The 115,343-nt window shown below is 74.2% G+C and carries 99 protein-coding genes, 2 pseudogenes and 1 riboswitch (2 of these 102 only partly in view); of the genes and pseudogenes, 76 read left to right on the top strand and 25 right to left on the bottom strand.

Annotated elements, in window-relative coordinates:
* The 12 genes from alaS to ACQYWQ_RS03385 form a co-directional block, all read left to right on the top strand.
* Positions 1–997 carry the 3' end of an alanine--tRNA ligase gene (gene alaS / locus ACQYWQ_RS03440; protein ID WP_431032385.1) on the top strand. The gene continues 1,673 nt to the left of window position 1, outside the view, so only the last 997 of its 2,670 coding nucleotides appear in the window; the start codon falls outside the window, past its left edge; its stop codon occupies positions 995–997.
* A 5-nt stretch (positions 998–1,002) separates the two neighbouring features.
* Complete coding sequence (gene ruvX, locus ACQYWQ_RS03435; RefSeq protein ID WP_431032384.1) at positions 1,003–1,467, top strand: Holliday junction resolvase RuvX; 465 nt, start codon at positions 1,003–1,005, stop codon at positions 1,465–1,467.
* A gap of 176 nt (positions 1,468–1,643) precedes the next feature.
* On the top strand, positions 1,644–3,581 hold the full coding sequence (gene mltG / locus ACQYWQ_RS03430; RefSeq protein ID WP_431032383.1) for an endolytic transglycosylase MltG: 1,938 nt from the start codon (positions 1,644–1,646) through the stop codon (positions 3,579–3,581).
* Positions 3,565–4,431, top strand: coding sequence for a shikimate dehydrogenase (locus ACQYWQ_RS03425; RefSeq protein ID WP_431032382.1), 867 nt, complete (start codon positions 3,565–3,567; stop codon positions 4,429–4,431). Before mltG ends, ACQYWQ_RS03425 begins: the two co-directional genes overlap by 17 nt.
* 143 nt (positions 4,432–4,574) lie before the next feature.
* The gene (gene aroC / locus ACQYWQ_RS03420) at positions 4,575–5,759 is read left to right on the top strand and encodes a chorismate synthase (RefSeq protein ID WP_431032381.1); all 1,185 of its coding nucleotides are present in this window, start codon (positions 4,575–4,577) and stop codon (positions 5,757–5,759) included.
* A gap of 56 nt (positions 5,760–5,815) precedes the next feature.
* Positions 5,816–6,298: a shikimate kinase gene (locus ACQYWQ_RS03415; RefSeq protein WP_431039050.1), complete on the top strand. Its 483-nt coding sequence runs from the start codon at positions 5,816–5,818 to the stop codon at positions 6,296–6,298.
* The gene (aroB, locus tag ACQYWQ_RS03410; protein ID WP_431032380.1) at positions 6,295–7,419 is read left to right on the top strand and encodes a 3-dehydroquinate synthase; all 1,125 of its coding nucleotides are present in this window, start codon (positions 6,295–6,297) and stop codon (positions 7,417–7,419) included. The genes ACQYWQ_RS03415 and aroB overlap by 4 nt, the downstream gene beginning before the upstream one ends.
* A 178-nt stretch (positions 7,420–7,597) precedes the next feature.
* Positions 7,598–8,536: an AAA family ATPase gene (locus tag ACQYWQ_RS03405; RefSeq protein ID WP_431032379.1), complete on the top strand. Its 939-nt coding sequence runs from the start codon at positions 7,598–7,600 to the stop codon at positions 8,534–8,536.
* Positions 8,537–8,725: 189 nt separating this feature from the next.
* Positions 8,726–9,826 (top strand): aminopeptidase P family protein, encoded by a 1,101-nt coding sequence (locus ACQYWQ_RS03400; RefSeq protein WP_431032378.1) that lies wholly within the window; start codon positions 8,726–8,728, stop codon positions 9,824–9,826.
* Positions 9,827–9,931: 105 nt separating this feature from the next.
* Positions 9,932–10,498, top strand: a complete 567-nt coding sequence (gene efp, locus ACQYWQ_RS03395; RefSeq protein ID WP_431032377.1) for an elongation factor P — start codon at positions 9,932–9,934, stop codon at positions 10,496–10,498.
* A gap of 2 nt (positions 10,499–10,500) precedes the next feature.
* A complete protein-coding gene (nusB, locus tag ACQYWQ_RS03390) occupies positions 10,501–10,935 on the top strand; it encodes a transcription antitermination factor NusB (RefSeq protein ID WP_431032376.1) in 435 nt (144 codons plus the stop codon).
* A 238-nt stretch (positions 10,936–11,173) separates the two neighbouring features.
* Positions 11,174–12,658, top strand: coding sequence for a pyridoxal phosphate-dependent decarboxylase family protein (locus ACQYWQ_RS03385; protein WP_431032375.1), 1,485 nt, complete (start codon positions 11,174–11,176; stop codon positions 12,656–12,658).
* Positions 12,659–13,052: 394 nt separating this feature from the next.
* Here ACQYWQ_RS03385 and bldD read toward each other — a convergent pair whose 3' ends face one another.
* Positions 13,053–13,553: a transcriptional regulator BldD gene (gene bldD, locus ACQYWQ_RS03380; RefSeq protein ID WP_007829306.1), complete on the bottom strand. Its 501-nt coding sequence runs from the start codon at positions 13,551–13,553 to the stop codon at positions 13,053–13,055.
* Positions 13,554–13,838: 285 nt separating this feature from the next.
* On the opposite strand from bldD, the gene pyrR reads away from it, so the two are divergent.
* From pyrR to ACQYWQ_RS03310, 14 genes are all read left to right on the top strand, one after another.
* Positions 13,839–14,423, top strand: a complete 585-nt coding sequence (gene pyrR / locus ACQYWQ_RS03375) for a bifunctional pyr operon transcriptional regulator/uracil phosphoribosyltransferase PyrR (protein WP_431032374.1) — start codon at positions 13,839–13,841, stop codon at positions 14,421–14,423.
* Positions 14,424–14,549: 126 nt separating this feature from the next.
* Positions 14,550–15,539 (top strand): aspartate carbamoyltransferase catalytic subunit, encoded by a 990-nt coding sequence (locus ACQYWQ_RS03370; RefSeq protein WP_431032373.1) that lies wholly within the window; start codon positions 14,550–14,552, stop codon positions 15,537–15,539.
* Positions 15,540–15,552: 13 nt separating this feature from the next.
* Positions 15,553–16,839: a dihydroorotase gene (locus tag ACQYWQ_RS03365; RefSeq protein ID WP_431039049.1), complete on the top strand. Its 1,287-nt coding sequence runs from the start codon at positions 15,553–15,555 to the stop codon at positions 16,837–16,839.
* The gene (locus ACQYWQ_RS03360) at positions 16,836–17,441 is read left to right on the top strand and encodes a hypothetical protein (RefSeq protein WP_431032372.1); all 606 of its coding nucleotides are present in this window, start codon (positions 16,836–16,838) and stop codon (positions 17,439–17,441) included. Before ACQYWQ_RS03365 ends, ACQYWQ_RS03360 begins: the two co-directional genes overlap by 4 nt.
* Entirely contained in the window at positions 17,438–18,583 is a 1,146-nt protein-coding gene (carA, locus tag ACQYWQ_RS03355) for a glutamine-hydrolyzing carbamoyl-phosphate synthase small subunit (RefSeq protein WP_431032371.1), read from the top strand. The genes ACQYWQ_RS03360 and carA overlap by 4 nt, the downstream gene beginning before the upstream one ends.
* Positions 18,576–21,890 (top strand): carbamoyl-phosphate synthase large subunit, encoded by a 3,315-nt coding sequence (gene carB / locus ACQYWQ_RS03350; RefSeq protein ID WP_431032370.1) that lies wholly within the window; start codon positions 18,576–18,578, stop codon positions 21,888–21,890. Before carA ends, carB begins: the two co-directional genes overlap by 8 nt.
* Positions 21,891–22,015: 125 nt before the next feature.
* Positions 22,016–23,125: a quinone-dependent dihydroorotate dehydrogenase gene (locus tag ACQYWQ_RS03345; protein WP_431032369.1), complete on the top strand. Its 1,110-nt coding sequence runs from the start codon at positions 22,016–22,018 to the stop codon at positions 23,123–23,125.
* Complete coding sequence (pyrF, locus tag ACQYWQ_RS03340) at positions 23,122–23,961, top strand: orotidine-5'-phosphate decarboxylase (protein ID WP_431032368.1); 840 nt, start codon at positions 23,122–23,124, stop codon at positions 23,959–23,961. The genes ACQYWQ_RS03345 and pyrF overlap by 4 nt, the downstream gene beginning before the upstream one ends.
* A gap of 408 nt (positions 23,962–24,369) precedes the next feature.
* Positions 24,370–24,693: an integration host factor gene (locus ACQYWQ_RS03335; RefSeq protein ID WP_007829338.1), complete on the top strand. Its 324-nt coding sequence runs from the start codon at positions 24,370–24,372 to the stop codon at positions 24,691–24,693.
* A gap of 86 nt (positions 24,694–24,779) precedes the next feature.
* Complete coding sequence (gene gmk, locus ACQYWQ_RS03330) at positions 24,780–25,376, top strand: guanylate kinase (RefSeq protein ID WP_431032367.1); 597 nt, start codon at positions 24,780–24,782, stop codon at positions 25,374–25,376.
* Between the two features lie 29 nt (positions 25,377–25,405).
* Positions 25,406–25,678: a DNA-directed RNA polymerase subunit omega gene (gene rpoZ, locus ACQYWQ_RS03325; RefSeq protein ID WP_008748975.1), complete on the top strand. Its 273-nt coding sequence runs from the start codon at positions 25,406–25,408 to the stop codon at positions 25,676–25,678.
* Positions 25,679–25,845: 167 nt separating this feature from the next.
* Positions 25,846–27,048 (top strand): bifunctional phosphopantothenoylcysteine decarboxylase/phosphopantothenate--cysteine ligase CoaBC, encoded by a 1,203-nt coding sequence (gene coaBC, locus ACQYWQ_RS03320; RefSeq protein WP_431032366.1) that lies wholly within the window; start codon positions 25,846–25,848, stop codon positions 27,046–27,048.
* Between the two features lie 261 nt (positions 27,049–27,309).
* Entirely contained in the window at positions 27,310–28,518 is a 1,209-nt protein-coding gene (gene metK / locus ACQYWQ_RS03315; protein WP_431032365.1) for a methionine adenosyltransferase, read from the top strand.
* Between the two features lie 135 nt (positions 28,519–28,653).
* Positions 28,654–30,807: a primosomal protein N' gene (locus ACQYWQ_RS03310; protein WP_431032364.1), complete on the top strand. Its 2,154-nt coding sequence runs from the start codon at positions 28,654–28,656 to the stop codon at positions 30,805–30,807.
* A gap of 56 nt (positions 30,808–30,863) precedes the next feature.
* On the opposite strand, the gene ACQYWQ_RS03305 is transcribed toward ACQYWQ_RS03310, so the two are convergent.
* The gene (locus tag ACQYWQ_RS03305; protein ID WP_431032363.1) at positions 30,864–31,391 is read right to left on the bottom strand and encodes a hypothetical protein; all 528 of its coding nucleotides are present in this window, start codon (positions 31,389–31,391) and stop codon (positions 30,864–30,866) included.
* A 356-nt stretch (positions 31,392–31,747) separates the two neighbouring features.
* Between ACQYWQ_RS03305 and fmt the strand changes: the two genes are divergently transcribed.
* The 5 genes from fmt to ACQYWQ_RS03280 all read left to right on the top strand — a co-directional run bounded on the left by fmt (position 31,748) and on the right by ACQYWQ_RS03280 (position 38,132).
* Positions 31,748–32,680: a methionyl-tRNA formyltransferase gene (gene fmt, locus ACQYWQ_RS03300; RefSeq protein ID WP_431032362.1), complete on the top strand. Its 933-nt coding sequence runs from the start codon at positions 31,748–31,750 to the stop codon at positions 32,678–32,680.
* Between the two features lie 136 nt (positions 32,681–32,816).
* Positions 32,817–34,262, top strand: coding sequence for an RsmB/NOP family class I SAM-dependent RNA methyltransferase (locus tag ACQYWQ_RS03295; RefSeq protein ID WP_431032361.1), 1,446 nt, complete (start codon positions 32,817–32,819; stop codon positions 34,260–34,262).
* 107 nt (positions 34,263–34,369) lie between these two features.
* On the top strand, positions 34,370–35,056 hold the full coding sequence (gene rpe / locus ACQYWQ_RS03290) for a ribulose-phosphate 3-epimerase (RefSeq protein WP_431032360.1): 687 nt from the start codon (positions 34,370–34,372) through the stop codon (positions 35,054–35,056).
* A 265-nt stretch (positions 35,057–35,321) separates the two neighbouring features.
* The gene (locus ACQYWQ_RS03285) at positions 35,322–36,362 is read left to right on the top strand and encodes a sugar-binding transcriptional regulator (protein WP_009063378.1); all 1,041 of its coding nucleotides are present in this window, start codon (positions 35,322–35,324) and stop codon (positions 36,360–36,362) included.
* Between the two features lie 327 nt (positions 36,363–36,689).
* Positions 36,690–38,132 (top strand): GuaB1 family IMP dehydrogenase-related protein, encoded by a 1,443-nt coding sequence (locus tag ACQYWQ_RS03280; protein ID WP_431032359.1) that lies wholly within the window; start codon positions 36,690–36,692, stop codon positions 38,130–38,132.
* A gap of 94 nt (positions 38,133–38,226) precedes the next feature.
* On the opposite strand, the gene ACQYWQ_RS03275 is transcribed toward ACQYWQ_RS03280, so the two are convergent.
* The 3 genes from ACQYWQ_RS03275 to ACQYWQ_RS03265 are packed head-to-tail and all read right to left on the bottom strand — an operon-like array spanning position 38,227 to position 40,258.
* A complete protein-coding gene (locus ACQYWQ_RS03275; protein WP_431032358.1) occupies positions 38,227–38,619 on the bottom strand; it encodes an ATP-binding protein in 393 nt (130 codons plus the stop codon).
* Positions 38,619–38,987: an STAS domain-containing protein gene (locus ACQYWQ_RS03270; protein ID WP_431032357.1), complete on the bottom strand. Its 369-nt coding sequence runs from the start codon at positions 38,985–38,987 to the stop codon at positions 38,619–38,621. The genes ACQYWQ_RS03275 and ACQYWQ_RS03270 overlap by 1 nt, the downstream gene beginning before the upstream one ends.
* Complete coding sequence (locus ACQYWQ_RS03265) at positions 38,984–40,258, bottom strand: PP2C family protein-serine/threonine phosphatase (RefSeq protein WP_431032356.1); 1,275 nt, start codon at positions 40,256–40,258, stop codon at positions 38,984–38,986. The genes ACQYWQ_RS03270 and ACQYWQ_RS03265 overlap by 4 nt, the downstream gene beginning before the upstream one ends.
* Before the next feature lie 253 nt (positions 40,259–40,511).
* Between ACQYWQ_RS03265 and ACQYWQ_RS03260 the strand changes: the two genes are divergently transcribed.
* The 5 genes from ACQYWQ_RS03260 (at position 40,512) to ACQYWQ_RS03240 (ending at position 46,113) form a co-directional block, all read left to right on the top strand.
* Complete coding sequence (locus ACQYWQ_RS03260; protein WP_431032355.1) at positions 40,512–41,933, top strand: amino acid permease; 1,422 nt, start codon at positions 40,512–40,514, stop codon at positions 41,931–41,933.
* Between the two features lie 10 nt (positions 41,934–41,943).
* Positions 41,944–42,381 carry an Lrp/AsnC family transcriptional regulator gene (locus ACQYWQ_RS03255; protein ID WP_431032354.1) on the top strand — a complete coding sequence of 146 codons (438 nt, stop codon included), beginning with the start codon at positions 41,944–41,946 and terminating at the stop codon, positions 42,379–42,381.
* Between the two features lie 169 nt (positions 42,382–42,550).
* Positions 42,551–43,474, top strand: coding sequence for a peptidoglycan recognition protein family protein (locus ACQYWQ_RS03250; RefSeq protein WP_431032353.1), 924 nt, complete (start codon positions 42,551–42,553; stop codon positions 43,472–43,474).
* Between the two features lie 82 nt (positions 43,475–43,556).
* On the top strand, positions 43,557–44,390 hold the full coding sequence (locus ACQYWQ_RS03245) for a carbon-nitrogen hydrolase family protein (protein ID WP_431032352.1): 834 nt from the start codon (positions 43,557–43,559) through the stop codon (positions 44,388–44,390).
* Positions 44,391–44,421: 31 nt separating this feature from the next.
* The gene (locus tag ACQYWQ_RS03240; protein ID WP_431032351.1) at positions 44,422–46,113 is read left to right on the top strand and encodes a flavin monoamine oxidase family protein; all 1,692 of its coding nucleotides are present in this window, start codon (positions 44,422–44,424) and stop codon (positions 46,111–46,113) included.
* A 20-nt stretch (positions 46,114–46,133) separates the two neighbouring features.
* Here ACQYWQ_RS03240 and ACQYWQ_RS03235 read toward each other — a convergent pair whose 3' ends face one another.
* The gene (locus tag ACQYWQ_RS03235) at positions 46,134–46,865 is read right to left on the bottom strand and encodes a DUF5995 family protein (RefSeq protein WP_431032350.1); all 732 of its coding nucleotides are present in this window, start codon (positions 46,863–46,865) and stop codon (positions 46,134–46,136) included.
* A 403-nt stretch (positions 46,866–47,268) separates the two neighbouring features.
* On the opposite strand from ACQYWQ_RS03235, the gene ACQYWQ_RS03230 reads away from it, so the two are divergent.
* Entirely contained in the window at positions 47,269–48,444 is a 1,176-nt protein-coding gene (locus tag ACQYWQ_RS03230) for a glycoside hydrolase family 6 protein (RefSeq protein WP_431032349.1), read from the top strand.
* Between the two features lie 75 nt (positions 48,445–48,519).
* Here ACQYWQ_RS03230 and ACQYWQ_RS03225 read toward each other — a convergent pair whose 3' ends face one another.
* Positions 48,520–49,932: a uracil-xanthine permease family protein gene (locus ACQYWQ_RS03225; RefSeq protein ID WP_431032348.1), complete on the bottom strand. Its 1,413-nt coding sequence runs from the start codon at positions 49,930–49,932 to the stop codon at positions 48,520–48,522.
* A 313-nt stretch (positions 49,933–50,245) separates the two neighbouring features.
* On the opposite strand from ACQYWQ_RS03225, the gene ACQYWQ_RS03220 reads away from it, so the two are divergent.
* A complete protein-coding gene (locus tag ACQYWQ_RS03220) occupies positions 50,246–50,710 on the top strand; it encodes an acyl-CoA thioesterase (RefSeq protein WP_431032347.1) in 465 nt (154 codons plus the stop codon).
* Positions 50,711–50,931: 221 nt separating this feature from the next.
* Here the strand turns inward: ACQYWQ_RS03220 and ACQYWQ_RS03215 are convergent, their stop codons facing one another.
* Positions 50,932–52,161 carry an MFS transporter gene (locus tag ACQYWQ_RS03215; RefSeq protein WP_431032346.1) on the bottom strand — a complete coding sequence of 410 codons (1,230 nt, stop codon included), beginning with the start codon at positions 52,159–52,161 and terminating at the stop codon, positions 50,932–50,934.
* A 254-nt stretch (positions 52,162–52,415) separates the two neighbouring features.
* On the opposite strand from ACQYWQ_RS03215, the gene ACQYWQ_RS03210 reads away from it, so the two are divergent.
* Positions 52,416–53,624, top strand: a complete 1,209-nt coding sequence (locus ACQYWQ_RS03210) for an ROK family transcriptional regulator (protein WP_431039048.1) — start codon at positions 52,416–52,418, stop codon at positions 53,622–53,624.
* A gap of 460 nt (positions 53,625–54,084) precedes the next feature.
* Here the strand turns inward: ACQYWQ_RS03210 and sigJ are convergent, their stop codons facing one another.
* Complete coding sequence (gene sigJ, locus ACQYWQ_RS03205) at positions 54,085–54,975, bottom strand: RNA polymerase sigma factor SigJ (protein ID WP_431032345.1); 891 nt, start codon at positions 54,973–54,975, stop codon at positions 54,085–54,087.
* A 114-nt stretch (positions 54,976–55,089) separates the two neighbouring features.
* Positions 55,090–55,220, top strand: a riboswitch (FMN riboswitch).
* A gap of 156 nt (positions 55,221–55,376) precedes the next feature.
* Between sigJ and ribD the strand changes: the two genes are divergently transcribed.
* The 10 genes and pseudogenes from ribD to ACQYWQ_RS03155 all read left to right on the top strand — a co-directional run bounded on the left by ribD (position 55,377) and on the right by ACQYWQ_RS03155 (position 64,128).
* The gene (ribD, locus tag ACQYWQ_RS03200) at positions 55,377–56,471 is read left to right on the top strand and encodes a bifunctional diaminohydroxyphosphoribosylaminopyrimidine deaminase/5-amino-6-(5-phosphoribosylamino)uracil reductase RibD (RefSeq protein ID WP_431032344.1); all 1,095 of its coding nucleotides are present in this window, start codon (positions 55,377–55,379) and stop codon (positions 56,469–56,471) included.
* 1 nt (position 56,472) lies between these two features.
* Positions 56,473–57,084, top strand: coding sequence for a riboflavin synthase (locus ACQYWQ_RS03195; protein WP_431032343.1), 612 nt, complete (start codon positions 56,473–56,475; stop codon positions 57,082–57,084).
* Positions 57,084–57,737, top strand: a complete 654-nt coding sequence (locus tag ACQYWQ_RS03190; protein ID WP_431032342.1) for a nicotinamide mononucleotide transporter family protein — start codon at positions 57,084–57,086, stop codon at positions 57,735–57,737. Before ACQYWQ_RS03195 ends, ACQYWQ_RS03190 begins: the two co-directional genes overlap by 1 nt.
* Positions 57,734–59,139: pseudogene (locus tag ACQYWQ_RS03185) on the top strand (bifunctional 3,4-dihydroxy-2-butanone-4-phosphate synthase/GTP cyclohydrolase II). The gene ACQYWQ_RS03190 and the pseudogene ACQYWQ_RS03185 overlap by 4 nt, the downstream one beginning before the upstream one ends.
* Positions 59,129–59,614, top strand: a complete 486-nt coding sequence (gene ribH, locus ACQYWQ_RS03180) for a 6,7-dimethyl-8-ribityllumazine synthase (protein ID WP_009063338.1) — start codon at positions 59,129–59,131, stop codon at positions 59,612–59,614. The pseudogene ACQYWQ_RS03185 and the gene ribH overlap by 11 nt, the downstream one beginning before the upstream one ends.
* 98 nt (positions 59,615–59,712) lie before the next feature.
* On the top strand, positions 59,713–59,985 hold the full coding sequence (locus ACQYWQ_RS03175; RefSeq protein WP_431032341.1) for a phosphoribosyl-ATP diphosphatase: 273 nt from the start codon (positions 59,713–59,715) through the stop codon (positions 59,983–59,985).
* Between the two features lie 106 nt (positions 59,986–60,091).
* Entirely contained in the window at positions 60,092–60,940 is an 849-nt protein-coding gene (gene hisG / locus ACQYWQ_RS03170) for an ATP phosphoribosyltransferase (RefSeq protein WP_431032340.1), read from the top strand.
* 64 nt (positions 60,941–61,004) lie between these two features.
* On the top strand, positions 61,005–61,451 hold the full coding sequence (locus ACQYWQ_RS03165) for a PH domain-containing protein (protein WP_431032339.1): 447 nt from the start codon (positions 61,005–61,007) through the stop codon (positions 61,449–61,451).
* Positions 61,452–61,687: 236 nt separating this feature from the next.
* The gene (locus tag ACQYWQ_RS03160; protein ID WP_431032338.1) at positions 61,688–63,013 is read left to right on the top strand and encodes a hemolysin family protein; all 1,326 of its coding nucleotides are present in this window, start codon (positions 61,688–61,690) and stop codon (positions 63,011–63,013) included.
* Positions 63,010–64,128, top strand: a complete 1,119-nt coding sequence (locus ACQYWQ_RS03155; protein ID WP_431032337.1) for a hemolysin family protein — start codon at positions 63,010–63,012, stop codon at positions 64,126–64,128. The genes ACQYWQ_RS03160 and ACQYWQ_RS03155 overlap by 4 nt, the downstream gene beginning before the upstream one ends.
* Positions 64,129–64,191: 63 nt before the next feature.
* Here the strand turns inward: ACQYWQ_RS03155 and ACQYWQ_RS03150 are convergent, their stop codons facing one another.
* Both ACQYWQ_RS03150 and ACQYWQ_RS03145 read right to left on the bottom strand, forming a co-directional pair.
* Entirely contained in the window at positions 64,192–66,084 is a 1,893-nt protein-coding gene (locus tag ACQYWQ_RS03150; RefSeq protein ID WP_431032336.1) for an AAA family ATPase, read from the bottom strand.
* Between the two features lie 502 nt (positions 66,085–66,586).
* On the bottom strand, positions 66,587–67,135 hold the full coding sequence (locus ACQYWQ_RS03145) for a uridine kinase family protein (RefSeq protein ID WP_431039047.1): 549 nt from the start codon (positions 67,133–67,135) through the stop codon (positions 66,587–66,589).
* 479 nt (positions 67,136–67,614) lie between these two features.
* Between ACQYWQ_RS03145 and ACQYWQ_RS03140 the strand changes: the two genes are divergently transcribed.
* The gene (locus ACQYWQ_RS03140) at positions 67,615–68,979 is read left to right on the top strand and encodes a peptidase C39 family protein (RefSeq protein ID WP_431032335.1); all 1,365 of its coding nucleotides are present in this window, start codon (positions 67,615–67,617) and stop codon (positions 68,977–68,979) included.
* 401 nt (positions 68,980–69,380) lie between these two features.
* Here ACQYWQ_RS03140 and ACQYWQ_RS03135 read toward each other — a convergent pair whose 3' ends face one another.
* Positions 69,381–69,917, bottom strand: a complete 537-nt coding sequence (locus ACQYWQ_RS03135; protein WP_431032334.1) for a flavoprotein — start codon at positions 69,915–69,917, stop codon at positions 69,381–69,383.
* A 134-nt stretch (positions 69,918–70,051) separates the two neighbouring features.
* On the opposite strand from ACQYWQ_RS03135, the gene ACQYWQ_RS03130 reads away from it, so the two are divergent.
* The 4 genes from ACQYWQ_RS03130 to ACQYWQ_RS03115 all read left to right on the top strand — a co-directional run bounded on the left by ACQYWQ_RS03130 (position 70,052) and on the right by ACQYWQ_RS03115 (position 73,866).
* Positions 70,052–71,248 (top strand): helix-turn-helix domain-containing protein, encoded by a 1,197-nt coding sequence (locus ACQYWQ_RS03130; RefSeq protein WP_431032333.1) that lies wholly within the window; start codon positions 70,052–70,054, stop codon positions 71,246–71,248.
* 89 nt (positions 71,249–71,337) lie between these two features.
* Positions 71,338–71,541 (top strand): hypothetical protein, encoded by a 204-nt coding sequence (locus tag ACQYWQ_RS03125; RefSeq protein WP_431032332.1) that lies wholly within the window; start codon positions 71,338–71,340, stop codon positions 71,539–71,541.
* A gap of 178 nt (positions 71,542–71,719) precedes the next feature.
* Positions 71,720–71,893: a hypothetical protein gene (locus tag ACQYWQ_RS03120; protein WP_431032331.1), complete on the top strand. Its 174-nt coding sequence runs from the start codon at positions 71,720–71,722 to the stop codon at positions 71,891–71,893.
* Between the two features lie 800 nt (positions 71,894–72,693).
* Entirely contained in the window at positions 72,694–73,866 is a 1,173-nt protein-coding gene (locus tag ACQYWQ_RS03115; RefSeq protein ID WP_431032330.1) for an acyl-CoA dehydrogenase family protein, read from the top strand.
* Here the strand turns inward: ACQYWQ_RS03115 and ACQYWQ_RS03110 are convergent.
* Both ACQYWQ_RS03110 and ACQYWQ_RS03105 read right to left on the bottom strand, forming a co-directional pair.
* On the bottom strand, positions 73,829–74,284 hold the full coding sequence (locus ACQYWQ_RS03110; RefSeq protein WP_431032329.1) for a hypothetical protein: 456 nt from the start codon (positions 74,282–74,284) through the stop codon (positions 73,829–73,831). The genes ACQYWQ_RS03115 and ACQYWQ_RS03110 overlap by 38 nt on opposite strands.
* 179 nt (positions 74,285–74,463) lie before the next feature.
* Positions 74,464–74,904 (bottom strand): hypothetical protein, encoded by a 441-nt coding sequence (locus ACQYWQ_RS03105; protein WP_431032328.1) that lies wholly within the window; start codon positions 74,902–74,904, stop codon positions 74,464–74,466.
* 262 nt (positions 74,905–75,166) lie between these two features.
* Here ACQYWQ_RS03105 and ACQYWQ_RS03100 point away from each other — a divergent pair, with 262 nt between their 5' ends.
* The 4 genes from ACQYWQ_RS03100 to fxsA all read left to right on the top strand — a co-directional run bounded on the left by ACQYWQ_RS03100 (position 75,167) and on the right by fxsA (position 79,433).
* On the top strand, positions 75,167–75,607 hold the full coding sequence (locus tag ACQYWQ_RS03100) for an Lrp/AsnC family transcriptional regulator (RefSeq protein WP_431032327.1): 441 nt from the start codon (positions 75,167–75,169) through the stop codon (positions 75,605–75,607).
* 52 nt (positions 75,608–75,659) lie between these two features.
* Entirely contained in the window at positions 75,660–77,297 is a 1,638-nt protein-coding gene (locus ACQYWQ_RS03095) for an amidohydrolase (protein WP_431032326.1), read from the top strand.
* A gap of 659 nt (positions 77,298–77,956) precedes the next feature.
* A complete protein-coding gene (locus tag ACQYWQ_RS03090; RefSeq protein ID WP_431032325.1) occupies positions 77,957–78,757 on the top strand; it encodes a polyprenol monophosphomannose synthase in 801 nt (266 codons plus the stop codon).
* A 103-nt stretch (positions 78,758–78,860) separates the two neighbouring features.
* On the top strand, positions 78,861–79,433 hold the full coding sequence (fxsA, locus tag ACQYWQ_RS03085) for an FxsA family membrane protein (protein ID WP_431032324.1): 573 nt from the start codon (positions 78,861–78,863) through the stop codon (positions 79,431–79,433).
* Positions 79,434–79,520: 87 nt separating this feature from the next.
* Here fxsA and ACQYWQ_RS03080 read toward each other — a convergent pair whose 3' ends face one another.
* The 4 genes from ACQYWQ_RS03080 to ACQYWQ_RS03065 form a co-directional block, all read right to left on the bottom strand.
* A complete protein-coding gene (locus ACQYWQ_RS03080; protein WP_008749015.1) occupies positions 79,521–79,895 on the bottom strand; it encodes an RNA polymerase-binding protein RbpA in 375 nt (124 codons plus the stop codon).
* Positions 79,896–80,194: 299 nt separating this feature from the next.
* Complete coding sequence (locus tag ACQYWQ_RS03075; protein ID WP_431032323.1) at positions 80,195–81,583, bottom strand: MFS transporter; 1,389 nt, start codon at positions 81,581–81,583, stop codon at positions 80,195–80,197.
* A gap of 32 nt (positions 81,584–81,615) precedes the next feature.
* On the bottom strand, positions 81,616–82,395 hold the full coding sequence (locus ACQYWQ_RS03070) for a glycerophosphodiester phosphodiesterase (protein ID WP_431032322.1): 780 nt from the start codon (positions 82,393–82,395) through the stop codon (positions 81,616–81,618).
* Between the two features lie 25 nt (positions 82,396–82,420).
* The gene (locus tag ACQYWQ_RS03065) at positions 82,421–83,059 is read right to left on the bottom strand and encodes a YczE/YyaS/YitT family protein (protein WP_431032321.1); all 639 of its coding nucleotides are present in this window, start codon (positions 83,057–83,059) and stop codon (positions 82,421–82,423) included.
* A 100-nt stretch (positions 83,060–83,159) separates the two neighbouring features.
* Between ACQYWQ_RS03065 and ACQYWQ_RS03060 the strand changes: the two genes are divergently transcribed.
* Complete coding sequence (locus tag ACQYWQ_RS03060) at positions 83,160–84,770, top strand: PLP-dependent aminotransferase family protein (RefSeq protein ID WP_431032320.1); 1,611 nt, start codon at positions 83,160–83,162, stop codon at positions 84,768–84,770.
* Between the two features lie 43 nt (positions 84,771–84,813).
* Here the strand turns inward: ACQYWQ_RS03060 and ACQYWQ_RS03055 are convergent, their stop codons facing one another.
* From ACQYWQ_RS03055 to ACQYWQ_RS03045, 3 genes are all read right to left on the bottom strand, one after another.
* A complete protein-coding gene (locus ACQYWQ_RS03055; protein WP_431032319.1) occupies positions 84,814–85,119 on the bottom strand; it encodes a GNAT family N-acetyltransferase in 306 nt (101 codons plus the stop codon).
* Positions 85,120–85,449: 330 nt separating this feature from the next.
* On the bottom strand, positions 85,450–87,090 hold the full coding sequence (locus ACQYWQ_RS03050; protein WP_431032318.1) for a hypothetical protein: 1,641 nt from the start codon (positions 87,088–87,090) through the stop codon (positions 85,450–85,452).
* 130 nt (positions 87,091–87,220) lie between these two features.
* Positions 87,221–87,415: a hypothetical protein gene (locus tag ACQYWQ_RS03045; protein ID WP_037871955.1), complete on the bottom strand. Its 195-nt coding sequence runs from the start codon at positions 87,413–87,415 to the stop codon at positions 87,221–87,223.
* Positions 87,416–87,822: 407 nt separating this feature from the next.
* Between ACQYWQ_RS03045 and ACQYWQ_RS03040 the strand changes: the two genes are divergently transcribed.
* From ACQYWQ_RS03040 to ACQYWQ_RS03005, 8 genes are all read left to right on the top strand, one after another.
* Positions 87,823–88,188 carry an ankyrin repeat domain-containing protein gene (locus ACQYWQ_RS03040; protein WP_431039046.1) on the top strand — a complete coding sequence of 122 codons (366 nt, stop codon included), beginning with the start codon at positions 87,823–87,825 and terminating at the stop codon, positions 88,186–88,188.
* A 580-nt stretch (positions 88,189–88,768) separates the two neighbouring features.
* Complete coding sequence (locus ACQYWQ_RS03035) at positions 88,769–90,190, top strand: HEAT repeat domain-containing protein (RefSeq protein WP_431032317.1); 1,422 nt, start codon at positions 88,769–88,771, stop codon at positions 90,188–90,190.
* On the top strand, positions 90,187–90,762 hold the full coding sequence (locus tag ACQYWQ_RS03030; RefSeq protein ID WP_431032316.1) for a GNAT family N-acetyltransferase: 576 nt from the start codon (positions 90,187–90,189) through the stop codon (positions 90,760–90,762). The genes ACQYWQ_RS03035 and ACQYWQ_RS03030 overlap by 4 nt, the downstream gene beginning before the upstream one ends.
* Before the next feature lie 443 nt (positions 90,763–91,205).
* On the top strand, positions 91,206–91,949 hold the full coding sequence (locus tag ACQYWQ_RS03025) for an ABC transporter ATP-binding protein (protein WP_431032315.1): 744 nt from the start codon (positions 91,206–91,208) through the stop codon (positions 91,947–91,949).
* A complete protein-coding gene (locus tag ACQYWQ_RS03020; protein WP_431032314.1) occupies positions 91,949–93,289 on the top strand; it encodes a YhgE/Pip domain-containing protein in 1,341 nt (446 codons plus the stop codon). Before ACQYWQ_RS03025 ends, ACQYWQ_RS03020 begins: the two co-directional genes overlap by 1 nt.
* 182 nt (positions 93,290–93,471) lie before the next feature.
* Positions 93,472–95,022, top strand: a complete 1,551-nt coding sequence (locus ACQYWQ_RS03015) for a hypothetical protein (RefSeq protein ID WP_431032313.1) — start codon at positions 93,472–93,474, stop codon at positions 95,020–95,022.
* Between the two features lie 199 nt (positions 95,023–95,221).
* Entirely contained in the window at positions 95,222–96,115 is an 894-nt protein-coding gene (locus ACQYWQ_RS03010; protein WP_431032312.1) for a hypothetical protein, read from the top strand.
* 172 nt (positions 96,116–96,287) lie between these two features.
* Positions 96,288–101,138: a hypothetical protein gene (locus tag ACQYWQ_RS03005; RefSeq protein ID WP_431032311.1), complete on the top strand. Its 4,851-nt coding sequence runs from the start codon at positions 96,288–96,290 to the stop codon at positions 101,136–101,138.
* On the opposite strand, the gene ACQYWQ_RS03000 is transcribed toward ACQYWQ_RS03005, so the two are convergent.
* Positions 101,066–101,767: a hypothetical protein gene (locus ACQYWQ_RS03000; RefSeq protein WP_431032310.1), complete on the bottom strand. Its 702-nt coding sequence runs from the start codon at positions 101,765–101,767 to the stop codon at positions 101,066–101,068. The two genes, ACQYWQ_RS03005 and ACQYWQ_RS03000, sit on opposite strands and share 73 nt — an antisense overlap.
* Positions 101,768–102,286: 519 nt before the next feature.
* On the opposite strand from ACQYWQ_RS03000, the gene ACQYWQ_RS02995 reads away from it, so the two are divergent.
* The 5 genes and pseudogenes from ACQYWQ_RS02995 (at position 102,287) to ACQYWQ_RS02975 (ending at position 106,661) form a co-directional block, all read left to right on the top strand.
* Positions 102,287–104,929 (top strand): nitrate- and nitrite sensing domain-containing protein, encoded by a 2,643-nt coding sequence (locus ACQYWQ_RS02995; RefSeq protein ID WP_431032309.1) that lies wholly within the window; start codon positions 102,287–102,289, stop codon positions 104,927–104,929.
* Complete coding sequence (locus tag ACQYWQ_RS02990; protein WP_431032308.1) at positions 104,926–105,369, top strand: roadblock/LC7 domain-containing protein; 444 nt, start codon at positions 104,926–104,928, stop codon at positions 105,367–105,369. Before ACQYWQ_RS02995 ends, ACQYWQ_RS02990 begins: the two co-directional genes overlap by 4 nt.
* A 12-nt stretch (positions 105,370–105,381) precedes the next feature.
* Positions 105,382–105,513, top strand: a pseudogene (locus ACQYWQ_RS02985) (DUF742 domain-containing protein); the annotation flags it as partial.
* Entirely contained in the window at positions 105,502–105,975 is a 474-nt protein-coding gene (locus ACQYWQ_RS02980) for a DUF742 domain-containing protein (RefSeq protein WP_431039045.1), read from the top strand. The pseudogene ACQYWQ_RS02985 and the gene ACQYWQ_RS02980, both read left to right, overlap by 12 nt.
* 89 nt (positions 105,976–106,064) lie before the next feature.
* Entirely contained in the window at positions 106,065–106,661 is a 597-nt protein-coding gene (locus ACQYWQ_RS02975; protein WP_431032307.1) for a GTP-binding protein, read from the top strand.
* 47 nt (positions 106,662–106,708) lie between these two features.
* Here ACQYWQ_RS02975 and ACQYWQ_RS02970 read toward each other — a convergent pair whose 3' ends face one another.
* Complete coding sequence (locus ACQYWQ_RS02970) at positions 106,709–107,074, bottom strand: Mpo1-like protein (protein ID WP_431032306.1); 366 nt, start codon at positions 107,072–107,074, stop codon at positions 106,709–106,711.
* Between the two features lie 107 nt (positions 107,075–107,181).
* On the opposite strand from ACQYWQ_RS02970, the gene ACQYWQ_RS02965 reads away from it, so the two are divergent.
* Together ACQYWQ_RS02965 and ACQYWQ_RS02960 are read left to right on the top strand one after the other, a co-directional pair.
* The gene (locus tag ACQYWQ_RS02965; protein WP_431032305.1) at positions 107,182–108,018 is read left to right on the top strand and encodes a M15 family metallopeptidase; all 837 of its coding nucleotides are present in this window, start codon (positions 107,182–107,184) and stop codon (positions 108,016–108,018) included.
* 78 nt (positions 108,019–108,096) lie between these two features.
* On the top strand, positions 108,097–108,657 hold the full coding sequence (locus ACQYWQ_RS02960; RefSeq protein WP_431032304.1) for an NUDIX domain-containing protein: 561 nt from the start codon (positions 108,097–108,099) through the stop codon (positions 108,655–108,657).
* Between the two features lie 9 nt (positions 108,658–108,666).
* On the opposite strand, the gene ACQYWQ_RS02955 is transcribed toward ACQYWQ_RS02960, so the two are convergent.
* Complete coding sequence (locus ACQYWQ_RS02955) at positions 108,667–110,709, bottom strand: TIM-barrel domain-containing protein (RefSeq protein ID WP_431032303.1); 2,043 nt, start codon at positions 110,707–110,709, stop codon at positions 108,667–108,669.
* A 396-nt stretch (positions 110,710–111,105) separates the two neighbouring features.
* Between ACQYWQ_RS02955 and ACQYWQ_RS02950 the strand changes: the two genes are divergently transcribed.
* The gene (locus ACQYWQ_RS02950) at positions 111,106–113,085 is read left to right on the top strand and encodes an acetoacetate--CoA ligase (RefSeq protein WP_431032302.1); all 1,980 of its coding nucleotides are present in this window, start codon (positions 111,106–111,108) and stop codon (positions 113,083–113,085) included.
* A 146-nt stretch (positions 113,086–113,231) separates the two neighbouring features.
* Positions 113,232–114,170 (top strand): hypothetical protein, encoded by a 939-nt coding sequence (locus ACQYWQ_RS02945; RefSeq protein ID WP_431032301.1) that lies wholly within the window; start codon positions 113,232–113,234, stop codon positions 114,168–114,170.
* Positions 114,171–114,216: 46 nt separating this feature from the next.
* Here the strand turns inward: ACQYWQ_RS02945 and ptsP are convergent, their stop codons facing one another.
* On the bottom strand, positions 114,217–115,343 hold the 3' portion of the coding sequence (gene ptsP, locus ACQYWQ_RS02940) for a phosphoenolpyruvate--protein phosphotransferase (protein ID WP_431032300.1). It continues 544 nt past the right edge of the window; 1,127 of the gene's 1,671 nt are visible here — the last part of the coding sequence; its start codon lies beyond the right edge, outside the window; the stop codon is at positions 114,217–114,219.

Here is a 115,343-nt window from a genome sequence, read left to right as displayed (position 1 = left end):
GGCCGCGATCGACCAGGGCCGCCGCCGCGCCATCGCGCGCGCCCACTCCGCGACCCACCTGACCCACCAGGCGCTGCGCGACGCGCTCGGCCCGACCGCCGCGCAGGCCGGTTCGGAGAACCAGCCGGGCCGCTTCCGCTTCGACTTCGGCTCCCCGGCGGCCGTCCCGGCCGCCGTCATGACCGATGTCGAGCAGCGCATCAACGAGGTCCTCGCGCACGAGATGGACGTCCAGGCCGAGGTCATGTCCCTCGACGAGGCGAAGAAGCAGGGCGCCATCGCCGAGTTCGGCGAGAAGTACGGCGAGCGGGTCCGCGTCGTGACGATCGGCGACTTCTCCAAGGAGCTGTGCGGCGGCACGCACGTGCACAACACCGCGCAGCTCGGCCTCGTGAAGCTGCTCGGCGAGTCCTCCATCGGCTCGGGCGTGCGCCGTATCGAAGCGCTCGTCGGCGTCGACGCGTACAACTTCCTCGCCCGTGAGCACACGGTCGTCTCGCAGCTCCAGGAGCTGGTCAAGGGCCGTCCCGAGGAGCTGCCCGAGAAGATCGCGGGCATGCTCGGCAAGCTCAAGGACGCCGAGAAGGAGATCGAGAAGTTCCGCGCGGAGAAGGTGCTCCAGGCGGCGGCGGGGCTCGCCTCGGGCGCCAAGGACGTGCACGGGACCGCGCTCGTGACCGGGCAGGTCCCCGACGGCACGACCGCCGACGACCTGCGCAAGCTCGTGCTCGACGTGCGCGGGCGCATCCCGGGCGACCGCCCGGCCGTCGTCGCGCTCTTCGCCGTCACGGGCGGACGCCCCGTCACCGTCGTCGCGACCAACGAGGCGGCGCGCGAGCGCGGTTTCAAGGCCGGTGACCTGGTCCGCACCGCCGCCAAGACCCTCGGCGGCGGGGGCGGCGGCAAGCCGGACGTGGCGCAGGGCGGCGGGCAGAACCCGCAGGCCGTGGCCGAGGCCGTGGCCGCCGTCGAGCGGCTCGTCGCCGAGACGGCCTGACGCCGATGCGCCGAGGACGCCGCCTCGCCATCGACGTCGGGGACGCCCGGATCGGGGTCGCCTCCTGCGACCCCGACGGGATTCTCGCGACCCCGGTCGAGACCGTGCCTGGCCGGGACGTACCCGCCGCGCAGCGCAGGCTCAAGGCGCTCGTGGACGAGTACGAGCCGATCGAGCTGGTCGTCGGGCTGCCGCGCTCGCTGCGCGGGGGCGAGGGACCGGCCGCCAAGAAGGTGCGCGGCTTCGCGGGCGGGCTGGCCCGGCTGGTCGCGCCCGTTCCGGTGAGATTGGTCGATGAGCGGATGACCACGGTGACCGCAGGTCAGGGCCTGCGGGCCTCCGGCGTGAACAGCAAAAAGGGCAGGTCGGTCATTGACCAGGCAGCAGCGGTCATCATCCTTCAGACCGCGCTCGAATCCGAACAGCGCACCGGGCTGCCCCCGGGGGAAGACGTCGTGGCCACGGACTGATGGCGGTACGGTAACGTTCCCGCGGTGCGCCCGCATTCGAACAGCGGACGCACAGCGGGGACGGAGACCGTGAAGACGCCACCGGGCGACCGCCGGGACTCCGTTCCGCGGCCGCCCGGTTCCGTGTCTCGGGACCCTGGACGCGGCGTCACTGTCGGACAGGCCCTAGGGGACCGATGACTGAGTATGGGCGTGGCCAGGGCCCGGAGCCCTGGCACCCGGAGGACCCCTTGTACGGGGACCAGGGCTGGGGGCAGGAGCAGACCCCCTACGGCCCCGATGGGCAGCAGTATCCCCCGCAGCCCACTCCGCCCCAGCCTCAGCAGCAGTACGACTCCTGGGGGCGGCCGATCCCGCAGGCCCCTCCACAGGGCTACGCGCAGCAGTATCCGCAGCAGGACTACGGGCAGCAAGGGCCGCAAGGGCAGCCGCAGGGCCGGCAGGGCTACGAACAGCAGGCGTACGGGCAGCAGCAGGGCTACGAGCAGCAGGGTTACGAGCAGCAGGGCTACGAGCAGCAGCAGTACGGCCAGCAGCCCGGCTACCCGCAGCCCCCCCAGCCCCAGGGCTACGAGCAGCAGGGCTACCCGCAGCAGCAGGGACCGCAGTCCTACGGCAACGGCTGGGACACGGGACAGCAGCAGGTGCCCTACGGGGCCGACCCGCACGACCCCTACGGCGCGGTGCGCCAGCCCGGCTACCCCCAGGCCCAGGACCCGTACGCGACCCCCGATGCCTACCCCCCGCCGCAGCCGCCGGGCGGCCGCGAGGCCCAGGCACCGCCGATGCGGGCACCCCAAGCGGCCCAGGCCGGGGCGCCGCAGGCGCAGGCCCCCGCTCCCGCGCCCGAGCGCGGGGAGTGGGACCCCGACCCGGACGAGCCCGAGCACCCCTTCTTCGCGAGCGACGGTGACGCGGGCCGCGCCACCGGGCGCCGCACCAAGGGCCGGGACGACGACCGCGACGACCTCGCCGACGAGGACGACGAGGACGACGAAGGGGACGGGCGCGCGGGGCGGCGCGGCGGCGAGAAACCCAAGAAGCGCCGGGGCGGCTGCGCCTGCCTCGTGGTCGCCGTCGTGCTGCTCGGCGGGGGCGGCGGGGCCGTCTACTGGGGGTACGGGCTCTACCAGGACCGCTTCGGGCCGCCGCCGGACTACGCGGGCGAAGGCGCGGGCACCGTCGTGGTCGAGATCCCCGACGGGTCGAGCGGTATCGCGATGGGCAACCTGCTCAAGGACAAGGGCGTCGTCAAGAGTGTCGAGGCGTTCACCGCCGCGCAGAAGGCGAACGACAAGGGCACGACGCTCCAGTCCGGCTTCTACACGCTCCACAAGGGCATGTCGGGCAAAAGCGCCGTGGAACTCATGCTCGACCCGAAGAGCCGTAAAACCCTCGTCATTCCCGAGGGATACCGCAATGCCTGGATCTACGCCCAGATCGACGGCCGCCTCGGCCTCAAGAAGGGCACCACCGCCGACGTCGCCAAGAGCGACTGGAAAAAACTCGGGCTGCCGAAGTGGGCCAATGACGACAAGGACATAAAGGACCCGCTGGAGGGATTCCTCTATCCCTCGACGTATTCCGTCAGCAAGGGCCAGAAGCCCGCGGCCGTGCTCAAGAAGATGGTCGCGCAGGCCACGAAGCAGTACGAGAAGATCGATGTGGTCGGGCAGGCCAAGAAGCTCAAGCTCGACAGTCCGCTCGACCTCGTCACGGTCGCCAGCATGGTGAACGCCGAGGGCAAGACCCACGACGACTTCCGCAAGATGGCAGAGGTCATCTACAACCGGATCAAGCCGGGCAACACCGAGACGAATGGCCTGATCCAGTTCGATTCGACGTACAACTACCTCACGGGGCGCAGCAACATCAAGATTTCCACCAAGGAGATCCTGAGCGACCACGACCCGTACAACACGTACACGAACAAGGGCCTGCCGCCCGGGCCGATCGGAAACCCCGGGGAAGAGGCGTTCGCCGCCGCGCTCAACCCGACGAAGGACGGCTGGATGTACTTCGTCGCCGTCGACGGCGAGAAGGACACCCAGTTCGCCAAGAACCGCACCGATTTCGAGAGACTGAAGGCCAAGTTCGATGCCTCCACAGGCTGACGAGGGCGCGGAGCCCGGTACGGAAGCGGCCCCCCGCCGCGCCGCCGTCCTCGGCTCGCCCGTCGCCCACTCGCTCTCCCCGCAGCTCCACACCGCCGCCTACCGGGCGCTCGGCCTGAGCGGCTGGACGTACGAGCGGATCGAGACCGACGAGGCGGCGCTGCCCGGCTTCCTCGACGCGCTCGGGCCCGAGTGGGCCGGGCTCTCGCTCACCATGCCGCTCAAACGGGCCGTGCTGCCGCTGCTCGACAGGATCAGCGACACCGCGGCCTCGGTCGACGCCGTCAACACGGTCGTCTTCGAGCCCGACGGCAGCCGCAGCGGCGACAACACCGACATCCCCGGGCTCCTCGCCGCCCTCGCCGAGCGCGGCCTCACGCGCGTCCCCACCGCCGCGATCCTCGGCGCGGGTGCCACCGCCTCCTCCGCGCTCGCCGCGCTCTCGCGCGTCTGCGACGGCGAGGTCGTCGCGTACGTCCGCGGCGCGGGGCGCGCCACCGAGATGCGCGCCCTGGGGGAACGGCTCGGCGTCGACGTCCGTACCGAGTCCTGGGACGAGGCGGTCAAGGGACTGCACGCGCCACTCGTCATCGCGACGACCCCCGCGGGCAGCACGGACGCCCTCGCCGAGGCGGTGCCCGAGGCCCCCGGCACGCTCTTCGACGTCCTGTACGAGCCCTGGCCGACACCGCTCGCCGCGCGCTGGTCGGCGCGGGGCGGCCAGGTGCTCGGAGGACTCGACCTCCTCATCCACCAGGCGGTGCTCCAGGTCGAGCGGATGACGGGCCACCGTCCCGCGCCGCTCGCGGCGATGCGGGCCGCGGGGGAGGCGGCGCTGGCGGCACGGTGAGGGGCCCGCGGCCCGCCACGCCCCGGTCCGCTCCGTGGACCCGCTCCGATCCGCGTCCCGCTTCGTGGGAGGATCGGAGGCGGCCGGCCTGGGCCGCGCACCCGGTCGCGCCGCAGTTCCACGCGCGAGCAGGAGGAGCACCGTTGAGCAGGCTGCGTTGGCTGACCGCGGGAGAGTCGCACGGTCCCGCACTCGTGGCGACGCTGGAGGGACTTCCCGCCGGTGTCCCCGTCACCACCGATCTGGTCGCCGACCACCTCGCCAGGCGGCGCCTCGGCTACGGGCGCGGGGCGCGGATGAAGTTCGAGCGCGACGAGGTGACCTTCCTCGGCGGCGTCCGGCACGGGCTGACCCTCGGCTCGCCCGTCGCCGTCATGGTCGGCAACACCGAGTGGCCCAAGTGGGAGCAGGTCATGGCCGCCGACCCGGTCGACCCCGCGGTCCTCGCCGACTCGGCCCGCAACGCGCCCCTCACCCGCCCCCGCCCGGGGCACGCCGACCTCGCGGGGATGCAGAAGTACGGCTTCGACGAGGCCCGCCCGGTCCTGGAGCGTGCCTCGGCCCGCGAGACCGCGGCGCGCGTCGCGCTCGGCGCCGTCGCCCGTTCGTACCTCAAGGAGACGGCGGGCATCGAGATCGTCAGCCACGTCGTCGAGATCGCGGCGGCGAAGGCCCCGTACGGCCTCGTCCCGACCCCCGCCGACGTCGAGAAGCTCGACGCCGACCCGGTGCGGTGCCTCGACGCCGACGCGAGCAAGGCGATGGTCGCCGAGATCGACCAGGCCCACAAGGACGGCGACACGCTCGGCGGCGTCGTCGAGGTCCTCGCCTACGACGTGCCCGTCGGGCTCGGCTCGCACGTGCACTGGGACCGCAAGCTCGACGCGCGGCTCGCGGGGGCCCTCATGGGCATCCAGGCGATCAAGGGCGTCGAGGTCGGCGACGGCTTCGGGCTCGCCCGCGTGCCCGGCTCCCTGGCCCACGACGAGATCGTGCGCACGGACGAGGGCATCCGCCGTGTCACCGGGCGCTCCGGCGGCACCGAGGGCGGCCTCACGACCGGTGAACTCCTGCGCGTACGGGCCGCGATGAAGCCCATCGCGACCGTGCCGCGCGCCCTCGCCACCGTCGACGTCGCGACCGGCGAGGCCACCAAGGCGCACCACCAGCGCTCCGACGTGTGCGCCGTGCCCGCGGCGGGGATCGTCGCCGAGGCGATGGTCGCGCTCGTCCTCGCCGACGCCGTCGCGGAGAAGTTCGGCGGCGACAGCGTCCCCGAGACGCGCCGCAACGTCCGGGCGTACCTCGACAACCTCCCGATCCGGTGAGTGGCGTGAGCGGCGTGAGGGAGGCGACCGGCCCCCGGCTCGTCCTGGTCGGCCCGATGGGCGTCGGCAAGTCCACGGTCGGCCACCTCGTGGCCGAGCGGCTCGGGCTCGCCTACCGCGACACCGACGACGACATCGTGACCGCCGAGGGCCGTGAGATCTCCGACATCTTCGTGGACGAGGGCGAGGAGCACTTCCGCGCGCTCGAACGCGAGGCGGTGCGCACCGCGCTCGAAGAGCATGAGGGCGTCCTCGCGCTCGGCGGGGGAGCGGTCCTCGACGCGGGGACGCGCGAGCGCCTGCGCGGGCACCCCGTCGTCTTCCTCACGATGGACATCGACGAAGCGGTGCGCCGCACCGGGCTCGCCACCGCGCGCCCGCTGCTCGCCGTCAACCCGCGCCGCACGTGGCGCGAGCTGATGGAGGCCCGCCGCCCCCTGTACACCGAGGTCGCCCGTGCCACCGTGGCCACCGACGACCGCACCCCCGAAGAGGTCGCCGCCGCGGTCCTCGACGCACTGGAGCTGAAGGAAGCGTGAGCGAGAACAGCACGCGGGAGACCGCGCAGGGCACGGGGCCGACCCGTATCGCCATCGGCGGCACCGAGGGCAGCGCCCCCTACGAGGTCCTCGTCGGCCACCACCTGCTCGGCGAACTCCCCGCGCTCATCGGGGAGAAGGCCCAGCGCGTCGCCGTGATCCACCCCGAGGCGCTCGCCGAGACGGGGGAGGCGCTGCGCGCCGATCTCGCCGAGCAGGGCTACGAGGCGATCGCGATCCAGGTGCCCAACGCCGAGGAGGCGAAGACCGCCGAGGTCGCCGCCTACTGCTGGACGGCGCTCGGGCAGTCCGGGTTCACCCGCACCGACGTCGTCGTCGGCGTCGGCGGCGGCGCGACGACCGACCTCGCGGGCTTCGTCGCGGCGACGTGGCTGCGCGGCGTGCGCTGGGTCGCTGTGCCGACGACCGTGCTCGGCATGGTCGACGCCGCGGTCGGCGGCAAGACGGGCATCAACACCGCCGAGGGCAAGAACCTCGTCGGCTCCTTCCACCCGCCCGCCGGGGTCCTGTGCGACCTCGCCGCGCTCGCCTCGCTGCCCGTGCACGACTTCGTGAGCGGGCTCGCGGAGATCATCAAGGCCGGATTCATCGCCGATCCGGCCATCCTCGACCTCATCGAGTCCGACCCGGCCGGGGCGCGCGGCCCCGAGGGCCCGCACACGGCCGAGCTGATCGTGCGCTCGATCCGCGTGAAGGCCGAGGTCGTCTCGGGGGACCTCAAGGAGGCCGGGCAGCGCGAGATCCTCAACTACGGGCACACGCTGGGCCACGCGATCGAGAAGAACGAGCGCTACGCGTGGCGCCACGGCGCCGCCGTCGCCGTCGGCATGCACTTCGCCGCCGAACTCGGCCGCCTCGCCGGGCGGCTCGACGACGCCACCGCCGACCGCCACCGGGCGATCCTCGCGGCGGTGGGCCTCCCGCTCGGCTACCGCGGCGACCAGTGGCCGCGCCTCCTGGAGAACATGAAGCTCGACAAGAAGTCGCGCGGCAACCTCCTGCGCTTCATCGTCCTCGACGGCCTCGCCAAGCCGGTCGTCCTGGAGGGCCCCGACCCCGCGGTGCTCCTGGCGGCCTACGGGGAGATCGCGAAGGACTGATCCCCGCGTGGAGCCTGCACGGGCCGGAGGCCGTCGTACGGGGTGAGTACGGACGTCCTCCGGCCCGTCGGGCTTTCCCGCGCGCGGCCGGGGAACGGTACCGTGCACCGGGCATCGCGTGCGGTTCTCCCGCGCGAGGCGCCCGCAAGCAGCCGGTACGAGACGGAGTTGGCACGGGATGCGGCATTCCGCGGGATCGACCCCGCCTCACGATTCCTGGACCCCGCACGGGCAGGGCCCCGAGGGAGCGGCCCCGGGGGACCCGCACCACGGCGCCCCGCGGCACGAGGGCCCGCCCCACGGCGGTCCGCCGACGCTGCCGCTGCGACCGACCCCGGCCACGGGACCCGTACCCGGGGTCGACGGCCCGGCGGCGCCGCCCGGCCTCGTACCGCCGTTCCCCGGCCCCGTACCGCTCCCTGCCGAGCCCGGCCACGCACCGCCCTCGCAGCCCGCGGGGCGGACGCTGCCGCCCGATGCCACCGGGCATGTCGCGCTGCCGCCCGACGCGCCCGTGGCGGCGCCGAGCGTCGTGCCCGGGCCGCAGGCGGGGACGGGCTCGACGATCCTCGCCGTGCTGCTCATCGGCCCCGCGGGCGCGGGCAAGACGACCGTCGCGCGGTACTGGGCGGCGCGGCGGCCGGTGCCGACCGCGCACATCAGCCTCGACGACGTACGCGAGTGGGTGCACGCGGGCTTCGCGGACCCGCAGGCCGGGTGGAACGACAATTCCGAGGTGCAGTACCGGCTCGCGCGCCGCACCTGCGGCTTCGCCGCCCGCAACTTCCTCGCCAACGGCATCTCCTGCGTCATCGACGACGCCGTCTTCCCCGACCGGCCCGTCGTCGGGCTCGGCGGCTGGAAGCGGCACGTGGGCCCCGGACTGCTGCCCGTCGTGCTGCTGCCCGGGCTCGACGTCGTCCTGGAGCGCAACGCCGCGCGGACGGGGAACCGCAGGCTCAGCGACGAGGAGGTCGCGAGCATCCACGGGCGCATGGCCGGCTGGTACGGCTCGGGGCTGCCCATCATCGACAACTCGCACCTCGACGTGCCCAGCACGGCGCAGCGGCTCGACGAGGTGCTCGCCCGCGCGATAGCCAGTCCACCGCCGTGGTGAGTACCCGCGCCGCAGGGGGAAGCGGTCCTGCCGCCGGGGCGGGTACCCCGTCCGCGCGGTGCGCGCCTCCGCCGCACCGGCCCGCACCCCCACCCCCGCCGCCGCGCGGGGCGCGTGCCGTCAGGGGCCCCTGACCCGGTCGGACGCACAACTCCGGCGGCCCCCGCCACGCGCCTTTAGGCTCGGGTCATGGCTGAGGCGCACGCGGCACGCAGGGACCGGCTGAGGCAGTTGTGCGCGGGAGCGGGCCAGACGGCGGCCCTCGTCTCCCGCCCCGCCAACGTCCGCTATCTCGGCGGCGTGGCCCCCGAGGGTGCCGTCCTGCTGCTCGGCGCCGAGCGCGGCGGGCCCGACATCCTCTTCGCCGCGAGCCCGCCGGACGGTCTCGCGGACGACTCGCTGCGCGTGCACGTCCTCGCCTGCCCGGCCTCGGACCCCGCCGTCGCCGCCGCCGAGACCGCGGCGGCGGACGGCGCCGAGTTCCTCGCCGTCGAGGAGCACCACCTCACCGTCGCCCGCCACCGCACCCTCGCCGACACGGCGCCGCGCCTGCGCCTGGGCGACCTCGGACGCGGCGTGGAGCAACTGCGGCTCGTCAAGGACGAGGAGGAGATCGGGGCGCTGCGGATCGCCGCGGAGATCGCCGACCAGGCGCTCGGCGAACTCCTGGAGTCGATCCTTGTCGGGCGCACCGAGCGCCACCTCGCCCTGGAGCTGGAACGCCGCCTCGTCGACCACGGCGCGGACGGCGCCGCGTTCGCCACCTCCGTCGCCACCGGGCCGCACGCCGGGCTCGCGGGGCACCGGCCCACGGACCGCCGCGTCGAGGAGGGCGACTTCCTCTCGGTGTGCCTGGGTGCCACGTACCGCGGGTACCGCAGCGAGATCGGGCGGACGTTCGTCATCGGGACGGCTCCCGAGGAATGGCAGATCGAGCTGTACGACGCGGTGTTCGCCGCGCAGCGGGCCGGTCGCGAGGCGCTGCTGCCCGGTGCGGCCTGCCGCGACGTGGACCGCGCGGTGCGCCAGGCCCTGGAGTCGGCGGGGCACGGAGCGGACCTGCCCGCGCTCAGCGGACACGGCGTCGGGCTGGAAAACGACGAGGACCCGCAGCTCGCCCCGTCCGCCATGAGTAAACTGGACGCTTGTGTGCCGGTCACCGTCGAACCGGGGGTCCACCTCCCGGGCAGGGGCGGGGTCCGGATCGATGACACACTCGTCGTGCGCCCCGAAGCGGACGGCGGGCCCGAGCTACTCACCATCACGACCAAGGAGCTGCTCGCGCTCTAGGGCAGACGGCCCTCGGGCCGGGACGGCGCCGCGGTCGTCCACCAGCTCTTCCCGAGGCCGCGAGGCCTGGGGGAGAGGACCCATCGTCCAGGAGATTCCGCAACCGTGGCTTCCACGAACGACCTCAAGAACGGCCTGGTGCTCAAGCTCGACAACGACCAGCTCTGGTCCGTCGTCGAGTTCCAGCACGTCAAGCCCGGCAAGGGCCCCGCCTTCGTGCGCACCAAGCTGAAGAACGTGCTCTCCGGCAAGGTCGTCGACAAGACCTTCAACGCCGGCGTCAAGGTCGAGACGGCCAATGTCGACAAGCGCGGGATGCAGTTCTCGTACAAGGACGGCGAGTACTTCGTGTTCATGGACATGGACACGTTCGACCAGATCCACGTCGACCCGAAGGTCGTCGGCGACGCCGCCAACTACCTCCTGGAGGGCTTCGAAGCCGTCGTCGCGATGTACGAGGGCAACCCGCTGTACATCGAGCTGCCCGCCGCCGTCGAGCTGGTCATCGCGGAGACCGAGCCGGGCGTCCAGGGCGACCGCTCCACCGGCGGCAACAAGCCGGCCGTGCTGGAGACCGGGCACACCATCCAGGTCCCGCTCTTCATCACCACCGGCGAGAAGATCAAGGTCGACACCCGTACCGGCGACTACCTCGGCCGAGTGAACGGCTGATTGTGGCTGCTCGCAATACGGCACGCAAGCGCGCCTTCCAGATCCTTTTCGAGGCCGACCAGCGTGGCACCGACGTCCTCACGGTGCTCGCGGACTGGGTGCGTCACTCCCGCGGCGACACGCAGCAGCCGCCGGTCAGCGAGTACACGATGGAACTCGTCGAGGGGTACGCGCGGCACGCGCGCCGCATCGACGACGTCATCGCGAAGTACTCGGTGGACTGGCCGCTGGACCGGATGCCGGTCGTCGACCGCAACATCGTGCGGCTCGGCGCCCACGAACTCGTGTGGGTCGACGGGACACCGGACGCGGTCGTGATGGACGAGGCGGTGGAACTCGCCAAGGAGTTCTCCACCGACGACTCCCCGGCCTTCGTCAACGGGCTGCTCGGCCGCTTCAAGAACCTCAAGCCCGAGCTGCGCGGCCCGGCCGACTGACCGCGCCCCGCAGGAACGGGACCGCCACGGGCCCGCCCCCGCCTCTTCGGAGACGGGGGCGGGCCCGTCGGCGTGCGGGCGTGCGAGTGGCCGAGGGCTCGTGCGGCGGTACGGGGGCGCGTGGCCGGATTCCTGCGCGGGGCTGTGCCCGCGCGGCCCGGGGACGACACGATGTGAGCCCCGATCGTGTCGTCCCCGGGAGCGCGCCCCGCGCGGGTCCCGGACCGGAAGGAGCCGCATGAGCCCGTTCGGACTGCCCCGCCCCGCCGCGCTGCCCGCGCCCGAGGCGGCGATACTCGCGCGCCTCGCGGCCCTGCGCGCGGGCGACGTCCCGGTCAAGGGCGGCCGCACCCTCGCGTACGTGTACGACGCCGCCGACAGCGGGATCGACGCGCTCGCCACCGCGGCGCACGGCGCCTTCGCCGGGGTCAACGGGCTCGACATGACCGTCTTCCCCAGTGTCGTCCGGCTGGAGAACGACCTCGTCGCCCGCGCCGCCGCGCTCCTCGGCGGCGCCCCCGGCACGGTGGGCACCTTCACCAGCGGCGGCACCGAGTCCTGCCTCCTTGCCGTCCTCACGGCGCGCGAACACGCCCGTGCCGTACGGAAAGTGACGCACCCTCAACTCGTGCTGCCCGTCACCGCGCACGCCGCCTTCCACAAGGCGGCCCACCTCTTCGGCCTGGAGGTCGTCACCGTCCCCGTCGACCCGGAGACCTTCCGCCCCGACCCCGCCACCGTGCGCGCCGCCCTCACCGAGGACACCGTGCTCGTCGTCGCCTCGGCGCCCTCCTACGCGCACGGCGTCGTCGACCCCGTCGCCGAGATCGCCGAGGCAGCCGCCGCACGCGGAGTGCTGTGCCACGTGGACGCGTGCATCGGCGGCTGGTACCTCGGCCACCTGCGGCGCGCGCCCGAGGGCGAGGACATCGCGCCCTTCGACCTCTCCGTGCCGGGCGTGACCTCCCTCTCCGTCGACCTGCACAAGTACGGCTACACGCCCAAGGGCGCCTCGCTGCTGCTCCTGCGGGACGCCGAACTGCGGCGGCACGGGTGGTTCGCGCACGCCGACTGGCCCGGCTACCCGGTCGTCAACGCGACGCTCCAGGGCACGAAGTCGGCGGGGCCGCTCGCCGCCGCCTGGGCGGTCACGGAGCGGATCGGCACCGAGGGGTACACGGACCTCGCGGTCCGCGTGCACCACGCGCGCACCGCTCTCGCCGACGGCATCGCGCGCGTCCCCGGGCTGCGGGTCCTCGGCACGCCCGCCGCCTCGCTCCTCGCCGTGGCCGCGGCGCCCGGCGGGCCCGACCCCTTCGTCCTCGCCGACGAGATGCGCACGGTCGGCTGGTACCTCCAGCCGCAGCCCGCGGCGGCGGGCTCACCCGCCAACGTGCACCTGACCGTCACGGCGGCCGTGGCCGCCCCCGAGACCGTGGAGCGGCTCCTGAAGGACCTCGCCGAGTCGGTGGTACGAGCGCAGGCGCACGGCCCGGTCACGGTCGACCCGGCGATCGCCGAGGCCGCCGCCGCGCTCGACCCCGACCGGGTCGGCCCCGAGGAGGTCGCCCTGGCCCTCGACCTCGCGGGCATCGGCGACGGCACCCTGCCCACGCGCATGGCCCCCGTCCTCGCCGTCCTCCAGGCCCTGCCGCCTCGCCTCGCGGCCCGCCTCCTGCCCGAGGTGATCGGCAGGCTGTATCCGGGTGTGGGGGAGGGATGAGGGGCCCGACGGCGTGAGCTGTCGCGCCGCGCGCGCGGAGGCGCGCGCCCGGCCGGGGGCGTGGGCCCGGCGCGCGTCCGGGCATCGCGCCCGCTGCGGGGCGACGGACTCCCTCAGGGGGGCGCGGGGCTCGTCGGCGGGGCGTCCCGACGAGGTGGCGGCGTACGCGGGGTCCACGGGGAAGCGGGCGGGGGCGTCGGCGGCCGCGTCCCCCGCGCACGGCCTCCGGTGCGCCGGTGGCCGGGTGCCCGGCGCCCCTGGAGCCGGGCCGTACCGGTTCGGGGGCCTGACAGCGGGCCCGTCGGGAACCGCCGTGCGCCGTTACGCCGAAAGGGTGAGCCGGTCGGATTCCCGGCTCACCCTTTCGTGCGTACTGGTGGTGGCGAGGCGGGGCTCAGCCCTCCTCGTGCGCCACCGCTCGGCGCGCGTCCGCGTCCAGCACTCCCCAGCTGATGAGCTGCTCGGTCAGGACCGAGGGGGACTGGTCGTAGATGACGGCGAGGGTGCGCAGGTCGTCCTGGCGGATCGAGAGGACCTTGCCGTTGTAGTCCCCGCGCTGGGACTGGATGGTCGCGGCGTACCGCTGAAGCGGCCCCGCCTTCTCGGCGGGGACGGTGGCGAGACGCTCCAGGTCGAGAACGAGCTTGGGCGGCGGCTCGGCCGCACCGCCGGGCGTGGTGCCCGGCAGCAGCTCCTGGACGGGAACCCCGTAGAAGTCGGCCAGCTCGGCGAGACGCTGAACGGTGACCGCGCGGTCGCCCCGCTCGTACGAACCGACCACGACCGCCTTCCAGCGCCCCTGGGACTTCTCCTCGACACCGTGGAGGGAGAGGCCCTGCTGGGTGCGGATGGCCCGGAGCTTGGCCCCGAGCTGTTTGGCGTATTCGCTGGACATATAGCTCCCCGGACACTGTGACAATGTGCGGCCCAGCCGCAAAGGCTGGTGACTCACGGTGAGGTTACGCAGCGTGATTTGCCTGCGTCAAGCGGAACCGGTGGACCTCCCGCCCCAGCCTTCGGCCGGGGCGACCCCCGAACCCCGGTCCCCGCGTGGTGACGGGCGTCACCCGGCCCGGGGGCAGGGGGGTTCCCGTCCTCATTCTTGCCCCTGGTAGCGTGGGTGGCGCAATTCAGACGTCCTTTAAGAGCCGTCCCGTGAGGCGGAGAAGGAGGTCCCTCCATGGACAGCCACACCTCGGGCAGTACTCCCGAAGGGGAGCCCGGCGGGCCCAGGCCCGTACTCGAAGGCCCCGACATCGCCCGGGTGCTCACCCGCATCGCCCACGAGATCGTCGAACGCGCCAAGGGCGCCGACGACGTGGTGCTGCTCGGCATCCCGACGCGCGGGGTGCACCTCGCGGAGCGCCTCGCGGCGAAACTCGCCACGATCACCGGGCGCCCGGTCCCCACCGGCTCGCTCGACATCACGATGTACCGCGACGACCTGCGCCTCAAGCCCGCCCGCGCCCTCGGCCGCACCGAGATCCCGGCCGAAGGACTCGACGGCCGCCTCGTCGTGCTCGTCGACGACGTGCTCTTCTCCGGCCGCACCATCCGCGCCGCACTCGACGCGCTCGGCGACATCGGCCGCCCCCGCGCCGTCCAGCTCGCCGTCCTCGTCGACCGGGGCCACCGCGAGCTGCCGATCCGCGCGGACTACGTCGGAAAGAACCTCCCCACCTCGCTGCGCGAGACCGTCAAGGTGCAGCTCACCGAGGAGGACGGCCGCGACGCCGTGCTGCTCGGCGGCACCGCGCCCCGCTAGCGCCCACCCGAAGGCCCCCGCTCGCCCGACCGGGTGAGCCGGTGTGCCCGCACGCCCGCGCGCGGCCGAGCGCCGCCCCGCCGCCGTACCCCCAGACCTCCCCGAGCCTGCCCCCAGGAGCCCCGGATGATGCGACACCTCATCTCGGCCGCCGACCTCTCCCGCGACGAAGCCGTCCAGATCCTCGACACCGCCGAGGAAATGGCGCGGGTGGCCGACCGGCCCATCAAGAAACTGCCGACCCTGCGCGGCCGCACCGTGGTCAACCTCTTCTTCGAGGACTCCACGCGCACCCGCACCTCCTTCGAGGTGGCCGAGAAGCGCCTCTCCGCCGATGTCATCAACTTCGCCGCCAAGGGCTCCAGCGTCTCCAAGGGCGAATCGCTCAAGGACACCGCGCAGACCCTGGAGGCGATGGGCGTCGACGCCGTCGTCATCCGGCACAGCGCCTCGGGCGCCCCGCAGCGCCTCGCCACGACGGGCTGGATCGACGCCGCCGTCATCAACGCGGGCGACGGCACCCACCAGCACCCCACCCAGGCCCTCCTGGACGCCTTCACGCTGCGCCGCAGGCTCCTCGGGCCCGCCCCGCTGGGCGCCGACCTCAAGGGCCGCCGCGTCACCCTCGTCGGCGACATCCTGCACAGCCGCGTCGCCCGCTCCAACGTCGACCTGCTCCACACCCTCGGCGCCCACGTGACCCTCGTCGCCCCGCCGACCCTGCTCCCGGTCGGCGCGGAGACCTGGCCCTGCGAGATCTCCTACGACCTCGACGCCGCCCTGCCCGAGGCCGACGCCGTCATGATGCTGCGCGTCCAGCGCGAGCGGATGAACGCCGCGTACTTCCCCACCGAGCGCGAGTACGCGCGACGCTACGGGCTCGACGCGCAGCGGATGGCGCGCATGCCCGGGCACGCCGTCGTCATGCACCCCGGACCGATGGTGCGCGGCATGGAGATCACCGCCGAGGTCGCCGACTCGCCGCGCTGCACCGTCGTCGAGCAGGTCGCCAACGGCGTCTCCGTCCGCATGGCCGTGCTCTACCTGCTGCTCGGCGGCCAGGAGCCCGCCCCCACCCACAGCCGACCCGCCGCCGTCCAGGCCGAGGAGAAGTAAGCACATGACCTCCGTGAACAAGACCCTGATCCGCGGTGCCCGCGTCCTCGGCGGCGAGCCCACCGACGTCCTCGTCGAGGGCGAGACCATCGCCCAGGTCGGCCCCGGCATCGAGGCCGGCGACGCGACCGTGATCGAGGCGGTGGGGCGCGTCCTGCTGCCGGGGCTCGTCGACCTCCACACGCACCTGCGCGAGCCCGGCCGCGAGGACTCCGAGACCGTCCTCACCGGCACCCGCGCCGCCGCCAAGGGCGGCTACACCGCGGTGCACGCGATGGCGAACACCTTCCCCGTCGCCGACACCGCGGGCGTCGTCGAGCAGGTGTGGCGCCTGGGCCGTGAGTCCGGCTACTGCGACGTGCAGCCCGTCGGGGCCGTCACCGTGGGCCTGGAGGGCAAGCAGCTCGCCGAACTCGGCGCGATGCACGACTCGGCGGCCGCCGTGAAGGTCTTCTCCGACGACGGCAAGTGCGTCGACGACGCCGTGATCATGCGGCGCGCCCTGGAGTACGTGAAGGCCTTCGGCGGCGTCGTCGCGCAGCACGCCCAGGAGCCCCGCCTCACCGAGGGCGCCCAGATGAACGAGGGCACCGTCTCCGCCGAACTGGGCCTCGGCGGCTGGCCCGCCGTCGCCGAGGAGTCGGTCATCGCCCGCGACGTCCTCCTCGCCGCCCACGTCGGCTCCCGCCTCCACGTGTGCCACGTCTCCACCGCCGGGTCCGTCGAGATCGTCCGCTGGGCCAAGTCCAAGGGCTGGGACGTCACCGCCGAGGTCACCCCGCACCACCTCCTCCTCACCGACGAGCTGGTACGCGGCTACGACCCCGTCTACAAGGTCAACCCGCCGCTGCGCACCGAGGCCGACGTCCAGGCCCTGCGCGCCGGGCTCGCCGACGGCACCATCGACTGCGTCGCCACCGACCACGCCCCGCACCCGCAGGAGGACAAGGACTGCGAGTGGGCCGCGGCGGCGATGGGCATGGTCGGCCTGGAGACCGCGCTCTCCGTCGTCCAGCACGCGATGGTCGACACCGGGCTCCTCGACTGGGCGGGTGTCGCCGCGCGCATGTCCTTCCGCCCGGCCCGCATCGGCCGCCTCGAAGGACACGGCCGGCCGATCGCCGCCGGTGAGCCCGCGAACCTGACCCTGCTCGACCCCGGCTACCGTGGAACGGTGGACCCCGCCGGGTTCGCCTCCCGCAGCAGGAACACCCCCTACCGGGGCCTGGACCTGCCGGGACGCGTCACCCACACCTTCCTGCGGGGCCGCGCGACCCTCGTCGACGGGACCCTCGCGTGACCTACCTCACCGCCACGGCGGACACCCTGCTCGCCGACGGACAGAAGTCCGCCGACGTGACCGACTGGGCCGGCCGCGTCGGCTGGATCGTCGGGCTGTTGCTCTTCGTCACCCTCGTGTACTGGCTCATGCGCGAGGGCTGGAAGTGGCGCGGCACCCTCCAGTCCGGGCTGCCCGCGCTCCCCGAGGTCCCCGACGACCCCGCCGAGCCGAGCCTCACGCTCAGCGGCCGCTACCACGGCTCCACGACCGCCGGGCAGTGGCTCGACCGGATCGTCGCGCACGGCCTCGGCACCCGCAGCCGCGCCGAACTGAGCCTGCGCCCCGCCGGGCTCACCGTCGAGCGCCCCGGCGCCCCCGACTTCTTCGTCCCCACCGCGGCCCTGCGCGGTGCCCGCCTCGACAAGGGCATCGCGGGGAAGGTCCTCACCGAGAACGGCCTCCTCGTCGTGACCTGGGCCCACGGGGACACCCTCATCGACTCCGGCTTCCGCTCCGAGCGGGCCGCCGAGCACCCCGCGTGGGTCGCCGCGCTCAACGCCGCGAGCGGCACCCCCGCACAGAACCACCCGACCACCACGACGGAAGGCGCCGCACGATGACGACCTCCACCCAGGGGCGCCACCAGACGCCCGCTGCCGTACTCGTCCTGGAGGACGGCCGCGTCTTTCGCGGCCGCGCCTACGGGGCCGTGGGGGAGACCTTCGGCGAAGCCGTCTTCTCCACCGGCATGACCGGCTACCAGGAGACCCTGACCGACCCCTCGTACCACCGCCAGGTCGTCGTCATGACGGCCCCGCACATCGGCAACACCGGCGTCAACGACGAGGACCCCGAGTCCCGCCGCGTCTGGGTCGCCGGCTACGTCGTCCGCGACCCCGCACGCCGCCCCTCCAACTGGCGCTCCCGGCGCACCCTGGACGCGGAGCTGGAGCAGCAGGGCGTCGTCGGGATCTCCGGCGTCGACACCCGCGCCCTCACCCGCCACCTGCGCGAGCGCGGCGCGATGCGCGTCGGCATCTTCAGCGGCGCGACGCTCCCGAGCGACGCCGAGGCCCTGGAACGGGTCAGGCAGGCCCCCGAGATGAAGGGCGCCGACCTCTCCGCCGAGGTCGCCACCGAGCAGGCGTACGTCGTCCCCGCGGTCGGCACCAAGAAGTTCACCGTGGCCGCGATCGACCTCGGCATCAAGGGCATGACCCCGCACCGCATGGCCGAGCGCGGCATCGAGGTGCACGTCCTGCCCGCGACGGCGACCGCCGAGGACGTCTACGCGGTCGCGCCCGACGGCGTCTTCTTCTCCAACGGCCCCGGCGACCCCGGGACCGCCGAGCACCCCGTCGCCCTCATGCGCGAGGTCCTGGAGCGCGGCACGCCGCTCTTCGGGATCTGCTTCGGCAACCAGATCCTGGGCCGCGCGCTCGGCTTCGGCACGTACAAGCTCAAGTACGGCCACCGGGGCATCAACCAGCCCGTCCAGGACCGTGCCACCGGCAAGGTCGAGGTCACCGCGCACAACCACGGCTTCGCCGTCGACGCGCCGCTCGACAAGGTCTCCGAGACCCCCTACGGACGCGTCGAGGTCTCCCACGTGTGCCTCAACGACAACGTCGTCGAAGGGCTCCAGCTCCTCGACCGCCCCGCTTTCAGCGTCCAGTACCACCCCGAAGCCGCCGCGGGCCCGCACGACGCCGCGTACCTCTTCGACCGCTTCACGTCTCTGATGGAGGGCCAGCGTGCCTAAGCGCACCGATATCCAGTCCGTCCTGGTCATCGGCTCCGGCCCGATCGTCATCGGCCAGGCCGCCGAGTTCGACTACTCCGGGACCCAGGCCTGCCGCGTCCTGCGCGCCGAGGGCCTGCGCGTGATCCTCGTCAACTCCAACCCGGCGACGATCATGACCGACCCGGAGATCGCCGACGCCACGTACGTCGAGCCGATCACGCCCGAGTACGTCGAGAAGATCATCGCCAAGGAGCGCCCCGACGTCCTCCTGCCGACCCTCGGCGGGCAGACCGCGCTCAACACGGCGATCTCCCTGCACGACGCGGGGACGCTGGAGAAGTACGGCGTCGAGCTGATCGGCGCGAACGTCGAGGCCATCAACAAGGGCGAGGACCGCGACCTCTTCAAGGGAGTCGTCGAGGAGGTCCGCAAGAAGATCGGCCACGGCGAGTCCGCGCGCTCGGTCATCTGCCACTCCATGAACGACGTCCTCGCCGGCGTCGAGACCCTCGGCGGCTACCCCGTCGTCGTCCGCCCCTCCTTCACGATGGGCGGCGCGGGCTCGGGCTTCGCGCACGACGAGGAGGAACTGCGCCGCATCGCCGGGCAGGGCCTCACCCTCTCGCCGACCACCGAGGTCCTCCTGGAGGAGTCCATCCTCGGCTGGAAGGAGTACGAGCTGGAGCTGATGCGCGACCGCAACGACAACGTCGTGGTCGTCTGCTCCATCGAGAACTTCGACCCGATGGGCGTGCACACGGGCGACTCGATCACCGTCGCGCCCGCCATGACCCTCACCGACCGCGAGTACCAGCGCCTGCGCGACATCGGTATCGCGATCATCCGCGAGGTCGGCGTCGACACCGGCGGCTGCAACATCCAGTTCGCGGTGAACCCCGAGGACGGCCGGATCATCGTCATCGAGATGAACCCGCGCGTCTCGCGCTCCTCGGCGCTCGCCTCGAAGGCGACCGGTTTCCCGATCGCCAAGATCGCCGCGAAGCTCGCCGTCGGCTACACGCTCGACGAGATCCCCAACGACATCACCGAGCAGACCCCGGCCTCCTTCGAGCCGACCCTCGACTACGTCGTCGTCAAGGCCCCCCGCTTCGCCTTCGAGAAGTTCCCCTCCGCCGACTCCACGCTCACCACGACGATGAAGTCGGTCGGCGAGGCGATGGCGATCGGCCGCAACTTCACCGAGGCGTTCCAGAAGGCCCTGCGCTCCCTGGAGAAGAAGGGCAGCCAGTTCGACTTCGCCGGGCCCACCGGGGACAAGGACGAACTGCTCCGCATCGCCGAGCGCCCCACCGACGGCCGCGTCAACACCGTCATGGCCGCGATCCGCGCCGGGGCGAGCCCCGAGGAGATCTTCGCGCACACCCGTATCGACCCCTGGTTCGTCGACCAGCTCTTCCTCCTCAAGGAGGTCGCCGACGAACTCGCCGACGCGCCCGAGCTGACCCGCGAACTCCTCGCCGAGGCCAAGCGGCACGGCTTCTCGGACCAGCAGATCGCCGCCGTGCGCGGACTGCGCGAGGACGTCGTACGCGAGGTGCGCCACGCCCTCGGCCTGCGCCCCGTCTACAAGACCGTCGACACCTGCGCCGCCGAGTTCGCCGCGAGGACCCCGTACTTCTACTCCTCCTACGACGAGGAGACCGAGGTCGCGGCGCGCGAGAAGCCCGCCGTGATCATCCTCGGTTCGGGCCCCAACCGCATCGGCCAGGGCATCGAGTTCGACTACTCCTGCGTCCACGCCTCCTTCGCGCTCAGCGAAGCGGGCTACGAGACCGTCATGGTCAACTGCAACCCCGAGACCGTCTCCACCGACTACGACACCTCCGACCGGCTCTACTTCGAGCCGCTCACGCTGGAGGACGTCCTGGAGATCGTCCACGCCGAGCAGCAGGCCGGGCCCGTCGCCGGGGTCCTCGTCCAGCTCGGCGGACAGACCCCGCTCGGCCTGGCACAGGCGCTCAAGGACAACGGCGTGCCCATCGTCGGCACCCCGCCCGAGGCGATCGACGCCGCCGAGGACCGCGGCGCCTTCGGCCGTGTCCTCGCCGAGGCGGGACTGCCCGCGCCCAAGCACGGCACGGCCACGACCTTCGCCGGGGCCAAGGCCATCGCCGACGAGATCGGCTACCCGGTCCTGGTCCGCCCCTCGTACGTGCTCGGCGGGCGCGGCATGGAGATCGTCTACGACGAGACCCGCCTCGCCGCGTACATCGAGGAGTCCACCGAGATCAGCCCCTCGCGCCCCGTCCTCGTCGACCGCTTCCTCGACGACACGATCGAGATCGACGTCGACGCCCTCTACGACGGCGAGGAGCTGTACCTCGGCGGCGTCATGGAGCACATCGAGGAGGCCGGTATCCACTCCGGCGACTCGGCGTGCGCCCTGCCGCCCATCACCCTCGGCGGTTACGACATCAAGCGGCTGCGCACCTCGACCGAGGCGATCGCCAAGGGCGTCGGCGTGCGCGGGCTCATCAACATCCAGTTCGCGCTCTCCGGCGACATCCTCTACGTCCTGGAGGCCAACCCGCGCGCCTCGCGCACCGTGCCCTTCACGTCCAAGGCCACCGCCGTACCGCTCGCGAAGGCCGCCGCGCGCATCTCGCTCGGCGCGACCGTCGCCGAACTGCGCGCCGAGGGGCTCCTCCCCGCCACCGGGGACGGCGGCACGCTCCCGCTCGACGCGCCGATCTCCGTCAAGGAGGCCGTCATGCCCTGGTCGCGCTTCCGCGACACCTCGGGGCGCGGCGTCGACACCGTCCTCGGCCCGGAGATGCGCTCCACCGGCGAGGTCATGGGCATCGACGCGGTCTTCGGCACCGCCTACGCGAAGTCGCAGGCAGGCGCGTACGGGCCGCTGCCCACCAAGGGCCGCGCCTTCATCTCGGTCGCCAACCGCGACAAGCGCGCGATGATCTTCCCCGCCCGCGCACTCGCCCAGCACGGCTTCGAACTGCTCGCGACCTCCGGCACCGCCGAGGTGCTCCAGCGCCACGGCATCCCCGCGACCGTCGTGCGCAAGCAGTACGAGGGCGAGGGCCCCGCCGGAGAGAAGACGATCGTCCAGCTCATCCACGAGGGCGGCGTCGACCTCATCGTCAACACGCCCTACGGCACGAGCGGGCGCCTCGACGGCTACGAGATCCGCACCGCCGCCGTCGCCCGCGCGGTGCCCTGCCTCACCACGGTCCAGGCGCTCGCCGCCGCCGTGCAGGGCATCGAGGCGCTCGGCAGGGGCGCGACGGGCGTCGCCTCGCTCCAGGAGCACGCGGAGCGCCTGACGGCGGCCCGCAAGGAGTCGTAGGTCCCTGAAGCGGTACGAGGGGGACATCGTTTTCCAGGCGGTGTCCCCCTCTCCATGCCCGCCGCCCCCATCCACCACCCGGCCCCCGCCGCCCCGCTGCCCCGCCGACCCGGACGGACCCTCCCGTGTACGCACTCTTCTTCCGCCTCCTCTTCCGGCGCATGGACCCCGAACGCGCCCACCACCTCGCCTTCCGCTGGATTCGCCTCGCCGCCCGCGTCCCTGTCCTGCGCACTTTCGCCGCGGCGGTGCTCGACCCGCACCCGGAGAACCTCCGCACCGAGGCACTCGGCCTGCGCCTGCACAGCCCCTTCGGCCTCGCCGCGGGCTTCGACAAGAACGCCGTCGGCATCGACGGCATGGCGATGCTCGGCTTCGACCACGTCGAGATCGGCACCGTCACCGCCGAGCCCCAGCCGGGCAACCCGAAGAAGCGCCTCTTCCGCCTCGTCGCCGACCGCGCGGTCATCAACCGCATGGGCTTCAACAACGAGGGCTCGGCCGCCGTCGCCGCGCGCCTGGCCGCGCGCCGCCCGGTGCTGCGTACGACGGTCGGTGTGAACATCGGCAAGACGAAGGTCGTCCCCGAGGCGGAGGCCGTCGCCGACTACGTCGCGTCGACGCGCCGCCTCGCGGTCCACGCCGACTACCTCGTCGTCAACGTCTCCTCGCCCAACACCCCCGGCCTGCGCGACCTCCAGGCCACCGAGGCGCTGCGCCCGCTGCTCGCCGCCGTGCGCGCCGAGGCCGACCGCGCGGTCCCGCACCGCCACGTACCGCTCCTCGTCAAGATCGCCCCCGACCTCGCCGACGAGGACGTCGACGCCGTCGCCGACCTCGCCGTCGCGCTGGGCCTGGACGGCATCATCGCGACCAACACCACGATCGCCCGCGAGGGTCTCGGCCTGCGCTCGGCGCCCGTCCTCGTCCAGGAGACGGGCGGCCTGTCGGGCGCGCCGGTCAAGGCCCGCTCGCTGGAGGTACTGCGGCGCCTGTACGCACGCGTCGGCGACCGCCTCGTCCTCATCGGCGTGGGCGGCGTCGACACGGCCGACGACGCCTGGGAACGCGTCCTCGCGGGGGCGACCCTCGTCCAGGGCTACACCGCGTTCCTCTACCGGGGTCCCTTCTGGGCCCGGGGCATCAAGAAGGGCCTCGCCGCGCGTCTCGCGGCGAGCCCGTACGCCACGCTCGCCGAAGCGGTGGGCGCCGACTCCAGGAAGGCCCGCGCATGACGACCACGCCCGAACCCTTCGGCGCGCGCCTGCGCCACGCGATGGACACCCGCGGCGCGCTGTGCGCGGGCATCGACCCGCACGCGGCGCTGTTGCGCGACTGGGGCCTGAACGACGACATCGCGGGCCTCGAACGCTTCACGCACACCGTCGTCGACGCCCTCGCGGACCGCGTCGCCGTCCTCAAGCCGCAGTCCGCCTTCTTCGAGCGCTTCGGCTCGCGCGGCCTCGCCGTCCTCGAACGCGCCGTCGCCGACGCGCGGGCCGCCGGGGCCCTCGTCCTGCTCGATGCCAAGCGCGGCGACATCGGCTCCACGATGGCCGCCTACGCGGCGACCTACCTGGACCCGGCGTCGCCGCTCTTCTCCGACGCCGTCACCGTCTCGCCCTACCTCGGCTTCGGCTCGCTGCGCCCCGCGCTCGACGCGGCCGCCGCCTCGGGCACCGGCGTCTTCGTCCTCGCGCTCACCTCCAATCCCGAGGGTGCCGAGGTGCAGGGCGCGCGCGCCGCCGACGGGCGCAGCCTCGCGCAGCTCGTACTCGACCACCTCGCCGCCGAGAACGCGGGGGCGAGCCCGCTCGGCTCCTACGGCGCGGTCGTCGGCGCGACCCTCGGCCGTACGGAGGCGGACCTCGCCGTCAACGGACCGCTCCTCGCCCCCGGCATCGGCGCCCAGGGCGCCACACCCGCCGACCTCCCCGCGCTCTTCGGCGACGAGGCGCGCAACGTCCTGCCGAGCGTCAGCCGCGGCATCCTGCGCGCGGGCCCCTCGGTGGCGGGTCTGCGCGAGGTGGCGGAGCGACTGACCGACGAGATCCGGACAGCTCTCGGCTGAGAACGGGGCGGGTGCGGGGGAGGGGCGTACGAGCCCGCGCGCGGGGACGGGCACGGAGGGCGGGCGCGCTCCGTACCCCGCGCGAGCCCGCCGAGGCGGCTCCCGCACCCCCGCGTCCGGTGCCCGAGTCCCCGAAGTCCCCTGTTCGCGCCGCGAACTTCGGTGCGCGCGCCAGGAAATCTCGGCGCCACACCCCGAAAACTGACATGTTTTGCCCCAAATATCCCCGCCAACCTCAGCTGACCTGGACTTTTCCGCTGTTCTCGCTGACTCGGGCCCTCTGTGCCGCTAGTCTCCGTCGAGAGCGGACGAGCGCCGATTCCGGTTCGCCTGCTCACCCGGTGGTGAGACCGCCCGCGGTCGCACCGGTCCGTATCCGACAAGTTCGACATCCGAGGTGACGTAGGCGTGGCTCTTCCGCCCCTTACCCCTGAACAGCGCGCAGCCGCGCTCGAAAAGGCCGCCGCGGCTCGCCGGGAGCGGGCCGAGGTCAAGAACCGGCTCAAGCACTCCGGTGCCTCCCTCCACGAGGTCATCAAGCAGGGCCAGGAGAACGACGTCATCGGCAAGATGAAGGTCTCCGCCCTCCTTGAGTCGCTTCCCGGCGTCGGCAAGGTCCGCGCCAACCAGATCATGGAGCGTCTCGGCATCTCCAAGAGCCGTCGCGTGCGGGGTCTCGGCTCCAACCAGATCGCTTCCCTGGAGCGCGAGTTCGGCAGCACCGCGGCCTGAGCGCGGCAGGGTGCCGGGGGCCCTGGGCCCCCGGCACCCGGCCACCTTCGTTCCCGGCACCCGGCCGGGACTGGAATAATCGCTTCATGGCTGCTTCAACCCCGGGGACGTCCCCCGCAGTACCCCCGGACGCTCGTCCACGGCTGACCGTGCTCTCAGGACCCTCCGGGGTCGGCAAGAGCACGGTCGTCGCGCACCTGCGCAAGGAACACCCCGAGATCTGGCTCTCCGTCTCGGCCACGACCCGCAAGCCCCGCCCCGGGGAGCAGCACGGGGTGCAGTACTTCTTCGTCTCCGACGACGAGTTCGACAAGCTCGTCGCCAATGGTGAGCTGCTCGAATGGGCCGAGTTCGCGGGCAACCGCTACGGCACCCCGCGCGCCGCCGTCACCGAGCGCCTGGAGCGCGGTGAGCCGGTCCTCCTGGAGATCGACCTCCAGGGCGCCCGCCTCGTGCGCGCCTCCATGCCCGAGGCCAGGCTCGTCTTCCTCGCCCCGCCGAGCTGGGAGGAGCTGGTCCGCCGCCTCACCGGGCGCGGTACCGAGGAGCCCGAGGTCATCGAACGCAGGCTCGCGGCGGCCCGGGTCGAACTCGCGGCGGAGTCCGAGTTCGACGTGACCCTCGTCAACACGGCGGTCGAGGACGTCTCCCGCGAGCTGCTAGCCTTGACATCCGTCTCATGATTTCTTTTTCCCCCGTCGGAAGGCAGAGCGTGTCCTCTTCCATCACCACGCCCGAGGGCATCATCAACCCGCCGATCGACGAGCTGCTCGAAGCCACGGACTCGAAGTACAGCCTCGTGATCTACGCGGCCAAGCGTGCTCGCCAGATCAACGCGTACTACTCCCAGCTCGGCGAGGGCCTGCTGGAGTACGTCGGCCCGCTCGTGGACACCCACGTCCATGAGAAGCCGCTCTCGATCGCTCTCCGCGAGATCAACGCGGGCCTGCTCACCTCCGAGGCCACGGAGAACCCGGTTCAGTGAGCCCAGGGCGTCCGGCCCGACCGGACGGCCTCCAGCACGGGCCCGGCAGCACCGCTGCCGGGCCCGTGGTGTGTGATGGGTCAGAGCGATCACGCGGTGCGCGCACCGGGCGCGCCGCGACCAGGCGGTACGTCGCCCGGCGTACCCGACCGAGCCGGGAGTGAGCGGTGACGAAGCCGAAGGTAGTGCTGGGCGTGAGCGGCGGGATCGCCGCGTACAAGGCCTGTGAGCTGCTGCGGCGGCTCACCGAGACCGGCCACGAGGTACGGGTCGTGCCGACCGCTGCGGCCCTCCACTTCGTCGGCGCCGCCACCTGGGCGGCCCTGTCCGGGCAGCCGGTGAGCACCGAGGTGTGGGAGGACGTCCACGAGGTCCCGCACGTGCGGCTCGGCCAGGAGGCCGACCTGGTGATCGTCGCGCCCGCCACGACCGACCTGCTCGCCAAGGCCGCGCACGGCCTCGCCGACGACCTCCTCACCAACACGCTCCTCACGGCCCGCTGCCCCGTCGTCCTCGCCCCCGCGATGCACACCGAGATGTGGGAGCACCCGGCGACCCAGGAGAACGTCGCGACCCTGCGCCGCCGCGGCGTCCACGTCATCGAGCCCGCCTCGGGGCGCCTCACCGGGGCCGACACGGGCAAGGGCCGCTTCCCCGACCCGGCCGAGATCTTCGCGTACTGCCGCCAGGTCCTCGCCCGCCCCGACGCGCCCCAGGACCTCGTGGGACGCCACGTCCTCATCAGCGCGGGCGGCACCCGCGAAGCACTCGACCCGGTCCGCTTCCTCGGCAACCGCTCCTCGGGCAAGCAGGGCTACGCGCTCGCCCGCACCGCCGCCGCGCGCGGCGCCCGCGTCACGCTCGTCGCCGCCAACACCGCGCTCGCCGCCCCCGCGGGCGTCGAGGTCGTGCCCGTGTCGAGCACCGCCGAACTGCGCGAGGCGCTGCGCGCGGCCGCGCCGGATGCGGACGCCGTCGTGATGGCCGCCGCCGTCGCCGACTTCCGCCCCGCCACGTACGCCCCGGGCAAGATCAAGAAGAAGGACGACGCCGAGCCCGAGCCGCTCGCCCTCGTCCGCAACCCCGACATCCTCGCCGAGCTGTCCGCGCACCGCGCCCGCGCGGGGCAGCTCGTGGTCGGCTTCGCCGCCGAGACCGACGACGTCCTCGCGCACGGACGCGCCAAGCTCGCCCGCAAGGGCTGCGACCTCCTCGTCGTCAACGAGGTCGGCGAGACGAAGACCTTCGGCGCCGAGTCCAGCGAGGCCGTCGTCCTCGGCGCGGACGGCAGCGAGACCCCCGTGCCGTACGGGCCGAAGGAGGGCCTCGCCCACACGGTGTGGGACCTCGTCGCCGCGCGACTGGGGTAGCCCCGCACCCGGGCGGCCGTTGTATTGCGGTCGTGCGACAGGCGGCCGCCGAATGCGGCGCGGCCCCTGGCGCCCCACACGGCCCGCACCCGACAATGCCCCGACAGACGCGGTGCCGCAGATCACAGCGCTCCCGAAAGGCGAGACACCCCGACCGGCGGCACAGCGTGACCGATAAACTGGCGGGGAACCGTCCCGGGTGCAGCTCCCGGACGGTTCACCCATGATCAGCCAGCAGCCGCTGCAACCCCAGGGAGCGTTGTGTCCCGTCGCCTGTTCACCTCGGAGTCCGTCACCGAGGGGCACCCCGACAAGATCGCTGACCAGATCAGCGACACCATTCTGGACGCCTTGCTGCGCGAGGACCCCACCTCGCGCGTCGCCGTCGAGACCCTCATCACCACCGGTCTCGTCCACGTGGCCGGGGAGGTGACCACCAAGGCGTACGCCCCGATCGCCCAGCTCGTGCGCGAGAAGATCCTCGAAATCGGCTACGACTCCTCGAAGAAGGGCTTCGACGGCGCCTCCTGCGGCGTCTCGGTCTCCATCGGCTCGCAGTCGCCCGACATCGCGCAGGGCGTCGACTCCGCCTACGAGAACCGGGTCGAGGGCGACGACGACGAGCTGGACCGGCAGGGCGCCGGGGACCAGGGCCTCATGTTCGGCTACGCCTGCGACGAGACCCCCGACCTCATGCCGCTCCCGATCCACCTCGCCCACCGCCTCTCGCGGCGGCTCTCCGAGGCGCGCAAGAACGGGACCATCCCCTACCTGCGCCCCGACGGGAAGACCCAGGTCACCATCGAGTACGACGGCGACAAGGCCGTCCGCCTCGACACCGTGGTCGTCTCCTCGCAGCACGCCTCGGACATCGACCTCGACCAGCTCCTCACCCCGGACATCCGCGAGTTCGTCGTGGAGCCCGAGCTGAAGGCGCTCCTCGACGACGGCATCAAGCTGGAGACCGAGGGCTACCGCCTCCTCGTCAACCCGACGGGGCGTTTCGAGATCGGCGGCCCGATGGGCGACGCGGGGCTCACCGGGCGCAAGATCATCATCGACACGTACGGCGGCATGGCCCGCCACGGTGGCGGCGCCTTCTCCGGCAAGGACCCGTCCAAGGTCGACCGCTCGGCCGCCTACGCGATGCGCTGGGTCGCCAAGAACGTCGTCGCCGCCGGGCTCGCCGCGCGCTGCGAGGTCCAGGTCGCGTACGCGATCGGCAAGGCCGAGCCGGTCGGTCTCTTCGTCGAGACCTTCGGCACCGCCAAGACCGAGGTCGACAAGATCGAGCAGGCCATCGCCCAGGTCTTCGACCTGCGCCCGGCCGCGATCATCCGCGACCTCGACCTGCTCCGCCCCATCTACTCCAAGACCGCCGCCTACGGCCACTTCGGCCGTCCGGAGCCGGAGTTCACCTGGGAGAAGACGGACCGCGTCGACGCGCTGCGCAAGGCCGCGGGGCTGTAGGCGCCCGTCCGGCAGGCGTACGCGGCCCGGGTCCCACGCTGCGGCGTGCGGCCCGGGCCGTCCGCCTTCGCGGGGGCGGTCCGCGGTCCCCGGCGTGGCGCTCGCCTGTCCGAGGCGTCTGGTACATCTGAAGGCGTGAGCAGTGACGATCAGGCGAACGGGGCCGAGCAGCTGGCCCTGATCAGGGAGAGCGTGCGCAAGGCGCGGCCGCCGAGGGCCAAGCCGCGTACGTGGCGGGGGGCCGCGACGGCGGAGCACCTCCCGGTCGCCCGCGTGCTCGTGAACAAGGGCGTCGTCCACCTCGACCGCACCTGGGACTACGCCGTGCCCGCCGAGCTGGACGAGCAGGCACAGCCCGGCGTGCGGGTGCGCGTGCGCTTCGGGGCCGGCGCGGGGCAGGTGCGGGGCGGGCGCAGGGAGGGCGGGGGGCTCATCGACGGCTACCTCATCGAGCGCGTCGCCGCCTCCGACTACCAGGGCCCGCTCGCCGCGCTCGCCCAGGTCGTCTCGCCCGAGCCCGTCCTGTCACCCGCGCTCCTCTCCCTCGCCCGCCAGGTCGCCGAGCGGTACGCGGGCAGCCTCGCCGACGTGCTCCAGCTCGCCGTCCCGCCGCGTCTCGCCAAGGCCGAGAAGCCCGCCTTCCCCGAGCCGCCGCCCCCGCCGTCCGCCCCGGCCTCCGACAGCTGGGAGCGCTACCCGCAGGGGCCGGGTTTCCTCACCGCGCTCGCGCACGGCGAGTCCCCGCGCGCCGTGTGGACCGCCCTGCCGGGGCCCCAGTGGGCCGGTGAGCTGGCCCGCGCCGTCGCCGCGACCCTCGCGTCGGGGCGCGGCGCCCTCGTCGTCCTCCCCGACGGCCGCGCCACCGCGCGCCTCGACACCGCCCTCACCGCGCTCGTCGGTCCGGGGCAGCACGCCGTGCTCACCGCCGACGCCGGGCCCGAACAGCGCTACCGCTCCTGGCTCGCCGTCCACCGCGGCGCCGTGCGCGCCGCGATCGGCACCCGCGCGGCGATGTTCGCCCCCGTCCGCGACCTCGGCCTCGTCGCCCTGTGGGAGGACGGCGACAGCAGCCACAGCGAGGACCACGCCCCGCAGCCGCACGCCCGTGAAGTCCTCGTGCTCAGGGCGACCCGCGAGGCCGGAGCCGAAGGACCGCGCGCGCCCGCCTTCCTGCTCGGCTCCGTCGGCTGCACCGTCGAGGCGGCGCAGCTCGTCCGCAGCGGCTGGGCGCACCCGCTCGCCGCGCCCCGCGAGACCACCCGCGCCCTCGCCCCGCGCGTACGCACCATCGGGGACACCGAGGTCGCCCGCGACCCCGCGGCGCGCGCCGCGCGGCTGCCCTCGCTCGCCTGGGAGACCGCGCGCGAGGGACTGCGGCACGGCCCCGTGCTCGTCCAGGTGCCCCGGCGCGGGTACGCGCCCCGCCTCGCCTGCGACCGCTGCCGCGAGCCCGCCCGTTGCCGGAACTGCTCAGGCCCTCTGGAAGCGCCCGACGCCGAGCGGCTCACGTGCGGCTGGTGCGGCCGTACGGAGACCGGCTGGCGCTGCGAGGCGTGCGGCGGGAACAGGCTGCGCGCACAGGTCGTCGGCGCGCGCCGCACCGCCGAGGAGCTGGGGCGCGCCTTTCCCGCCGTCCCCGTGCGCACCTCGGGCCGCGAGCAGGTGCTCGACACCGTCCCCGCCAGTCCCGCGCTCGTCGTCTCGACGCCGGGGGCCGAGCCCGTCGCCGACGGCGGGTACACGGCCGCGCTGCTCCTCGACGGCTGGGCCCAGCTCGCGCGGCCCGATCTGCGCGCCGAGGAGGAGGCGCTGCGCCGCTGGCTGGACGCGGCCGCGCTGGTACGGGGACAGGGCGCGGGCGGCACCGTCGTGATCGTCGCCGAGCCGACCCTGCGGCCGGTACAGGCCCTCGTGCGCTGGGACCCGGTCGGGCACGCGCTGCGCGAACTGGAGGAGCGGGCCGAGCGGCGCTTCCCGCCCGTCTCGCGCATGGCAGCGGTCTCCGGGCCCCCCGCCGTCGTCTCCGCCTACCTCGCCGAGGCCGAACTGCCTCCCGAGGCCGAGATCCTGGGCCCCGTACCGCTCCCCGTCACGCCGCAGGGCCGGCCGCGGCGCCCGGGCGGGCCGCCCCCGGGGGAGCAGTGGAACCGCGCGCTCGTCCGGGTCCCGCTCGGGGGCGGCACCCGGCTCGCGCAGGCGCTCAAGGCGGCGCGCGCGGCCCGCTCGGCGCGGCGTGACGCGGGGGCCGACCAGTTGTTCGTCCGGGTCGACCCGCCCGACATCGGCTGAGCCCCTTCCCCCGGGTCCGTGGGAGGAAGAGGCTCAGCGTGCGCGGCGGGGGAGGGCTATGCCTGGCGCGGTCCCGGCAGCGCCTTCTGGCGCGGCTCCTCGCGCACGTCCTGGCGCGACGCGGTCGGCTGCGTCGGCATGGCACGGGCGGCGGGAACGGTCGGCGTCGCGCCGCGCTCAGGTACGGCGGCGGGAGCGCGCTCGGGCCGCTCCTCGGCCGCGGCCTGCGCCGGGGTGGCCCGGCGCGTCCCGTACCTGCGGTGCACGGCCTGCTTCGTCACCCCGAGCGCCGAGCCCACGGCGTCCCAGGAGAAGCCGAGCGAGCGGTCGAAGTCGACGGCGGCGGTCACGAGGCTCTCGACGCTGTCCCGCAGCTCCTGCGCGAGGCGCACGGTCGGGGCGGGAGCGCGCCCGTAGACCACGAAACCGGTGGAGGGTCCCGTGCGGCGCGGACGGTAGACGTTGCCGAGCTGGGCGGTGAGCGTGCGGAGCGCGTCCACCTGCCTGCGGACCCGCTCGATGTCCCGTACCAACAAGTGCAGGCTGGCCCGTGCCTGGGCGTCGTGGGTGGCGTGGTCGGCCATGTGCAAGCCTCTCGAACCGGCGTTGACGGGCCCGCGGGCCCGCATCGGACTGTGAGGGAAGGACTGCTGAGACTGAGCTGAGACTGAGGGGACGCCGTCCTGGGCGGGTCGTCGCGTCCGCCCACGGTCAACGCTGCTTTGACAACGCGCCGCGCCGGAAGGGGTCACGGGGGAGGGCGTGGGACATCGCGGCGCGCGCTCCCCGGTAACCACGAGTGCGCGGGGCATTGGGGGTGTTTCGTCAGGATGTGCGGTGTTCGCGACGTGTGCGGAGCGAGCGGCCGCGGCCATCGCGCGCACCGGTGCCTAGGATGGGGGCTCTTGTCGGGCCGGGGTACGAGGGAAGTTCAGGATTCATGAGGCTTGTGTTCGCAGGGACCCCTGAGGTCGCCGTACCCGCGCTCGACGCGTTGATCGCCTCGGAGCGGCACGAGGTCGTGGCCGTCGTGACCCGGCCCGACGCACCCGCCGGGCGCGGGCGGCGGCTCGTGGCGAGCCCCGTCGCGCAGCGCGCCGAGGAGGCGGGGATCGAGATCCTGCGGCCCGCCAGGCCGCGCGAGGAGTCCTTCCTCGACCGGCTCAGGGAGATCGCCCCCGACTGCTGCCCTGTCGTCGCCTACGGGGCGCTCCTGCCCCGCGTCGCGCTCGACGTGCCCGCGCACGGCTGGGTCAATCTCCACTTCTCGCTCCTGCCCGCCTGGCGGGGCGCGGCGCCCGTGCAGCACGCCGTGCTCGCCGGTGACGAGATCACCGGGGCCTCCACCTTCCTCATCGAGGAGGGCCTCGACTCCGGGCCCGTCTACGGCACCGTGACCGAGACCGTGCGCCCCACCGACACGAGCGGTGACCTCCTCACGCGCCTCGCCTTCGCGGGCTCCGGGCTCCTCGCCGCCACGATGGACGGCATCGAGGACGGCACTCTCAAGCCGGTGCCGCAGCCCGCCGAGGGCGTCTCGCTCGCCCCCAAGCTCACCGTCGATGACGCCCGCGTCGACTGGACGGCTCCCGCGCTGCGCGTCGACCGCGTCGTGCGCGGCTGCACCCCGGCGCCCGGCCCCTGGACCCTCTTCCGCGGCGAACGCCTCAAGCTCGTCTCGCTCACGCTCGCACCCGAGGCCCCGCACCTCGCGCCCGGCGAGATCCGCGCGGGCAAGAACAGCGTCCACGTCGGCACCGGCTCGCACCCCGTGGAACTCGGCTGGGTCCAGCCGCAGGGCAAGAAGCCGATGCGGGCGGCGGACTGGGCCCGCGGGGTCCGGCTGACCCCGGGCGAGACGCTGGGAAGCTGAGCCGGGCCGGGGAGCGCGGACCGGAGCCGGGGAGCGCGGACCGGCGCCGAGGCCGCCCCGTACCCTGGAAGGCAGTCTCTCTTCCCGGGTGGGCCCCTCGTGGTCCGTACCGCAGCACGCAGTGGAGCACGCACCTTTGAACGACCAGCCTGTGGCACCCACGGACAGCCGCCCGCGCCGGGGCAAGGGGCGCCCGCACCGGGCGCCCCGCAAGGACCCCGTACGCGTCCTCGCCTTCGACGCCCTGCGCGCCGTCGACGAGCGCGACGCCTACGCCAACCTCGTCCTGCCCGCGCTCCTGCGCGAGGCCCGCGAGAAGGGTGACTTTGACACGCGCGACGCCGCGCTCGCCACCGAACTCGTCTACGGGACCCTGCGCGGGCGCGGCACGTACGACGCGATCATCGCCGCGTGCGTGGACCGCCCCCTGCGCGAGGTCGACCCGCCCGTGCTCGACGTGCTCAGCCTCGGCGCGCACCAGCTCCTCGGCACCCGCATCCCGACCCACGCCGCCGTATCGGCGACCGTCGAACTCGCCCGCGTCGTCCTCGGCGACGGCCGCTCGCGCTTCGTCAACGCCGTCCTGCGCCGTATCGCGCGCAACGATCTCGACGCCTGGCTCGCCGAGGTCGCCCCGCCCTTCGACGACGACCCCGAGGAACACCTCTCCGTCGTCCACTCGCACCCCCGCTGGGTCGTCTCCGCGCTGTGGGACTCGCTCGGCGGTCCGCGCGGCGGTATCGAGGACCTCCTCATCGCCGACAACGAGCGCCCCGAGGTCACCCTCGTCGCCCGTCCCGGGCGCACCGACGCCGAGGCGCTGCTCGACGCGCTCGGCGAGGAGCGCGCGCTGCCCGGCCGCTGGTCCCCGTACGCCGTGCGGCTCACCGAGGGAGGCGAGCCGGGCGCCGTGCCCGCCGTGCGCGACGGCGACGCCGGGGTCCAGGACGAGGGCAGTCAGCTCGTCGCCCTCGCCCTCGCCAAGGCCCCCGTCGAAGGCCGGGACGCAGTGTGGCTCGACGCCTGCGCGGGCCCCGGCGGCAAGGCCGCGCTCCTCGCCGGGCTCGCCGCCCAGCGCGGCGCGCGCCTCGTCGCGGCGGAGAAGCAGCCGCACCGCGCCGGGCTCGTCGCCCGCGCCCTCGCGGGGACCCCCGGCCCGTACCAGGTCGTCACCGCGGACGGCACCCGCCCGCCGTGGCGTCCCGGGACCTTCGACCGCGTCCTCGTCGACGTGCCCTGCACCGGGCTCGGCGCCCTGCGCCGCCGCCCCGAGGCACGCTGGCGCCGCCGCCCCGAGGACCTCGACAGCTTCGCGCCGCTCCAGCGCGCCCTGCTCCACGAGGCGCTGCGCTCCGTGCGCGTCGGCGGTGTCGTCGGCTACGCGACGTGCTCGCCGCACCTCGCCGAGACCCGTGCGGTCGTCGCCGACGTCCTCGACGAGTGGGGCGACGCCGAGCTGCTCGACGCCCCCGCGCTGCTGCCCGACGTGCCCCTCACGGGCGAGGGCCCCGACCTCCAGCTCTGGCCCCACGTACACGGCACGGACGCGATGTACCTCGCCCTCCTGCGGCGCACCGCGTGACGGCGCGGGGCGCGCGCACGCGCCGGGTGCGGGCGCAGGGCGGGGCGAAGCGGTGCAAGAGGGGCCCGGGTGTGAGCCAGGGCACGAAACCGTGGCAGGCTTGAGGCATGGCCGTGCAGATCAACCCCAGCATCCTGTCCGCGGACTTCGCGCGCCTCGCCGACGAGGCGAAGGCCGTCGAGGGCGCCGACTGGCTCCACGTGGACGTCATGGACAACCACTTCGTCCCGAACCTGACCCTCGGCGCCCCCATCGTCGAGGCGCTCGCCGGGGCCACGGACACGCCGCTGGACTGCCACCTGATGATCGAGGAGCCCGACCGCTGGGCCCCCGCCTACGTCGAGGCCGGCGCGGGCTCGGTCACCTTCCACGCCGAGGCCGCCGCCGCCCCGGTCCGCCTCGCGCGTGAGATCCGTGCCAAGGGCGCCCGCGCCTCGATGGCGCTCAAGCCCGCGACGCCCGTCGAGCAGTACGAGGACCTGCTCCCCGAGCTGGACATGCTGCTGATCATGACGGTCGAGCCCGGCTTCGGCGGGCAGGCCTTCCTCGACATCATGCTGCCCAAGATCCGCCGCACCCGTCAGCTCGTCGCCAAGCACGGCCTCGACCTGTGGGTGCAGGTCGACGGCGGCGTCTCGGCCGAGACCGTCGAGCGCTGCGCCGAGGCGGGCGCCGACGTCTTCGTCGCCGGTTCCGCCGTCTACGGGGCGAAGGAACCCGCCGCCGCCGTACGGGGCCTGCGCGCGCAGGCGGAGGCGGCGCACGCCAAGGCCGGGTGGGCCGCGCGGGCCTGAGCCGCGACAGGCGGCCCCCGCCCACCCGGGGGCCGGCAGCGAGAGGCTCCGGTCGGGGACCGGGCCGCGAGAGGAGAGCCGTCCGGGACCGCACCCCGGACACCGCGTCCGGGACCGCACGCCCGGACACAACAGGAGAAAGGAGCCGCCCGGGACCGATCCGGGCGGACACCGGGATACGACTGGGCATCGGCTCCGTGAACCGGGCGCCGCGGGGCTGAGTAGGCACCGTCGCGTCTGCGAGGATGAACGGCGAGTCCGGAGTATGTACAGCAGTGAGGAGAGCGCCGTGTCCGCGATGTCGGCGGGTCGGGCAGCCATGCGGATGGGACCCGCAGAGCTGGTCCAGGCGGCGGCTATGGCCCGCCGCTTCTACCTGGAGGGCAAGTCCAAGATCCAGATCGCCGAGGAGTTCGGCGTGAGCCGCTTCAAGGTGGCCCGGGTCCTGGAGACCGCCCTCGACCGGGATCTCGTCCGTATCGAGATCCGCGTCCCCGCCGAGCTCGACGCCGAGCGCTCGGACGCGCTGCGGGCCCGCTACGGGCTGCGGCACGCCGTTGTCGTCGAGTCACCGGCCGAGGCCGACGACTCGCCCGACCCGGAGAACCTCGGCGAGGTCGCCGCGGACCTCCTCGGCGAACTCGTCCACGAGGGCGACGTCCTCGGCCTCGCCTGGGGCCGTTCCACCATCCACATGGCGACCGCCCTGCACACGCTGCCCCCGTGCACCGTCGTGCAGCTCACCGGCGTCTACGACGCGGGCACCGCCGAGCGCGGCTCCGTCGAGGCGGTACGGCGCGCCGCGCAGGTCTCCGGCGGCGAGGCGCACCCCATCTACGCGCCCATGCTGCTGCCCGACCCGGCGACCGCGGCCGCGCTGCGCAGCCAGACCGGCATCTCGCGGGCCTTCGACTACTTCGACAAGGTCACCGTCGCCGCTGTCTCGATCGGCTCCTGGGAGCCGGGCGTCTCGACCGTGCACGACATGCTGGGCGAGGAGGAGCGCCGCCACTACGCCTCGCTCGGCGTCGCGGCGGAGATGTCCGCGCATCTCTTCGACGCGCGCGGGCGGCGCGTGGGCCGCGACCTCGGCGAGCGGTGCATCACCGTCGAGTCGGAGCGGCTGCGGCGCATCCCCGAGGTCGTCGCGATCGCGGGCGGGCACCGCAAGGCGGCGGCGATCGACGCCGTCCTGCGCTCGGGGCTCGTCACGAGCCTCGTGACGGACACCGCGGCCGCCGACTACCTCCTCACGGCGGGCGAACCGCCCCGTCCCGCGCTCGACAGGGCCGACCCGGACGACTGAGGGCCCCGGAGGCCAGGAAGCCGGTCACCCCGCGGGGCGGCCGGCTTCCCGCGTACCCGGCCCGCGCACCCCCCGTACGACACCGCGGGACGCTCTCCGTACGACGCCGGACGCCGGGCGCTCTCGTGCGAAGCCACCACACCGCTGCCCGCATACCGCCCCGGCCTTCGGGGAAAGCTCCACATTCGGTGGCCGTTATTGGTCAGTACCCCCTCTGATCAGTGAAGATGGGCAGAGGAGCCACTGCCCGGCTACCACGCACTGCGCATACTCCCCACCCCGCCGACCACTGTCGGCAGCGGACGAACAGCAGGTGAGAGAGCCAGAATGCGATTCCTCAACGACCTCGGGCCGAGCCACGACCTCACGTACGACGACGTCTTCATGGTCCCGCGCCGCTCGGCGGTCGGCTCCCGGATGGCGGTCGACCTCACGGCGCCCGACGGGACCGGCACGACCATTCCTCTCGTCGTCGCGAACATGACCGCGATCGCGGGCCGCCGCATGGCCGAGACCGTCGCCCGGCGCGGCGGCCTCACCGTCATCCCGCAGGACATCCCGATCGAGGTCGTCGCCGACGTCACCTCCTGGGTCAAGCAGCGCCACCTCGTGCTGGATACGCCGATCGTCCTCGAACCCCACCAGACCGTGGGCGAGGCCCTCTCGCTGCTGCCCAAGCGCGCGCACAACGCCGGGGTCGTCGTGGACGCCGAGCGCCGCCCCGTCGGCGTCGTCACCGACCAGGACCTCAGCGGCGTCGACCGCTTCACGCAGCTCTCCGAGGTCATGTCCCGCGACCTCCTCCTGCTCGACGACGCGATCGCCCCGCGCGACGCCTTCCACAAGCTCGACGCCGCCAACCGCAGGTACGCGCCGGCCGTCGACGCCGGGGGCCGCCTCACCGGCATCCTCACCCGCACGGGCGCCCTGCGCGCCACCCTCTACACGCCCAACACCGATGCCTCGGGCCGGTTGCGTGTCGCCGCGGCCGTCGGCATCAACGGCGACGTCGCGGGCAAGGCCAAGCAGCTGCTCGACGCGGGGATCGACACGCTCGTCGTCGACACCGCGCACGGCCACCAGGAGTCGATGCTCGCCGCCTTGCGCGCCGTGCGCGCCCTGGACCCGCAGGTCCCCGTCGTCGCGGGCAACATCGTCGCCGCCGAGGGCGTGCGCGACCTCATCGAGGCCGGCGCCGACATCATCAAGGTCGGCGTGGGCCCCGGCGCCATGTGCACGACCCGGATGGCCACCGGTGTCGGGCGTCCGCAGTTCTCGGCCGTGCTCGAATGCGCGGCCGAGGCCGCCAAGTACGGCCGCCACGTGTGGGCCGACGGCGGCGTCCGCCACCCGCGCGACGTCGCGATGGCCCTCGCGGCCGGTGCCTCGAACGTCATGATCGGCTCCTGGTTCGCGGGTACGTACGAGTCCCCCGGCGACCTCCAGCAGGCCGCCGACGGGCGCCTCTACAAGGAGTCCTTCGGCATGGCGTCGGCCCGCGCCGTGCGCAACCGCACCTCCGAGGAGTCCGCCTACGACCGCGCCCGCAAGGCGCTCTTCGAGGAGGGCATCTCGACCTCGCGGATGTTCCTCGACCCGGCCCGCCCGGGCGTCGAGGACCTCATCGACTCGATCATCGCCGGGGTGCGCTCCGCCTTCACCTACGCGGGCGCGGCCAGCATCGCCGAGTTCGCCGAGCGCGCCGTCGTCGGCATCCAGAGCGCGGCGGGCTACGCGGAGGGCAAGCCGGTCCACTCCAGCTGGAACTGAGGCAGCGGGGGTACGGGGAGGGGCGGCTCCACGCGGAGGGCCGCCCCGGCCCCGTACCGCTCCCGTACCCCTCCCGCTTTCGCCCGCGTTCCGCCTACGCGACCTCGGAACCCGCGCGCCGCCAGCGGGCCTCCACGCGCTTGCCCTGTGCGAGCGGCAGGACGCTCACGCCGCCCGCGAGCCGCTGCACCAGGTGCCAGCCGAAGCCGCCGCCGCCCGCGAGATCCGGGGCGCGGGGCACCGGCGGGGCGCTGCTCGTGTCCTCCACGCCGACCCGCAGCTCGCCGTGGTACGCCCACAGCGACAGGCGCCAGGGCCCCTCGGTGTGGCGCGTGGCGTTCGCGACGAGTTCGGCCACGACCAGGACGACCGCCTCGACGTCCGCCCACGGGCACACGCCTGCCACGAATCCGCTCGCGGCCTCCCTGGCCGCGGCACTGCTCACGTGCGGGCCCTCCACGACGAGCCGGCGCGGGGTCGCCGGCATCAGCAGCCGGTCCCTGGGAGGAGTACTTCATCCAGGCCCGTCATCCGCAGCAGCCGCGCGACCATCGGGGACACTTCGGTGACGGCGAGTTCACCGCCGCCCGAGAGCACCCCCCTGCGGATGGCGAGCAGCGCCCCGATCCCGCCCGAGTCGAGGAACCCGACGCGCGAGAGATCGAGCACGAAGCGGCGCCCGGGGCGCGCGGCGACCCCGTCGAGCGCCCCGCGCAGACGCCCCTCGGTCTCGTAGTCGAGCACCCCGTCGATCTCGACGAGCACCCGCTCGGGGCGCTCGCTCAGCGCGACCCGCAGGCGCGCGGCGCCCTCGGCCGCGGGCAGCGGCTCCGTACCGGCGTGGGGGTCGTTCATGCGCCGGTCCTCCGGACGGTCAGGGCGAGGGTGTCGTCGGGGTGCAGGATCACCGTGTGCATCTCGGCGGCGAGCGCGCCGGGGACCTCCTCGGTGGGCAGCCCCCGGTGCCGCGCGGCCGCGAGGGCGAGGCGGCGCTCGCCGTCACGCGGGTCGCGGCGCGACTCGGTGAGTCCGTCCGTGTACAGGACGAGCAGATCCCCCGGCCCGAGCGCGTCCTCGCGCACCCGCTCGCTGCCGGGCAGCGGATAGCCGATGCCCCTGCCCCGTACCTCCAGGTACTCCGTCGCGCCGCTCGCCCGCGCCACGAGCGCGGGCGGATGGCTGCCGTTCGCGATCCGTACGACGCCCGTCACCGGGTCGATCCGCACGAGCTGCACCGTCGCCATCAGCTCCCGGTCGAAGGGAAGCAGGATCTCGTCGGTACGGGCCACGATCTGGCCCAGCGGATGGCCCTCCAGGGCCAGGGTGCGGACCGCGTGCGTCACGTTGAGCGCGCTGCGGGTACTCGTGACGCCGTGCCCGAGCGCGTCCACGACCGTGATGTGCACGGTGCCGTCGGGCAGCCGGAACCAGTCGTAGAGGTCGCCCCCGGTCGGCGCGTCCGTGTCGGCGGGCGCGTAGTGGATCGCCATCTCCAGGCCGGGGACGGCGACGGGCGGCGGGCGCAGCGCGTCCTCCAGCTCGCGCAGCGTCTGCCCGTGCGCGCGGCGCAACTGCTCGTCGCGCTCCTCCAGCTGGACGTAGAGGGCGAGGACCCCGCTGTTCGTCTCGGCCAGCTCCTGCGTGAGCCGCTGCCGGTCCTCGGTCAGCTCGGCGATCCGCGCCCGTGCCGCGCGCAGCTCCTCGGCGAGCAGCTCGCGCGCGCTCCCGCCGCTGCTCGTGCCGTCGTCCTCGCAGGGGCGCGTCAGGCGCCAGCGCGCCCCGTGGCCCGCAGGCTCGGGGGGCAGCGCGGGGGTCTCCTCGGGGGCGAGCGCGGCGGGCCGCAGCTCGACCGTCAGCTCGCGCGGCCCGCCGCGCGCGGTGAGCGTCACGCTGCGGCCCTCGCGCAGCGGCGGGCCCGCGACCGCGGCGACCGACTGCGTGAGCCTGCCGCGCAGCTCCACGGACAGCCGCCACTCCTGGGCGAGCAGCCGCAGGGCGTCCTCCAGGTCCGGCAGGGAGCGGTGCGTGGAGCGCGTGGCCGGGGCGGCGCGCCGCGAGGCGGGGACCCGGGCACGGGTACCGGTCGTGTGCTGTTCGCCGCTCGTCCTGCTCACCTTCTCGCTCACCCGTCTTCCCGTAGGGCCGCCTGGGGGCCGGCTGGGGGGACAGACCCGCACCCCCGGATACCCCGTGCCCGCGCGTCCATGCTCCCACCTTCGGGAGGACCACGGAGCGCCTTCGGGAGGACCACGGAGCGCCTTCGGGAGGACCACGGAGCGCCTTCGGCGGGGAGCCGCCCGCGTCCCCGTACGGTCCCTTTGCGCGCGTGCGGGTTCCCTTCCCGTGCGTGCGCCCGCGTCCCACCCGAGGAGAGCGCCCGTGCCCCTGCCCGATCCCGCCGCCCTGGCCCGCCGCCAGCCTCTCGACAGGCTCCGCGGAGACGGAGACGACAGCGGGCTGCGCCGTTCGCTGGGCCTGTGGCAGCTCACCATGATCAGCGTCGGCGCGACGCTCGGCACCGGCATCTTCGTCGTGCTCGGCGAGGCGGTGCCCAAGGCGGGGCCCGCCGTCGTCGTCTCCTTCGTGCTCGCCGGGTTCACCGCGCTCTTCTCGGCGCTGAGCTACGCGGAACTCGCGGGCGCCATCCCGGTCGCCGGGTCCTCGTACACGTACGCCTACGCGACGCTCGGGGAGTTCGTGGCGTGGGTCTGCGGCTGGTGCCTGATCCTGGAGTACGGGGTCTCCGTCGCCGCCGTCGCCGTCGGCTGGGGCCAGTACGTCAACGAGTTCCTCGACGGGACCGTCGGCGTCACGCTCCCCGCCGCGCTCTCGGCCCCTCCGGGGGACGGCGGTGTCGTCAACGTCGCCGCTCTCGCCGTCGTCGTCCTCGCCCTCGCCTTCCTGCTCGGCGGCGCACGCGAGTCGGCGCGCGCCAACACCGTCATGGTGTGCGTCAAGATCGCCGCGCTCCTGCTCTTCTGCGGCATCGGCGTGACGGGCTTCCGCTCGGCGAACTTCGCCGACTTCGCCCCGTACGGCGTGGGCGGTATCAGCGCGGCGGCGGGCACGCTCTTCTTCTCGTACATCGGCTTCGACGCGGCCTCGACGGCGGGTGAGGAGGCGCGCGACGCGCGGCGCGACCTGCCGCGGGCGATCATCCTCTCGCTCGGGCTCGTCACGGCGCTGTACGTGCTCGTCGCGCTCGTCGCCGTCGGGGCCCGCCCCTGGCGGCTGTTCGCGGGCTCCGAGGCGAGCCTCGCGGGCATCACGCGCGACCTCACCGGGCAGGACGTGTGGCCCGTCCTGCTGTCGCTGGGCGCCGTCGTCGCCATCGCCTCCGTCGTCCTCACGGTGCTGTACGGGCAGACGCGCATCCTCTTCGCGATGTCGCGTGACGGCCTGATGCCGCGGGTCTTCTCGCGTGTCCATGCCGCGAGCGGCACGCCGCGCGCGGGCACCCTGCTCGTCGGTGCCTTCTGCGGGCTGCTCGCCGCCGTCGTCCCGCTCGGTCAGCTCGCGGACGCCACGAGCATCGGGACGCTCTTCGCCTTCGGGCTCGTCAACGTCGCCGTCGTCGTGCTGCGCCGGATCAGGCCCGGGATGCGGCGCAGCTTCCGGGTCCCGCTCTCGCCCGTGCTGCCCGCCGCCGGGCTCGGGCTCTGCCTGTGGCTCATGACGAGCCTGTCGCCCGTGACCTGGCTCGTCTTCGGCTGCTGGATGATCCTGGGGCTCGTGGTCTACTTCGGGTACGGCGTCCGGCACTCCCGGCTCGCCGCCGACCCGCCCCCCGAGAAGAAGTGAACGAAGCACGGTGCTCGACGAACTCGACGAACGGATTCTGCGGGAGCTGACCTCGGACGCGCGGCGCAGTTACGCCGACATCGGGCAGCACGTGGGGCTCTCGGCCCCCGCCGTCAAACGCCGCGTCGACCGGCTGCGGGCGAGCGGCGCGATCCAGGGCTTCACGGTGCGGGTCGATCCCGCCGTACGGGGGCGCCGGACCGAGGGCCTCATCGAGCTGTACTGCCGGCGGCAGACGACGCCCGAGATGATCCGCAAGGGCCTCGAAGGCTACGCCGAGGTCGTCTCGGCATCGACGGTGACCGGTGAGGCCGACGCCGTCGTGCAGGTCTTCGCCGCCGACATGGAGCACTTCGAGCGGGTACTCGAACGGATCGCGGGGGAGCCCTTCGTCGAGCGCACCAAGTCCGTGCTCGTGCTCTCGCCGCTGCTGCGCCGCGCGGGGTGAGACGGGCGGGACGTGCGGAGCAGGGCGGGACGGGCGGGACGGGACGTGCGGCTGAGCCCCGCCCCGCTGAGGCGCCCGGTGCGGGGGCGGCTCTTTTCGGGGGGTTTTGTTCACTCTCGGACTATTAATGCGCGCCTGAGTCGATCCGGACGCGCAAGGTGGTCGGGAGATGATCACGAAGCCTCGTTCCGCTCTTGTCGCCGCCGCCGCGGTCCTCGTGGTGGCGGCCGTCGTGCTGGGTCTCGCGCTCTCCGGAACCTTCGACAGCGGCGGCGGGGGGCACCACGAGTCCGACAGCGAACGTGCCGCGAGCACCCCGCCCCCGGCCGCCGCCGCGCTGCGCCCCCGCTTCATCAGCCGCGAGCGGTGGGGAGCCGACCCGAAGCTGCTCGACCAGAAGCCGCACTACGCCGACTCGGTGCACGCCGTCGTCATCCACCACACGGACACGCCCAACGGCTACTCCTGCGCCGACAGCGCCTCCTACGTCCGCGACATCTACCAGGCCCACGCGACCGCGCGGGGCTGGGGCGACATCGGCTACAACTTCCTCGTCGACCGCTGCGGCACGATCTTCGAGGGCCGCCTCGGGGGCGTCGACAGGCCCGTCATCGGCGCCCACACGGTCGGGCTCAACAAGGGCACGACGGGGATCGCGGCGATCGGCACGTACACGGCGGGGGTCCCCGTGCCCGCGCCCATGCGGCGCTCCATCGAGCGGATCATCGCCTGGAAGCTCGGCCTCGCCGAGATCAGCCCGTCGGCGCGCACACAGCTCGTCTCCACCAACAGCAAGTCGCGCTTCCCCAAGGACACCTCCGTCAACCTCCCCACCGTCCTCGGCCACATCGAGGCGTACGAGACGGACTGTCCGGGGGAGGCCCTCATGGAGCTGCTGCCCGAGTTCCGGCGCGCCGCGCTCAAGCTCCAGGGCAAGGCGAAACTCCTCGCGGCCCGGCGCGCGTCGAACAGCCCCGAGACGGCGGACCGGGGGCAGGGCGGTGTCCCCGGGCCCCCGATGGAACCGCGCAGGGAACCCGACGCAACGAATCGCCGCTCGGGAGCCCGTAGACGCATGATCCCGCCGCGATGACGGCAACGATGGTGTCTTGTTGCGCCAGGTCCGGCGACCGTAGCGTCTAGGCGTCCCGGCACCTTTTCCCGCAAGGCCCCGCATGTCCCCTTCCGCTCCGCCCCTGCGCCTCGCGCTCGCCCAGTCCTCCGGCACCCCCGGCGACGTCCGCGCCACGCTCGGCGCGCTCGACGCGCTCGCGGCGCGCGCCGCCGCCTCCGGGGCGCACCTCCTCGTCGCACCGGAGCTGTTCCTGAGCGGGTACGCGCCCGACGCGAGCGCGCCACCGGGGCCCGGGGCCGCCCCCGCAGCGCCGCTCGCCGCGCTCGCCGTCGACCGCGGCGAGGCGCAGGCCGCGCTCGGCGCGATCGGCCGCCGTCACGGCCTCGCGGTCCTGGCCGGCTACCCCGAGCGCGCCGGCTCGGCCACGTACAACTCCGCGCTCCTCGTCGGCGCCGACGGCGCCCCGCTCGCCGCGTACCGCAAGACCCACCTCTACGGCGCCCACGAGCGTGCCGTCTTCACGCCGGGCGATCGTGCCCTCGTGCAGGCGGAGCTGCGCGGGGTCAGGCTCGGGGTGCTGATCTGCTACGACGTCGAGTTCCCCGAGAACGTGCGGGCGCACGCCGAGGCCGGCACCGAGGTGCTGCTCGTGCCGACCGCGCTGCTCGCCCCGTACGACTTCGTGGCCCGCTCCCTCGTCCCCGTGCGCGCCTTCGAGAGCCAGCTCTACGTGGCCTACGTGAACCGCACCGGGCCCGAGGGCGGCTTCGACTTCGTCGGGCTCAGCTGCCTCGCCGCGCCCGACGGGACCACGCCCGCCCGTGCCGGGGCCGGGCCGGAACTGCTGCTCGCCGAGGCCGATCCCGCGCTCCTCGCCGCCTCGCGCGCGGCCAACCCGTACCTCGCCGACCGGCGCACCGACCTGTACCGCTGACCCTCCTCGCATCACCCCTGGGAGCCCCCGCATGACCTCCACCGTGCCCACCGCCGTGCCCGGCGGCGACGCGCGCCCGCCCATCACGATGTGCGGCCCGGACTTCCCCTTCCCCTACGACACGCACCTCGCGCACCCCGCCGGGCTCGGCCAGGTGCCCGCCACCGAGCACGGCACCGAGGTCGCCGTCATCGGCGGCGGCCTCTCCGGGCTCGTCACCGCCTACGAGCTGATGAAGATGGGCCTGCGCCCCGTCGTCTACGAGGCCGACCAGCTCGGCGGCCGCCTGCGCACCGTCGGCTTCGACGGCTGCGACCCCGAGCTGACCGCCGAACTCGGCGCGATGCGCTTCCCGCCCTCCTCCACGGCGCTCCAGCACTACATCGACCTCGTCGGCCTGGAGACCGAGGACTTCCCGAACCCGCTCGCGCCCGTCACTCCGTCCACCGTCGTCGACCTCAAGGGCGAGTCGCACTACGCGCGCACCATCGACGACCTGCCGCAGGTCTACCGCGACGTCGCCGAGGCGTGGCGCCGCTGCCTGGAGGACGGCGCCGACTACACCGCGATGAACGAGGCGCTGCGCACCCGCGACGTGCCGCGCGTCCGCGAGCTGTGGGGGCGGCTCGTGCGCGAGCTGGACGACCAGACCTTCTACGGCTTCCTCTGCCAGTCCCCGGCCTTCGCGTCCTTCCGGCACCGCGAGATCTTCGGGCAGGTCGGCTTCGGCACGGGCGGCTGGGACACCGACTTCCCCAACTCGATCCTGGAGATCCTCCGCGTCGTCTACACCGAGGCCGACGACCACCACCGCGGCATCAGGGGCGGCAGCCAGCAGCTTCCGCTGCGGCTGTGGGAACGCGACCCGGACAAGCTCGTGCACTGGCCGCGCGGCACCTCGCTCTCCTCGCTGCACGGCGGGACGCCGCGCCCCGCGGTCACACGGCTGCACCGCACGGCGGGCAACAGGATCACCGTGACCGACGCCGACGGCCGCATCCGCACGTACAAGGCCGCCGTCTTCACCGCGCAGTCCTGGATGCTGCTCTCGCAGATCGCGTGCGACGACGACCTCTTCCCGATCGACCACTGGACGGCGATCGAGCGGACCCACTACATGGAGTCCAGCAAGCTCTTCGTGCCCGTCGACCGGCCCTTCTGGAAGGACAAGGACCCCGTCACAGGGCGCGACGTCATGTCGATGACGCTCACCGACCGCATGACGCGCGGCACCTACCTCCTCGACAACGGCCCCGACCGCCCGGCCACGATCTGCCTCTCGTACACGTGGTGCGACGACAGCCTCAAGTGGCTGCCGCTGAGCGCCCACGCGCGCATGGAGGTCATGCTCAAGTCGCTCGGCGAGATCTACCCGAACGTCGACATCCGCGGGCACATCATCGGCGACCCCGTGACCGTCTCCTGGGAGGACGAGCCCTACTTCATGGGCGCCTTCAAGGCGAACCTGCCGGGCCACTACCGCTACCAGCGCCGCCTGTTCACGCACTTCGCGCAGGACCACCTGCCCGCCGACCGCCGCGGCCTCTTCCTCGCGGGCGACGACATCTCGTGGACGGCGGGCTGGGCGGAGGGCGCGGTGCAGACGGCGCTCAACGCGGTGTGGGGCGTCATGCACCACCTGGGCGGTACGACGGACCCGACGAACCCGGGCCCCGGCGACCGCTTCGACGAGCTGGCACCCGTGGAACTGCCGGAGGACTGAGCCGAGGGGCGGGGGTCGCGTCAGCGGAGCTGCGCGGGCACGAGAGGGGTCACGAGCAGGCGTCCCACCAGGCCGACCCCCTCGTCCAGCCTGCTCCTCATCTCCTCGGCGACCCCCGTCAGCCCCCGCACCGCCCACAGGGCACGCGCCGCCACCCACGCCGCGTCCCTGGCCCGCTCGATGCTCCAGGCTCCCGCCAGGTGCGTCAGCGGATCGGCGCGTTCGAGGAGGTCGGGGCCCGGCATGAGGTCCTCGCGCACGCGCTCCTCCAGCGTCGTGAGCAGCTCCCCGACCTGATCGAACTCGTCGCGCAGGTCCTCGGGAACGCAGGCGAGCGTACGGCACGTGTCCACGACGGCGAGCGCGAGGTCGTGCCCGATGTGCGCGTTGATGCCGCACAGCGCGAACTGCACGGGGCGTACCCCGCGATGGGCGCGGGCGTGCAGGAGCGGCCGCCAGCAGGCGGGGGCGCGCCCGCCCCGCTCGAAGGTCTCGACGGCGCTGAGGTAGCGCTCGGCGAAGAGCACGTCGAGCGTCACGGCGGCCCGCCTGTCGGGGAATCCGCCCCGGTCCACGAGGTGCCCGACCTCCTCGGTGACGCGCGAGTAGACCCGGTGGAAGACCGCGACCCCGTCCCGCTCCGGCCACTCCGCGCCGAGCGCCCGCATCCGGGCGAGGACGCCGTCCACTCCCTCGTCGACGCGGCGCGACGCGTGCGCGAGAGTCTCGTTCAACTGTGGTGAGTGGCCCATGAGGGCAGGCTCCCAGCCCTAGCCTGTGGCGCGTGCCGCCGTGCCGGGCACGTCCCCACATCGGGGGACACGGGGACAGGGGCGCGGCGGGGGAGGAGGACACGTGAGCGGGAAGCGGGCCAGGCACCGGGCGGTACGGAAGGGGCCCTTCGCCGGGCGGCCTTTCGCCGGGCGGCCTTTCGCCGGGAGCGGGCCGGTGGAGGCCGGGCGGGGGCCGGGGGAGGACGCGGCTCGGGGTGGTGGCGGACGGGGCGGTCCCGCTCCGTCCGCGTCCGCGCGGGGCGATTCCTTACGCGGTGCGCCCGCCCTCCTGCGCGGCGCGATGGTGACCGCCGCCTCGTGCGCCGTCCTCGCGGGCGGCCTGACGGGAGTGCTGGCGGCGGCCGGCGGCGAGGAGGCGCGCGTGGCCACGGCACCCGCGCCCTCCCTCGCCCCCGAGCCCACCTCCCGCGCGACGACCCCGCCACCCCGGTCCGTCCCTCCCTCGCCGCGCGGGACGGCCCCCTCACCCTCGCGCGCCGCGCCCGCGTCCCGTCCGCCCGCCGCGGGGCCCACCCCGCGCCCGGGCGCGCCCCTGTCACCGGCGGGCCCGGACGGCGACGGCGGGGACGGCGGGGGCAGCACGGGGACAGGCGCGGGAGCGGGCGCCGGGAAGGGAACAGGAAGGGGGACAGGGAAGGGGACAGGGAAGGGGACAGGGGACGCCTCGGGCGCGGACGCCGAAAGGCTCTTCCGCTACCCCGACTCGCAGGTGCTCGACTGGGTCGCCGCGCACCCCGGTGACCCACGTGCCGACGCCATCGAGGACGGCATCGCGCGCCGCCCCGCAGCCGTCTGGTTCGCGGACCACAGCCCCGGCACGATCACGGCGCGCGTCGCCGCCGTCACCTCGGCCGCCCGGCGCGCGGGCGCGGTGCCCGTCCTCGTCGCGTACGACATCCCGGGGCGCGACTGCGGCGGCGCCTCGCAGGGCGGGGCGCCCGGCCTCGCGGCGTACGACGACTGGATCACCCGCTTCGCGCGCGGGCTCGGCGACGGCGAGAACATCGTGATCCTGGAACCCGACGCCATCGCCCAGTCCGACTGCCTCTCCGCGGGTGAGCGCGCCGCCCGCTTCGCCTCCCTGGAGCGCGCCGCGCGCGTGCTCAAGGCCGCGGGGCCCCGGACCCGGGTCTACTTCGACGCCGGGCACTCCGGCTGGCTCGCCCCCGCCCGCGCCGCGGCCCTCCTGCGCCAGGCGGGCGCGGCCCGCGCGGGGGACGGGATCTTCACCAACGTCTCCAACTTCCACCGCACCACCGACGAGACCGCCTACGCACGCGCCGTGCTCGACGCGCTCGGCGGCCCCCCTGGCCTCGGCGCCGTCGTCGACACGAGCCGCAACGGCAACGGCGCCCCACCGGGCGGGGCGTGGTGCGACCCCGCGGGCCGCGCCCTGGGCACCCCGCCCACGCTGCGCACCGGCCGCTCGCGCATCGACGCCTACCTGTGGGTCAAGCTCCCCGGCGAGTCCGACGGCTGCGCGGCGGCAGCGGGCACCTTCAGCCCGGAGGCGGCCTACGCGCTCGTACGGGGGTGAGGGCGGGCCCGTACACGACGGACAGCGGCCCCGTACGAGGCACCACCTCGTACGGGGCCGCGCACCGCGCCCGTCTCACTCGCCCTTGCGGGCCTCAGCGGTCTCCTCGCCCGTCCCCGAGGAGTCGTACGACGACGTCCCCGAGTCCAGCAGCGGCTCCTGCGTCTTGAGGTGGGCCGGGGCGAGGGCCCGCAGCGCGTGGTACCCCGTGATGACCACGAGCGTGCCGAGCGCGATGCCGCTCAGCTCGAAGTTGTCCGTGATCTTCAGCGAGACGCCGCCGACGCCGATGATGATGCCCGCGGCGGTCGGCACGAGGTTGAGCGGATTGCGCAGGTCGACCTTGGCACTGAGCCAGATCTGCGCCCCGAGCAGCCCGATCATGCCGTACAGGATGACGGTGATCCCGCCGAGCACCCCGCCGGGGACAGCGGCGACGACCGCGCCGAACTTCGGGCAGAGGCCGAAGAGGAGCGCGAAACCGGCCGCCGCCCAGTACGCGGCCGTCGAGTAGACGCGCGTCGCCGCCATGACGCCGATGTTCTCGGAGTACGTCGTGTTCGGCGGGCCGCCCACGGCGGTCGAGAGCATCGAGCCGACGCCGTCCGCCGAGATGGCCGTGCCGAGCTTGCCGTCCAGGTTCTCGCCGGTCATCTCGCCGACCGCCTTGACGTGCCCCGCGTTCTCCGCGATGAGCGCGATCACGACGGGCAGTGCGACGAGGATCGCGGACCACTGGAAGTGCGGGCCGTGGAAGCTGGGGAGCCCGATCCAGTCCGCCTGGCCCACCGCGTCCAGGCCGAGCCGCCAGTGGTCGACGGTCCTGCCGCTGCCGTCCGCCGAGTGGATGCGGCCGAAGACCCGGTCGAAGCCCCACGAGACGACGTATCCGAAGACGAGCCCGAGGAAGATCGCGATCCGCGACCAGAAGCCTCGCAGGCACACGACGGCGAGTCCCGTGAAGAGCATCGTCAGCAGCGCGACCCACTGGTCCTGCGGCCAGTACGTGGACGCCGTGACCGGGGCCAGGTTGAAGCCGATCAGCATCACGACCGCGCCCGTCACCACCGGGGGCATCGCGGCGTGGATGATCCGCGCCCCGAAGTGCCGCACGGCGAGCCCGACGAGGAAGAGCAGCACGCCGACCGCGAAGACCGCGCCCGTCACGACCGCGCTGGAGCCGCCCTGCGCGCGGATGACCGCGGCGACGCCGACGAAGGAGAGCGAGCAGCCGAGGTAGCTCGGCACCTTCCCGCGCGTCGCGAGCAGGAAGATCGCCGTCGAGACGCCGGACATCATGATCGCGAGGTTCGGGTCGAGCCCCATGAGCACGGGGGCGACGAAGGACGCGCCGAACATCGCGACGACGTGCTGCGCGCCGAGCCCGATGGTCCGCGGCCAGCTCAGCCGCTCGTCGGGCCGGACGACGGCACCCGGGGCCGGGGTCCGCCCGTCCCCGTGCAGTTTCCAGCGCACGCCGAAGTCCATCTGTGTCGCTCCTCGTCACCTCAGCCCCCGCCGGTGCACGAGCCGGACACACGACGGACCGCACGGATGTTCCCGTACCGGATTCCGGCACATGTTAATGGCAGGTAAGGGTGGCTTCGCGCCATGCACGGCGCGCGGCTCACGGGGTGAGGAGGGGCGAGGGGACGCCCGGCGACGGGTGGGGGAGAGGGAGCGGAGTGCCGGACTGGTCACGGCGCGGACGCGCTCGCAGAGGCAAACCCGCTGGTCGACGGGGTCTTGCCGCTGCTTACGATGACGTGTTCGCATCCCTTGGCAGAACAGGCGCCCCCGCATGTCGCTCGCAGTCCCCGCCCCGGCCGAAACCAGCCCCCTTCCGTACGGGGTGCTCGTCCCCTCGTACGTGCACTTCGACGACCTCGACGCGCTCGGCCTGCTCCACAACGGCCGCTACCCGCTCCTCGTCGAACGGGCCTGGACCGCGTACTGGCGCGCGCAGGGCCTCGAATACCGCGGCGACTGGCACGAGGCGGGCGACGCCTGCAACGCCGTCCGCGAGTTCACCATCGGCTACGAACGCCCCGTCACCCGCACCGGCGAGTACGCCGTCCACCTCTGGCTCGACCGCCTCGGCACGACCGCGCTCACCTACGGCTTCCGCCACTGCTCGCCGGACGGCACCGTCACCCACGCCCGCGGCCACCGCGTCCTCGTCCGGCTCGACCCCGACACGCTGCGCCCGCGCCCGTGGAGCGAGGACTTCCGCAAGGCGGCGCAGAGGCTGCTGCGGGCGGCCTGACGGGGGCGGGGTCCCCACGCGGTACGGGGCACGGGGCCGGGCCGGGCGGTGCGGGGCCGGAAGGTGCGGGGACCGGAAGGTACGGGCGGGGCCGGAAGGTACGGGGACCGGAAGGTGCGGGCGGGGCCGGAAGGTGCGGGGACCGGAAGGTGCGGGCGGGGCCGGAAGGTACGGGGCGGGCCCTTGCGCGCGGTCCGCCCCGTACCCGTACCGTCGCTGCCTCAGCCCTTGCGTCCCGCCGCGCGCAGGACGTTCGCGCCCGCCACGAGGCCGAAGGCGAGGACCGTCACCAGGACGAAGGAGCCGACCAGGCTCGTCGCGTCGGCGACCACACCGATCGCCGAAGGGGCGATGAGGCCCGCGGTGTACGTGATCGTCGCGACGCCCGCGATCGCCTGGCTCGGGTTCGGGCCGCTGCGCCCGGCGGCAGCGAAGCACAGCGGCACCACGACCGCGATCCCGAGGCCCATGAGCGCGAAGCCGCCCATCGCCGCGGCAGGGTGCCCGGCGAACACGACGAGCAGCCCGCCCGCCGTGGCCATCACCCCTCCGGCGCGCACCACGCGCTTCGCGCCGAAGCGGTCCACGAGCCCGTCCCCGGCGAAGCGCGCGAGCGCCATCGTCGCGGTGAACGCCGTCGTGGAGGCGGCCGCGATCCCGGCCGACGTGCCGAGTTCCCCGTGCAGGAAGACCGCCGACCAGTCCAGGCTCGCCCCCTCGGCGAAGACCGCGCAGAAACCCACCGCGCCGATGAGCAGCGCCGAACGCGGCGGCAGCGCGAAGCGCGGCGGCGCCGGTTCGTCCTCCTCGCTGCGCAGGTCGAGCACCCACCGGCACAGCACGAGTCCCGCCGCCGTCAGCACGAGCGCCGTCACGAGGTGGTGCAGCCGCGCGTCCGAGCCCAGGTGCGCCGCGAGCGTCCCCGCCGCCGAGCCGAGCAGCGCCCCCGTGCTCCACATGCCGTGCAGGCCCGACATGATCGACTTGCCCCAGCGGTTCTCCGTCTCGACGCCGAGCGCGTTCATCGCGACGTCCGACATGCCCGAGCAGGCCCCGTACACGAAGAGCGCGAGGCACAGGACCGCGAGGTTCGGCGCGAGCGAGGGCAGCACGAGGGCCAGCGTCCAGGCGGCGAGCAGGATGCGCAGCGCGGTGCGCGAGCCCAGGCGGTGGCTGACCCGGCCGGCGAGCGGCATCGCGAGCGCCGCGCCGAGCGCGGGGAAGGCGAGCGCGAGACCGAGCTGACCCGCGCCGATGTCCGCGTGGTCCTTGATCCAGGGCACGCGCGTCGCGAAGGAGCCCGTCACGCTCCCGTGCACGCAGAAGACCGCGGCGATGGCCCAGCGCGCGCGCCGCACAGCGCCCCGGTCGAAGCCGCCGCCGACCGCGCGCACCCCCCCTGACGCCGCCACCGCGGCGCCCGTGGCCCGCTCTCCCGCCGTCTCGCTCATGTCGCCCCTCCCGCACCGCGCCGCTGGTGCGGACGGTGGTGTGACATCGCGACGTGTGACCGCGACGTATGAAACAGTGGGGCGAAACTATCAGGAAGCCTTCCTGATAGTGAATGTGACGAACACGGACCGCCCGCGTGGGAGAAGAACGCGGACCGCCCGTGTGGGAAGGGAAGGGGGACCAGCCCGTGACGGCCTCACCGTCCGCGGAACCCGCGGGCTCCGTACCGGAGAAGCCCGCCCGCCCCGAAGCGGTGGCGCGCCCGGCGCCCGCATCGCCCAGTACCGCCCGCGCCCTCAACGACCGGCTCGCGCTGCGCCTCCTCCAGGAGCACGGCCCGCTCACCGCCGCGCGTCTCAAGGAACTCACCGGGCTCTCCCGCCCGAGCGTCGCCGACCTCGTCGAACGACTCGGGGCCGCCGGGCTCATCGAGGTCGTCGGCGCCTCGGGACAGCGCAGACGGGGACCCAACGCGCGGATCTACGGGATCGTGGCGGACCGCGCCCACCTCGCCGGGCTCGACGTGCGCACCCACAGCGTCTCCGTCCTCGTCACCGACCTGCTCGGCGCGACCCTCGCCGAGTCCTCCGCCCCCGTGGACCCGGGCGCGAGCACCGAGGCGGCCGTCGCCCGCGCGGCGGACCTCCTCGGGGACACGGCGGCCCGCGCGGGGGTCACCGAGCTGCGTGCCGTGGGCGTCGGCGCGCCCGGGCTCGTGACGCCGGGCACAGGGGAACTGCGCGACAGCACGGGGCTGCCGCCTTGGCACCGGGCGCTCGTACCGGTCCTGCGGGAGCGCTTCGCGGGCACCGTCCTCGTCGAGAACGAGACCAACCTCGCGGCCGTCGCCGAACTGCGGGCGGGCGCCGCCCGCGACCGCGACACCTTCGTGCTCCTCTGGCTCGGCCACGGCGTCGGCGCGGCCGTCGTGCTCGACGGCGCGCTGCGCAGGGGCGCGTCGGGAGGCACGGGCGAGATCGGTTTCCTCCCCGTCCCCGGCACGAAGGTCCTCCCCGCGCGGGACAGTTGCGAGGGCGGCTACCACTCGCTCGCCTCATCGGCCGCGATCGAGGAACTCGCCGCGCGCCACGGCCTCGCGGCCGACACGGCCCCGCGCGAGCCCCCCGCGGCCGCGCTCGTCCGGCGCGCGGTCCGCGACACAGGGGCGCAGGGCGCGGCGGTACGGGCCCGCGCCGACGCCTTCCTCGACGCCCTCGCCGAGCACCTGGTCCTCGGCGTCGCCTCGGTCGTCGCGATCCTCGACCCCGGCTGCGTCCTCCTCGGCGGCGAGACGGGCCGCGCGGGCGGCACGGCCCTGGCCGCCCGCGTCGCGAGCCGCCTCTCCCGCCTCACCCCGCTGGCGACAGAGGTGCGCCCGACGGCGCTGGGCGGCGGGGCGGTCCTGCGGGGGGCACTCCTGATGGCGCTGGACCACGCGCAGGAGGAGCTGTTCGGGGGGTGAGCGGGCGGGGGTGAGGGCGGGGACCGGGTGCGGAGGTGGGAGGGGGCGCCGCTCGGCGCGGGGTGGGGTCGGGCGGGGGAGCGGGTGTGGGTGCGGCGCGGGGTCGGGCCGGGGAGTGGGTGCGGCGCGGCTCGGTGCGGCGCGGGGGCGGGCGGGGAGCAGGAGTGGGTGCGGCGAGGGTTAGGGCGGCGCGGGGCCGGGCGGGGAGCAGGAGTGGGTGCGGCGAGGGTTGGGGCGGGGGAGGTGCGGGGGGGCACTGTCTCACGTTCGCGCCGGGTGCGTCGGTGGCGGGAAAATCGCGCCACTCCTTCGGGTGAGGCGTGTGACGGGTTTCCCTGAGTTATCCACAGATCGGGCGGATTGGTCGTGGGTGGGTGGGGGGTTGGGGGAGGATGGTATTGGGGTCGCCCCCCGGGAGGGAGGGGGCTGTCCACTGCTGCCCCGTGCCCCCCCCGCCAGCTCACCCCTCCGCCCCCAGCTGACCCGCCAAATACCCCAGCTTCTCCGGATTCAGCACCGCCCTGATCTGCGTGATCCCCTCCGCGCCGCCCGAGACCTCCAAGACCCCGCCGAGCCGTCCCTCGGCGAAGAAGAGCAGCGCGGGCGCGCCATTGATCTCCGCCGGGCGGAACTCCGCGCCCACGAGCCACTTCTCCAGCGCCATCCGGATGAGCCCCGTCACGGGCGCGCGGCCCACGACGATCTTGCGCGCGGCGGGTACCCTGCCGCCGCCGTCCGACCACCAGCTCACGTCCTCGGCGAGCAGCGACACCAGTTCCCGTACGTCGCCCGCGCGCGAGGCGGCGAGGAACGTCTCCACGAGGGCCCGCTGCCGCTCGCCCTCCACCGCGTACCTGGCCCGCTCCTCCGCGAGCCGCGCCCGCGCGCGCCGCAGGTGCTGGCGGGCGCCCGACTCGGAGAGTCCGAGTATCCCGGCGATCTCGCGGTGCCCGTAGCCGAAGGCCGTGTGCAGCACGTACACCGCGCGCTCCGGCGGGCTCAGCCGCTCCAGGAGGAGCAGCAGCGCCGAGGACACCTCCTCACGCTGCTCCGCGCTCTCCAGCGGCCCGAGCGCTCCGCCCGAGGTCAGCACCGGCTCCGGCAGCCACGGGCCCACGTACCGCTCCCGCCGCACCCGCGCCGAGTCCAGGACCGTCAGGCACAGCCGCGTCACCGTCGTGGTGAGCCAGGCCGCGGGTGTCCTCACCGCCTCGCGGTCCGTGCCCGCCCAGCGCAGGTAGGCGTCCTGCACCACGTCCTCGGCCTCGTGCGCCGAGCCCAGCATCCGGTAGGCGAGGCCGAACAAGCGCGGCCGCTCCGTCTCGAACTCCCGTGCAGAATCCGTGATCACGGCTCACAGCCTGCCACTGGACGGCCCCCGCGTCCCGTAATCCCGATCTCGCTGTGAGTCATCACACGCCGCGCTCCCCTTCCCGGCGTGGCACACTGGTGCGCGTACCAGCAACAGCGCACTCCGGGGTCGGTGTAATTCCGAACCGGCGGTAACAGTCCGCGACCCGCTCGCTTCCAGCGAGCGGTTGACCAGGTGGAATTCCTGGACCGACGGTGAAAGTCCGGATGGGAGGCAGTGCGCGGCGGGTCGCACGCAGCAGTGCGCCGCCGTAGGCCGGGCCGTCGTCTTTCGGCGTCCCCCGGTCCGCGTCCGGCGTTCCCCTGTGACCGTGCGCCCGTACCAAGCCTGTCCTCGCCGACAGCGCCCCGGAGTCCGTGCCCGAGAGGCAGGAGGACCCGGTGGCCACCGCAGCCGAAACCGCCGCCATGCGCGAGGCCGTCACCCTCGCCGCGCGCGGCCTCGGCCGTACCCGTCCCAATCCCGTCGTCGGCTGCGTCGTGCTCGACGCCTCCGGCGAAGTCGCCGGCAGCGGCTGGCACCAGCGCGCGGGCGGCCCCCACGCCGAGATCCACGCACTGCGCGCGGCGGGGGAACGGGCCAGGGGCGGCACCGCGCTCGTCACCCTCGAACCCTGCGACCACACCGGCCGTACGGGCCCCTGCTCCCGCGCCCTGATCGACGCGGGTGTCCGCCGCGTCGTCTACGCGGTCGCCGACCCCACCGACCAGGCCACCGGCGGTGCCGACACGCTGCGCGCCGCGGGCGTCGACGTCGAGCACGGCCTCCTGGAGGCCGAGGCCGCCGAGGTCAACGCCGCCTGGCTCACCGCGGCCCGGCTCGGCCGCCCCCACGTCACCTGGAAGTACGCCGCGAGCCTCGACGGCCGCACCGCGGCGGCCGACGGCACGAGCCGCTGGATCACCTCGCCCGAGGCCCGCGCCGACGTCCACCGCCTGCGCGCCACGTGCGACGCCGTCCTCGTCGGCTCCGGCACCGCCCGTACCGATGACCCCCACCTCGCCGTCCGCGGCATCCCCGACGCGCCCCAGCCGCTGCGCGTCGTCCTCGACACCGAGGGCACGGCGGTACGTGCCGGGGCGCGCGTGCTCGACGACGCCGCGCCCACCCTGATCGCCCTCGCCGACGACGCCCCCGCCCCCGCGCACGACGCCGAACTGCTCCGCCTGCCGCGCGCCCCGCACGGCGGGCTCGACCTCACCGCGCTCCTCGCCGCCCTCTACGCCCGCGACGTGCGCGGCATCCTCCTGGAGGGCGGCGCCCGCCTCGCCGGGGCCTTCGTCGCCGCCGGGTACACCGACCGCGTCGTCGGCTACCTCGCCCCCGTCCTGCTCGGCGCCGGTCCCGCCGCCCTCGCCGGAGCGGGAATCCACACCCTCACCGCCGCGTTGCGGCTCGACCTACGCGACAGCACGCGGCTCGGGCCCGACCTGCGGATCACCGCCGTCCCCACCACCGCCCCCAAGGAGCGCTGAAGTGTTCACCGGAATCGTCGAAGAACTGGGTGAAGTCGTCGCCGTCGAGGAACTCGCCGACGCCTCCCGCTTCCGGCTGCGCGGCCCCGTCGTCACCGAGGGCGCCCGCCACGGCGACTCCATCGCCGTCAACGGCGTCTGTCTCACCGTCGTCGAGCACGAGGGCACCGAGTTCACCGCCGACGTCATGGCCGAGACACTCAAGCGCTCCAGCCTCGGCGCCCTCGCCCCCGGCTCCCGCGTCAACCTCGAACGCCCCACCCCCGTCGGCGGCCGCCTCGGCGGGCACGTCGTGCAGGGCCACGTCGACGGCACCGGCACGATCCTGCGCCGCGAGCCCTCCGAGCACTGGGAACTCGTCACGATCTCGCTGCCGGGCGACCTCGCCCGCTACGTCGTCGAGAAGGGCTCCATCACCGTCGACGGCATCAGCCTCACCGTCGTCGAAGCCACCGAGGACACCTTCAGCGTGAGCCTCATCCCCACCACGCTCGCCCTCACGACGCTCGGCCACAAGCAGGCGGGCGCCCCCGTCAATCTGGAGGTCGACGTCCTCGCGAAGTACGTGGAGCGGATGCTCAGGTACGGCGTGACCCCCGAGCAGGAGGGCTGATGTTCGACCAGCTCAACGCCGAGGCGTTCACCCTCTTCGGCCAGCACGTCATCTGGTCCGACGCGGTCGGCAACACGATCGGCCTGCTCGCCCTCGCCCTCGGCTGGCGCCGCTCGGTGTGGACCTGGCCCGCCCAGTTCCTCTCCGGCGTCGTCCTCGTCGCCGCCTACCTCTCCGCGCACCTCAGCGGAGGCGTCGGCAAGCAGCTCCTCGTCATCGTCGTCGCCCTGTGGGGCTGGCGCCAGTGGACGAAGGGCCGCCAGGAGGCGCAGGACGGCACCCTCGCCGTGCGCTTCGCCACCTGGCGCGAACGCGGACTGCTCCTCGGTGGCACCGCGCTCGGCACCCTCGCGGTCGGCGGCCTCTTCGTCGCCGTGCCCGAGCTGTCCTGGAACCCCTGGCCGGACGCCTACATCTTCGTCGGCACCCTCGCCGCGATGCTCGCCCAGGCGAAGGGACTCGTCGAGTTCTGGGCCGCCTGGCTGCTCGTCGACGTCGTCGGCGTCCCGCTCGCCTTCACCAGCGGGCTCGCCTTCTCCGGCCTCGTCTACGTGATCTATCTCGCGCTCGTCCTGTGGGGCCTGCGCGACTGGTGGCTGCGCTCGCGCGCGAACGCGGCACCGGAAGTCGCCCCGGAAGGAGCCCCCGCATGAGCGGCACCCACGCACCCACGCCCGGCAGCACCCCCTGGACCCCGCACGAGGGCCCCTGGCCGCACGACGAGGAACTCTCCCTCGGCCTCGACCCCGTCGCCCAGGCCGTCGCCGACATCGCCGCCGGCCGCCCCGTCGTCGTGGTGGACGACGAGGACCGCGAGAACGAGGGCGACCTCGTCATCGCCGCGGAGAAGGCGACCCCCGAGATCGTCGCCTTCATGATGAGCGAGTGCCGCGGCCTCATCTGCGCCCCTCTCGAAGGCGCCGAACTCGACCGCCTCGACCTGCCGCAGATGGTCCGCCGCAACACCGAGTCGATGGGCACCGCCTTCACCGTCTCGGTCGACGCGACCCGCGAACACGGCGTCACCACCGGCATCTCCGCCGCCGACCGCGCCACGACCCTGCGCCTCCTCGCCACCGCGAGCACCGAGCCCGACGACTTCGTCCGCCCCGGGCACGTCTTCCCGCTCCGCGCCCGCCCCGGCGGCGTCCTCGCGCGCGGCGGCCACACCGAGGCCGCCGTCGACCTGGCCCGCCTCGCCGGGCTGCGTCCCGCCGGCGCCATCGTCGAGATCGCGGGCGAGGACGGCGTCATGCTGCGCCTGCCCGAACTCGTCCCCTTCGCCCGCAAGCACGGGCTGAGCATCATCTCCATCGCCGACCTCATCGCGTACCGGCGCAGCACCGAGGCCGCGCCCCTGGAGGCCGAGCCCGCGGTGCGCCGCGAGGCCGAGGTGCGCCTGCCCACGGCGTACGGGGACTTCACCGCGTACGGCTACCGCTCCACCGCCGACGGCGTCGAACACGTCGCGCTCGTCCACGGGGACATCGGCGACGGCGAGAACGTCCTAGTCCGCGTCCACTCCGAGTGCCTCACGGGCGACGTCTTCGGCTCGCTGCGCTGCGACTGCGGACCCCAGCTCGAAGCCTCGATGCGGCGCGTCACCGAGGAGGGCCGCGGCGTCGTCGTCTACCTGCGCGGCCACGAGGGGCGCGGCATCGGACTGCTCTCCAAGCTGCGTGCGTACGAGCTTCAGGAGCGCGGCCGCGACACCCTCGACGCCAACCTCGAACTCGGCCTGCCCGCCGACGCGCGCGACTACGGCGCCGGTGCCCGCATCCTCGACGACCTCGGCGTCCGCTCGCTGCGCCTGCTCACCAACAACCCGGACAAGAGCGAGGCCCTCACCCACCACGGCCTCGCCGTCCTCGCCCGCGAACCCATGCCCGTCCAGGCCGGCGAGTACAACCTCCGCTACCTGCGCACCAAGCGCGACCGCATGGGCCACGACCTGCCCTGGCTCGACCAGGCACCGGCCACCTGCGCCCAGCAGTGACCGGACACCCGTACACCCCACCGGAACCGAACTACCGAGGAGCAGCGCGTGAGCGGTAAAGGCGCACCCGAGCTGAACGTCAAGAACTGCGGCGACCTCCGTGTCGCCGTCATCGCCTCGCAGTGGCACGAGCAGATCATGAAGGGCCTCACGGACGGCGCCCTGCGCGCCCTCGCGGAGCTGGGCATCAGCGAGCCGACACTGCTCCGTGTCCCCGGCAGCTTCGAACTGCCCGTCGCCGCCAAGGCGATGGCCTCGCGCGGCTACGACGCCGTCGTCGCGCTCGGCGTCGTGCTGCGCGGCGGTACGCCGCACTTCGAGTACGTGTGCCAGGGCGTCACCCAGGGACTCACCCAGGTCGCCGTCGACACCGGCGTGCCCGTCGGCTTCGGCGTCCTCACCGTCGACACCGAGGAGCAGGCACTCGACCGTGCCGGCCTGCCCGGCTCCACCGAGGACAAGGGCCACGAGGCCGTCACCGCCGCCGTCGCCACGGCGACCGTGCTGCGCGGCGTCGTCGAGCCCTGGCGCTGAGCCCCGCACCCCACGACGAGACGTACGCGTCCGCATGATGAGAGACGGCGGCCCCGGCTTCGCTCCGGGGCCGCCGCGGCGCGTATGGTGAGGAAACCATGTCCCAGAAGACCTTCGAAGAGCTGTTCTCCGAGCTCCAGCACAAGGCCGCGCACGCCGACCCGGCCACCTCCCGCACCGCCGAACTGGTGGAGAAGGGAGTCCATGCCATCGGCAAGAAGGTCGTCGAGGAGGCCGCCGAGGTCTGGATGGCCGCCGAGCACGAGAGCAAGGACGCCGCCGCCGAGGAGATCTCCCAGCTCCTCTACCACGTGCAGGTCATGATGCTCGCGCGCGGCATCTCCCTCGACGAGGTCTACGCGCACCTCTGAGCCGTCCCCACGCTCCCCGCCGTACCCCCGCTCCCCCCGGCCCCTCGCGCCCCGCGCGACAGCGGGCCCGCCCCCCCTTTGTCACCCACAGAAGGACGTCACCGTCATGCTGCGCATCGCCCTGCCCAACAAGGGTTCCCTCGCCGGACCTGCGTCGGCGATGCTCCATGAGGCCGGCTACCGCCAGCGCACCGAGCAGAAGGAACTCGTGCTCGTCGACCCGGCCAACGAGGTCGAGTTCTTCTACCTGCGCCCCCGCGACATCGCCCTGTACGTCAGCTCGGGCCGCCTCGACATCGGCATCACCGGGCGCGACCTGCTCCTCGACTCGGGCGCCGAGGCCGAGGAGATCCTGCCGCTCGGCTTCGCCCGTTCCACCTTCCGCTTCGCGACCCGTCCGGGGACCGCGAAGGGCCCCGAGGACTTCCCCGGGCTCACCATCGCGACCTCGTACGAGGGCATCGTCGCCAAGCACCTCGAAGAGGCCGGGATCGACGCCTCCGTCGTCCACCTCGACGGCGCTGTCGAGACCGCCATCGAGCTGGGCGTCGCCCAGGTCATCGCCGACGTCGTCGAGACGGGCACCTCGCTGCGCAACGCGGGGCTCGAAGTGATCGGCGAACCGATCCTCACCTCCGAGGCCGTCGTCATCCGCCGTACCGGCGCGGAGACCGAGGACGCCCGCGTGCAGCGCTTCCTGCGCCGCCTCCAGGGCGTCCTCGTCGCCCGCAGCTACGTGATGATGGACTACGACTGCCGGGTCGAGCACCTGGAGCAGGCGGTGGCGCTCACGCCGGGCCTGGAATCGCCGACCGTCTCGCCGCTGCACCACGAGGGCTGGGTCGCGGTACGCGCGATGGTGCCCACGAAGGGCGCCCAGCAGGTGATGGACGACCTGTACGGGCTCGGCGCGCGCGCCATCCTGACGACGGCCATTCACGCCTGCCGGCTGTAACCGCGCGGCGGCGGGACCGTATGCTCGCAGCGCCACCCCCTTTCTGGAAAGACGAGTGCCCCGCATGAGCGCCCCCGCCGCCCCCGCCCCGCTCCCGGCGACCTTCCGTCCCTCCCTCACCCGGGGGATTCTCATCGGGTGCGGGATCGGGATCTTCGTCGTCATCACGGCGATCGCGTTCCTGCTCGGGATCGGCGGCGGGGAGGCGGCGAGCTTCGTGCTCACCGCCGTGCTCCTCGCCGGAGTGTGCTTCCTGCTCGCGCGGCCCAAGGTCGTCGCGAGCGCCGAGGGCGTCACCGTCACGAACCTCACCACGCGCCGTACCCTCGCGTGGGCGCAGATCGTCCGGGTGACGCTGCGCGGCGGCGACCCCTGGGCCTTCCTCGACCTCAGCGACGGCACGAGCCTGCCGGTGCTCGGTATCCAGCCGGGCCTGGCCCGCGAGAAGGCCGTCGCCGACGCCCGGGCCCTCAGCGCCCTCGTCGAGGCACACGCCCCCGTACGCGACTGAACGCGCGGGGCGCACGCCCAGCCCGCCGTCCGGTGTGATCCGGGTCCCCGGGCCTGCCCGTCGCGGCCGAATCGTGATTAATCTGGTAGGGCGGCACACGCCGAGTGCCGCCGCCGCCCGCGCCTTCTTCCGGCGCGGGTGACCCATCGATACGAGGAGTGAACCTCTCCGGCAATGGACGGATCGTCCGGTAGTACTTGCGCCGCCCCCTTCCCTCACGGCACGGAGGCGGCGGTATGACCACATCGCTGCTGCTCCTCGGGGCGGCTTTCCTGCTCATCCTCGCCAACGGCTTCTTCGTCGCCGCCGAGTTCGGGCTCGTCACCGTGGAACGCGCCGAGGCCGAGCGCGCCGCCGAGGCCGGGGACCGCCGGGCCGGCGCCGTCGCCCGCTCCCTGAAGGAACTCTCCTTCCAGCTCTCCGGCACCCAGCTCGGCATCACCGTCACCTCGCTCGTCGTCGGCATGCTCGCCGAACCGGCGCTCGCCGACCTCCTCGAAGAGCCCCTCACCGCCCTCGGCCTGCCCGAGGCCGCGGCTCCCGGGGTCTGCGTCGTGCTCGGCATGCTCCTCGCCTCGGCCGTGCAGATGGTCATCGGCGAGCTGGTCCCGAAGAACTGGGCCGTCGCCAAGCCGCTCCAGGTCGCGCGCTTCGTCGCCGGGCCGCAGTACGCCTTCGCGCGGCTGCTCCGCCCGGTCATCGCGCTCCTGAACACGGCGGCGAACGCCCTCGTACGGCGCTTCGGCGTCGAGCCGGCCGACGAGATGGCCTCCGCCCGCACCCCCGGCGAACTCGTCTCGCTCGCCCGGCACTCGGCGCTCGCCGGGGCCCTGGAGAAGGACACCGCCGACCTCTTCGTGCGCACCCTGTCGCTGGAGGACCTCACCGCCCAGCAGGTCATGACCCCGCGCGTGAAGCTGAGCACCCTCCAGTCCACCGCCACCGCCGAGGACGTCGTCAACCTCACGCGGGCCACGGGCCTCTCGCGCTTCCCGGTCTACCGCGAGCGCATCGACGAGATCACCGGCACGGTGCACCTCAAGGACGCGCTCGCCGTGCCCCCGCACGACCGGCTCCGCACCCCGGTCAGCCGCGTCACGCGCACCCCGCTGCGCGTCCCCGAGACGATGCCCGTGCGCACGCTGCTCGCGCTCCTGCGCACCGAGCAGCCGATGGCCGTCGTCATCGACGAGTACGGCGGCACCGCCGGGGTCGTCACCCTGGAGGACATCATCGAGGAGGTCGTCGGCGAGGTACGCGACGAGCACGACGGGCAGGACCTGCCGGAGCTGGCCGCGCTCCCCGCCGAGGAAGGCCGCCCCGCCTGGGAGGCCGACGGCGGCATCCGCGTCGACCAGCTCCGCGCCATCGGCCTCGACGTCCCCGAGGGACCGTACGAGACCGTCGCCGGCCTCGTCGCCGACCTGCTCGGCCGCATCCCGGCCCCCGGCGACCGCGCCGAGCTGCCGGGCTGGCGGCTCGACGTGCGCCAGGTCGGCCACTACCGCGCCGAACGCGTCCGCATCGTCCGCACCGCGCCCGTCCTGGAGGCGGCCCGATGAGCGTGCTCCAACTCCTTCTCGCCGCCGTCCTGATCCTCGCCAACGGGTTCTTCGTCGGCGCCGAGTTCGCCCTGGTCTCCGTACGGCGCAGCCAGATCGAACCCCTCGCTGCGGACTCCGCGCGCGCCCGCAGGGTCCTGCACGGCCTCGAACACCTGCCGAAGATGATGGCGGCCGCCCAGTTCGGGATCACCCTGTGCTCCCTGACCCTCGGCGCCGTCGCCGAGCCGACCGTCGCACACCTCCTGGAACCCGTCTTCACCGCCGTGCACCTGCCCGATGGCCTCGTGCACCCGCTCGGCTACGTCATCGCGCTGCTCCTCGTCGTCTTCCTCCACCTCGTCATCGGCGAGATGGTCCCGAAGAACCTCGCGATGGCCGCGCCCGAGAAGGCCGCGCTGTGGTTCGGGCCCGGGCTCATCGCCTTCGCCCGCGTCTGCGGTCCCGTCACCGTCTTCCTCGCCGCCTGCGCCAGGCTCGTCCTGCGCGCCTTCCGCGTCGAGCCGAAGGACGAGGTCGAGGCCGTCTTCACGAGCGACCAGCTCAGCCACCTCGTCGAGGACGCGGGGCAGGCGGGACTGCTCGACGCGGAGGCCCAGGAACGCCTGGAGGACGCGCTCGAACTCGGCACACGGCCGGTCACCGACGTCCTCCTCGACCGCTCCCAGCTCGTCACCGTCGACCCCGCCGTCACCCCGCGCCGCATCGAGGAGCTGACCGTCGCCACCGGCTACAGCCGCTTCCCTGTCCTCGGCACGGGCGGCGTCTTCATGGGGTACCTGCACGTCAAGGACGTACTCGACCTCGACGAGCCCGACCGCGCCGTCCCGCAGCGCCTGTGGCACCGCATGATCACGCTGCGCGCGGAGCTGCCCATCGACGACGCCCTCACCGTGATGCGCCGTGCGGCGACGCACCTCGCGCAGGTCGCCGACGCGAGCGGCCGCGTTCTCGGTCTCGTCACGCTGGAGGACGCGCTCGAACTCCTCGTCGGCGAGGTCACCGACCCGGCGCACCGCCTGCCGGAACCGGTGCCCGCGCGCCCCCGCATGAAGGTCGAGCCCGTCACGGTCCAGCACCGGGCCCGCCCCGGCGAGGAGGCCCTGACCAGCTGACCGCGCCGCGTGCCGCCGCCGTACGGGAGACCGTGCGGCGGCGGCACGCGCGTGTCCGGGCCCTCAGAAGTCGTCCTCGGCGCTCGGCTCGTGCGGGCCCGGGTTGCGCCCCGACAGGACCTCCCCGTACGCCTGCATCAGGTCCGGCAGGCGCAGCGTCGCGAGGTCGTCGCGGCTCGGCGGGTCCGGGTAGCCCATGAGCCGCAGATCGCGGTAGGCGCAGGACTTCTCGTACAGCGTGCGCAGGAAGCGGCCGTTGCCCAGCTCGTCGATCCAGCCCTCCTCGACGACATGTCCCGCGATCGATGCCAGCTCCTCGCGCGCCTCCTCGTCCCAGTGGTCCCCGTTCGCACCCGCGAGCACCTCGCCGATCCGGGTCAGCTCCGCCGGGCGGTACGAGGGGAAGTCGACGCGGCTCGTGAAACGCGAGCCGAGCCCCGGGTTCGCCGCGAGGAGCCGGTCCATGCCCTCCGGGTAGCCCGCGAGGATCACCACCAGGTGGCCCCTGTTGTCCTCGGCGCGCTTGAGGAGCACTTGCAGCGCCTCGTCCCCGTACGCGTCCCCGCGCCCGTAGCCGGAGTTGGAGAGGCTGTACGCCTCGTCGACGAAGAGGACCCCGCCGAGCGCCGAGTCGATCAGCTCGTTCGCCTTGACCGCCGTCTGGCCCAGGTACTCGCCCACGAGATCCGAGCGCTGCGCCTCCACGAGGTGGTCCCCGCCGAGCAGCCCCAGCGCGTAGAAGACCCGCCCCAGGATGCGTGCGACCGTCGTCTTGCCTGTGCCCGAGGGGCCCGAGAAGATGAAGTGCCGCTTCGGGGGCTGCACCGGCAGCCCCTGCTCCGCGCGCAGCCGGGCCATGTTCAACTGCGCCGAGAGCGCCCGCACCTGACGCTTCACGGGCTCCAGTCCGACCATCTGCTCCAGCTCGGCGAGTGCCGCCTCCAGGAGCGCGGGATCGGCCGGCCCGGCCGGCATCCGCTGGGGGCCGGGCTGCGCGGGGAGCACCGCCTTCTCCCGTACGTCGTCGGCGGGACCACCGGCCGGCGGCTCCCCGCCCAGGTGCGGCGGCTCGGCGGCCACGGTGTCGGGGCCGAAGAGCGGCTCACCGCCGTCCCTGGCCGCCGCCGTGTCCTGGCCCGTGCCGCCCAGGCTCACGGCCGCGTAGTCGAGCGGTGAGGCGAGATCCTGGTAGCCGTCGCCCTCGGAGATCGCCGCGAGCCGCGCGGCCGTGTCCATGAAACCCGCGTCCACCCGGTGCACCGCGCGGTACAGCGGCAGCGCCGCCGCGCTGCGCCCGCTGCCCTCGCGGGCCCGCGCCAGCCAGTACCGCAGTTCCTTGCGCTGCGGCTGCTCGCTGCGGCAGCGCATGAGCGCGGCCGAGAGCAGCGGCTCCGCCTGCCCGTACATCTCCAGACGGACCCGCGCCATCCCGCCGAAGAGGCCCGCCTCGATGCCGAGGAGCGGGTCGTCGAGCAAGGTGTCGGTGTGCCGGGCCAGTTGCTCCCAGTCCTTGACGAGATAGGCGCGGCAGGCGTGCAGGAAGCGCACCTGCCGGTCGCTCTCGGGCGGCGGCAGCGCGCCGAGTGCCCGGTCGAGGTCGGGGACGTGCCGCCCGTCGAGCCAGTGCGAGGCGTGCGCGAGCAGCAGGTCGCGCGTCGTCTCAAGGACCGGCTGCACCCACCAGCCCAGCCAGTACCAGGAGTTGAGCGGGCGCCTGTGCCGGGCCCGCTGCTCGCCGAAACGGTCGCGGTGCTGGAACATGCGCAGCAGCGCGGCCGGGGTGTCGATGCGCAGGGCGTGCAGGCCGAGCCAGCCGTCCGCCATGCCCGGATCGAGGCGCACCGCGGTGCGGAACTCCTCCTCCGCCTGTGGATACGCGCCCATCGTGTAGGCGTCAACGCCGCGCAACCAGGCGAGATCGGCCGGGCCCGGTGCGCCGTGCGTGCCGAAGTCCATCACGTCCCCCACAAACCGTGCCCCCGTGGCCTTGCCGCCGGACCCGTCGTCGGCCGCGCGGCCGAACCGCCGCGCCGCGAGCGGCTCTTGCTCCCCCGTGCGGATGCAGCCCGCCAGGGGACGGGCCGCACTGCGGCATCGTACCTGCGGGGACGTGCCCGGCCGAAGGGTGCCGCAGGCGTCGCGGAGGCAGCGCCGGGCGCACGGGGCGCACGGGGAGGCGGCCGCGGGCAGTCACTCGCTGTGAGTGAACGAATGCGTCAAGTAGGGCCAAACCGGGGGGTGCGGGACAGAACGAAGCCCCCGGTCACGGGGGAACAACCGGGGGCTTCGCGTCTGGTGTGCGGCCCGCCGGGCCGCACACCGTGAACGTAAGACCAGTGCGGGCCCCGGGTCAAGACGCGCCGGGGAAGTGACGGGGACTGCTTTCGGCTTCTTTCCGCTTCGTCGGCGGGAGTTGACTCTCCGTCACCGAAGCGGGGGTCGCGTGCCCCGCGCCCGCTCACTTCCGCAGCACGTACCCCTCGCCGCACTGCCGAACCAGCGCGTCCGCGAAGGGACGGGAGGGATCGGCGCGAAAGTGCTCCGCCTCGGCCCGTTCCCAGCCGTCCCAGAAGTCCGCGAGGTCAGGACCGTCCCTTTCGCGCCCGCGTTCCCAGGCCGCCCCACTGGCCAGATCCATCCACCACAGCAGCGACAGCCACGGCCGCAGCGCCCGCCGGCCGGCCCCGACGCCCTCGACGAGCACGACGGGCGCGGGCGCCGCTGTACGGGTGCGGCCCGGGCGGCGCGCGACCCAGTCGTACGGTCGGAAGACGGCCGACTCGCCGCGCGCGAAGGGTTCGAGCACCTGCGCGGCGAAGCGCCCGGTCCAGCCGAAGAGGCGGTCGTGCGAGGCGAAGTCGTCCAGGCGCAGGACGGGCGCCCCGCCGAGGGCCGCCGAGAGCCGGAGCGCGAGCGTCGACTTGCCCGAGCCCGCGTGCCCGTCGATCCCGACGAGCCGCACCGGGCCGCAGGACGGGGCGAGGCCGTGCAGGCGCTCAGCGAGCACCGCCGCGCTGACGGCGCCGCCGGGACCGCAGGGGCCGCTCGGGGCCGGGGACGTGGGGTCGGACGGCGTCGCCGTCTCGTCCTGGGCGTTCACGGCGGCAAGCCTACGGGGAGCGCGCGCCGGGGGCGCACGGACTCCGCCCCCTGCTCGCAGCAGGCCCCCGTGCATCCCCCCAGGCTTCCTCGCGCGGGCCCCCGCGCACCCGTCCGGGCTCCCTCGCGCGAGCCCCGTGCCCCCCTCCGGGCTCCCTCGTGCGGGCCCCGTCCGTTCCGCCGCCCGGAGCAGCCCCGTACCTCTCAGAGGTCCAGGCCAATATTGGTGCCCGCACCGGCCCCGGAAAAGCTGGTCCCGAAGGTCCCCGGGGGTGATAGTGGCCCCTGACGTGCACCTGTCCTTCCGGGTCTTCCCCAGCACCGTGCCCGGACGGCGGCCGTACCGACCCACACCGATGGACCCAGAGAGATGGGGGACCCCCGCCCATGACCGGCTCCACATCGCGTCGCACCGTCCTCACCGCAGCCGTCGCCGTCGCCGCGGGCGCGGCCGCCGCGGGCCCCGCGCTCGCGGGCCCCCGCCCCGGCGGCGGCCACCACTCCGCCCCCGCGAGAACGGCGGAGTACCACGGCTTCACGAGCGCCGCCGACTGGCGCGCGGGCCGCGCCGAGGGCGTCCGCGTCCTCGCCGGGCGCCGCGCGGGCGTCACGCTCGCGCACGCCATCGGGGAGCGCGACTACGCCGATCCGCACCGGGAGACCACGACCCGCTACGAGTACGCGCGCTGGACCTCGCCGCGCCACCGCCTCACGGTCCCCGCGACCGAGGTCATCGCCTCCTGGAACGCCCACACGCCCACCGGCACCTGGATCGAGGTGGAACTCTCGGGCACGTACACGGACGGCACCGAGACCCCCTGGTACGTCATGGGCCGCTGGACCGCGGGGGACGACCCCGAGCAGGACATCCGCCGCACCTCCGTGGACGACCAGGGCGACGGCCGCAGCAGTGTGTGGACCGACACCCTCGCCGTCGACGACGCGGCGTCCGGGCTCCGCCTCACCTCGTACCGCCTGCGCCTGACCCTCTACCGCCGCCCCGGCACCCGCCCCGCCCCCACCGTGTGGCGGCTCGGCGCGATGGGCTCGGACGTCCCCGACCGCTACACCGTGCCCGCCTCCACGCCCGGGCTCGCGGCCGAACTCCCCGTGCCGCGCTACTCCCAGGAGATCCACGCCGGGCAGTACCCGCAGTACGACAACGGCGGCGAGGCCTGGTGCAGCCCCACCTCCTCACAGATGATCATCGAGTACTGGGGCCGCGAGCCCAGCGCCGAGCAGCTCTCCTGGGTCGACCCCTCCTACGCCGACCCGCAGGTGTGCCACGCGGCCCGGCAGACCTTCGACTACCAGTACGACGGCTGCGGCAACTGGCCCTTCAACGCCGCCTACGCCGCGACGTACCCCGGCCTCCAGGGCGTCGTGACCCGCCTCGGCTCGCTCGCCGACGTCGAGACGCTCATCGCGGCCGGTATCCCCGTCATCACCTCGCAGTCCTTCCTGGAGAGCGAGCTGACCGGCGCCGGCTACGGCACGTCGGGCCATCTCATGACGGTCATCGGCTTCACCGCCGAAGGCGACGTCATCGCCAACGACCCCGCATCCCCGAACGACCCGGCCGTGCGCCGCGTCTACCGGCGCGCCGAGTGGGAGACCATCTGGCTCCGCACCAAGCGCAAGACCGCGACGGGCGCCGAAGCGAGCGGCACGGGAGGCGTCTGCTACCTCTACTTCCCCGCGGACGTATCACCGGCTCAGCGGCGTGCGTTGGCTGCCGTGGGCGTTCGCTGACCGCGACGCGGGGCCCCTCCCGAGAAGATCCGGCAGGCGGGCGGGGCCTTGCGTCGTTCAGCGGGCGGTGAGCGCGGCGTCGACGTCGGCCCGCCAGGAGCCGGAGCGGTGCGCGAGCGCGAGGGCGCCCCCGGCGCCTGGCGCCTCCTCGCCGCGCCGCCGGTGAGGTCTTCGGACCGGACCCCGACGGCGGCGCGGCACCAGACCCCCAGCCCACCCGAGCACCGGTTCGCCCCCTCCTCGCGCGCCGCCCGGTCACCGCCGCCCGCACCTCGGCCACCGCAGCGAACCACACCCGCCGCCGCGCGTCGGGCTCCTCCCCCGAGGCCGGAGAGACACGCGTGCTCGTCGTCGGCGGGCCGGAGTTTCAGCGAGCCATCGGGGAGATCCGCGCGCGCGGGTTACGCGCGAGGGGGCGCCACCTCGCGGACCGCCCCCAGCGCGAGATGCCACGGATACGGGTGCCGCTCGCCCGACGGGTTCGGCACGAAGCCGCCCTCGCCGTACAGCACCCGCACGTCCATCGCGCGCAGCTCCGCCACGCTCCGGTCGAGCGCTCGGTGCTGGGCGTAGGCCGCGTTCACGCACGGCATCGCCACGAGCGGGATGCCTTTCCCGATCGCCTCGGCCGCGAAGCCCACGACGAAGCTGTTCGTGAGCCCGAGCGCCCAAGCGTTGATCGAGTTGAACGTCGCGGGTGCGAAGAGCGCGGCGTCGGCACGCGGCCATGCGTCCGCAGCCCCAGGGTGCTTGTACTCCGAGCGCACCAAGTGCCCGGTCACCCGCTCCAGCTCGGGCAACCGCGGCTCCAGCCAGCGGGCCGCCGCCGGGGTCAGGCCGAGACACACGTCATAGCCCACGCTCTGCGCCTCCTTGATGACCGGCACGATGTCGAGCACGGGCGGGGCGGCTGAGCCGAGCAGGTAGAGGGTCGTCATCCGTTCATCCCATCGTGCGCGCGCTCGAACATGCAACCGCCCCCAACCCGGTGCGGGCTAGGGGCGGTTGAAGCTCCGCGCGAGCGTTGCGCGATACCGTTCCAGGTGTCGAGTCAGGAACGTGAGGTACCAGTATGCCCCTATCCGCTGACGACGCCACAGGGTCCCGTATCGCGGAACAGCGCAAGCTTGCCCGACTCACGCAGAAGGAGTTGGCCGCACGCATCGCGTATTCCTACAGCCTGCTCAACCAAGTCGAGTGCGGGGCCAGGCCCGCGAGCGATGGCCTGGTACATGCTGTCGCCGAAGCGCTGGGCATTGACCCCACCCTCCTTACGGAGCCCGCCCGCGTGACCTCTGCCCAAGCTGATCGCCTCGCCGCGATCATGCACCCGATCCGCGAGGCTCTCGACCTCTACGACCTCTACGACCTCGACGACCTCGCGCCGGACGGCGCCGCCCGGCGCCCCCTCCGCGTCCTCGTCGCGGACGCGGACCGCCTGTGTCGGCAGGTACGCGCCACGCACCTGCGTGCCGCCGCGTCCGCGCTGCCCGAGCTGATCGCCGACCTCACCCGGACCGCGCAGACCGCCCCGAGCACGGAGACCTGGCGGGCCCTCGCGTCCGCGTACCGCAGCGCCCATGACGTCGCCCTCAAGGTCGGCCATCTTGACCTCGCGGGGATCGCTCTCGACCGCATGGGCTGGGCCGCCGAGCGCGCCTCCGACCCGTGCCTGGCCGCGATCCGCCAGTACAAGCGGGCCCTCGTGCACCAGCGTTCGGGCCGCAGCCTGGGACGGCGCCTCGTCGCCGCGGGCCACGGCCTGCTCGGGGAGCCCGCGACGCGCGAGGAGATCGCCGTCGCCGGACAACTCCACCTCGGCGCTGCCGCGGTCGCGGCCCGCCACGACGACGGCGCCGCCGTCGCCGAACACATCGCCGCGGCCCGCGTCCTCGCCGACCGCGTGGGCGGGGAAGCGCGCGAGGTGCACTGGCTGTCCTTCGGGCGCGTCAACGCGGACCTGCACGAGATGGGCGCGTACATCACCATGCGCCGCTACGACGACGCCCTTCGCCAGGGCCGCTCGATGAAGCTCCCACCCGCGACGTTGACCTCGCGGCGGGCCCGGTTCCTCGTGGACATGGCCGTCGCCGAGATGGAGACCGGCCGCTCCGACGCCGCGCTCCGCCACCTCGCCGAAGCCCGCCGAGCAGCGCCCGAGCAGACCCGCTACCACCCGCACACCCGTCAGGCCGTCACCGGACTGCTCCACACCACGCGCCGCACGCCGGAGTCCCTCACCCACATGGCGACCTGGATCGGCCTCTAGCATTCGCACACTCACGGATTTGTGAGTGTTGCGCACCTCACGCCCCACGACGATGTGAGTGCACATCACGCCGGAGAACGGGGCATGAGATGAAGACGAAACCGTCGCGCGAGCTACCAGCGCCGCGTCACCTCACGGCCGAACAGCGGCGCGGCGCCGCCTGTATCTGGTGCGGCGCCGCGCTCCAGCCCGGCATCGACGACGTCGATCTCGGGGCTCGCCCCGCCAGTGCCACCGGTACCGCCTGGTTCCCCCGCTCCTGCCGCTCCTGCCACGGACGGGAGGGGCAGTGACCGGGACCGGAGAGGCTCCCCGCTCGATCGGCTGGTGCGCGGGGCACCGCGGCCTCGCCGAGGGGCCGACGCTCGTCCGGAGCGTCGAGCCCACGTCCGGGCCGGGCAGGGGCGGGTGCCTTCACGCCTGTCCCCGCTGCCGCGAGTCGTACCCGCTCACGCCCCGCACGGAGGAGCGATGACCGAACGTGCCGCGGTCGCCGCCGTCAACGGTCACGCGGCCGAGTGCCCCCGCTGCCGGAGCCGCGACGAAGGCTGTCCCGAGGCCGCCGCTCTGTACCGGGCCTGGCGATCCGCCCGGCGCCGCGCCCGCGACCAGGAAGAGGTGCCCCGCGAAGACCAGCACGTGTGAGCGTCGCGGCGAGATGATCCGGCCCGGCGAGGAGACGGAGCCGATACTCCGCGATTCCCTCTCCGCCGCACGCCTCTCCGCCGCACGCCCCTCCGCTCCGCCACCCGTCACCTGATATGCCCGCGTGACAGCGCCGAGCAGGCCGCCTGGTCCCGCGCGCTCCGCCGCGAGGCCCCCTGACTCCCGCCCCGCGCCCCGTCGCGGGCGGGACGCCGCAGCCCCCGGTCGGAGCGCGAGGCCGCACGGGGGCTGACCGAGGCCCGCGCGCGGGCGGCGTGCGAGACCTCAGGGGAAGAGGCCGCCATGACCCTGGGCGACGGCGACCACGAGGGGGTGGGCTGGAGCGCGGACGCGCTGCCGCAACCGCGCCTGCGTGGGACGCGCTGCCGCAACCGCGCCGCCGCGCGAGAGGACACGGCCGTCCTGGAGGGCGGGCGCCCCGGCCCCTTCCCGCCGCTGGGCGGAACGACCCGCCCGGGGAGAGGCCGCTGCCACGAAGGAGGCGCGCGACGCGGTCGCCGAGCCCCGCGAGGGACGCGCCGAGTCGTGGCAAGGAACCCCTGTACGGGCACCGAACCACCTCCGCCCGTACGGGGGTTCCGTCATGTCCCGTGAACCCGTGACGTGCGGCGATTCTTCCGGCATACTGCCAGCGCCCGGCCCCGCCCCGCCCGGTTCCACCGGCGGGGACGCGCCCCTCCGAGACCCGGAGCTGCGCGCCCGGCCCGGGCACCCACGAGGCAGCGCCGCCTCCACCCCTGGTGAGCGCTGCCCGCGCCCCACAGGGAGGGATGACACGCATGCCCGCAGACATCCGGCGGTCCGTGGAACGGGACCTGCCCACGGAGGAGTCCAGGGACCTGATCGCCCTCGTGCGCGACCTCGCGCGCAAGGAGATCGCCCCGCACGCCGCGGCCGAGGAGGAGAGCGGCACCTTCCCCCGTGCGGTCTTCCGCCTCCTGTCCGAAGCGGGACTCCTCGGCCTGCCCTACCCCGCCGAGTACGGCGGCGGCGAGCAGCCCTACACGGTCTACCTCCAGGCGCTCGAAGAACTCGCCGCCGCCCGCCTCACCGTCGGCGTAGGCGTCAGCGTGCACGTCCTGTCCTGTCACGCCCTCGCGCTCCACGGCACGAAGGAGCAGCGCGCCGCCTGGCTCCCCGGCATGCTCGGCGGCGGCCTGCTCGGCTCGTACTGCCTCTCGGAGCCCACCGCGGGCTCCGACGCCGCCGCGCTCAGCACGAAGGCCGTACGCGAGGGCGGGGACTGGGTCCTGACGGGGACCAAGTCGTGGATCACGCACGGCGGCGTCTCCGACTTCTGCACCGTCCTCGCGCGCAGCGGCGGCCCCGGCGCCAAGGGGGTCACCGCCTACCTCGTCCCCGCCGACGCGCCCGGACTGAGCGCGGCCCCGCCGGAGCGGAAGATGGGCCTCAAGGGCTCCCCGACCGCTCAGCTCCACTTCGACGGCGTACGGGTGGGCGACGAGCGCCGCATCGGCGCGGAGGGCGAGGGCTTCTCGCTCGCGCTCGACGCCCTCGACGCGGGCCGCCTCGGCATCGCGGCCTGCGCGGTCGGGCTCGCCCAGGCGGCGCTCGACGCGGCGCTCGACTGGGCCGCCGAGCGGCGCCAGTTCGGCCGCGCGATCGGTGACTTCCAGGGCCTGCGCTTCCTGCTCGCCGACATGGCCACCGCCGTCGAGGCCGGGCGTGCCCTCTACCTGGCCGCCGCGCGCCGCAAGGACGCGGGGCTGCCCTACGCGCGGCAGGCGGCGATGGCGAAGCTGCTCTGCACCGACAACGCCATGAAGGTCGCCACCGACGCCGTGCAGGTCTTCGGGGGCTACGGCTACACGAGCGACTTCCCCGTCGAGCGCTACCTGCGCGAGGCGAAGGTGCTCCAGATCGTCGAGGGCACCAATCAGGTGCAGCGCATGGTCATCGGCCGCCACCTGCTCGGTCCCGAGGGCCGCTGAACCAGGGCACCGGCGGGGCGGCGAGGCGGTCCCACTCGGGGTCCCCGCGCAGCGGCAGCGTCGCTCCGCGCTCCGCCCAGTGGGCGAGCAGGGCACGGTAGATGGGCGGGTCGGGGCTCTCGGCCGCGCCCGCGTGCGCGGCGTTCGACGGGGGCCTGAGGCCGCCGTGCCGGGGCGGGTGCTGCGGGTACGTGTCCTGCCGAACCGATTCTTCACGGCTGGGCCGCGCCGCGTCCGCGCGTACCCAGGCGCCGGGGCGCGGGGGGCGCGGGGCATCCGCGCGCGAGGGCAGGGCCTCGGCGGCACGGGGTCTCGCGCTCTCGCGCGGCGGGGCGAGCAGCGCGTAGCCGTGGGTCGGCGCCTCCGGCTGACGGCGCCGCCCGGTGGGCTGTTCCAGGGGCGGGTGAGGGGACGTCATGCCCGGCCCAACGCGGGGCGCGCGGACCAGTCACCGGGGTGTCGGTTCGCGCATGTGTTCTGGCCGTGCCCGGGGAACCCGGCGGGTGCCCCGGGCAGGATCTCGTGCCCCGGCGGTGCGGCGCCGGGGCCGGAGCGCGAAGCGCGTGGGGATGCGGGGTGTACGGCGTGCGGACGGGCTCAGGCGGCCCGGTGGTACGTGCGCAGCGGGCGGCGGGGCGCCTTGATGGGGCGCGAGCCGGGGCCGCCGACGTGCGAGAAGGGCTGGGTACGCCAGTCCAGGCCCTGCGGGAGCGTCAGGAGCACGCCGATCTCTTGCTCGTCGGCACCGCCCTCGTCGGCCGGGCGGGCACTCGCGGCCGCGCGTCCCGTACCGGGGCAGACGGTGAGGCCGAAGGGGTTCCACGGCGAGGCGCACAGCGCGTGTTCCGGCAGGACGTCCTCGTCCGCGAGCAGTGCGATCGGCTGGGCGCAGTCCGGGCACACGACCCGGTAGATCTCGAAGATGTCGTACGCGTCGAACTCCTCGTCGTCGACGGGTTCGACGCCCTCCGGGGCCGGCGGCTCGGCGAGCTGACGGCGGGCGGCACGGGCGCGGCTGGACCGCTTGGGATTCTGCATTCGGGTTTCTCCCCCTCGGGTGGGCCGACAAGGCACTGCGGCCTCGACCACAGCAAGCACTTCCCCCGGGCCCCGCCCGATAATCGCGACACCTGTGCGGACACGGCTCCCCGGGTGTGGTCTTCGTCACACGACGGTGTGAAAGCGGGGGTGAGGAGGCGTTCGGGGGGCGTGCGGGGGCACGCGCGCCCGCGCTGTCCACGGTGCGAGACGGCGTACCCGCGCCTGTCCAGGTCCTGCCCAGGACGGTAGGTTCAGCGGCATGGAGGACCTTGACCGGCAGATCGTGCGGCTACTCGTCGCTGACGGGCGGATGAGCTACACCGATTTGGGCAAGGCCACGGGCCTGTCCACATCGGCGGTGCACCAGCGCGTGCGGAGGCTCGAACAGCGGGGCGTCATCCGCGGGTACGCGGCCGTCGTCGACCCCGAGGCCGTCGGCCTCGCCATGACCGCGTTCATCTCCGTCAAGCCCTTCGACCCCTCCGCCCCCGACGACATCGCCGACCGCCTCGCCCCCGTCGAGGAGATCGAGGCGTGCCACAGCGTCGCCGGTGACGAGAACTACATCCTGAAGGTGCGCGTCCAGAGCCCCCACGACCTGGAGAACCTCCTCGCCAGGGTCCGCTCCCTCGCCGGCGTCTCCACCCGCACCACGGTCGTCCTCTCCACCCCGTACGAGTCCAGGCCCCCGCACATCTGAGGCCCCGCCACCCTCGTGGCCCCCTCGCCGGGGCACGCGCCACACTGTCCCCATGAACCGCACGACACCCCCGCCACCCCCCACCGTCCTGCTCCGCGGCGGTGAGGTGCACAGCCCCGCCGATCCCTTCGCGACCGCGATGGTCGTCGAACGCGGTCACGTCGCCTGGGTCGGCTCCGAGGGCGCGGCGGACGCCTTCGCCGACGGCGTCGACGAGGTCGTCCACCTCGAAGGCGCCCTCGTCACCCCGGCGTTCGTGGACGCGCACGTGCACGCGACCGGCACCGGGCTCGCCCTCACCGGGCTCGACCTGAGCGGGGCCACGAGCCTGGAGGAGGCGCTCGACCGCGTCGCCGCGCACGCCCGTACCCGCTCCGGCGACCGCGTCCTGCTCGGCCACGGCTGGGACGCCGCGCGCTGGCCCGACGGCCGTCCCCCGACCCGCGCCGAACTCGACCGTGCCACGGGCGGCCGCCCGCTCTACCTCTCGCGCATCGACGTGCACTCCGCGCAGGTCACCACCGCGCTCATGGACCTCGTGCCGCACGCGGCGGGCCTGCGCGGCTACGACCCCGATGCCCCGCTCACCGCCGACGCGCACCACGCCGTGCGCGCCGCCGCCTACGGCGCCGTGACGCCCGCGCTGCGCGAGGAGGCGCAGCGCACCGCGCTCGCGCACGCGGCCGCGCGCGGCATCGGGCAGGTCCACGAGTGCGGGGGCCCGGAGATCTCCGACGAGGAGGACTTCACGGGGCTGCTGCGCCTCGCCGCCGAGGAGCGCGGCCCGCGCGTCGTCGGCTACTGGGCCGAGGCGGTCGCGGGGGAGCGGGACGCGGAGCGCGTCCGCGCACTCGGCGCGCGCGGCGCCGCGGGCGACCTCTTCGCCGACGGCGCGCTCGGCTCGCACACCGCGTGCCTGCACACGCCGTACGCGGACGGGCCGAGCGGCCACCGCGGCACCCCCTACCTCGACGCCGAGGCCGTCGCCGAGCACGTCACCGCGTGCACGGAGGCCGGGCTCCAGGCCGGTTTCCACGCGATCGGGGACGCGGCGCTGAGCGCGGTCGTCGCCGGCTTCCGCGCGGCGGCAAAGAAGACGGGCCTGGACCGGGTGCGCGCCCTGCGCCACCGGGTCGAGCACGCCGAGATGCTCGACGCCGGGGGAATCGCCGCCTTCGCCGAACTCGGCCTCACCGCCTCGGTGCAGCCGGCCTTCGACGCGCTGTGGGGCGGCGACGACGGCATGTACGCCGCGCGGCTCGGCGCCGAACGGGCCCGTACCCTCAACCCCTACGCGGCTCTCCTGCGCGCCGGTGTCCCGCTCGCCCTCGGCTCGGACGCCCCGGTGACCCCGCTCGACCCCTGGGGCACGGTGCGGGCCGCCGCCTTCCACCACACGCCCGGGCACCGCGTCTCGGTGCGGGCCGCCTTCACGGCGCACACCCGCGGCGGCTGGCGTGCGGCGGGCCGCGACGACGCGGGCACCCTGGTCCCCGGCGCCCCCGCCGACTACGCGATCTGGCGCACGGGCGAACTCGTCGTGCAGGCCCCCGACGACCGCGTGGCCCGCTGGTCCACCGATCCGCGCTCGGGCACTCCTGGCCTGCCCGACCTGACCCCGGGCACCCCGCTCCCCGAGTGCCTCGTGACGGTCGTCGGGGGCCGGGAGGTCTTCCGGGCCGGGGCCTGAAGGGCACGGCGGGGCCGTCCGGGTGGACCGGGGGCGGGGCGTACGGCCGCTGGGGTGATGTGCCCCCGCGCCCCTACGGCCCCGAGTCTGCGGGGCCGGGCGGCACCCTGCGGCCCCGCAGCTCGCCGCTGACCTGCGGGATCACGCGACACTCCGCGCGAGGCCCGAGGCCACGGGTGTTGACAGGGTCCGGCGCTCTGCGGGTAGGTTCGGCCGGGTCCACCACCGGACAACCGATCGGCGACGTCCCGCGCATCCGCTGGGCGCGACTGGGCCACGGGGGGAACGCGCCGGAGTTCCTCCCCACGCGAGCCAGGTCCAGCATCCGCGTCCACCGGACACGGGAACGCTTCGTACGAGGAAGGGGTCCCTCCCCGCCAGCGGCGTGGGGGACGGTGTGACCCGGGTGGGGCCCGGCAGCTCAGTAGACAACGGTTCACGGTCGATCCGCAGCCAGCGGGTCCCTGGCCGGCCCGAAGGGCGCCGGGCCCTCATCCGCAGTGTTCCCGCACGCCTCGCGTCAGCGTTCGCCCGCGCATCGCCCGGACGTGTGGTTGCCGCATCCCGCCCTCGCCCCCTCGTGTCGCCGCCGTGGCCACGCCCGCCGGTATGGGCAACTAAGGTGGTCACGCGCACGGATCGGCACGTAAGGGGCAGCAGTGAACGCAGGCGAGGGTCTGCCGGGTACCGAGGACGGACAGCGTCCGCCGCTGGGCGAGGCGCTGGTGATCATCCCGACGTACAACGAGGCGGAGAACCTCCGCACGATCGTCGGCCGCGTCCGCAAGGCGGTGCCCGAGGCGCACGTCCTCGTCGCGGACGACAACAGCCCGGACGGCACGGGGGCCATCGCCGACGAGCTGGCCGCGGACGACGCCCACATCGAGGTGCTGCACCGCAAGGGCAAGGAGGGGCTCGGCGCCGCGTACCTCGCCGGTTTCGCCTGGGGCCTGGACCACGGCTACGACGTCCTCGTCGAGATGGACGCGGACGGCTCGCACCAGCCCGAGGAACTGCCCAGGCTCCTGACAGCGCTGCGCGACGCCGACCTCGTCCTCGGCTCCCGCTGGATCGCGGGCGGCCGCGTCGTCAACTGGCCCAAGTCCCGCGAACTGCTCTCGCGCGGCGGCTCCACGTACTCCCGTTTCCTCCTCGACGTCCCGCTGCGCGACGTCACCGGCGGCTTCCGCGCCTTCCGCGCGGCGACCCTGCGCGGCCTCGGCCTCGCGAACGTCGAGTCCCAGGGCTACTGCTTCCAGGTCGACCTGGCCCGCCGCGCCGTCCAGTCCGGCTACCGCGTCGTCGAGGTCCCCATCACCTTCGTCGAACGCGCACTCGGCAACAGCAAGATGAGCCGCAACATCGTCGCCGAGGCCCTGTGGCGCGTCACCGCCTGGGGAGTCACCTCCCGTGTCGACAAGGTCCTGGGCCGGACGAAGTCCAGCCCCTCCGGCGTGTGAGGAGCGGGAGGCGGGGGGAGGCCGCGGGGCCACCGCGGCGCGAGAGGACGTCCCGAGCGGGGCCCGTCCCCCTCCCGTCCCGATTCGAAGGCACACTGGACGTATGACGACCAGCACACCCCAGCCCCCCGCCAAACGCAGTGGCTTGCGCAGATGGCTCCCCCTCGGGGTCGCCGCCTGGATCGTGATCGAGATCTGGCTGCTGATCCTCGTCGGTGAGGCGGCCGGCGGCCTCGTGGTCCTCGCGCTGCTCGCCGCAGGGATCATCGGCGGCGGCGCGGTCGTCAAGCGCGCGGGACGCCGTGCCTTCGGCGCGCTCACCCAGACTCTCCAGCAGCCGCCCACCGCGGCCCCGCGGGACCGCGCCGAGGGCAACGGCTTCCTCATGCTCGCGGGACTGCTCCTCATGATCCCCGGACTGCTCTCGGACGTCCTCGGGCTCGTCCTGCTCGTCCCCGGCATACGGGGCGCGCTCTCGCGCCGCGTCGAGCGCACGATGCAGCGCAAGCTCGACGAGGCCACGGGCGGCGCCTTCGGCAGCGCGTACACCCGGGCCCGTACCCAGCGCCCCGACGGCAAGGTCGTCCAGGGCGAGGTCATCCGCGAGGACGCGCCCCCGGAGCCGCGCGACGAGGAGCCGCGCGACGAGGACCGTCGCCCGCCCCTGACCCCCTGACCCGCGCGGGCACGCCGAAAGGCCGTGGGCCGGACACCGAGAAGGTGTCCGGCCCACGGCCTTCGCTCTGACCCGCCGACCGAGAACTCAGGCGGACTTACGGCTGTCGCGCGGGTGCACCGCGATGTTCATCGCACCGGAGCGCAGGACGGCCAGGCGCTCGGCCAGGACCTCCTCCAGCTCCTCCCGCGTACGCCGCTCCATGAGCATGTCCCAGTGCGTGCGCGCGGGCTTGGTCTTCTTCTCCTCCGGCCCGTCCCCGTCGACGAGGAGTGCCTGTGCGCCGCACACCTTGCACTCCCACTCCGCGGGGATCTCCGCCTCGACCGAGAACGGCATCTCGAAGCGGTGTCCGTTCTGGCATGCGTATTCGACGGCCTGGCGCGGGGCCAGGTCGATGCCGCGGTCCGTCTCGTAGCTGGTCACCACAAGGCGTGTGCCGCGAAGCGCTCGCTCACTCATGAATCGTGCCTCCCGGGCTTGCTCGCCCACAGGACAGTCGTCGCTGTCGTCGTCATCCGGTCAACGTCCGGTCGGCGGTGAAGATTCCCGTGCAGGGTCAAAGCGTCGCCGTCGTAGCCGCCCCATTTCTACCCACCGATGCCCGCTTTGTCACATCTGACGAGATACGCACCGAAAATCTCGGGCTGTCTTCGCTGCTCAGAGGCACAGGGACGGTACATCCTGATGGTCAAACGCGTACACTACCGCCCTTCGTGCCCGCGTGCGAAATCCGCGCGGGCCGTCATCCGCCCGGCCGCTCAGGCGAGGGACCGCACCCGGCCCTCCACGCCCTCGGGAACGGCGTTGCCCGCCTCGCGCATCCCCCGCGCGAGCGGCACCCGCAGCAGCACGGCGAAGCCGAGCACGAAGAAGACCACCAGCGAGATGATCGCGTCCCGGTAGCTCCCCGTGACCTGATAGGTGAGCCCGAAGAGCAGCGGGCCGAGCCAGCTCATGCCGCGGTCACTCATCTCGTACGCGGAGAAGTACTCGGCCTCCTTGCCCGCGGGGACCAGGTGCGAGAAGAGCGAGCGCGAGAGCGCCTGGCTGCCGCCCATGATCAGCCCGATCCCCGCCGCGAGCACGAAGAACCACACCGGGGCACCCGCGGGCAGGAAGTAGCCGCAGGCCACGATGACCGTCCACGCGCCGAGCGAGGCGAGCACGGTCCGTTTCGTCCCGTACCGCAGCGCGAGCCGCCCCATTCCGAGCGCCCCGGCCACGGCGAGCACCTGCACCAGCAGGATCGCGACGATCAGTGTCGACTGGCTCAGGTCCAGCTCCTCCGAGCCGAAGACGGAGGCCTGCGAGATGACCGTCTGGATGCCGTCGTTGTAGAGGAGGTACGCGAGCAGGAACCACAGCGTCACCGGGCGGCCGCGCATGTCCCCGAGCGTCGCGCCGAGCTGGCGCCAGCTCCCGCCGACCACGCCCGCCCCCGCCTCCCTGGCGGGGCGCTCGCGCAGCCGCCGCAGCGGGACGAGCGTGAAGACGCCCCACCACAGGCCGGCCGACGACAGGCAGATGCGCACCGCGGTGGACTCGCTCACGCCGAAGGAGTCGTGCCCGAGGTAGAGGACGAGATTGAGGACGAGGACCAGCGCGCCCGCCGCGTAGCCGAAGGCCCAGCCGCGCGAGGAGACCGCGTCGCGCTCCTCCGGCGCGGCTATCTGCGGCAGGAAGGCGTTGTAGACGACCGTCGAGACCGCGATCGACGCGTTCGCGACGACGAGCAGTACCCCGCCGAGCAGATAGCGGTCCCCGTCGAGGAAGAACATCCCCGCGGTCGCGGCCGCGCCGAGATAGGCGGCGGCCCCGAGCAGCGGCTTCTTGCGGCCCGTACGGTCGGCGAGCGCGCCCGCGAGCGGCATCACCAGGACCGAGACGATCACCGAGAGCGAGACGCTGTACGCGAAGAAGGAGCCCGCGCGCACCGGCAGGCCCAGCGGGTGCACGTAGCCGTCCGCGTCGGCCGCGCTCTTGGCCACCTCGGTGAGGTACGGGCCGAGGAAGACGGTGAGCACGCTCGTCGAGTACACCGAGCAGGCCCAGTCGTAGAAGTACCAGCCGCGCTGTTCCCGCTTGCGGGCCCCCGCCTCGTCCGCCGCCCCCGTGGCGATCGCCGCCCCCGCGGTCTCCGCGCCCATCCCGCTCCCTCGCCTCGTCCCGCGCACGCGGCTCAGACCCCGGTCCACTGCCCCCTGGCCCGCAACACCGTGCGCAGCGCCTCGATGTGGTCGGTCATGATGCCATCAACACCGAGGTCCAGGAGCCGTTCCATCTCGGCTTCCTCGTTCACCGTCCACACGTGCACCTGGAGTCCCCGGGCGTGCGCGCTCCGTACGAAGGCGCGGTCGACGACGGTGAGCCGCCCGTGCCGCACGGGCACCTGCGCGGCCAGTGCGCCGCGCGGCGGGGCGCACGGCAGGCCCCAGGCGCGCAGGCGCAGCGCGAGCGCGCCCCCGGTGCCGAGCGAGGTGGCGAGCCGGGGCCCTGCGAGCCGCCGCGCCCGCGCGAGGCGCCGCTCGCTGAACGAGCCGACGCAGACCCGGTCCCAGGCGTTCCTGCGCCGGATCAGCGCGAGGAGCGGGCGCAGCGCGGACTCCGCCTTGACGTCCACGTTCCAGCGCGCCTCGGGGAAGGCGTCCAGGAGGTCGGCGAAGCGCGGCACCCGTTCCGTGCCGCCCACGCGTGCCTCGCGCACGACCGGCCACGGAAGCTCCGCGAGCGCGCCGCTGCCGTCCGTCACGCGGTCGAGCGTCGCGTCGTGGAACGCGAGGAGTTCCCCGTCGGCCGTCGTGTGGACGTCCGTCTCCAGATACGTGTAGCCGAGTCCGAGCGCCCGCCGGAACGCCGTCTCCGTGTTCTCCAGGCCGTCCGCCGCGCCGCCGCGGTGCGCGAAGGCGAGGGGGAGGGGATGGTCGACGAAGGGGTGCGGGGGAGCGGCCGGGGTGTTCACGCGCGCAGTATGGCACCGCCCGTGATCATGCCGGGGCCGGCCCGGGGTACGGGCGGACGGGGAGGGCGAAGACGCGGAGGAAGAACTGCGCGAGGGGGCCGATCGCCAGCGCGTACAGGACCGTGCCGATTCCCAGCGTCCCGCCGAGCACGATGCCGATGAGCCCGACGGTCACCTCCACGAACGTGCGGCACAGCCGCAGCGAGCGGCCGGTGCGCCGGTGCAGGCCGGTCATCAGCCCGTCCCTGGGCCCGGGCCCGAAGCGCGCCGATATGTAGAGCCCTGTCGCCGCCCCGTTGAGCACGACCCCCGCGAGGAGCAGCGCGGTGCGCGCGGGCCAGGAGTGGGCCGGGGGGAGCAGGGCGAGTGTCCAGTCCATCGAGAGGCCGACGAGGAAGACGTTCGAGACGGTGCCGAGCCCGGGACGCTGCCGCAGCGGCCACCACAGCAGCAGCACGAGCGCGCCCACGATGATCGCCACCGTGCCGATGCTCAGGCCCGTGTGCCGCGCCAGCCCCTGGTGGAAGAGGTTCCACGGCTCGACACCGAGACCGCTGAGCACGAGAAGCCCGTCGCTGAAGCCGAAGAGGAGGAGCCCTCCGTAGAGATGGACGAGGCGCCGCGGCAGCGAGGCCGCGGCGCGCGGCGGAAGAGTCGTGGCCATGAGATCCCCCGGGTGTGTGGAAGTGGACTGGCACGTGCCACCCTGGAAGTCGCAGGAGGGCCCTCGACAGGGCCAATCGAAGAGAAGTGGACTGATTTCGATGGTGGAGCGGGGTATCGCGGTCATCCGTCCGGCGCAATTGGCCCGGCTGCTCGCCTCCCAGCAGACCACGGGAGACGGGGGCCCCGCAGTGGGGGAGGCGGCGGGCCTCGCGCGGGCGGGGGGCTCCGGGGGCTTCACGGCGGCGAGGGGCGCGGGGGCGGGCGGCGCTGTCAGGGACCGTGCCCGCCACACCCCCGCCTATCAGGCCCTCGCCGACGGCATCCGCGTCCTCGTCCTGGAGGGCCGCGTCCCTGTCGGCGCCAGGCTGCCCGCCGAACGGGAACTCGCGACGGCGCTCGCCGTCAGCCGCACCACCGTCGCCACCGCCTTCGAGGCGCTGCGCGAGGCCGGATTCCTGGAGTCCCGCCGCGGCGCGGGCAGCTGGATCACCTTCCCCGCGGGGTCCCCGCTCCCCGCGCGCGGTCTGGGCCCGCTGCCGCCCGAGCGCGCCGGGCAGCTCATCGACCTCGGGTACGCCTCCCTCCCCGCGCCGGAGCCCTGGCTCACCCGGGCCGTGCGCGGCGCGACGGAGGCGCTGCCGCCGTACGCGATGACCCACGGCGACTACCCGGCGGGGCTGCCCGCGCTGCGCCAGACGCTCGCCGAGCGCTACACGGCGCGCGGCGTCCCGACGATGCCCGAGCAGATCATGGTCACGACCGGGGCGATGGGCGCGACCGACGCGATCATCAGCCTCTTCGCGCCGCGCGGTGAACGCGTGGCCGTCGAGTCCCCGAGCTACGCCAACATCCTCCAGCTCCTGCGCGACGCCGGCGCCCGTCTCGTGCCCGTCGCGATGGCCGAGGGGACCGGCGGCTGGGACGTGGCGCGCTGGCGGCAGGTGCTGCGCGAGGCGGTGCCCCGCCTCGCGTACGTCGTCGCCGACTTCCACAACCCGACCGGCGCGCTCGCCGACGAGGAGAGCCGCCGCGCGCTCACCACCGCGGCGCGCGCCGCGGGCTCGGTCCTGCTCGTCGACGAGACGATGGCCGAACTGCGGCTCGACGCGGATCTCGACGAGCCGGGTGCGATGCCCCGGCCCGTGTGCGCCTTCGACCCGGCGGGCTCGACGGTCATCACGGTGGGCTCGGCGAGCAAGGCGTTCTGGGCGGGGCTGCGGGTCGGCTGGGTGCGGGCGGCGCCCGAGACGATCCGCCGCCTCGTCGCCGCGCGCGCGTACGCCGACCTCGGCACCCCTGTCCTCGAACAGCTCGCCCTCAACTGGCTCCTGACGACGGGCGGCTGGGAGGAAGCGGTCGGACTGCGCCGCGCCCAGGCAGCGGCGAACCGCGCCGCTCTCGTGGCGGCGGTCCGCTCCCGGCTGCCCGACTGGGAGTTCACCGTCCCGCGCGGCGGCCTCACCCTGTGGGTGCGCGCGGGCGGCCTCTCCGGCTCGCGCATCGCGGCGGCGGGCGAGGAAGCGGGCGTACGGGTGCCATCGGGCCCCCGCTTCGGCGTCGACGGCGCCTTCGAGGGCTACCTCCGGCTCCCCTTCACGGTCGGTGGTCCGCTCGCCGACGAGGCGGCCGACCGCCTGGCCCGCGCGGTGGCCCTGGTGCGCGCGGGGGCAGGGGCGCACACGGCGGTACAGCGGGGGCTGATCGCCTGAGGGAGCGGGTGCGGGCGGGCGGCGCGTCCGCCCGGCGGGAGGCTCAGGGGCCGAGCGGAAGACTCGTGAAGAGCGCCGTCTCGCCCTCGGACTCCGTGCCGAGGTACAGCGAGGTGTTCAGCCCGCAGAAGGCGAAGCCCCGGCGCTGGTACATCCGGATGGCCCGCGAATGGAGGTGTGTCACCTCCAGCCACACGTGCCCCGCCCCCAGGTCCCGCCCCCGGTCGATGGCGTGGCGCAGGAGCGTCCGCCCGATGCCCCGGCCCTGGTGGTCCTTCGCCACCTCGGTGTCCGCGACCGTCAGCCGCCGGTTCCACGGCTCGTACTCCGTACCGACGTAGCCGCACACGACGGCTCCGTCCCGGGCGAGAATCCGCGCCGCCCCGTCCCCCCCCGGGGGGCCCGGACTCCTCGTCGGGGAAGACCTTGTGGACCGGCGGGTCCAGCGCGACGAGGCGGAACGCGAAGCCGTCCTCGGAAGCGGTCACCTCGACGAGGCCGTCGGTGACGAACCCGCCCCTGATGACCAGCGACTTCTCGCTCGCGGTCTCTGCCACGCGGTACGTGCTCGCCGTCGGCGTCCCAGGTCCGTCCGCCGCGGGCCCCTCGCGGTCATACCCCGCACGGTACCGCTCGCCGCTCAGCCGTCCGGGACCGCGAAGGCTCCGCCGCCACGCCCTCAGGCCTCGGCCACCGACACCCGTACCGGCTGCGTCGTCGGCTCCTCCTCGGTCTCCGCACCCGCCGTCCCGGCCGGGGCCCGGCTCTCCTCCCCTGCGGGCCCCGCCTGCTTCGCGAGGTTCGAGCCGCCGCGCCGGGGGAGGAGCGCGAGGACCGCCTCGCGGTGCGTGTCGGCCGCCGAGTCGTCGTACGGGTCCGGGGTCGCGGGGACCTGGAGGCGCAGGACCTGGCCCGTACCGAGCCGGGCGTAGCCGCGGCCCGGGGGCAGCTCGCCCGCGGGGGTGGACTGCGGGGCCGCGCCGAGGATCTCCGCGGCCTGCCGCGCGTGCGCCGGGGCGAGGGCGACGCGCGCCTTCGTGTGCTGGGCGACCACCGGGTCGAGCCCGTCGACGCAGTCGTACTGCTCCGCCACGACGACCGTCACGAGCGCCGCCCTGCCGTGCCGCAGCGGCACGTGCAGGTGGCTCTGCGGGTCCGCGAGTCCCTCCGCGCGGGCCAGGTGCCCGAGCACGGCGGGCCGGTCGACGAGCACCCACAGCGGGCGGCGTACGTCCTCGGGCGGCGTCTCGCCCGCCTGCCTGGCCCGGTTCACCGCGACGAGCCTGCGTTCCGTCTCGCGCGCCGCCCACTCCAGCGCCCCCAGCGCCCCCGTGAGCCCGCACTCGACGCCGAGCACCCCGTCGCGCCCCACGAAGCACGTGTAGTCGCCCGTCCCGCCGCCGTCCACGACGAGCACGTCACCGTCGCGCAGCGCCTGGAGAGCGATCGCGCGCAGCAGCGTGCTCGTCCCGCTCCCCGGGCGTCCCGCGACCAGGAGGTGCGGCTCGGGCGCGCGCGTACCCGTGCGCCACACCACGGGGGGCACGTCGCGTGCCTCGCCCCGCGCGTCCACGAGCGGCACCGTGCGGCGCACCGCGAGCGCGTCGGTGAGCCCGAGCACCACCTCGCCCGGGCTCGTCACGAAGGGCTGCGCCGGGATGTCGGTCGGCAGCGGCGGGAGCACGGTGAGACGGAGACGGTTCGCCTCCTCGTCCCACGCGAAGTGGTACTCGCGGCCCCGCCCGCACTTCGCGTGCAGCAGCCGCTCGACCTGCGTCCGCGACTCCGGGTCCCCGTCCGCGAAGTACGCGGGGTACGCGACCGTGAGCGCCGCGAGCCGCCCCTGCTCGTCGAAGCCGAAGTCGCTGAGCGCCCGCTGCCACTCGCCGCCGTGCGCGTACAGCGGATCGGGGGCCTCGGGCACGGCGAAGTACGGGACGAGCGCCTCGTACAGCGAGGCGAGCCGTGCCGCCTGCTCCTCGCTGGGACCGCTCTCCTCGGGGCCGTGCGTCCTGTCGCGGCCCAGCCACGCGGCGGCGGCGAGCACGGCGACGAGCGCGGAGACGGGCCCGTACGGCGCGAGCGCCACCGCGAGGACGACGGCGGCGGCGAGGAAGAGCAGCGCCCCGCGCCGCTCCTTGGGCGTCGCCGTCCACCGGCGGCGCATCGCGGCGAGGAGCCTGACCAGGCCCCTGGCCAGGATGATCAGCGGGCGCAGCACGTCGGAGGCGCCGTCCGCCGCCGAACGGGCCAGGTCCCGGCCGCGCGCGAGGGACGCGCCGCCGTCGCGGAGGATGCGGGGGAGTGGTCGCGGTACCACGTCGGTCTCCTGGGGAGTCGTACGGAGAACTGCTGCCGGGCCCGCGCGCGGGCCCCGGGCCGTGCACGGCGCCGCGCACGGGGAACACGCCGGGACCGGGGCCCCGGCGTGCGGGATCGGGCGCGGCGCCTCAGAACTTCAGGCCGCCGAGGAGCGAGGCGAGGCTCGCGCCCCCTGCCTTGATGCTCGGGGCGATCGCCGTACCGGCGAGGTAGAAGCCGAAGAGGGCGCACACGACCATGTGCAGCGGCTTCAGGCCGTCCTTCCGGCAGAAGAGGAAGACGATGATGCCGAGGAGGATGACGCCGGAGATGGACAGGATCATGAGGTTCTCCTGGTTGAGGGGACAGTCACCATGAGTTCTTCCAGGCTCACAGCATGTATCTATACGACAAAAGGTGCAAATGAGTGATCAAGCGATCATTTCGTCTTTATGTGGTGCGGAGTTCCCGCCGGCCCGGTACCCGCGGAACCCTTCCCCGCCCGCCGCTCCCGCGCCCCGCCGGTTCGCGTCGATCTTTGCCCGGCGCCCCTCGGCTCGTGTACGCCTGGGAGCAGTACGCTGGCGATTCACCCGGACGGCGGCAGGGCCCGCCGGTCCTGGTGAGCTGCCCTGTCCCCTCCCCCTCCCCGCAAGGCGGCCATCCCGTGAACCCCACTCCCGGAACGACCCAGGACGAGCACCCGGAGCCCCGCCCCGCAGGCGGCCCCGACACCCCCGAACCGGAGGTCGTGGAACTCGCCACGCGCCTCTTCGGCCTCGCCCGCTCCGGCGAGACGGAAGCGCTCGCCGCCTATGTCGACGCGGGCGTCCCGGTGAATCTCGCCAACGACAAGGGCGACACGCTGCTCATGCTCGCCGCCTACCACGGTCACGCGGCGACCGTCCGTGCGCTCCTGGAGCGCGGCGCCGAGCCCGACCGCCCCAACGACCGCCACCAGACCCCCCTCGCCGGCGCGGTCTTCAAGGGTGAGGACGAGGTGATGGAGGCGCTGCTCGCGGCGGGCGCCGACCCCCGCGCCGGAAGCCCCTCGGCCGTCGACACGGCCCGCATCTTCGAGAAGCCCGCGCTCCTCGCCCGTTTCGGAGCGGTCTAGAGGGACGCGCGCGGTTCCCCTCCGGGCGGTCCGAAGGCGTGCGGCCCGCTTCGGGGGGCCCGGAGACGCACGGTCCGCCTCCGGGCCGTCCGGGGCTCCCCGGCAGGGCCGTCCGGTTCCTCGCAGGGTCGTCCGGAGGCGCACGCCCGGCCTCGGAACGGCCCGCGACGCTCTGCCGGTACGGGTGGGGCCCACGTGACATGTGAGGCGCCCCGGCCCTGCGGTCACCCCCGCCCCGCCCGGCGCGCGCCCCCCTGTGTCAATGCCCGACCCCCCGCTCCCACCTGCGCGAACACCCTGAAACGGAGGGTGTTTCCGCGTGGTTTGTCCCCCCGCCGTAAATGCGCTCGCCTGAGCATCGACGCCTGCGCCATCATGGCCACATGGTTCGGGCCCGGACGCCACGGGAAGAAGTGGCCCACCGCCCGGGCCGCGCAAAGGCCCGGTCCGGGCCACCGATCGAGAGGCAGAGGAAGATGGCTGAGCGCAAGCGGCACACGACGGGTCCACGGACGTGTCGGCGCCACAGGTGACCGTCCGCCCCCCGTTCGTACCCACAGCTTGATGTGAGGCCCCTGTCATGTTCGATCCGGTCATAGCGCCCAGCGGTACCCTGCTCGGCCTGCTCCAGCGCGGGCGCGGCGACGGCACGCTGCACGCCCTCACCGCCCCCCGCGAGGAAGCGCTCGCTGCCCTCGACGCGTGCGTCCGCCAGGACCCGCGCGGCGACTGGCACGTGGAGAACCGCTCCCTCTACTACGCACGCCTCTACCGCGAACTCGACGGCCCGCTCGACGGCATCGAGGAACACCTCTTCGGCGCCGACGACATCCTCGACCCCGAGGAATCGCGCACCGGACTCGCCCTCGCCGTCCTCGGCCATCTCGGCTCCTACGGGCGCCCCGAGGCGCTCGCGCTGCTGCGCAGGTACGTGGCGAGCGGCGCCAACTGGGCCTGGGCCCTGGACGAACTCGCCGTCCGCGAGGACGACCGCGCCCTGCGCGCCCTCGCCGCGCCCGTGCTCGCCCGCTTCCCCGAGACCCCCGAGGGCGAGGCCGAACTCACCGCCACCGCACGCGGCGCCTACGAGCCACGGCCCTGGCACCTGTGGGCCTCCGACCCCGGCTCCCCGCACGCGGAGCGCGTCCGCGCCGCACTCGAACGCGGCTCCTTCGACCGCTGGCAGCGACAACTGACCCCCACCGGGCCCCGGCCCGGCTGGAGCGTCCCCGAGATCCTCGACTGGGCCCGGCGCGGCCTGGAGGAGCACGGCAACGACCTGCACGCACCGGCAGCCCGCTGCCTCGCAGCCGTCGCGGGGCCCGAGGACCGCGAACTGCTCCTCGCCACAGCCCGCGAGGGCGCCGACGCGCCTCGCCTCGCCGCCCTGCGCCACCTGCGCGACAGCGGCGAGCCGCTCGCACTCGACCTGCTCGCCGAAGCCACCGCGAGTACGTCCTCGCTCGTCGCCGACACGGCGGCCGCGCTCTTCGAGGGCACCCCCTCCGTCGCCGCGGTCGAGCGCGCCCGCGACTTCGCCCGCGCCCCTGGCAGGCTCGGTGCCGCCGCCGGGCGGCTGCTCGCCCTGCGCGGCGCGACCCGCGACACCCACCTCGTGCTCACCGCCCTGCGCACGGCCGTCCGCGACCAGGGCACCGCCGACCCCGCCCTCGCCCCGCTCCTCGACGGCACCGGCAGGCTCGGCATCGTCTGCGCGGCCCCCGTCGTCCGCCACGTCTACCGCGAGACCTCCTCCTCGCACCTGCGCGGCCGCGCCGCCCGCGCCCTCGCCGCCATCGACCCCCGCTTCGCGGCAGGGTTCGCCGTCGAGTGCCTGTGGGACTGTGAGGAGTCGACCCGCGAACTCGGCGCCAGGCACGCCGAGACGGCCGACAGCCGCGTCGTCACCCAGCTCCGCCGCCTCGCCGCCGACCCGGCCGAGGAGGACGAGGTCCAGACAGCCGTACGCGGCCGCATCGGCCCGGACACGGCGGCGGCGTGAGCGGCACCGCGGGACCCACCTTCACGGTGGCCACCCCCGCCGACACGGCGCGGGTGCTGGGCGTGCTCGACGAGGCGGCTGCCTGGCTCGCGGGACGGGGCATCGAGCAGTGGCCCCCGCGCTTCGCACCGGAGTGGTTCGCCGGGCGCATCGCGCGCGGTGAGACCTGGCTCGTCAGCCGACGGGACGACGTACTCGGCACCGTCACGCTTGACTTCGCCGACCCGCTGTGGGCCGACAGCCCCGCCCGCGCCGCCTACGTGCACAGCCTCGCCGTGCGCCGCTCGGCAGCGGGACTCGGCGCGCACATCCTCGACTGGGCGGCGGCCACCGCCCGCGCACGCGGCCTCGACGCGCTGCGCCTGGACTGCGTACGCTCCAACGCCCGCCTGCGCGCGTACTACGAGGGGCGCGGCTTCGCGCACAGCGGCGACGTGCCGGTGCGCGCGGCGCCCGGCGGGCGCACCGACGAGGGTCCCGTCACCTGGATGAGCCGCTACGCACTGCACCTCGCGCCCCCGCCCACCCCGTCAGCTCCCGCACGAGGCCCTGCGCATCGCGCGTCACGCTGATCTCCGCGCCGCCCCGGACCCGCTCACGCCGCACCACCTCGTACCGCCCGTCCCCGAGCCCGCTCACGGCGGCCCACCACCGTGGATCGGGCTCCTCGGGCGCGAGTACGACAAAGCCGCTCCGCACCCCGTCGAGCCCGCTGACCATACGGAACAGCACTTCGTCCGACGGGTTGTCGACGCGCCCGCTCCCACTGACGGCCCGGTACTGACGCACACTCATGACTGCCCCCTACGACCTGCTCGATCCGGCTGCGCCGAGCATGGCACGGGGGTCTGACAGCGGGCCCCGCAGCGCGGGAGCCCGCGCCCGCCCGGGACCTCCCTGCGACCGCCCGCCCCCGTCCGGGTGATCCGCCCCCGCCCCCGGGCGTCGCTGCCGCGCGCCGGACCGCCCTCCGCGCCAGGGTGGCGGGCGGTCGCAGCGGAAAGGGCGGTGCACGGTGGCGGAGAGCCCGGGAGACAGCGAGGGAGCGGGGGCGCGGCAGGTTCCGCCCGGGATTCCGCCCGCGCTGATCAATAAAGGCGAGGCGCTGGAGATCGAGGCGCGCGGGCTGCGGGCGCGCGGACCGCTCGGAACCGTCTTCAGGGGCGTCGACCTCCTCGTACGGCCCGCCGGACTCACCGTCGTCGCAGGCCAGGGTGGTACGGGCCGTACGAGTCTGCTCCTCGCGCTCGGCGGCCGCTTCCGTACGAGCGGCGGCACCGTCACCGCGCGGCTCGGCGACACGCCCGTCGACCCGCTCCGGCACTCGGCCCTCGCCCGCGTCAGGCCCGGCGTCGCTCTCGTACCGCAGTGGACGGCCCACGAGCACCGGGCCGAACGGGCGGCGACCGCACGGACGTTCAGCGCGGAAGTCCTCGAAGCGGCCGGTGAACTCCTCGACTGCGCACCCCCGCCCCGTACTGCCGTCGGGCGGCTTCCCGCGCGTGACCAGCTCCTTTTCGCCGCCGCCCTCGCCGCCGCCGAGCGCCGCCCCGCCGTCCTCGTGGACGACGTGGACGCCGGGCTCGGCGGCACCGACCTGCGCGAGGCGTGGCTGCGGCTCGCACGGCTCGCCGAGGCCGGGATCACCGTGCTCGCGACCGCCGCGGCACCCCCGCCCCCCGACTGGGCGGTCCCGCTCGCCGCGTACACCACCCTGTCCCCGAGGACCGCCGCGACCGACGCGGCGAGGAGGCCGTGATGCGCGCCCTGCGCCTCGCCCAGCTCGAATTCCGCCGCTTCCGCGGCCCGCTCTCGCGCCTCGTGCCGTGGGTGCTCGCGCTCGTCCCGCTGCTCTACGGCGCGCTCTACCTGTGGTCGAACTGGGACCCGTACGGACTCCTGCACCGCGTACCCGTCGCGATCGTCAACGAGGACAAGCCCGTCAAGGTCCAGGGCCGCACGGTCGACGGCGGTGCGCGCATCGTCCGCGCCGTGCGCGAGAGCGGGAGCTTCGACTGGCACACGAGCGACGCCGCCACAGCACGCGACAAGCTCAGGACCGGCGACTACTTCTTCACCGTCACCGTGCCGCGCGGCTTCAGTGCCGACCTCGCGAGCAGCCTGAGCCCGAAGCCCCGCCGCGCCACCGTCCACATCGAACTCAACGACGCCAACGGCTTCATCATCGGCAAAGCCGCCGACCAGGCGCGCCTGGAACTCCAGAACCAGCTCTCCGCCGCCGCCCAGGAGGTCGAACTGCGGCAGGTCTTCGGGCAGGGCAGGGAACTCAAGGACGGACTCGACAAGTCGGCGGCGTCCGCGAAGGAACTCGCTGGCCAGGCCGGGAATCCCGCCACGACAGGGCCCGGGCTCCAGCAGCTCGCCCAGCTCTCCTCCGCCGTCCCGCAGGCCCCCGAGGGCCAGGCCGCGAAGGAACAGGCGCGGCTCCTCGCCTCGCCCGTCGACGTCACGTCCGCCAACCTCCACCCCGCGCACCGCTACGGGCGCGGTATGACACCGTTCTTCTTCTCGATCGCGCTGTGGGTCTTCGGTCTCGTCGGCTACCTCGTGCTGCGCCCCTACAACCCGCGCGCCGTCGACGAGGGCAGACCCGTGACAGCGGCCTTCGCCGGCTGGCTGCCCACCGCACTCCTCGGCGTCGTCGGGGCACTCGTCCTGTACGCGGTCGTCCAGCTCGGCCTGGACCTCGACGCCGAGCACCCCTGGCTCCTGGTCGCGCTCGTCAGCGTCGCCGCGCTCTCCTTCGTCGCCCTCGCCCAGTTCTTCCGCACTCTCCTCGGCTCCGCGGGCGGCCTGGTCCTCCTGATCCTGCTGATGCTCCAGCTCACCTCCTGCGGCGGCCTCTACCCCGTCGAGACCACCCCCGCCTTCTTCCGCGCCCTGCACCCCGTCATGCCCATGACCTACCTCGTCGAAGGGCTCCGCGTCACCGTCTCCGGTGGCCAGGGCTCCACGCTGGGCCTCTCCTTCGGCGTCCTCGCGGCGTACGGCGCGGCGGCGCTGGGCGCGACGGCCCTGCTCCTGGTCCGCAGGCGGCGGTGGAGCATGGGGCAGCTGAAGCCGGAGATCCAGTTCTGAGGCCCCGGGCCGCCGCTGTGGACGCCGACCGCTTGGGAGGGGCTTGCCGACCCGGTCCCCGCGGCCCGTGAGGAGCGGGGGCGGGCGCGGAGCACCGAGAACGGCCCACCGGGCGAAACGGCACCTTCTCCGCAACGCCCCGCGACACACTGGTGTCGCCCCCACCCTCTACGCTGTTCCCCGTGACCTCGCCCGCCCTCCCCTCACCCGCTTACGCGCAGCTCAGCGCGGGCCCGCGCCCCGCTCCTGGCCCGGCCGCCGACGAAGGGCTCGCACGCCGCCTGCGCGCCCTCGCCTGCACCGCGCCGCTGCACGATCTCGACACCCGCAAGGCCAATCTGGCGGGCGAGTACACGCGATACGCGATGGCCGAGGTCGCGCTCGCCGCGATCGATCTCGTCACCCTGCACATGGACTTCGACACGGGCGCGGACCACGAGCAGATAGTGGCCAGACTCCTGCCGCGGGTCGGCGCGCAGGCCCCCGCACGCCCCGTCGCCGAGCACGAGCGCGTCGCCCGCTGGGTCCTGGAGAACCTCATCAACGTCGGCAGTGCCGACCGGGGCTTCCGCGCCGTCTACGGCACCTTCGCGCCCGACGGCAGCTACGTGCGCCGCGACTACGACTTCAAGCTCATCGAAGAGGTCCCCGCCGCCGGTGGCACCGTCTTCCTGCGCGCCACCGACGAGGCCGTCAACGTGCTCGTCGGCGCGCTCGACACGGATGTCACGAGCGCGCAGATCGCCGCCGAGGTCAAGCTGGAGGTCCTCATCAGCCGCGGCCGCCTCGCCGACGCGCAACTCGCCGCCGAACAGGCCCGGTACCGCACCGTCCAGTACGCCGAATCGCTGCGCCGCGCCCTGGAGTCCACGCGCCGCGACGTCCGCGCCGTCGACTGGCTGCACACCGTCCCCGACCTCATCGACGAAGCGCTCGGCCACGTCGCCGACCGCTACCGCCACGAGAACGCGATTCTCACCAACATCCGCAAGGCCCGCGACGAGTCCGAGGAACCCGAGAACAAGCGCCGCGCCGCCGAACTCGTCGACATCGTCAAGGACTGCATCCGCCGTCACACCCAGCTCCAGTCCCGCCTCCTCGAAGCCGGTCCGCTCTTCCGCGCCGAACAGGACCGGCAGGCGTTCGCCGACCACTCCGGGCGCCCGGGGCTCGACCTGTACGGCCAGCTCCTCTCGCCCGTCATCGCCCTCCCGGTCGAGGACGCGCTGCGCGTCACGGACGCGTGGTTCGCCCGCGGTACGGGGCTGCGCACCCCCGGCGCGGTACGTGTCGGCGACCTCGTCGACCTGCTGCTCACGCCGCCGGCCGAGCGCGAGCACCTCGGCGCCGAGCTGCCCGAGCCCGACCTCGTCGCGACCCCGGACGACAGTCGCTTCAGCGAGGAACAACTCGCCGTCGCCACCGAGTTGCTCCGCCTGGAGCCCGAAGCCCCGCGCCGGCTCTCCGGGCTGCTCGCCGAGGCCCGCAGGAAGGCGCGGGAGAACGGCGGTGGCGACCACGAGGCACGGGAACTCGCCCGCCTCGTCACCCTCCTCGCCTTCCACGCGGCGAGCCCCCCTGTCGGCACCGCGCACCGCCAGGGCGAGCCCAGCGTCCTGTTCGCCGTCGACGACGGCACCCCCCTCGACGACCCCGACTTCGGCGGCGCCGACCTCATCGTCGGCACGGCTCTCCTGGAGGCCGCCGACGCCGTCACGGAGGCCGCGTCGTGAGCGCCGACGCGGGGACGGGCCGCTCCGCTCGCGCCGAGGTACGTACGGGCGGTGCCGGGCGCGCCGACGTGCGTACGGGCGGTGCCGGGCGCGCCGTCGTGCGTACGAGCCGCCGCGCGATGCCGCCGCGTCCCCGTACCTCCCCCGCACACCGCGCCGCCGGGCGCCCCGCAGTCCCGTTCCCGAAGGAAGCACGACCGTGACCGAGTACGCCGCAGAATCCCCGTACGGCGAGGAGCAGGCCGCCGAGCCGCGCTCAGCGGTGGCAGTGCCTGTCACCCCTGCCGACGCTGCCGACGCCGCCCGGCTCGTCGCCTTCGGCCTCCAGCCCAAGCTCCAGCCCGCCCGCGACGGCGAGTACACCGCTCTCCTGCGGCGCTACCGCGAGGACCCCGCCTTCGCGCGCCTCGCCGACGCGGTCGCCACGGGCCTCGGTCTCGTCGTCCTCGAAGTCTCCGAGCGTGCCGGGATGGCCACCGCGGCCGCCGAGGACTCCGTCTTCGCCGTCCGCATGGGCGAGTACGCGCGCCGTGCCTCCACCGACACCGCCGACCGCTTCCTGCACGGCCTCGCCCACCTCAGCGTCGCCGCGCTCGCCTTCCCGAGGCCCGAGGACCTCGCCGACGACGGCTACATCGGACGGATCAGCGTCAACGGCGTCGACGCCTTCGTCCGCCAGGCCTGCCGCCGCATCGAGGAACGCGCCGAGAGCGAGGGTGAGAACACCGACCCCGCCACCGACGCGCCCGGCCTGGAGGCCGCCTGGCGGGTCTGGGCGCGGCGCAGCGCCACCGGGGCCACCAAGGACGCCCGCCGCCTCGCCGGGTCCACGACCGGCATCGTCGCCAAGGCCGTCGGCTTCCTCACCGACTCCGGCTTCCTCCAGCGCACCGGGGACGACGGCGGCGGCACCTACCGCACGACGCCGCGTTACCAGCTCCAGGTGCGCGACCTCGCGGGCGGCGCGGCGATGGCCGAACTCCTCGACCTCGGCATCGTGCCCGTCGGCGACGGCAGCCCGAGTCTCGTCCCCGCCGAGGACACGGACGACCTCGCTCTCGTCGCGGACGCGGGGCTTCCCTTCCACAGGTGAGGCGTCGTCCCGCGCCGTCCCGCCGTCCTGTGCCGTCGCGCGCAGACGTCGTCGGCACCCCACTGCCCTTTTTGCCACGTCACTGCCACCCCCTGACCGAGATGTTCATGACCGCCTGATCCCGGTCGATACTTCCCTTGTCGCCCCACCACCGCTGCCGAAAGTCCGCACCATGTACGAGCTGTCCCGGGTCCGCCTCTACTCGATCGGCCCCGCCGGGGCCCGGTACGCCGACACCGTGCTCGATCTGCGCTCGGTCGGCGCCCCGGTCCCCGAACCCGCGCCGACGCAGACGGAGTTCTTCGCCGAGGAACCCAGCGGACCACCCCGCAGGCCCGCCCCCGCCGGAGTCCTGTTCCTGGAGAACGGCGGCGGCAAGTCCGTCCTGCTCAAGCTGATCTTCTCGGTCATGCTCCCCGGCCACCGCAACACGCTCGGCGGCGCCAGCTCCGGCGTGCTCCGCAAGTTCCTGCTCGCCGAGGACTGCGGCCACGTCGTCCTGGAGTGGCAGCACACACTGACCGGCGAGTGCGTCGTCGTCGGCAAGGTCAGCGAATGGCGCGGCCGCCAGGTCTCCAACGACCCCCGCAAATTCGCCGAGGCCTGGTACTCGTTCCGGCCGGGGCCCGGGCTCAGCCTCGACTCGCTGCCCGTCGCCGAGTCCAACGCCGTCCGCCCGATCGCCGAGGGCATCTCCGCCGCCCGCGGCCGCCGCCGCACCATGAAGGGCTTCAGGGACGCCCTCGTCGATGCCGGGAAGTTCTACACTCACCTCGACGTGCACTGGGAGGAGACCCACGAGCGCTGGACCGAGCACCTCGGCGAACTCGGCCTCGACCCCGAGCTGTTCCGCTACCAGCGCGAGATGAACGCCGACGAGGGCGAGGCCGCGGGGCTCTTCGCGGTCAAGAAGGACTCCGACTTCACCGACCTCCTCCTGCGCGCCGTCACCGACACCCGGGACACGGACGGACTCGCCGACCTCGTTCACAGCTTCGGCGGCAAGCTCGGCCGCCGCTCCGAACTCCTCGCCGAACGCGACTTCACCGCAGGTTCCGTCGACCTCCTCGGCCGCATCGTCGACGCCACCGCGCACCGCGAACGCGCCCGCGACGTCCACGGCGCCGCCGCCCGCCGCGCCCGCGCGCTCGGCCGCCGTCTCGCCGCCCGCGCCGCCGCCGAACGCACCCGCTCCGCCGAGCTGTCCGCGCAACTCGGCGCCGCGGCCGAGGCCGTCACCGCGGCGGGCACAGCGCGCGACCGCGCGGCGCTCGTCGCGGCCGAACTCGCCTATCGGCACGCCTCGCTCGCCCTCGCCGCGGGGGAGAAGGCCGCCACCGCCCAGCGCCGCGAACTCACCGATGCCCGCACCCTGCACTCCGCGTGGCAGGCCGCGGAGACCGTGCTGCGCGCCCGTGCGGCGGCCGACCGCTCCGCACGCGTCGCCGCCGCCATCCGCGAGGCCGAGCGCGACGCCGCGCCCGCGCTCGCCGCCCGCGCGGCCGCCGCGGCCGACCTCGTCCGCGCCCTCCAGGACGCCGCCGAACGCGCCGAGAGCCACGCGACGGAGGAGGAGGAGCGCTCCGGGCACCTCCAGTCCGCGGGCGAGAGTGCCCACCGTGACGCCACAGCCGCGGCCACCGACGCCCAGCGCGCCCGCAGCGACGCAGGACACCTGCGCCAGCGCCTCGCCGAGGTCGAGCAGGAGACGGAGGAAGCCGTACGGGCAGGCTGGCTCGACGGCTCCTCGCCCGAGGCCGACCCGGCCCGCGCCGCGCTCGCCGCGAGCGACGCCGAGAAGGCGGCCACCGCCGCCTGGGCCGAGGCCCGCCAACGCGCGGCCCGTGCCGCCGACGAGGCCGCCGACGCGGCCCGTACCGCCTCCCGCGCCGAACTCACCGCCGCGCGCGCCTCCGACGCGGCGCGCGCCGCCGAGGTGGCCTTCCAGGCCGAGTACGCGACCGCGGCGAGCCTCGCCCGCGAGGACCGCCTCGCCGCCCTCCTCGGCCTCCCCACCGCGAGCGGCACCGCCGTGCCCCAGCAGCGCGGCCCCGGCAACGGCACCGGCCCCGAGGGTACGGGCTCCGCCGACGGCACGGGTACGGGCGCCGACTCCGCGACGGACACCGCCCCCGCAGCCCCCTCCGCTCCCGCCGGTCTCGACGCCGAGACCCTCGACCAGAGCGCCGAGACCCTCCGCACCCTCATCGACGACGCCGTCACCGAGGCCGAACGCCGCCTCTTCGCCCTGCGCACGGCGGCCCAGGACGACGCCCGTATCCTCGGCGCCCTCGGCGACGGCGGTCTCCTGCCCCCGGGCCCCGACGTCCTCGCCACCGTCGAATTCCTCGGCGAACAGGGCATCCCCGCGCTGCCCGGCTGGCGCTACCTCGCCCAGTCCGTCGATCCCGCCGAGCACAACCGTGTCCTCGCCGCCCGCCCCGAACTCGTCGACGGCGTCGTCATCACCGACCCCGGCACCCACCGCCGCGCCCGCGAAGTCCTCGCCCAGGCCGCGCTGCTGCCCCGCTCCACCGTCGCCGTCGGCACCGCGGCCGCCCTCCTCGCCCCGGCGCCCGCCCCGCAGGACGCGGACGCCGAGGAGTCCGTCTTCCTCGTCCCGCCCAACCCGGCGATGCACGACGAACACGCGGCCGACGAGGAACGGCAACAGCTGCGCGCCCGGGCCACCGCGCGCGAGGAGGAGATCCGCACCCTCGCCGCACGCCTCGGCAAGGACCGGGAACTCGGCGCCCGCCTCGCCTCCTGGCGCTCCGGCTGCCCCGCGGGACGCCTCACCGAACTCGCCGCCGCGGCCGCGGAGGCCCGTACCGCTGCCGCCGAGGCCGCCGCCGTCCTCGAAGAGGCCCGCGAGCGCCGCGCCGAGACCGAGGAGGCGGCGAGCGCCGCCGCCGTCGCCCGCGAGGAACGCGGCGAGGCCGCCCAGCGCGCCCGCCGCGCCGCCGACGCCCTCGCGGGACTCGCCCACCGCCTGCGCGAACGCGGCCGCTGGACCGGCCGCCTGCGGGAACTCGCCGAGGAGGCCGCCGAGGCCGAGGCTCGCGCCCAGACCTGCCTCGACCGCGCCCGCGCCGCCGACGAGGACCGCCGCGCCGCCCAGCGCGCCGCCGACGACGCCCGCCGTACCGCCCGCGCCCTGCGCGCCGAGCGCGCCGAGATCGCCGGCGCCCCCGAGGAGTTGCCGGCCCCCTCCGAGGACGCCCGCAAGGCCGCTCTGCCCACTCTGCGCGAGGCGTACCGTGCGGCCTCCCAGCTCTACGAGAAGGTCGGCGTGGGGGCCGACCTGCGGGCGGAACAGGCCCGCGCCGAGAGCGAGGAGACCTCCGCCCTCGCCGAACTCGAACGCCTCAGCAACAAGGTCCGCACCCGCGCGGCGAGCCTCCTCGAAGGCCCCGACGGCGCCGACGGACCTTCCCGGCAGGCCGCCGCGGGGCGCGCCGAGGAACTCGTGCAGATGCTGGAGGCCCGCGCCAACGCCGCGAGCGAACAACTCGGCCGACTGCGCGGTGAGGCCGAACGCCTCGCCCCCGAAGAGGGCGAGGCCCACACCGCGCTCCCGGAGGACCTCGTCCCCGCCGACGCCGAGCAGGCCCAGGCCCTCCTGCGCACCGCGAGCGCCGAACTCGCCGCCCGCACCGAGGCACTCGACGCCGCCCGCGCCGCCCACGCCGCCCTCGGCCACGACCACCGCACGGCCGAAGAGGCGGCGGCGGGATTCGAGGAGACCACGACGCTCCTGCGCGACCTGCTCCGCGACAACCTGTCCCGCGAGACGGCGGACCCCGAGCCAGGAACGCCCGCCCCCGAAGAGCCCGAGCCCTTCGCGGGCACGCTCGGCGAGGCCCGTACGGCCACCGCCGAGGCCCGTCGTTCACTGCGCGGCTGCGCCGCGGACCTCGCCGCAGCCGAGTCGGCGGTGCGCGAGGCGAGCGACATCCTCGTCCGGCACGCCAACTCCACGCGCTACGAGCAGGTACGCACCCCCGCGCGCCAGCAGATCAGGGAACTGCCCGCCGCCGCTCTGCCCGAGCACGCGGCCCGCTGGGCCGAGGCGTTCGCGCCCCGCCTCCGCGTCCTCACCGACGAACTGGAACAACTCGAACGCAACCGCGACTCGATCGTCGACCGCCTGCGCGGACTCGTGGAGTCCTCGCTCGCCACGCTCCGCGCCGCGCAGCGCCTCTCCCGCCTCCCCGAAGGGCTGGGGGAGTGGTCCGGGCAGGAGTTCCTGCGCATCCGCTTCGAGGAACCCGACCACGCGAGTCTCACCGAGCGGCTCGGCGAGGTCATCGACGAGGCCACCCGCGCCGCCGTCCGCAAGAACGCCGATCTGCGCCGCGACGGCATGAGCCTGCTCCTGCGCGGGGTGCAGGCGGCCCTCCAGCCACGCGGCATCGCCGTGGAGATCCTCAAGCCGGACGCGGTGCTGCGCGCCGAGCGCGTGCCGGTGGGGCAGATGGGCGACGTCTTCTCGGGCGGCCAGCTGCTCACCGCGGCCATCGCGCTGTACTGCACGATGGCGGCGCTGCGCTCCAACGACCGGGGCCACGACAGGCGCCGCCACGCGGGCACCCTCTTCCTGGACAACCCGATCGGCCGCGCCAACGCCACGTACCTCCTCGAACTCCAGCGGGCCGTGGCCGACGCACTCGGCGTCCAGCTCCTCTACACCACGGGGCTCTTCGACACCACGGCGCTCTCCGAGTTCCCCCTCGTCATCAGGCTGCGCAACGACGCGGACCTGCGGGCCGGGCTCAAGTACATCAGCGTCGAGGAACACCTGCGCCCGGGCCTGCCCAAGGAGCCGGATGCCGAGGGAGTACACGCCCAGATCCAGGCCACCCGCTTCTTCGAGCGGCCGCAGGAGTCCGCCGGACGCCCGCAGGAGTCCGCCGGAGGTGTCGCAGACCCGGCCGAACGCACGGAGCCTCAGGCCGCCGCCGGGTCCGTCCCGCGCCCTGCCGCACCCGAGGAGGAACGAGGGGAGCGGCCCGTGTCCTGAGCGGGGACGCCGGAGCCGGGCGGAGTGGCCGCGGTCGCGGTACGGGGCGGGGGAACCTCGGCGGCGACGTCCCCCTTCGCCTGGTCCAGCCGCCCCCTGCGCTCCGCCCGCGCCGCCAGCTTCGCCGCCTTCAGCGCCTGGCGGCGCTCCCGGCGCAACTGCCGCGCGGTGCTGCCGGGCTGGGACAGAACCCCGTTGCGCTGCACCCACACTTGGCGCGTGACCCACACATCGAGGACACCCCACGTCGCCACCACCGTGCTCGCCACGCTGCTCAGCACCATCGGGAAGGCGAGCCAGGAACCGGCGAGCGTGCACAGGAAAGCGGTCACCGCCTGGCACAGCGTCAGCGCGACGATGATCACGGAGCGGACCGCGGAGGTGCGCACCGCGTCGGGCAGCCGTCGTCGTACCGCCGGCTCGTCGCGCCACAGGGAGTCCCGCCGCGCCGCCTCGCGCCGCCGCCGCGCGAACTCCGCGTCCTCGGCGGCGTCCTCGCCGTACTCCTCGATGCTCCACTGCGGCAGCGGGGTCTCCCAGGCCGACCGCTCCTCGGCGACGGCACGCCCCGCCGCACGGCTCGCGTCCGTGCGCCGCTCGTCCTCCACGCCGCGCTCCACGGTGCTCATCACGCAGTCAACTCCCCGCCACTCGCCGAACCGACCACCACCCGGGGGACACGAGCGGCTTTCCTTTTCGCTGCCCGCCCCACGCCGCTTTAGTCGGCCCTGTCCGGCCGCACACGCGCGCGGGAGCACGCGGACACCGGCCCGCTTCCCACCCGTACAGACGAACAACCACCCACGCGGGTTTCCTCCCCTCGCCCGCGATTGCCCCCTGATCCGCCGGAATTCACCGGCCCGTCCCGCGATGCCCTCGCACGTACCGCCCGCACCCCCCGGCACCGGAGGTGAAACCCGCCCCGTACCCCCTCAACAAGAAAACTATCCGGACATGTCTTCGAGTTGTGGCTGAGGCAGTAGTAGAGTCACGCCGATTCGCGAGGTACGCGCGCGCCCCCGCCGGGGCCGCCCGTGGACGCTCACGCCACCGGCGTGCACGACCCCGGGAGTACGCGCAGGTCCGTTCACCGGCGGTGCACGGAGCCTCGGGATCGGCCGACGGGGACACCACAGGGGGACGACACCATGCGCTTTCGCGGGAAATCCATCCGCCGGAAGATCGTGGCCCTGCTGCTTGTACCCCTCCTCTCGCTCGGCGTCGTCTGGGCCTACGCGACCGTCATCAGCGGTCAGGAGGCGTACCAGGTCCTCGGCGTGAACCAGCTCATCGACCGGGCGGGCCAGCCGGTCAAGGAGGCGACCCGCGCCCTCCAGCAGGAACGCACCCGCACCCTCGTCTACCTTGCCGACCCCCGCGGCTCCGACGTCTTTTCGGCGATGCGCCGCAGCTACTCCGCCACCGACGACGCGATCGAGAAGGTCCGCGGCGTCGCCCGCGACAAGGGCCTGCGCGGCCGCATGAACGCCACCTCGCGCCGCGAACTCGACGCGCTCGTCGACTCCTTCACCGACCTGACCGCGCTGCGCCGCAGCGCCGAGGACAACCGCCTCTCGCGCACCTCCGCGCTCCGGCTCTATTCCGACCTCGTCGAGCCCTGCTTCGGTTTCCTCACCGACCTGCGCTCCGTCAAGGACGTCGCGCTCGACAAGCGGGGGCGCGGCGTCGTCGGCGTCGACCGCGCCCGTGAACTCCTCACGCAGGAGGACGCCGTGGTCAGCGCCGCCCTCACCGGGCACCGCCTCGGCCGCGACGAGATCCAGAAGGTCTCCGACCTCATCGCCCAACGCGAACTGCTCTACGACACCAACCTCGCCCTCCTGCCCGAGGAGGAGCGCAAGGACTTCGAGCAGTACTGGAAGAAGCCCAGCACCTCCGTCCTCACCGACGCCGAGTACGGCGTCAGCCAGTCGACGCCGAGCGCCGTCGCCGTCGTCGACGCGGCGACGTGGACCAAGGCCGCGACGAAGGTCCTCGCCGACCTGGCCACGCGCGACGACACGATCCAGAGCGCCTACCGCGACGCCGTGACCCCGTACGCGCACGGTGTCCTGCTCCGTACCGGCGTCGCGGGCTTCCTCGGTCTCGTCGCGCTCCTCCTCTCCCTCTACCTCTCGGTGCGCATCGGCCGCTCCCTCGTCCGCGACCTCTCCTCGCTGCGCCGCCGCGCCAACGAGACCGCCGGGGTCCGCCTGCCCGAGGTCATGCGCAGGCTCGCGGCCGGGGAGGAGATCGACATCGAGACCGAGGCACCGCGTCTCGCCCACGAACGCGACGAGATGGGGCAGGTCGCCCAGGCCCTGGAGACCCTCCAGCGCGCCGCGGTCGAGGCAGCCGTGCGCCAGGCCGACATGCGCAAGGGCGTTTCCGAGGTCTTCGTCAACCTCGCCCGCCGCAGCCAGGTCCTGCTGCACAAGCAGCTCACCCTGCTCGACACGATGGAACGCCGCACCGAGGACACCGACGAACTCGCCGACCTCTTCCGCCTCGACCACCTCACGACCCGCATGCGCCGCCACGCCGAGGGCCTCGTCATCCTCTCCGGCGCCGCGCCCGCCCGTCAGTGGCGCCGCCCCGTGCCGCTCATGGACGTCGTGCGCGCCGCGGTCTCCGAGGTCGAGGACTACGAACGCGTCGAGGTGCGCCGCCTGCCCCGTGTCGCCGTGACGGGCGCGGCCGTCGGCGACCTCACCCACCTGCTCGCCGAACTCATGGAGAACGCGGCCGTGTTCTCGCCGCCGCACACCGCCGTGCAGGTGCTCGGCGAGCGCGTCGGCCAGGGCTTCCTCCTGGAGATCCACGACCGCGGCCTCGGCATGACCAAGGAAGCGCTCCTCGCGGCGAACCAGCGCCTCGCCGAGACCCCCGAGTTCGAGCTTTCCGACACCGACAGGCTCGGTCTCTTCGTCGTGAGCCGCATCGCCCGCCGCCAGGGCGTCAAGGTCTCGCTCCAGCCCTCGCCGTACGGGGGAACGACCGCCGTCGTCGTCCTGCCCGAGAAGCTCCTCACCGAGGTGCCCGGTACCGACGGCGCGGGTTTCCCCGCGCTCTCCCCGGACGGGCCCGTCGAACTGGAGGCGCCCGTCCCCGCGTCCGGGCGTCCGGAGGTACGGGAGCCGGTGCCGGCGGGCGCCGACGAGGGACCGCGCGGCCCGCTCACCCAGCTCGGGGCGCTGCCCCGCCGACCGGTGCCCAAGCTCGTCACCTCGCACGGCCGTCCGGTCGGCGATCACGCGCAGGCCGACGAGGGTCCCGAGCCCGGCGCGGAACACAGCCGCCCCACCCCGGCAGCGGCACCGCTCCCGTCACGGCGCGCCCGCCGCCGAACCGGCGAGAAGCCACCGGCACCGGACGCAGGCCCCTCAGGTCCCTCGGGCCCCTCGGGCGCGTCCGGCACCTCCGGCACGTCCGGCTCACCCCGCCCGTCGGGCCCGGAGCAGGGCGGCGGAACGGATCAGCCGGCCGCCCCCGCCGCGGGCCCCACGGGCCTGCCCCGTCGTGTACGGCAGGCCAGCCTCGCCCGGCAGTTGCGCGAGCAGCCCGAGCCGAGCGCGTCCACCGGGCCCGAACCGGAGCGCGACGCCGAGGCCGTACGGACCCGGATGGCCTCGCTCCAGCGAGGCTGGCGCCGGGGCCGCGAAGAGGAAGCCGCGGCGGACGCCCGGCCCAGCTGGGCCCGCGTCACCGAGGACGAGGGCGGACCGGAAGCCATCGGACCCGCCCCGCACAGCACAGCGCAAGGAAACACTCCGGAAAGGGACGGTCGATGACTGCGCCAAGGACCGCCGCGTCAACTCCGGGAGCCCCCGGTGGCACCCACGAACTCAACTGGCTGCTCGACGACCTCGTCGCCCGGGTCGCCAGCATCCGCAAGGCGATCGTCCTCTCCAGCGACGGACTGCCCACCGGGATATCCGAGGACATCAGCCGCGAGGACAGCGAACATCTCGCCGCCGTCGCCTCCGGCTTCCACAGCCTGGCCAAGGGCGTCGGACGCCACTTCGACGCCGGGAGCGTCCGGCAGACCCTCGTCGAACTCGACGATGCCTTCCTCTTCGTCTCCGCGGCGGGTGACGGCAGCTGCCTCGCCGTCCTCGCCGGGCCCGACGCGGACATCGGCCAGATCGCCTATGAGATGACGCTCCTCGTCAAGCGGGTCGGTGTCCATCTCGGCCAGGCCCCACGCACCGACGTCTCCGCCGGGGGATAGAGGCAGGCCATGATGAGCGACGCCGGTCACGAGACAGCCCGCTGGTACGACGACGAGGCGGGCCCCGTCGTACGCCCGTACGCCATGACCCGGGGCCGCACGAGTGCCACCGGCGGCCACCGGCTCGACCTCATCGCCCTCGTCTCCGCCGTTCCGCCCCCCGGTGACCCCGGACCGGGCGGACCGGCAGGGACCCCGGCTCCCACCGGACCGGACGCACCGGCGGCGAACACGGGCAAGGACACCGGTACGGGCAAGGCCGCCAAGGGAACCGCCGCTCCGGGTACGGGCGGCGCCGCTCCGGGTACGGGCGGTGCCGGTACGGGCGAGGACGCCGCTCCCGTCACCACGCCCTGGCCCCTCCCGCCCGAGCAGGACGCCCTGCTGACCCCCGAACACGTCGAGATCCTCGCCCTGTGCGGCGACGCCCCGCAGTCCGTCGCCGAACTCGCCGCCGGACTCGACCTCGCCATCGGCGTCGTCCGGGTCCTCGTCAGCGACCTCGCCGAAGCCGAACTCGTCACGGTCACCCGTCCCGTCCCGCCCGCCGAACTGCCCGACGAGAGCGTGCTGCGGGACGTCATCGAAGGCCTGCGCGCCCTGTGAGGGAGCGGCGCCCCACCGCCGCCTCGCGCACCCCCTGTCCACACCCCCCACGCCCGCCACCACGGCGGGGCCGCAGGAGAAGAGACCGAATGAACGCCCTCCGTGGCCGGTCCGACCGGCCGCTCACCCTCAAACTCCTGGTCGCCGGGGGCTTCGGGGTCGGCAAGACGACTCTCGTCGGCGCGGTCAGCGAGATCAGGCCGCTGCGTACCGAGGAAGTCCTCACCGAGGCATCCCGCCCGGTGGACGACATGCGCGGGGTCGAGCGGAAGCGCACCACCACGGTCGCGATGGACTTCGGCCGCATCACGCTGCGCGAGGAACTCGTCCTCTACCTCTTCGGGACCCCGGGCCAGGACCGCTTCTGGTTCCTGTGGGACGAACTCGCCCAGGGAGCGCTCGGCGCCGTCGTCCTCGTCGACACCCGCCGGCTCGCCGACTCCTTCGCCGCCATCGACTACTTCGAGCGGCGAGGCATCCCCTTCGTCGTCGCCGTCAACCGCTTCGACGGGGCGGAGGACCACCCGCTCCCCGAGATCCGCGCCGCCCTCGACCTCGACCCGTACGTCCCCCTCGTGCTCTGCGACGCCCGCGAGCGCGACTCCGTCAAAGCCGTCCTCATCGAGGTCGTCGAACACGCCCGCCGCCGTGCCGTCGCCCAGCGCGAGAGCCAGGCGGCGCACTGAGCCCGCACACCGGCCAGGGAGCGTCCGGGCGCGCGAGCGACAACGGCTCAGGAGACGGTCGTACGGTGCTCCGCGAGCCACTTCCGCGCGATCTCGCCGAGTTCGGCGTCCCGCCCGGCGAGCATCATCCGGATCATCCGCGCATCGCCGCGCAGCGACCACGCCGGGTGCCCGAAGGTCGCCGGGTTGTTCCGCTCGATGAGGAAGTGCGCAGGCCAGGCGGTCCCGTACCCGATCACGGGCAGCGCGGCGAGGTACTTCGCCCGCCCCCGCGCCAGCCCGTACGCGCTCACCGCGAGCCCCGTCAGCGTGCCCGTCAGGTGCACCCAGCGGGTCGCCGCCCTGGAGTGCATGGCCACGTAGTACGGCCAGAACTCCTCGTAGCTCCCGAACTCCCGCGACTCGTCGCTCATACCGGGCACGGTAACGGCTCCCCGGGCCGTACGGAACGCCTCCGCTCGTATGCGATCCACGGGCGCCCTCTGGGAATCCCCGCCCTGCGCTGCTACACCCGTACCCCATGAGACGACGCACCCCCACAGCGCTCCGGTCCCTCCCCGCCCTCCTGCTCGCCGTCCTCCTCTCCCTCACCGCCACCATCCCGAGCGCGCAGGCGGCCCAGACAGCCCGCAGCGCACACCACGACCCCCAAGCCCCCTCCTCCTTCGTCGAACTCCGTGACATCGACCCCACGATCATCGAGGACATCCGCTACGCCACCCCCCACAACTTCACCGGCGTCCCCCTCACCGGCTACGCCCAGCCCCTGTGCCTCCTCACCCGCTCCACCGCCGAGGCCCTCCACCGCGCCCAGCGCCACCTCCTGCGCCGCGGCTACTCCTTGAAGGTGTACGACTGCTATCGGCCCCAGCGCGCCGTCGACACCTTCGTGACATGGGCCCAGGACCTCTCGGACCAGCGCATGAAGGCCGAGTTCTACCCCCGCGTCGACAAGACCCGCCTCTTCGCCGACGGTTACATCGCCGAGAAGTCCGGCCACAGCCGCGGCTCCACCCTCGACCTGAGCTTCGTCCGTCTTCCCGCGCACCCCACCCGCCCCTACGTCCCCGGCGAGACCCTCACCTCCTGCTACGGCCCCAAGGCCGAGCGTTTCCCCGACATGGCCGTCGACACGGGCACCGGATTCGACTGCTTCGACACCCTCGCCCACACCGACGACCCCCGGATCACCGGTATCCAGCGCGCGCACCGCGACCTCCTCAGGACCACCCTCGCACGCGAGGGCTTCACCAATCTCCCCGAGGAGTGGTGGCACTTCACCCACCAGCCCGAGGAGTACCCCGACACCTTCTTCGACTTCCCCGTCACCCGCCGCTCCCTGACCTCCCCCCACTGACGCCCCCTCACCTCCCCGGCCCGCCGGCAGGGCCCTCCCCCTGTCACCCTCACCCCCGGGATCGGATAAAGTCCGCGCGTGTCCCGGACCCACTCCCGCCCCGACGGCTCCGCCGATGCCCCGGCCCCCGCCGGTACGCAGCCGTACTCGCACTGTTCGAGCTGCGGAGCCCCTTATGCCGAGGCCCGCTCCTGGCCGCGTACCTGCGCCGTCTGCGGTGCCACCGCCTACGGCAACCCGCTGCCGGTCGCGGTCGCCCTCCAGCCCGTCTACGACCGCGCCGGCACCGGACTCGTCGTCATCACCCGCGCCATCGAACCCGCCAAGGGCACGGTCGCCCTCCCCGGCGGCTTCGTCGACCACGACGAGGACTGGCGCCACGCCGTCGCCCGCGAACTGCGCGAGGAGACCGGCATCGAGGCGGAACCCCGGGACGTCCGCCTCGCCGACGCCCTCAGCTCGTCCGACGGGCACCTCCTCCTCTTCGGCGTCCTGCCGACCCGCCCCGCCGCCGAACTCCCGCGCTCCGTCCCCACCGACGAGACCGACGGCCGCCACATCCTGCGCGAACCCGCCAGGCTCGGCTTCCCCCTCCACACCCTCGCCGCCAAGGCCTGGTTCGAGGGCCGCTACCAGTAACACTCCCTCTCATCCCTGCCCCACAGGCGCCCCGGCCCCCAACCCCCTGACCCGCACAGGGCGCCCCACTCCCTCCGCTCCACCCGGCTCCCCGCTCCGCTCCACGACCACGGTGCCGTCCGCCGCGCACCTGCTCGTGTACCGCTCGACCAGCGGAGGCGACCAGGCCTCGTCCTCGTCGGGGATGAACAACCCCGCCCCCGGGCCGCTTTCCGGCAGAGGCGGCCACACCTCCAGCACCGTCCTGCCCCCCTCCCGTACCGGGATCACCGCTCCCGCACGGACCAGGACAGGGACCCGGTCGAGCGGTGCCGCGACCTCGACCGTGCGCTCTCCCTCATACACCACCTCCGTCTCCGTGTCGTACCACTGCCCCCGCGGCAGGCGCACCCGCCTGCTCCGTGCCCCCGGCTCGCACACCGGCGCCACCAACAGCGCCTCACCCACCAGGAACGCGTCGTCCACCCCGCGCAGCGCCCGGTCCTCCGGCGTGAACCACCACACCGGGCGTACCCACGGCCCGCCCCACAAGCCCGCATGGCGCGCCAGCGTCGTCCAATAAGGCCCCCACCGCTCGCGCCCGCCCGGCGCAGGCGCTCCCGCATCCCCTCCTCCCGCCGTGCCGCTCCACGGCAACCACCGCGTCAACTGCTCCCACCGGACCGCCCATTCCGCCACCTCGGCGGACACCCGCCCCCTCTTTGACCGCGCACCCCGCGCACCCCGCGCACCCCCGTCTCCCTCCGGTGCCCCCGGCCCGCAGAAGGGCACCCCGCACATTCCCAGCCCCAGCACCCGCCCCACCGTGCGCGGCAACTCCGCCCAGTCGCCCACCTCGGGGCCCGGCAGGCACACCCCGCCGTACCTCTGCTGCCCGGCCCACACCCCTGCCGCCAGTTGCAAGGGCCGCTCGCCGGGGAAGGCCCCGCGCAATGAGTTGAACACAGCCCGCGCCCTGCACAGTTCCAGAACGCCACCCATTCCTTCGAACGAGTGAACGAAGCCGTGCCGTCCCCTCCCGGCCGCCCTCACGTACCGCTCACCCTCGCGGGCCCGCACCTCCGAATCCGTCCAGCGCGGCACCACGGGCCCCACGGCCCCGCCGAACCACCGCGCCCGCCCTGCGGCCGGGAGCCGCTCCACCGCACCGGGCCCGCCCCCGCCCCGTACCACCACGACCTCCCGCCCACCACCTCCGAGCGCGTCCCCCGGCGGGGGCACAGGCGCACCCGTCAACGACGCCCAGCCATAGGCAAGCCGCTGCGGCGAGCCGACCACCACCCAGGACCGCACCGGGCCACCGCTCATCCGCAGTTCGGCGACCCCCGCCCTGTCATGCCCCGAGCCCGCGCCCTCCCGGCCGGGCCGCAGCACCCATTCCCCTTCCTCCTCCACGTCGTGGAAGACGAGGTGACACCCCGCGTCCGCGTGCACCACCTGCACCGGCAGCCGCAGTCCGGGCCGCACCCCGCCCACCGAGTACGCGCCCTCCGCCAGGACCGCGCCGTCCCGCCCCGCGCCCAGAAACACGGCATCGGGGCCCACCTCGGCCCGCGACACCCAGCGTCCTCCGCCCCGTACCGCGTCCGCCGCCTCCCACCACCGCGGCGGCGACTGCCTGCGCAACACCACGCCGCCGGGAGTCCGCACCTCCACGGTCCCGTCCCGCGCCACCGTCAGGGCGAGCCGCTCGGAGACGAGCCGCACCCCGCCCTCCGTGTCCGGCTCCAGCACGACGCGCTCGTCCGGCGCCACCGCCTCCGCACCCGACACGGCGTAGGACGGCATCGGCGAAGCACCGTCCCAGCCGAGGAAGAGCGCCCCGCGCACCGTCACCCGCACGGACAACTCCGAACGCGCGAACCGCACCAGGCCCCCACCCGGCGCGGGCTCCAGCGCCGTCAGCACCCCGGGCACCCGCGCCCGCACCGAAGCCGCCGCGCCCCCGCGCCGCATCCGCGCCCGCGCGGCCCCCCGCGACACCGCGCCGCCCCCACCGGCGCCGTCTCCCCGCGCCGCCGCCAGCCAACGCACCAGGTCACGAGCGATCATGACGCAAGAGTGTCATCCACCCGGCCGACCGGTGACATCGTTTGACGACCGTTCACCCAGGCGACCTTCCCCCGCCACCCACCGCTCGCCGAGCACGCCGAAAACCCCGCACGGCCTCCCCGGGGTGGGCGCCGCCCACCCCGGGGCAGCCCGTCCGCGCGCCCAGCCGCCCCCCACGCCCGAGCACACAGGACCCCCGTTGTCCATGTCCCCCGCCCCCCCTTCCCACCAGCACCTCATCCCCCTGCCACCCCTGGTGCCGGGGCCGCGTCCGTGGCATCGTCCTTCGCAGCGCCCGGTCCGCCGGCCCGGCGGCAGTCCGCCGAGGTCAGCACCGGGACCCTCACCGACCCCGGCGCGGCACAGTCGCCGCGTACCGCCCCTTGGAGCCGCCCCGTGAGCACCGCAGCCCAGCCGCCCCAGCCCCTGTGGGAACCAGGACAGGAACGTGCGGCGAGCGCCACCGTCACCCGGTTCCAGACCTGGGCGGCCGAGCACCACGGAGCCCCCGCCGAAGGCGGCTACCCGGCCCTGCACCGCTGGTCGGTCGAGCACCTGGACGCCTTCTGGCGGGCCGTCGCCGAGTGGTTCGACGTCCGCTTCTCGACGCCGTACGAGGAAGTACTCGCCGACCGCGCGATGCCCGGCGCCCGCTGGTTCACCGGGTCCCGCCTCAACTACGCCGAACACGCCCTGCGCACCGCCGAGGACCCCCTCCTCGCGGGCGAGGCCGCCCTCCTGCACGTCGACGAGACCCACGGCCCCGAGCCCATGACCTGGGCCGAACTGCGCCGCCAGGTCGGTTCCCTCGCCGCCGCCCTGCGCGCGCGGGGCGTCCGGCCGGGCGACCGCGTCAGCGGCTACCTGCCGAACGTCCCGCAGGCGATCGTCTCCGTCCTCGCCACCGCCGCGGTCGGCGCCGTCTGGACCTCCTGCGCGCCCGACTTCGGCGCCCGCAGCGTCCTCGACCGCTTCCGCCAGGTCGAACCCGCCGTCCTCATCGCCGTGGACGGTTACCGCTACGGGGGCAAGGAGCACGACCGCACGGACGTCGTCGCGGAGCTGCGCGCCGAACTCCCCACCGTCCGCACCTTCGTCCACGTCCCCCTCCTCGGCACCCCCGCCCCCGAAGGCGCCGAGACCTGGGCCGATGTCGTCGCGGGCGACGAGGACCCCGTCTTCGCGCAGGTCCCCTTCGACCACCCGCTGTGGGTCCTCTACTCCTCCGGCACCACGGGACTGCCCAAGGCGATCGTCCAGTCCCAGGGCGGCATCCTCGTCGAACACCTCAAACAGCTCGGACTCCACTGCGACCTCGGCACGGGCGACCGCTTCTTCTGGTACACCTCCACCGGCTGGATGATGTGGAACTTCCTCGTCTCGGGCCTCCTCACCGGTTCGACGCTCGTCCTGTACGACGGCAGCCCCGGCTTCCCCGACACCGCGGCCCAGTGGCGCGTCGCCGAGACGACGGGCGCGACCCTCTTCGGCACCTCGGCGGCCTACGTCATGGCCTCGCGCAAGGCGACCCTGCACCCCGCACGCGACTTCGACCTCAGCCGTGTCCGCTGCGTCGCCACCACCGGCTCGCCGCTGCCCCCTGACGGCTTCCGCTGGCTCCACGAGGAGGCGGGCGAGGACGTGTGGATCGCCTCCGTCAGCGGCGGCACCGACGTGTGCAGCTGCTTCGCCGGAGCCGTCCCCACCCTCCCGGTCCACATCGGGGAACTCCAGGCCCCCGCACTCGGCGTCGACCTCCAGGCCTGGGACCCCGAGGGTCGGCCCCTCGTCGACGAGGTCGGGGAACTCGTCGTCACACGCCCCATGCCCTCCATGCCCATCCGCTTCTGGAACGACCCGGACGGCAGCCGCTACCACGACAGCTACTTCGACACCTACCCCGGCGTCTGGCGCCACGGCGACTGGATCACCCTGACAGGACACGGCTCCGTGATCATCCACGGCCGCTCCGACTCGACCCTCAACCGCGGCGGCGTCCGCATGGGCTCCGCGGACATCTACGAAGTCGTCGAGCGTCTCCCGGAAATCCGCGAATCGCTCGTCGTCGGAGTCGAACAACCCGACGGCGGCTACTGGATGCCCCTCTTCGTCCAGCTCGCCGACGGTGCCGTGCTCGACGACGCCCTGCGCACCCGTCTCGCCACCGCCCTGCGCACCGAGCTGTCCCCGCGCCACGTCCCTGACGAGGTCATCGAGGTACGGGCGATCCCGCACACCCTCACCGGCAAGCGCCTGGAGGTCCCCGTCAAGCGACTGCTCCAGGGAACCCCTCTGGAGAAGGCAGTCAACCCCGGCTCGGTTGACGATGTGGAACTCCTGCGCGGCTACGAGCGTTTGGGGCGCGCACACTCCTGAGGACGCTCCCGCCGCCCCGGAAGCGTCCCGGGGCGGCGGCGTCGCGGCGCCCGGCGAGGAGCGTTGTCAGTGCTCCCGCTTACGGTGTGCGATCAAGTGAAGGCACTCCGTCAGGGAGCGCCTCGTACACACCTCAGGAGGCCCACATGGCCCGCCCGCGCACCGCGTCCCGCCCCGACCGCCACGGCCTGCGGCTCGACCGCGTCGACCGTGAGCTGACCGGCGCCCTCGCCCTCCTCGCCGAGGAGGAGGACTACCAGCGCATGACCCGCTACGGCGCCCCCCGCTTCCCCAGCCACACGCGGTACATCGACACCGCCGACACCCTCCTCAGGACCCGCACGGCCCGCGGCCGCAGGACCCGCATCGGCCTCCTCGACCCCGAGGAGTACGTGGCCTTCTGCACCGGCTCGGGACTCGACCCCGGCAGCCTGGACAGCCGGCAGCGCTTCACCGAGCACCTCGTCGAGACCGGCGCGACCCTCCCGTACGAAGGCCGCCCCCTCGCCGACCTCCTGCCCGACCTCGCTCATCTCGCCCTGCGCCGCGCGACCTTCGCCTACGCGGGGGAACTCCTCGACGCCGCAGGACGCTGCGAGGACTGCGGCGAGAGCCTCGCGAAGGCCGCCTTCGACCGCGCATCGGAACTGCTCACGGCGGCCTGCCACGCCCTCGGCGCGGGCCGCCACCACCTGGTGTGCAGTACGAGTACGGAAGCGGGCCCCCTGCTCGCCGAGTTCGACCTCGACACGAGCCCGGGCACGAATCCGTACGTGGAGGAGACCGCGGCACTGGACCTCGTCACCGTCCTCGCCGCGGCACTCGCGACAGGTCTGCCCTGCGGACTCGTCGCCCGCACGAGCGGACCCGACGCCGGGGACGCGGTGCGCGGCTGGCGGCTGCGCGCACACACGCTGCGCCCTCTCACGGCCGCCGAAGTCTTCGACGCCTATTGCACGGACACGGAGACCGGGGAACCCATCCCGCCCGAGCCGGGTGTCGACTACCGCGCCGCGCCCGTGCTGACCCCGCCCCGCACCGCCCACCACGAGCACGGCCAGGACGGGGAGGACACGCAGGACTGACCGGCTCCCTCCCGGCAAGCCCGGGGCACGGCTCTCCGGCGGCCGCCTACTCGCCGGAGAGCACGGCACCCGCCGCCCGCCGTGCCTCCTCGGCCCCGTCCTCGGCCCGCGCCGCGCCCGCCGCCCGCTCGCACTGGGCGCGCGTGTACTTGGCGAGCGTGGAACGGACGTAGGGGAGCGCGGTGGGACTCATCGACAAGGAGGTGACACCCAGTCCCGTCAGCACACACGCGAGAAGCGGATCGGCCGCGGCCTCACCGCACACCCCGCACGTCTTCCCGGCCGCGGCCGCCGCTTGGGCCGAGGAGGCGATCAGGTCGAGCAGAGCGGGCTGCCACGGGTCCTGCCAGCGGGCCACGGCGCCCACCTGCCGGTCCGCGGCGAAGGTGTACTGGGCGAGATCGTTGGTGCCGAGCGAGACGAACTCCACCTCCCGCAGGAGCGCCCCGGTCCGGAGCGCGGCCGCCGGGATCTCCACCATGACCCCGGCCTTCGCGTGCAGCCCCGCCGCCCGGCACGCCTCCGCGAAGGCCCGCGCGTCCGCTCGGTCGGCCACCATCGGGGCCATGACCTCCAGATGGACGGGAAGCCCTTCGGCGGCGCGGGCCAGCGCGGTCAGCTGGTCCCGCAGTACCTCGGGGCGATCGAGGAGCGCCCTGAGCCCCCGGACCCCCAGCGCCGGATTGGGCTCGTCGGAAGGGTGGAGGAACGCGAGCGGCTTGTCAGCGCCCGCGTCCAGGACCCGGACCACGACCCGCCGGTCGGGGAACGCCTCAAGGACGGAGCGGTAGACAGCGGTCTGCCGGTCCACGGAGGGCGCCCGCTCGCTGTCGTCGAGGTAGAGGAACTCGGTACGGAACAGGCCCACGCCCTCCGCACCGGCCTCGATCGCGGCGGCGACGTCCGACGGGCCGCCGATATTGGCGAGCAACGGCACCCGGTGTCCGTCCGAGGTGACTCCGGGACCCGTGCTCGCGGCGAGGGCCGCCTTCCGCTCGGCTGCCTGTGCCTCCAGTTCCTCGCGCTTGCGGGCCCCGGGCGAGACGAACACCTCCCCGGCGCTGCCGTCCACCGCCACTGTGGTCCCCTCGGCGATCGCCACCGCTCCGGGCAGCGCCACCACCGCCGGGACCCCGAGGGCCCTGGCAAGGATGGCGCTGTGGCTCGTCGGGC

This window comes from Streptomyces sp. P6-2-1, from assembly GCF_050613165.1.
Classification (GTDB): domain Bacteria; phylum Actinomycetota; class Actinomycetes; order Streptomycetales; family Streptomycetaceae; genus Streptomyces.
The sequence above is the reverse complement of the archived record's forward strand: the minus strand, read 5'-3'. Positions and strand labels throughout refer to the sequence as shown.

Coding starts and splice junctions, on each gene's coding strand:
- ruvX (WP_431032384.1), top strand. CDS start 1,003: ATGCGCCGAGGACGCCGCCTCGCCATCGACGTCGGGGACGCCCGGATC.
- mltG (WP_431032383.1), top strand. CDS start 1,644: ATGACTGAGTATGGGCGTGGCCAGGGCCCGGAGCCCTGGCACCCGGAG.
- ACQYWQ_RS03425 (WP_431032382.1), top strand. CDS start 3,565: ATGCCTCCACAGGCTGACGAGGGCGCGGAGCCCGGTACGGAAGCGGCC.
- ACQYWQ_RS03415 (WP_431039050.1), top strand. CDS start 5,816: ATGGGCGTCGGCAAGTCCACGGTCGGCCACCTCGTGGCCGAGCGGCTC.
- ACQYWQ_RS03405 (WP_431032379.1), top strand. CDS start 7,598: ATGCGGCATTCCGCGGGATCGACCCCGCCTCACGATTCCTGGACCCCG.
- ACQYWQ_RS03400 (WP_431032378.1), top strand. CDS start 8,726: ATGGCTGAGGCGCACGCGGCACGCAGGGACCGGCTGAGGCAGTTGTGC.
- ACQYWQ_RS03385 (WP_431032375.1), top strand. CDS start 11,174: ATGAGCCCGTTCGGACTGCCCCGCCCCGCCGCGCTGCCCGCGCCCGAG.
- bldD (WP_007829306.1), bottom strand. CDS start 13,553: ATGTCCAGCGAATACGCCAAACAGCTCGGGGCCAAGCTCCGGGCCATC.
- pyrR (WP_431032374.1), top strand. CDS start 13,839: ATGGACAGCCACACCTCGGGCAGTACTCCCGAAGGGGAGCCCGGCGGG.
- ACQYWQ_RS03370 (WP_431032373.1), top strand. CDS start 14,550: ATGATGCGACACCTCATCTCGGCCGCCGACCTCTCCCGCGACGAAGCC.
- carA (WP_431032371.1), top strand. CDS start 17,438: ATGACGACCTCCACCCAGGGGCGCCACCAGACGCCCGCTGCCGTACTC.
- pyrF (WP_431032368.1), top strand. CDS start 23,122: ATGACGACCACGCCCGAACCCTTCGGCGCGCGCCTGCGCCACGCGATG.
- gmk (WP_431032367.1), top strand. CDS start 24,780: ATGGCTGCTTCAACCCCGGGGACGTCCCCCGCAGTACCCCCGGACGCT.
- ACQYWQ_RS03305 (WP_431032363.1), bottom strand. CDS start 31,391: ATGGCCGACCACGCCACCCACGACGCCCAGGCACGGGCCAGCCTGCAC.
- fmt (WP_431032362.1), top strand. CDS start 31,748: ATGAGGCTTGTGTTCGCAGGGACCCCTGAGGTCGCCGTACCCGCGCTC.
- rpe (WP_431032360.1), top strand. CDS start 34,370: ATGGCCGTGCAGATCAACCCCAGCATCCTGTCCGCGGACTTCGCGCGC.
- ACQYWQ_RS03285 (WP_009063378.1), top strand. CDS start 35,322: ATGTACAGCAGTGAGGAGAGCGCCGTGTCCGCGATGTCGGCGGGTCGG.
- ACQYWQ_RS03280 (WP_431032359.1), top strand. CDS start 36,690: ATGCGATTCCTCAACGACCTCGGGCCGAGCCACGACCTCACGTACGAC.
- ACQYWQ_RS03275 (WP_431032358.1), bottom strand. CDS start 38,619: ATGCCGGCGACCCCGCGCCGGCTCGTCGTGGAGGGCCCGCACGTGAGC.
- ACQYWQ_RS03270 (WP_431032357.1), bottom strand. CDS start 38,987: ATGAACGACCCCCACGCCGGTACGGAGCCGCTGCCCGCGGCCGAGGGC.
- ACQYWQ_RS03250 (WP_431032353.1), top strand. CDS start 42,551: ATGATCACGAAGCCTCGTTCCGCTCTTGTCGCCGCCGCCGCGGTCCTC.
- ACQYWQ_RS03245 (WP_431032352.1), top strand. CDS start 43,557: ATGTCCCCTTCCGCTCCGCCCCTGCGCCTCGCGCTCGCCCAGTCCTCC.
- ACQYWQ_RS03240 (WP_431032351.1), top strand. CDS start 44,422: ATGACCTCCACCGTGCCCACCGCCGTGCCCGGCGGCGACGCGCGCCCG.
- ACQYWQ_RS03235 (WP_431032350.1), bottom strand. CDS start 46,865: ATGGGCCACTCACCACAGTTGAACGAGACTCTCGCGCACGCGTCGCGC.
- ACQYWQ_RS03225 (WP_431032348.1), bottom strand. CDS start 49,932: ATGGACTTCGGCGTGCGCTGGAAACTGCACGGGGACGGGCGGACCCCG.
- ACQYWQ_RS03220 (WP_431032347.1), top strand. CDS start 50,246: ATGTCGCTCGCAGTCCCCGCCCCGGCCGAAACCAGCCCCCTTCCGTAC.
- ACQYWQ_RS03215 (WP_431032346.1), bottom strand. CDS start 52,161: ATGAGCGAGACGGCGGGAGAGCGGGCCACGGGCGCCGCGGTGGCGGCG.
- ACQYWQ_RS03190 (WP_431032342.1), top strand. CDS start 57,084: ATGTTCGACCAGCTCAACGCCGAGGCGTTCACCCTCTTCGGCCAGCAC.
- ACQYWQ_RS03175 (WP_431032341.1), top strand. CDS start 59,713: ATGTCCCAGAAGACCTTCGAAGAGCTGTTCTCCGAGCTCCAGCACAAG.
- hisG (WP_431032340.1), top strand. CDS start 60,092: ATGCTGCGCATCGCCCTGCCCAACAAGGGTTCCCTCGCCGGACCTGCG.
- ACQYWQ_RS03165 (WP_431032339.1), top strand. CDS start 61,005: ATGAGCGCCCCCGCCGCCCCCGCCCCGCTCCCGGCGACCTTCCGTCCC.
- ACQYWQ_RS03160 (WP_431032338.1), top strand. CDS start 61,688: ATGACCACATCGCTGCTGCTCCTCGGGGCGGCTTTCCTGCTCATCCTC.
- ACQYWQ_RS03155 (WP_431032337.1), top strand. CDS start 63,010: ATGAGCGTGCTCCAACTCCTTCTCGCCGCCGTCCTGATCCTCGCCAAC.
- ACQYWQ_RS03150 (WP_431032336.1), bottom strand. CDS start 66,084: ATGGACTTCGGCACGCACGGCGCACCGGGCCCGGCCGATCTCGCCTGG.
- ACQYWQ_RS03140 (WP_431032335.1), top strand. CDS start 67,615: ATGACCGGCTCCACATCGCGTCGCACCGTCCTCACCGCAGCCGTCGCC.
- ACQYWQ_RS03135 (WP_431032334.1), bottom strand. CDS start 69,917: ATGACGACCCTCTACCTGCTCGGCTCAGCCGCCCCGCCCGTGCTCGAC.
- ACQYWQ_RS03130 (WP_431032333.1), top strand. CDS start 70,052: ATGCCCCTATCCGCTGACGACGCCACAGGGTCCCGTATCGCGGAACAG.
- ACQYWQ_RS03125 (WP_431032332.1), top strand. CDS start 71,338: ATGAAGACGAAACCGTCGCGCGAGCTACCAGCGCCGCGTCACCTCACG.
- ACQYWQ_RS03120 (WP_431032331.1), top strand. CDS start 71,720: ATGACCGAACGTGCCGCGGTCGCCGCCGTCAACGGTCACGCGGCCGAG.
- ACQYWQ_RS03115 (WP_431032330.1), top strand. CDS start 72,694: ATGCCCGCAGACATCCGGCGGTCCGTGGAACGGGACCTGCCCACGGAG.
- ACQYWQ_RS03110 (WP_431032329.1), bottom strand. CDS start 74,284: ATGACGTCCCCTCACCCGCCCCTGGAACAGCCCACCGGGCGGCGCCGT.
- ACQYWQ_RS03105 (WP_431032328.1), bottom strand. CDS start 74,904: ATGCAGAATCCCAAGCGGTCCAGCCGCGCCCGTGCCGCCCGCCGTCAG.
- ACQYWQ_RS03100 (WP_431032327.1), top strand. CDS start 75,167: ATGGAGGACCTTGACCGGCAGATCGTGCGGCTACTCGTCGCTGACGGG.
- ACQYWQ_RS03095 (WP_431032326.1), top strand. CDS start 75,660: ATGAACCGCACGACACCCCCGCCACCCCCCACCGTCCTGCTCCGCGGC.
- fxsA (WP_431032324.1), top strand. CDS start 78,861: ATGACGACCAGCACACCCCAGCCCCCCGCCAAACGCAGTGGCTTGCGC.
- ACQYWQ_RS03080 (WP_008749015.1), bottom strand. CDS start 79,895: ATGAGTGAGCGAGCGCTTCGCGGCACACGCCTTGTGGTGACCAGCTAC.
- ACQYWQ_RS03075 (WP_431032323.1), bottom strand. CDS start 81,583: ATGGGCGCGGAGACCGCGGGGGCGGCGATCGCCACGGGGGCGGCGGAC.
- ACQYWQ_RS03065 (WP_431032321.1), bottom strand. CDS start 83,059: ATGGCCACGACTCTTCCGCCGCGCGCCGCGGCCTCGCTGCCGCGGCGC.
- ACQYWQ_RS03060 (WP_431032320.1), top strand. CDS start 83,160: ATGGTGGAGCGGGGTATCGCGGTCATCCGTCCGGCGCAATTGGCCCGG.
- ACQYWQ_RS03045 (WP_037871955.1), bottom strand. CDS start 87,415: ATGATCCTGTCCATCTCCGGCGTCATCCTCCTCGGCATCATCGTCTTC.
- ACQYWQ_RS03035 (WP_431032317.1), top strand. CDS start 88,769: ATGTTCGATCCGGTCATAGCGCCCAGCGGTACCCTGCTCGGCCTGCTC.
- ACQYWQ_RS03020 (WP_431032314.1), top strand. CDS start 91,949: ATGCGCGCCCTGCGCCTCGCCCAGCTCGAATTCCGCCGCTTCCGCGGC.
- ACQYWQ_RS03005 (WP_431032311.1), top strand. CDS start 96,288: ATGTACGAGCTGTCCCGGGTCCGCCTCTACTCGATCGGCCCCGCCGGG.
- ACQYWQ_RS03000 (WP_431032310.1), bottom strand. CDS start 101,767: ATGAGCACCGTGGAGCGCGGCGTGGAGGACGAGCGGCGCACGGACGCG.
- ACQYWQ_RS02995 (WP_431032309.1), top strand. CDS start 102,287: ATGCGCTTTCGCGGGAAATCCATCCGCCGGAAGATCGTGGCCCTGCTG.
- ACQYWQ_RS02990 (WP_431032308.1), top strand. CDS start 104,926: ATGACTGCGCCAAGGACCGCCGCGTCAACTCCGGGAGCCCCCGGTGGC.
- ACQYWQ_RS02975 (WP_431032307.1), top strand. CDS start 106,065: ATGAACGCCCTCCGTGGCCGGTCCGACCGGCCGCTCACCCTCAAACTC.
- ACQYWQ_RS02970 (WP_431032306.1), bottom strand. CDS start 107,074: ATGAGCGACGAGTCGCGGGAGTTCGGGAGCTACGAGGAGTTCTGGCCG.
- ACQYWQ_RS02965 (WP_431032305.1), top strand. CDS start 107,182: ATGAGACGACGCACCCCCACAGCGCTCCGGTCCCTCCCCGCCCTCCTG.
- ACQYWQ_RS02955 (WP_431032303.1), bottom strand. CDS start 110,709: ATGATCGCTCGTGACCTGGTGCGTTGGCTGGCGGCGGCGCGGGGAGAC.
- ACQYWQ_RS02945 (WP_431032301.1), top strand. CDS start 113,232: ATGGCCCGCCCGCGCACCGCGTCCCGCCCCGACCGCCACGGCCTGCGG.